Below are 99,608 nucleotides of genomic sequence, written 5' to 3' on the forward strand. Positions count from 1 at the left end.
CCCTGCTCATGACACCCCCTGATGTCCACCGGACAACCCCGGATTGTCCACGACCCACCTGCGCCTTCACGGCCCGGCAGTGGATGACCAAACACACCCACCCCCACCCTGAGTCTCCATCAGAACACCCAACAAATCGGAGACCACCGTGAAACCACCACTACCACGTCACCGCGCACCCGACCCCGGCGGAGCCAAAATCTTCCGACGCACCGTCACATGCTGGCCTGCCGCCGCCCGTACGCTCGGCGCCATCCTCGCCACCACCGTCACCGCCGGCGTACTGAGCTCCGTCCCCGCCGCAGCCGACGAAGCCACCCCGTCGCCTGCCACGGTGTCGCTGGCGAGCGTGGCGGCAACCGCGGATGACCACCTGTTCGCGCTGGCCTCCGACCACTCGGCCGTCTACGAGCGAACCCGGGAAAACGGCTGGACGAAGGTCGGCGGACCCGCCAAGGACCTCTACGCCGGCGGCGCAGGCCTCTTCGCCACCGACCCCAACACCGGCAACATCAACAAGTACGACGGCACCCCTGACCACTGGACCAACGTCGGCGACCCCGGCGCCACCTTCGCGGTGAGCAGTGACCACCTCTACGGCCTCACACCGGACCGCTCCGCAGTCATGCAGTGGAACGGCAAGGGCAAGGACTGGACCAAAATCGGGGGGCCTGCGAAGGATCTCTACGCCGGCGGTGCAGGCCTGTTCGCCACCCACCCCGACACCGGAGACATCAACCACTACGACAGCGAGCCCGATCACTGGAGCCGCGCAGGTGGCCCCGGGGCCACCTTCACCGTCGGCAGCGATCACCTCTACGGCCTGACGCCGGACCGCTCGGCGGTCATGCAGTGGAACGGCAAGGACAACGACTGGACCAAGATCGACGGGGCGGCGAAAGACCTCTACGCGGGCAAGACCGGCCTCTACGCCACCGACCCCGGCACCGGCAAAATCGCCAAGTACAGCGGCACACCCGACGCCTGGGACACCATCGGCGAACCAGGAACAGCTTTCACGGTCAGCGACCAGCATCTCTACGGCCTCGCACCCGACCGGTCAGCGGTCTACCAGTGGAGCGGCAAAGGCAACGGCTGGACCGCACTCGGCGCACCCGCATCCCCTGAGGCTCACTCGTCCCCGTCCCCTGCCCGGGGGCTCGCACCCCAGGCGGCTCACCCGATCCCATCCCCTCCCCCGGGGCCCGCATCCCCCACGCCTCACCCGATCCCATCCCCTACCCCGGCGCCCTCACCATCCGCGCCGGCCGACCCCAAGCCCGCCGCACCGAACCCCGCACCGACACCCGCGACGCCTGTCGGCGCCGACAGCCTGTGCGTCACCGCCCAGGACGACGTCTATGCTCTTGCCGCCGACCACAACAGCGTGTGGAAACGCGAACACAATCACTGGACACGGATCGGCGGACCCGCCAAGACGGTGCAGGCCGGCCGGGCCGGAGTCTTCGCCGTCGCCCCCGACTCCGGCAAGGTCTACAGGTACGACAACGACCCGGATCACTGGACCGAAATAAAGGCCGAGGGGCAGGATGACGGCGCCGCCGACCTGAAAGTCATCGGTAACCATGTCTACCGTCTCGCCGCGAATCACGGTGCCGTCTACGAATGGAGCAAGGGCAACGGCAAGTGGACCAGGATCGGTGGGCCCGCGAGGGACCTCTATGCCGGCGGCGCAGGGCTATTCGCCACCGACCCACAGGACGGCAGCCTCAATTGGCACGACCAGGAGAATCACGAATGGAAGCGTGTAGGCGACCCGGGAGCCGCCTTCGCTGTCAGCGACAAACACCTCTACCGTCTGAACCCCGATCGGTCGGCCGTCTACGAATGGGCCGGCAAAGGCACTGAGTGGACCCGGATCGGTGGGCCCGCGAAGGACCTCCATGCCGGCGGCGCAGGGCTCTTCGCCACCAACCCCGACACCGGAGACATCTACAAGTACGACGGCAAGCCCGACCACCACTGGAGTCACGCCGGCGGCCCCGGATTCACCTTCGCCGTCAGCGACAAACACCTCTACGGCCTGACGCCCGACCGTTCCACAGTCACCGGGTGGGACGGCAAAGACGGTGCATGGACCTCCTTGGGAGCCCCCGGCGAAACGTCCTACGAACGTGCAAAGCGAACCGGTTTCACCGGTAAGGCCCCCGAGGGATCTCAACGAAAAGAACTTCACGGTAAGCCTGGAGCCGACAACGGCATCATCATGGCCCGATTCTTCATTCCCACCAAGACAGCCGCTGAGAACATGCTCTACGGCGATGACCGAGAGTTCTCCAACGACCCCGACGAATCCGCATACCGAATGGTCCTCTTCTGGGACACAGCCACTGGGGAGGCAACGTTCACCGTGACGCAGTCAACCAGGACGGAGTTCGGACGCGCCGTCCTCGCCCCCACCGTAGTCAGCTTCTTCGAAGGCTTCGGCAAAGATGTCCCGGCCCGCCCCATCCACGTGGGCGAAGACAACAACAGGTGGACATGGCGCACAGTGATCTCGCCCAAACGCATGGACGGATCCGAACTCCACATGAAGATCCACGGCATCAACAGTGTGCTCCCTCTCTTCGCCGCCGATGTCGAACTCACGATCAAACTCGATCCCCAGGGCTCCATTGCCGTTGAACGCAAGGGCGATGCCTACCCCAACATGGAAGTCCTCCAGTACAAGCCCGGATTGACTCCCAGCATTCTCGCTCGGGACGAAATGGCATCGCGTAACCCCTGGAAGAACGGATGGGCCGCGGCCCCGCAGTTCTCCAACGTCGACCGCGCCTGGACCAACGGCATCCGCACCCGCGGCTGAAGACAACCACCCGCCACCACAAGGGCAGGTCACGAATATGGGGCGGTCTGCGAGCACCCGGCAGACCGCCCCATACGCACAGAAGCTGTGTGAGGCGGACCACAGCCTGCGGAGCACAGGTACGACCGGATCAAGGAGGAGAGTCCGTGAATCACTCGCAGTGGAAGACGCGCCGGACCAGGAAGCTCCTGGGAGAGTCGGTCGAGGAGTCCCCGGCCTACCTGGAAGCCGGGCAAGCGTTCGCACTGGGCCAGGCCGTCTACGACCGCCGTACCGAACTCGGGCTGTCGCAGACCGAACTGGCGCGGCGCGCAGGCATGACCCAGCCACAGATCTCCAACATCGAGGGCGGCGACTCCGTGCCGACCCTGCCACTGCTCACCCGTCTCGCCAGGGCCCTGGACGCGTCGCTGACCATCGACCTGGACGGCGATACCTCGGCTTTCGTGTTCACCGCGCACCACGGCGGCGAGCCCGACGAGGCGCCCCCGGGCGAACGCCCCGCGGCAGCTTGACCTGCTCCCATCGGCGCACACGGACACCGCGCCCCCGGCATGACGCGGAACTCCTCGGCACCGTGGCCTGGGAACTGACCGCGGCGGTCCTCGCTTACCACTTGGGCGCCGACGACCGTCCACCGCCGGAAGCCCAGCGCCGGATGCGATCCCCTCCTGCGCTCCCTCCCCATCCACGCCACCTACGGCAACACCTCGGGTGATCATCGCACCCCACTCCTCGCCGTATCGCTTGCGCGCAAAGTCAAGGGAGTCTGCGCTGTCGGCTAACGACCACGAGGGGCGGCCGAGCGCACCCTGTAGCAGTCGTCGGACGTGCGAAACGGCCCGGACAACAGGGCGGTCTGCCAACACCCGGCAGACCGCCCCATGCGGACCGCGTCGTCAAGGGGGCAGCCAGCTCGCAAGCTGGTCAGACCCTCGCCTTCCTCAAGGGGTGGAGCGCGCAATGAACGCATCAACTGGCAGGCGCTTACGTATGCTTACCGGCTGGGCTGTCGCCACGGGCCTCACTCTGGTGGCGGCCTGCGGTGGTGGCGGAGACAACGACCGGGAACCCGGTGCCAAGCCGCCCGCGGCGAATAGCTCCCTACCGGCGACGCAGGAGCCGTCCCCCTCTCAGGAATCGCGGACGTTCGACCCACCGGTGAGTTTCCGAGCACAACAGAGCGCCACCCTCGCCGGTCTGCCGCTCCCGAACATGACCTTGCGGGGAAAGTACGTGTACTACGTATCGAGCGCTACGGTGGGCGTTGTCTCGGCCGTTGACGGCACGGACGTCGCGAGCGCGAAACCCGAACTCGAACCGGCCAACACGGAAAAGGGCCCGACAGGGCCGCCGGCGGTCGCCGATGTCAAGGGGACAACGCTGGTGCTGGGCGCCTTCCTTACGAGAACACGGGACGATGGCACACGAGCAGGCGGGGTACGTGCCGAGGTTGTCGCGCTCGATGTCGGGGCCGGACATGCCGCTTGGACGACTTCATGGGCTCTGCCCGGCAAAGAAGGCGGAGCAGCCACTGTAGTTGGCGTCACGGACAAGACGGCGGTGGTTGTGGTGGCACGTCAAGGCCTGTCAATTGTGCCGACAACCTACGGCCTGGACTTGGCAAGCCACAAGGTCGCCTGGACACAGGACAACTTCGATGCGGCAACTGTCCAGAACGGTACGGTCATTGGCTCCCCGTCGGAGGGGTACGGGTCCGGGGCCGCGTCGACTCCGCTGATCGGATATAGCGCCGATGACGGCACGAAACGCTGGTCCTGGGATGACCCTGGCGGAACCGTCAAGGTGGCGCCCTTTGGAACCGGGTTACTTCTGACTAGCACGCACAGCTACTGGCCTACCCCCTTTCCCCAGTACCTGCTCACGCCGTCGACGGGCAAGCGCAGGCCCATACCCGACAGTGATGCCGGTTCCACGAAGAAGCGCACCACGCTCGATTCCTGCACCTACGACGAGCGATCGGTCACCGTGTGCAGCGTTTCCGACACGGAAGGAGGCTGGGTGGCCGCGTACGAGACCAAGACGCTCAAACGGCTCTGGAAGCTGCCTCACACAGCCGAAGCCGGGCAACGAGCCATTCGCGGCGTCACGACGGCATGGCATGGAGCGGTCTATGCCACGGCCCTTGACGACAAGCCGATCGCCCTCGACGCACTGACCGGCGAGGACAAGCAGTCCGGCACAGGTGCCGCTCCACAACAGGTCAATGAGTACGGAGCTCTGGGCGACGCGGGCGCCGACAACAGCCGGACCGTGCTGTACCGCGCCACAGGCTGACGGCAGGCCGTCGCCGCTCCCGCAGCCTCCAACAACCGCACCCCGGAAGAGGCCGACGCGAAGCGGCGACCAGGCGTCCCCGGCAGCCATCCCGGACGGCAACGCCGATCCCGAGCTGGTGACCATCGGTGAGCGCTACTGGGCCCTGGCCGGCTTCGCCACGGATTCCGGCAGAAGCCCTTCATGTACATCAGCTACACTCATTACATGAGTGAGCCGATTGTTGAATCCATGGCCGAAGTCCGCGCCCACCTCGCGGACGCCATCGACCGCGCCCGCCGCGACGAGACCCCCACCGTCATCACCCGCCGAGGCAAGGAAGAAGCCGTTCTGGTCGACATCGACGAGTACCGGCGGCTGCGGCAGCTCGCCGAACAGGCCGAGGACGCCTGGCTGAACCGACTGGCAGACGCAGCCGAGACTGAGGGAACGGCCGGTTCCGTCTCCCTCGAAGAGATGGCCTCGCAGCTCCGCTCCCAGCACTCCTGAGCCCCGATGGGATACGTCACGCGGTTCACCCCGCACGCCCAGCGGCACCTGCTCAAGATCCCCCGCCCCGACGCCCTGCGCATCCTCTACCGCCTCACCGAACTCCAGAAGGCGATGGACAACAGCGACACCACCCCCTTCGACATCAAAGCCCTCCAAGGCCACGACGCCCGCTGGCGACTCCGTGTCGGCGACTACCGCGCCGTATACACCATTGAGGACGACCAGCTGATCGTTTGGGTACTCGCAGTCGCAAACCGCCGCGACGTCTACCGCAACCCGTGAACGAGCTCGCACCGGGCCTCAGGACCGGGCAGCGCGTACGCGGAGTCCGCCCCATACACATTCACCGTGGGGAACCTCGCCTCGCACCGACCCACCAAGCCCGCGAGGGTGACCGCACTCTCGAGGGGCCGTCACCAGACGTCAGCCAAAGCTGCGCACTGGCAGGCTAGTTGGAGAGTAGACAACGAGACAGTAATTCAATTATCTTCTCGCTTATGGGGCTTGAAGCGATCGCCAACGCCGTCGAGCTCGATGACGGCATCAAGCAGCTGTCGATGTACACCATCAAGAGGCACGCAGCCCCATACCGCGACCGGCTCAGCCGAGATCTCTGCACCGAGATCAGTGCCAAGCTGGAAGCGCTGGGGCTCTTGACGCTTCCCAAGACACTGCCGACTTCTGAGCACCGCTGGGTGTTTGTCATCCAGAAGGACAGCGCGATCGGAGAAGCGGTGGCCCTGGCGACAAGGGTCGTCGGCATCAGCCGGCTTGACGCACCCGCCCCTGCAGGCATCCACGAGGAGTACCCGACCCTGACGCGGTACGCGCAGTAGCAAGGGGGCGCGGCAGACATCGCGATCCTTTCGCTCTCGCATTCCGCTTCCTCGGATCGGCCCGCGATCCCGCTGCCGGTGCCGGTGCGTCCCGGTTCGCCACTGGATGGCTCCGGTGAGTTGAGTGGGGCAAGCAGGCCGAGTTGATTCAATCAATCAATCGATCAATCGATTCGGCCCGTTTCACCGGTGGGAGCGGATCGCCGTCCAGGAGGGCGTCCAGCAGGCCGTCCCGCAGGCCGTCCAGGGTCCGGTTCTCGGCGTACGCGGTCTGGGCGCGCAGGTGGAGGCGCTCGGCGAAGTGGGCGAAGCGGGCGCGCACTTCCTGTGGAGGCCAGCGGACTCCGGTCGCGGCGAAGGCGCGTCGGCTCAGCTCGCGGCCGCCGGCGCCCTGTGCGGTGGACGTCAATTCGGCGCTTCGGGAGCGGAGTTCGTGGAGCAGCCAGTATCGGTCGGCGGTCGATTCCGGGCGCAGGGTCAGGACGCCGCGGCCCGGGAGGACCGGCATCTCGTTGACCACGGCCCGTACTTCGGCTTCGCGGGCCGCCACCAGCAGGGAGTACGGGGGGCAGATGAAGTCGTCCTCGGGGGGGATCAGGCGTGCGTCGGTGGGGGGCAGGTAGGGCAGGTCGGCCTGCAGGATGTCCGCCGGGGCCGCGAAGGCGGTTGTGCGGTGCGTCGATGGTTCGGCCGACGGATGGGGCCGGACGGTGGTTCCGCTGTGCAGCCGGGCCAGTTCGCCGAACGGCCGCTCGGGCCATGCCGCGTGGTCCAGGGTTTCGACGGCGAACCGGGCGTCGGCCAGTGCCATGGCGCATTGCCCGATGCGGGTGTTCACCGCCGACTTCGCCTCGATGGTGCGCATCGCCCGGATGACGTCCGGCTGTTGCCCGGCGGGTGGCAGCGGCACCGGGAGATCGCGCAACGCCGCCAGGCTCAGCGTGCGTTGCAGGGTCGTGCCGGTGGCCCGGCTCTCACACCAGTCGCGCGCATAGGACGACCCCAGCCACAGCCGCAGCCAGGGGGACTGCCCGGGGTCGGCCATGCGCACCACGGCCACGGTCCGGGACGCGTTCCAGTCGTGGTACTCCTCGGTGACGGCCGCCGCCTCGCCGACCCTTCCCACCAGGACCACCACGAGGTCTCCGGTGCGCAGTCGGCTGCGGCTGCCGGCCTGGTGCACCCCGCGGCTGATGCGTCTGGGCTGGGAGGGGCGCAGGTGTCCGTCCTGGATGTCCGCGGCGCGGATCATCCCCACCCCGTCCTCGGTGTGCGGGCCGGGGCGGGTGATGCCATAGCCGAGCCCCTGGACGCCGGGCAGTTCCGCGAGCCGCCACCGGGTCCAGCCGTCGGGGAGCGTGCTCAGCCGCTCCTCCAGGGGTGCGCGCATCACGACCGTCCCAGCAGCTCGCGCAGTTCGCGCTCGAGGAGGTGGGACTCCTCGAAGTGCCGGTACAGCTCCGCCGTCAGGTCGGCGACGCGCTGCTGCCGGTGGTGTGCTTCGGTGTCGTCGGTGACCGCGCCCACGTGGTGAGCGGGCAGCACGTCGTATTCCTGCCGGGCGATCTCTTCCACCGTCACCACCCGGCACCAGCCGGGGACGTCCGCGTGGGGCTCCGCCCGGTCCGCCTCCCGCCAGGCGGCATAGGTGTCCGTGATCCGTGCGCCCGCCTCGTCCGGGATGACCCGTTGGCCGCGTCCCATGGAGCGGGCCGCCTCGCGGGCATCGATGAACAGGACTTGTCCGGACCGGTGCGGCTGCTTGCTCCTGCTGAACAGCCACAGGCATACGGGGTTGCGCACATGCGGGATCAGCCCGGCGGGGAGCTCGACCACGCAGTCCAGCAGGTCCGCCTGGACCAGGTGCGCCCGGATGTGGCGTTCGGCCGGCCGGGCCCCGGAGGCGGCACCGTTGGGCAGCAGGATTGCGGCCCGGCCGGTCGGGGACATCTTGCTCACACAGTGCTGAACCCAGGCGAAGTTGGCATTGCCCCGGGGCGGGACGCCATGGCTCCATCGCGGGTCGTAGGAGGATTGCCCGGCGTCGTCCCAATGGGTCTGGTTGAAGGGCGGGTTGGCCAGCACCACGTCAAAGGTCCGCCGCTGGAAGCGGTCGTCGAGGAGGCTCGATGCCGGATCGGCCAGCTCCGCCGTCACCCCGTGCACCGCGAGGTTCATCGCGGCGACCCGCAGGGCCGCCTGGCCGGCGTCCTGCCCATGCAGCCCGGGGCGGTCGGCCGGTCCGCCGTGCGCTGCCACGAACCGGTGCGCGGCCAGCAGGAAGCCCCCGGAACCGCAGGCCGGGTCGTAGACGGTGTCTCCCGCCCGGGGGGCCAGCAGGCCGACCAGGAGACGGGTGATGTTCCGGGGGGTGTAGTACTGCCCGCCCTTGCCCGCCATCCGCGACTGGGCCTCGAGGCAGAGTTCGAACAGCACGACGGGGTCGGACACTGCCCCCACCGCGTCGATCACCGACGCCAGCCGGTGGTCATGGGCACGCTCGAGTGGGGGCACCTTCAAGTTCAAGCCGATGTCCCGGCCCAGGCGCCGCTCCCAGGCCTGGACACCGTGCTGGATCCACTCCACTGCTTCATGGCCGCCGTGCCATTCTCCGGAAAGGACTTCCGTCCAGACGGCGCGTGACTGCGGCGGGTTCCCCGGGGGGCCCGGCCGCCACTCGGTGGAGTCCGCCTCCCGGCGCAGCAGGGTGAGGATCATGATGAGCCGCAGCGCTTCCTCGGCCGTCATGGTTCCGCGCAGCTCATCCAGCGCCCACCGAAGCGCGTCCGCCTCTTTCAGCGTCTTCGGCACCTTGTCTCCCACCGTTCTTGTGCTCGCCCTGCCGGAAGAGGGCCATCATGCCTGCTGGGTCAGTGCGGCTGCAGATAGCCCACGACCAGGAACGCCACCGTGATGGCGCTGACGAAGGTGACCGCACCGGCCGTCACCGCCTGGCTCGGGTCGTCCGAGCTCGAGCGCTTCCAGATGGCCGCCACCAGCGCGCAGATGACGGCGAGCGCGATGGCGAGCGCGGCCACCAGAAGTCTCGTGTGATCCATGTGTCCCCACCAGTTCGGCTTCCCCGAGGGTCCCGAGCGCGGCACCAGAGTGCGGAGACCGCCGTCCCCACTGTCGGGACACACCGTAGCAGTTGCAGCAGTCCGTTGGGGGAACTACTTCAGCAGTCGGTTTGGGAGGTTGATTCTCGGCATGAGAACGCCCCGTCGGTCAGGCCGACGGGGTGGTGTCCGGGGGTTCGGCGGCCCGGCCCGGGACGGGTGGTCTTCGCAGGTCAATCCACCGTGTAGGCTTGCCCCGCACGCTGACCGGCCGGGAAGACCGGGCCGGGAGGCCGAGCGCTCGTAGCTTAACGGATAGAGCACTTGACTACGGATCAAGAGGTTGCAGGTTCGAATCCTGCCGAGCGCACCACGGCGAAGGCCCGTTCCGATGATTCGGAGCGGGCCTTGTTCATGTTCCCCAAACGATCACCCTCCCCAAGTGCCCCGCATTGCGTCTAGGTTGGGCAATGGACAACGCATGAACACGCATGGCTGCATCATTTTCTTGAAAAGAGCACCACGTGACCGACTTTGAGACCACTCATGACGCCGCCGAGCGCATCGCCGACCGCATCGACACCACCCGGGCGCATACGGCCCGGATCTGGAACTACTGGCTGGGCGGCAAGGACAACTACCCGGTGGATGCCGCCGCCGGGGAGGGGATCCGGCAACTGCACCCGGACATCGGCAACTACGCCCGTGCCGACCGGGAGTTCCTGGGGCGGGCGGTACGGCACCTGGCCGAGGAGGTGGGCATCCGGCAGTTCCTGGACATCGGCACCGGGCTGCCCACCGCGGACAATACGCATGAGGTCGCCCAGCGGGTGGCCCCGGAATCCCGGATCGTCTATGTCGACAACGACCCGCTGGTGCTGGCCCACGCCCGGGCGCTGCTCACCAGCACACCCCAGGGGGCGACCGACTACCTCGATGCCGACCTGCGGAATGTCGACCATATCCTCGAACACGCCGCCAGAACGCTGGACTTCACCCAGCCGATCGCGCTGATGCTGCTGGGGGTGGTGATCTTCATCGAGGATGACGCGGAGGCGTACCGGGTCGTGCGCCGCCTGCTGGACGCACTGCCGCCGGGCAGTCATCTGGTGCTGTCCCACACCATCACCGCCCCGGGGCTGGACGATGTGGACGCCGCCGTCGCGTTCTGGAACGAGAACGGCACCCCGAGGCTCACCCAGCGCTCGCCCGCCGATGTGGAGCGCTTCTTCGACGGGTTGGAGCTGCTGGAGCCGGGGGTGGTGTCCTGTGCGCGCTGGCGGGTGGAAGGTGATGGAGAGGATGTGGCGATGTACGGGGGTGTCGGCCGGAAGGGCGCCTGAGGGCCGGACAGCCGGGTTGGGTACGAGCCTTGGACCTCGCGGATCTCAGATCTCGCGAGCCTCGGACCTCGCGGGCCTCAGATCCTCGGGAAGCTGAACCCGTAGCCCTGCTGCTTGAGCCAGGGAAGCGTTTCGTCAAGCGCCGCCACCGTCTGGCTGCGGTCCCCTCCACCGTCGTGGAAGAGGATCGTCGGGCCGTTGTGCAGCTGGCGCTTGACCGTTTCCTCGATGCGCGTCTTGCCCGGGCGCTTCCAGTCGCGGGAGTCGACCTGCCAGCCGAGCGGCCGCATCCCGTGCTCGGCGGCCAGTTGACGGCTGTAGGGGGTGAACGCGCCGCCGGGTGCCCGGTAGTACTGCACCTTGGCGCCGTCGCCCGCCGCGTCCTGGATCATCTTCAGGGCGTCCAGGACCTGGTGTTTCTGGTAGTCCTCGGGGCGCTTGTCCATCGAGGTGTTGTGGTCGATGGAGTGGTCGCAGAGCCGGTGGCCCTCCGCGACGACCTTCTTGACGAGGTCCGGGTGCTCCCTGGCCCGCGGCCCTATCATGCAGAAGGTCGCCTTGACGTTGTTCTTCCGCAGCAGTTCCAGCACCTTGGGGGTCCAGACCGGGTCCGGGCCGTCGTCGATGGTGATGTTGACGACCTTTCCCTCGGTCTCGCTGTCATGGGAGATCTCCGCCGACACCGCGCCGGAGGAAGTGGAACCGGACGCATCGGGCTCGGCGGCCTTGCCCCGCTCGCGGGGCGCGTGCACCCCGGAGTCCGCGGCCACCTGCTCCGGGGAGCCGTCGTCCGAGTCCTGGGTTGCCATGGCCACGGATCCGCCTATCACAGCGGCGAGCGCCAGCGCGGCCCCCGTCGCCACCGCGATGTGCCGCCTCCGCTCGCTGAGTTCAGCCATGAACTTCCACTCCCTCGTACGCCTGTCTGTCTTCTTTCTCTCCGCGAAGACGTCCTTGTACCGCAAGGCGTTCCGTTATGCGCCACAGCTCACAAAACGGTGACAAAGCAGGCACCAAGTGTGTGAAAAGTCCTTAATTGCTCCGCAGTTATCACCCAGACGTCACTCTTTCGCCGCCACCTCCGCTCCTTCGGCGATCGTCCGTGCGACCTCCGCCGTCCGGGCCTGCTCCTCCGCCGTGAAGCGCTGGGCGTCGAGCCGGTCGGCCAACTCCTCGTCCTGGGCCATCAGCAGATCCAGGCTGGCGTCGCCCAGCTCGAGGACGCCCATGTCGACATAGGCTCGCTGAAGCCGCTCGCCCCACAGTCCGATGTCCTTCACACAGGGGACGATGCGGCTGAACAGCAGCTTCCGGAAGATCTGGAGGTACTCCGACCGCTCGCTCAGCTCGGCGGCATCACCCGCCGGGATGCCGAAGTTGGTGAGCACCTCCTCGCCGCGCAGCCGGTCGCGCATCAGATAGCAGCCCTCGATCACAAACTCCTCGCGCTCGCGCAGTTCGGCGTCCGTCAGCTGCTGGTAGTAGTCGCGCAACGCCAGCCTGCCGAAGGCAACATGGCGGGCCTCGTCCTGCATCACATAGGTGAGGATCTGCTTGGGCAGCGGCTTCTCGGTGCTGTCGCGCAGCATACCGAAGGCGGCCAGGGCCAGGCCCTCGATGAGGACCTGCATGCCGAGGTAGGGCATGTCCCAGCGGGAGTCGCGCAGGGTATCGCCGAGCAGCGACTGGAGGTTGTCGTTGATCGGGTAGAGCATCCCGATCTTCTCGTGCAGGAAGCGGCTGTAGATCTCCACATGCCGGGCCTCGTCCATGGCCTGGGTGGCGGAGTAGAACTTCGCGTCCACATCCGGCACGGACTCCACGATGCGGCTCGCACACACCAGCGCGCCCTGCTCGCCGTGCAGGAACTGGCTGAACTGCCAGGAGGCGTAGTGCCGGCGCAGGTCGCTGCGGTCGGCCTCGCTCATCCGGTCCCAGTACGGGGTGCCGAAGACGGTGAGGTTCTCGTCGGGCACGCCCAGCGGGTCATGGGGATCGACCTCGAGATCCCAGTCGAGCCGCTTACCGGCGTCCCACTGCTTGTCCTTGCCCTTCTGGTAGAGGGCGAGGAGCCGTTCCCGGCCGTCCTCGTACTCCCAGCCGAAGCGGGCGGCACCACTCGCCGGAACCTCCCAGACGGACTCTGCGGGGTTGTGCGCATAGAGCTGTCGCGTCGTCATCGACGCCTCCTTTCTCACAGCGCATCACTGATTGGCAGGCTCACACGCGGGTTACCGCCGGGTCAATGAGCAGTCATCAGCTCGTGTCGCATCACCACCAGGGGATTGACGAGCTTGCTGACAAGGAGTCTCATAAGCGGGGAACCTCCGGGCAACCCGCGACCGAGAGGGAATTCAGCCATGGCAGACAGCACGACCGCGACGGACGGACGCGGCCCGGTGCCGTGGGACGCGCTCGGCCCGCTCAAGGGCCGCGAGCGGGTGGCCGAGCGGCTGCTCGAGTCCTCCGCCAGACACTCCTTCGACCCGGACGCCGAGCTCGACTGGGACGCACCGCCCGAGGAGGGCAAGTGGTACTGGCCGCCGGAGCTGGTCTCCCTCTACGGCACCCCGCTATGGCGCCGGATGTCCGAGGAACGGCGCATGGAGCTGGCCCGGCACGAGGCCGCCGCGCTCGCCTCGCTGGGCATCTGGTTCGAGCTCATCCTGATGCAGCTGCTGGTCCGGCACATCTATGACAAGCCGCCGACCAGCGCGCACGTCCGCTACGCACTGACCGAGATAGCCGATGAGTGCCGGCACTCCAAGATGTTCGCCCGCCTGATACAGCAGGGCGGAGCGCCCGCGTATCCGGTGTCCCGGCTCCACCACAACCTGGGCCGCGTCCTCAAGACCATCTCCACCACGCCCGGTTCCTTCGCCTGCACCCTGCTCGGCGAGGAGATCCTCGACCATATGCAGCGGCTGACCTTCCCGGACGAGCGAGTCCAGCCCCTGGTGCGCGGCGTCACCCGCATCCATGTCGTGGAAGAGGCCCGGCATGTGCGGTACGCGCGCGAGGAGCTGCGCCGCCAGATGACCGACTGCCCGCGCTGGGAGGCCCACCTGACCAGGGTCAGCTGCGGCGAGGCGGCCCGCGTCTTCTCCATCGCCTTCATCAACCCGGCCGTCTACACCAATGTGGGCCTCGACCGCCGCGAGGCCGTCGCCCAGGTGAAGGCGAGCGGCCACCGGCGAGAAGTGATGCAGGCGGGGGCGAAGCGGCTCACCGACTTCCTGGACGAGGTGGGGGTGCTGCAGGGGGTCGGCCGACGGCTGTGGCGCAGCTCGGGGTTGCTGGCATAGGGCGCTTCTGACGGATCTCCGTGGAGCCTCGTCGTGCCGGTTACCCTGCGGGGATGACCGGCAGTGGAACCGCCTCGTACCGCAGGCTCGGCGTCGCCGAGCGCCGAGCCCAGCTGCTGACCGCCGCGCTCGGCCTCTTTGCGCACCGCACGCCCGAGGAGGTCTCGCTGGACGATGTGGCGGCCGCGGCGGATGTCTCGCGGCCGCTGGTGTACCGGTACTTCCCCGGCGGCAAGACCCAGTTGTACGAGGCGGCGCTGCGCAGCGCCGCCGATGACCTCGAACTGTGCTTCGCCGAGCCGCAGAGCGGTCCCCTCACCCGGCGGCTGGCCGCGGCACTGGACCGCTATCTGGCCTTCGTGGACGAGCATGACGCGGGTTTCAGCGCCCTGTTGCAGGGCGGCAGCGTCGTGGAGACCTCGCGCACGGGGGCGATCGTGGACGGGGTGCGCCGGGCGGCCGCCCGGCAGATCCTCGCCCATCTGCAGGTCCGGGAGCCCGGGATACGGCTGCGCATGATGGTGCGCACCTGGATCACGGCGGTCGAGGGCGCGTCGCTGACCTGGCTGGACGAGCGGAAACAGCCGCCGCCCGCGGAGCTGCGGGACTGGCTGGTCGACCACTTTGTGGCCCTGCTGGTCGCGACCGCCGCGAGCGACGAGCAGACCGCCAGGGTGGCGCGGGCGGCCCTGGCCCTGGAGCCGGCCGACGGCCCGGTGGCCAGGCTGGCGCGCCGGGTGGTGCCGGTGGTCTCGGCGGCGGGGCACCTGGTGCCGGACGCCGCGACGCCGCGGGGATCCACCGGCCGCCCCCCTGCGCCGCGGCAGCCCGGGCGCTGACGGACACTGGTGGGTGTGAGAAGCGAGGATGTGCCCTTTGTGGGCGGGCCCCTGGACGGGCGGGTGCTGCCCGTGCTGCTGGGCGCCACCGGACACCCGCCGAAGGTCTACCGGATTCCGGTGCCGGACGCGGAGGGCGGCCCGCCGACCGTCTATGTCTACCGACGGGCCACGGCGGGCAGCACGCGCCGGCTGGGGCTGCCCAGGGGCTGGAAGTACGAGTACGACCCGGAGGGCGGCGTCGGCGAGGGCCTCAGATGGCCATGGTCAAAACCGCCGAAATCCTCGTCGAAACCGCGCTCGGCGCCGGATGGGTGACGAACGGTCATCCAGAGAATGAGCGGATCAGGCGGTTTGGCCTACTTGACTGACATAAGTACCAGCGCACCGGACACCATCCTCCCCGAGGAGGTGGCCCGTGTCGGGACGGCTGATGCGATCCGTGTGCACCCTGGCGCTCATCGCCGGTGCCGTGCTGGTGTCTCCGGTGCCGGACGCCCGGGCGGATCAGCCCGATCAGTCGGTCAGTGCGCTGCTCGGCCGGCTGCGGCTGCTCTACCGCAAGACGGAGGCGGCCACCGAGGCGTACAACGCGGCCGATGAACGGCTGCGTGGACAGCGCGCCGCCGTCGAGCGGATCGAGGAGGCGCTGGCGCGGTCCCGGGCCGAGCTCGCCGACAGCCGGGCCGACGCGGGCGAGCTCGCCCGGGAGCAGTACCGGACCGGCCGCGGTCCGCTCTCCCCCACCCTGGTCTTCCTGCTCGGCGGCGACGCACGGACGGTGCTGGACCAGGGGCACGCCTTCCGGCGGGCGGCCGAGCGGTGGGCCGGCACCATCAACCGGCTCACCGACGGCGAGAAGCGCACGGCCGCGCTCGCCCGGCAGGCGCGCGGTGCGCTCGACGCCCAGCTGACCCTGGCCGCCGACCGGCAGCGGAAGCGGGATGCGGTGCGCGGCCGGCTGTCCGAGGTCGAGGAGCTGCTGGCCTCGCTCAGCGGCGGCCAACTCGCCGAGCTCCGGCACCTGGAAGCGCGGGACAGCGACACCGCCCAGCGGCGGCTGCTGGCCTCCGGTGCGCTGAGCGGTCCCCAGCCGGCACCGTCCGCGGCCGCCGGAAAAGCCCTGGAATTCGCCTACCGGCAGCTGGGCAAGCCCTATCTGTGGGGTGCGGCCGGGCCCGACTCCTTCGACTGCTCCGGGCTCACCTCGCAGGCCTGGGCGTATGCGGGGCGGGAGATCCCGCGCACCAGCCAGGAGCAGTGGCGGCTGTTGCCGAAGGTGCCGCCGGACCAGCTGCGCCCGGGTGATCTGGTGGTCTACTTCGAGGACGCCACGCATGTGGCGCTGTACATCGGCAATGGCCAGGTGGTGCACGCGCCCCGGCCCGGCGAGTATGTGAAGGTCTCGCCCCTGGGGGCGAATCCCCTGCTGGGGGTCGTGCGGCCGGATCCGGAACCCGCGTGACCCCGGTGACCTCAGCCGCCGGCCGGGCCGGAGCGGGCCACCTCCCGCAGATACGCCGCCGTCTTCGCCGGGTCGAAGAAGTAGTGCTCAAAGTCCGAGGGGTCGTTGAAGCCGTTGGCGAAGCGGTCGGCGATCGGCTGGAGGCCGCCCGCCGCGCCGATGAGCCGCCGCACATGGCCGGGCGGCGGCGCGAGCATCGCGTTGGTCCACTTGGTGGCGTGCCGCACGGTGGCCCAGTAGCGGTCGAAGGCCGTCCGCATCCAGGCCGCGTCGAAGGGCTGCTCGCCGTGCTCGAGGATGGCGTCGAGATAGCAAGCGGCGCATTTGGCGGCCGAGTTGGCGCCCTGCCCGGTGACCGGGTCGTTGACGACCACGGCGTCCGCGACGCCGAGCACCAGGCCGCCGGACGGCAGCCGCCCGACGGGCTCCCGGACGGTGGGGGTGTAGCGGCCCGCCAAGGTGGCGTTGGCGTCGGTGAGTTCGACTCGGGTGGCGCGCCCGTACTCCCAGGGCGTGAAGCGCTCCAGCAGTTCCAGGGTCCGGGCCAGGTGCTCGCCGGGGCCGCTGATGTGCCGGAAGGCATCCAGCGGACCGCCGGGCAGGCCCTCCCAGAAGAGGATGTCGGCCCGGCCGGAGGCGGTGAGGGTGGGGATGACCAGCAGTTCGCCGACGCCGGGCACGATGTTGCAGCGGACCGCGTCGTACTCGGGGTGCTCGGGGCGCGGACCCATGCCATGGACGTAGGCGAGCGCCAGGGAGCGCTGTGGGGTGGTGTACGGCGAGCGGGCGGCGTCCCGGTCGAAGACCGAGACGAGCTCGCCCTTGCCCGCCGCGATCAGCGTCAGGTCGTAGTGGCGGACCAGGAAGTCCAGGTCGCCGACCGTGGCGGCGTGGATGACCAGCCGGCCGCCGCGCTCGGCGAAGGTGTCCAGCCAGCCGGCCATCTTCACCCGCTGGTCCACCGACTGGGCATAGCCCTCCAGCCTGCCGACCCAGTCGACGATGCGGCGCACTCCCCGGCCCGGCCCCGGTGCGGCGGGGGGCCCGGCCACCGACAGGCCGAGGCCCTCGACGCGCGGGGCGCGGTCCTCCCAGAAGTTGAGGCCGAGTTCGCGTTCGTGCCGCAGGGCGCCGGCGAACATGACCTGGGTGGAGGTGACCCGTCCGGAGCGCGTCTCCTCGGCCGTGCGCGGGGACATGACGGTGACGTCATATCCCCCGGCCTGGAGACCGAGGGCGAGCTGGAGGCCGGACTGGCCGGCTCCGACTATGAGAATCCGTCGCATCGGCGGGAATCCGGGGTGCTGTCCAGGGCCCGGCCGACCAGGGTGAGCAAGGAGTCGACGACCGTGATCCGCTTCCGGGCATCCATGATCAGAACCGGGACCAGCTCGGTCAGCGACAGCGCCTCACGCACCTCCTCCGGTTCGTAATGGGCCGTTCCCTCGAAGTGGTTGACCGCCACGATGTAGGGCATTCCGCTGCTCTCGAAGTAGTCGAGCGCGGGGAAGCAGTCCTCCAGCCGCCGGGTGTCGACCAGGACCACCGCACCGATCGCGCCGCGCACCAGGTCGTCCCACATGAACCAGAACCGTTTCTGGCCGGGGGTGCCGAACAGATAGAGCACCAGGTCGGGTTCGAGGGTGATCCGCCCGAAGTCCATGGCGACCGTGGTGGTCTCCTTCTCCGGAACCGGCGCCAGGTCGTCCACCGCCTCGCCGGCCACCGTCATCACGGCCTCGGTGCGCAGCGGGGTGATCTCGGAGACCGATCCGACGAAGGTCGTCTTGCCGACTCCGAAGCCGCCCGCGACGACGATCTTCGTGGCGGAGGGGGCCCGGGTCCGGTCGGACTGCCAGCTCTGCGGCTTGTCCCGGCCGGCCGGGTGTCCCGTTATCGTGTCAGAGCCTGCGAAGTCCACACTGCACCCTTTCGAGCAGCGCGCGGTCGGGCCGTCCGGTGTCGTGACCGGTGCCGTAGACGCGGATTCTTCCCTGGTCGGCCAAGTCGCTGAGCAGTACGCGCACCACGCCCAGCGGCATCTTCAGCAGCGCGGAGACCTCGGCGACCGAGCGCAGCCGACGGCACAGCCCGACGATGGCCCGCGCCTCGGGCAGCACCCTCGACGCCAGCCCGCCGGTGCCGGCGGGCTCGGCCGGTTCGCCGAAGCCGTCGGGCGCCCCCACAAAGCTCTCGACGAGCAGCAGATGCCCGCACTGGGTGCGGCCGCCGGTGAGCGAGTACGGGCGTACCCGCGCGGTCCTTCGGCCGCGGACGGATGAGGTACGGCTCATCTGACCGCCTCCACCGACTGCCGTAGCTCTCTGCGGAGTTCGGGGGTGAGCACATGCCCGGCCCGGCCCACGAAGAGCGCCATGTGATAGGCGACGACGCTCATGTCGCAGTCGGGGGCGGCATGGACGCCCAGCAGGGAGCCGTCGCTGATGGCCATCACAAACAGGCTGCCCTCCTCCATGGCGACCATCGTCTGTTTGACGGTTCCGCCGTCCATCAGCGCGGCGGCGCCGGTGGTGAGGCTGCCCAGGCCCGCGACGATGGTGGCGAGGTCGGCGGTGGAGCTCCGCGGGCCCTCCTGCGCTCCGCCGCCCGCCGGTTGCCGCTCGGGGTCGGAGGAGAGCAGCAGCAGCCCGTCGGAGGAGACCACGGCGACCGACCGTACTCCGGGCACCTCGTCGACCACGTCCGTCAGCAGCCACAGCAGATTGCGGGCCTCATGGCTCAGTCCGTACCCGGTACCCTCCACGGTGCCGGGGGTGCCGATGGGGGTGACGGGGGTCGCCCCCCGGGAAAATGCAGTCAACCGCGTGCCTCCTCGACATTGCCGCCCTCGTCCAGCGCCCCCGCTTGACGCTGATCAATATCACGTCCGGTCAGCTCGGCCTCCACATCGCGCCGCCCGTCCCGGGCCCCCTGCTGGAACCCGGCGAGCTTGCGCCGCAGCGCCTCGGCGTCAACTCCCTTGCGCACGCTCCGCTCGGGGGGCTTCTGCGCCAGCGGCCTGGGGGTCCGCTTGGGCAGTCCGGTGCCGTTGACCTGGCCGGGGTGCGGCTGCCGGGGCACCGAAGCGGGTGCCGGGGCAGGCGTCGGGGCAGGTGCCGGGGCCGGGGGACGGGCGTGGCGGCCCACCGGAGGCCGCTCCTCCGGTACGGCGGTCAGCTCGATGGTCGGGTCGTCCGGCGGCGGGCCGGGCGGGGCGGGGCGGGGCCCGATGCTGGAGGTGCGGCGCGGGCGGCCCTGCATCACATGCGAGTTGGACTCGGCGACGGCGCCCGGGAACCGGCCGGGCGGCGGCGCCTGGGGGTCCGGGACCGAGGGGTCGGCGACGGCCGGCGGGGCGGCGGGCAGCAGCCGGGCGGGCAGCACCACCACGGCCGTGATCCCGCCCGGCCGCTGCTCGCGCAGCTGGACCCGCACCCCGTGCCGGGCCGCCAGCCGGGCCACCACATACAGGCCCAGGCCCATGACCGCGTCGTCGCCCGGCTCCCCGCCACCCGGCAGCACGCCCCGCGGCTGCGGATCCTCCTGTGCCAGCAGGGAGTTGAGCTCGGCGAGCCGGTCGGGGGCCATTCCGATGCCCTCGTCCTGGACGGAGAGCATCACATCGCCGTTCTCCAACAGCCAGCCGGACACCTGCACCTGCACATCGGGCGGGGAGAAGACGGTCGCGTTCTCCAGCAGTTCGGCCACCAGGTGGCTCACATCGTCCGCGGCGAATCCGGCGAGCTGTGCGCGGGCCGGCAGGGAGTGGATGCGTACCCGCTCATAGCGGTCGATCTCGCTGATGGCCGCCCGCAGCACGTCCAGCAGGGGCACCGGCCCCGGATGCCCGGCGCCGGCCTCGGCACCCGCGAGGACCAGCAGGTTCTCGCTGTGCCGGCGCATCCGGGTGGCCAGGTGGTCGAGCTTGAAGAGCACCTCCAGGCGGTCGGGGTCCGCCTCATGGGCCTCCATGGCCTCGATGACCGTCAACTGCCGCTCGACCAGCCCAAGGGTGCGCAGCGAGAGGCTGGCGCAGGTGGCGTGCGCCTGGGTGGTGAGCCCGGCCAGCTGGGCGGTCAGCTCCTGGTCCCGGACGCGCAGCGCGTCGCGCTCCTCGGCGAGGTCCGCACGGGCGCCGTCGAGCCGGTTGCGCTCCCCCTCGAGCAGGGTGATGCGCTCCCGCTGACGGACGACGGTGCCATGCAACACATTGACGGAGCGGGCGACTTCGGCGAACTCGTCGTCCCGGCCCTTGACCGAGACCGGCTCCCGGGCCAGCGGATCGGCGCAGACCCGGCGAGCGCCCAGCCGCAGCGCGGCCAGCGGTCGGGTCATGGAGCGGGCCGACTGGACCCCGGCCAGCAGGGCGATCAGGAAGCACAGCCCGGCGAGCGCGCCGCGCGCCTCCAGCGCGCTCACATCGCGGTCGCGCACCCGCACCAGATGCGCCGACTCGGCGGCGGCCAGGGCGGATTCGACTCCGCGCATCAGCTCCAGCCGGGCGGTGAGCGCCTTGCCCACCGGCTCCGCCGCCGGCTCCTGGCCCGGCTGCGGCCTGCTGGTGATCCTGGCCAGCTCCGCCTCGGCGGCGATGACCTCGGGCCCGGTGACGGTGGCGGCATAGGCGTCGCGGGCCTTGGCCGGGGCGAGTTGCGCAAAGTCGGCGAGCGCCGCCTGCTCCCGGAAGGCGGTCTGCTGGGCGGCGCCCGCGAGTTCGGGCTCGAACCGGGTGCCGTGCGCGGCCAGGGCGCCGAGGTGCAGGCCACGGGTGGCGGATGCCTCCTCGACGGCCCGGCCGAGCAGGGCCACCGCCGCCGCGTCGGCGGCGCCGGCCCGTGGCGGCAGCCGCACCGCGAGGGTGTCGGCCACCCCGTGCAGCGCCTGGACGGTCGTGGTGTACGCGGAGAACACCGCGAGCGGCTCGCCGGGCCCGGCCAGCGCCCGGCGGCGCGCCTCGGCCAGGCCGTCCAGCCGGCTGCGCACGGCGCCGGGCAGGGCCGTCCGGGCCGCCCGGGAGGCGGTGAACTCGCGGAGCTTGCGGTCGACTTGGGCGCGCCGCGCGGTGAGGGCGGCGGGCACCGGGCCGCGCCCTCCCCCGACGTACTCCGTCATGGCATCGCGCTCATCGGCCAGCGAGTGGGCCAGGGCGACGGCATCCGCGGCGGTTCTGGCCAAGGGGATGAGCCGCTCGGAGTCGCCCATGTCGCGCATGGCGTCGGCGAGCCCCAGGGCGCCCGCGCCGAGCACCGTGAGGGAGATGATCACCACCGAGACGATGAGCCGGTTGCGCACCCGGGCGGTGCGCTCCGGCACCCCCGTGGTCTGTTGCTCGCGTTGCCCGCCCCGAAGCCGCTTCTTCCGCACCGGTGCTCACCATCTGCTCTCGTCCGAAACCCGCCCCTGGTGCCGATGTGACCCTTTCAGCACCTCTGTGCGGCAGGCGCTCTTCATTCGCCGGGCCCACCCGAAGGAGTGGATCCCCGCCGGGGGCTGACCCCTCCGCATGCTGCGCGGGTGCCCTCCCCCGGCGACCGCCACCAGGTAAACCGCCGGATCCGCCGGAAGGATGCGCACGAACACCGACCAACACCGATCCAACCCCGTCCGAAATCAGGGTTCGTGCACACTGGCCCCATGCGCATCGAATTCGCCACTCTGCCGGGGGACCCCGAACGCCCCGACGAGGACTTCGCATCGGCGGCCCTGCCCGCCTCCGGCCGGGGCGGCACGCTGGTGCTGCTGGACGGGGTGACGCCGCCGCCGGCCGGTGGCACCGGCTGTACGCACGGGGTTCCCTGGTTCACCGCCCGGCTGGGCGGGGCGCTGCTCGAACTGTCGGCGGCACGGCGGGATCTGACGCTCCGGCAGTGCCTGGCCTCGGCAATCACCCGGACCGCCGACGCCCATCGGGCCACCTGTGACCTTGCTCACCACCGCACTCCGCAGGCGACCGTGGTGACAGCTCGCTGGGACGCGGAGCGGGTGGAGTATCTGGTGCTGTCCGACTCGGTGCTGCTCATCGAGGGCCCGGCGGGCACGGTGACGCCGGTACTGGACGACCGCATCGACCGGCTGGCGGCGCTGGGTCCGGTCACCGACGCCCAACGCAACGCGGAGGGCGGCTTCTTCACGGCGGCGGCGGACCCGGAGGTGGTACGGCGCGCGGTCGCCGGCGACCTGCCGCGGTCGCGGGTACGGGCGCTGGCCGCGCTCAGCGACGGCGCCTCGCGGTGGGTGGAGGTGTTCGGCGAGGGGGGCTGGGCCGACTGCTGCGCGCTGCTGGCGAAGGGCGGGCCGCAGGCGCTGATCGACCGGGTGCGGGTGCTGGAGCTGGCCGATCCGGACCGTACGGCCTTCCGGCGGGGGAAGACGCACGACGATGCGACGGCACTGTACGCCGAGTTGTGAGCGGGTGAGGTTTCCCTCGCAGCCTACGGTCCCACCGTGTCGTTCAGCCGGTGCAGCAGCCGCGCCAGCTCGGCGATCTCCCCCCGGTCCCACCCCGCGAGCTTGCGCACATACCGGGCCCGCCGGGCCTCCCGCACCCGGGCGAGCCGCGCCCGGCCCTCCTCCGTCAGCTCGACCAGCGAGGCGCGCCCGTCCGCGGGGTCCGGGTCGCGGGTCACCAGGCCGAGCTCCCACAGGGCGCGCAGCTGGCGGCTCATGGTGGCCTTGCCGACGCCGAAGAAGGCGGCCAGGTCCGTACCCCGCTGGCGCCCCGCTTCCTCCAGCCGGACCAGCAGGCCATAGGCCGCGGGCTCCAGTTCGGGATGGACCTCGCGGGCCATCTCGCCGGAGGAGGCGCGGGCGCGGCGCAGGAAGACCGCCAGCTCGCGTTCCAGGGCGAGGAACTCCTCGCCGCTCGCCTTGGAAGGCGGAGTGCTCATCTGGTGCACTAGGGGCCCTCTCCTGCTTTCCAGCCACCGACATCTTCTCCGGCCGCGGCAGGTCACCGCGACTGCGCCAAGTATTTCCCAGGATGTGGCCAAGGACAGCACTCCGGGCTCTGTACCGGGGGCAGGGCATGGACGTAGCTTGATTTATGTCATGGGCACACCAATGGCCCATGACTGTGGATCCACCCCCCAACTCCTGCCCCCCACAACCCAGTTCCACCTCCACCGAACTCCCCCACCGAGCTCCCGGAGGCATCTTGATGCCCAAACATCCCTTCCGTCCTGCCCTGCTCTCGCTGCTCGCCGTGCTGGCCCTGCTCCTCGCCCTGCCCGGCACGGCCGGAGCCGCACAGCCGCACCGCCCCTCCCATCCCGAACGGGACTGGATGGGCGTCACCATCCGCGCCCACGAGGGCGGCCACGGCCGCCCCGGCCCCTCGCTCACGGCCTCCGTCGAGGGCGTGGACGTCAGCAGCCACAACGGCAACGTCGCCTGGTCGAGCCTGTGGAACGCCGGCAACCGGTTCGCCTGGGCCAAGGCCACCGAGGGCACCGGCTACACCAACCCGTACTTCGCCCAGCAGTACAACGGCTCCTACAGCGTGGGCATGATCCGCGGCGCGTACCACTTCGCACTGCCCAACCACTCGACCGGCTCGGCCCAGGCAAGCTACTTCGTCTCGCACGGCGGTGGCTGGTCGGCCGACGGCAGAACGCTGCCCGGCGTACTGGACATGGAGTACAACCCCTACGGGAACGTCTGCTACGGGATGAGCGCGTCCGACCTGGTCGACTGGGTGACGGACTTCCTCACCACCTACCGCAACCGCATCGGCCGGGATGCGGTCATCTACACCTCAACCGGCTGGTGGAAGCGGTGCACCGGCGACTACGCGGGCTTCGGCTCGGTCAACCCGCTGTGGATACCGCGCTATGGTTCCTCGGCCGGCACCCTTCCGGCGGGCTGGGGCTTCCACACCATATGGCAGTACACCGACACCGGACCGGCCGTCGGTGACCACGACCGCTTCAACGGCTCCTACGCCCGCCTGCAGGCGCTGGCCAACGGCTGACGCCGACACCACACCTCCAGGACGGCAAGGCCGTGCCCCCGGCACGTCGGCGCCGGGGGCACGGCCCTCATCTCCGCTGGTATCAGCCGCAGTTGCCCGCCGGGCGGTTGCGGGTCACCAGGTCGCTGTAGCCGGTGGTGCCATCGATCCAGATCACCTGCCGGCCGCTGACGGCCGCCGCGGACAGCTGCTCACCACGGTTGCAGGAGACCCGGCCCTTGCGGGTGCCGTCCGTGGCGAACTGCCACAGCTTGGCCATGGTCTCGTTGTGGTAGGTGGTGTCCGGCGGCTGGGAGGCGACCGTCACCGCATCCTCGGACAGGGTCAGGTCGAAGGGGAACAGCGCTTCCGCGCCCTTCTCCTTGCCGAAGTCCACCGCGCCGGTGCCGTCGAGGTCGGCGCGCCGCACCACCAGCGGCCCCTCGCCCTGGGTCTCGTCCACCAGCCAGAAGACATTGCGGTGGTTGATACCGGTCTGGCCGATGCCGCTGGGTGTGCCGAGCTGGCCCATCAGGGTCTTGGTGCCGGTCTTGAGGTCCAGCACCTCGGTGCCGTACCGATAGGCGTCGCCCTCGAAATAGGCCCTGGCATAGGCGATCCGGTCGCCGCTCAGCGACGGCAGGGCGGTCGACTGCTCAAAGCGGCCGCCGTCCACAAACACCGGGTCCTTGTCGCCCTGCCGCAGCCAGGCCACATGCCGCCCGCCGGAGGGGTCCGACAGTTCAAAGACCACCGTGCCGCCCGACATCCGCACCCGGGGGATATTGCCGGTCGAGGAGTACAGCTTCTTGACCGGCCCGCCCGCGAGCGGACGCGACAGCAGATCGACGCCCGCCGAGCCGACCGCCGTCCACACCACGGTCTTGCCGTCGGTGGCCGGGTTGACGTGGTAGCGGCCGTCGTTGGGGCTGATCAGCCTGGGCGAACCGGTGCCATTGCTGTGGCCCGCCCACAGCGAGTACGGCTCGGAACCGTCGTCGTTGGACTTGGCCGCGACCCACCAGCCGCCGCCCGCGCCCACCGCCGAGCCACTGGTGTTGAGCTTGCCGAGCAGCTGGTCGGAGTCCACCCCGAGGGCCAGCTCCCAGTCCGGCACGATGCCATGGGCGTTGAAGGAGCGCTTGACGACATTCTGCCCCCGCGGCGAGACCTTGAGGTCCCGGGCCGCGGCGATGACCGCGGCACGGCCCTCGGTGAAGCCGTCCAGCGGGGTCATATACCGGGTCAGCGCCTGGTAGACGAGCTTGTCGGCCAGGGTGGGGCCGAGGTCCTTGCGGATGTCCCACAAGGCACCCGAGAAAATGGTCGAGTTGAGGTGGACACCACCGCTGTCGGTGCCGAAGCCCACGCCCAGGAAGTTCTTGGCGGTCGTCTTGCCGTCGTTCAGGTCACGGAAGGCGCACTGGCGGGCCGGCTTGGTGCGGCACAGCGAACCGCCCAGCAGCCCCGACTCCGGGTCGTCCATGGCGATGCCATAGGCATTGGTCCTGATGGCGTTGCCGAAGTAGTCGGCCAGCGCCTCGTTGAGCGCCCCGGACTGGCCCGCGTAGACCAGGTTGGCGGAGTTCTCCACCACCCCGTGCGTCATCTCATGGCCGACCACGTCCAGGCCCGCCGAGAGCGTCCGGTACTCCTTGTCGCCCCCGCCGTACACCATCTTGGCGCCGTCCCAGAAGGCGTTGACATAGGGCATGCCGAAGTAGCTGACGCCCACCAGGGAGTTGACGGTCATGCCGCGGTCGTCGAGGCTGTTCCGCTTGTGCATGGTCCGGTAGTAGTCATAGACCTGGCCCGCGGCCCAGTGCGCGTCCACCGCGCCCGACTCGGTGGCGTCCTTGCCGAACTCGGGGGTCGCCGAGCCGAACTCCCTGATGCCGTCCGGCCAGCGGCCGGATGCCTCGCTGACATCCTTGCCGCGCGCGTCCCAGGTGGCCAGCACGTTCTTGGAGGAGTCGGCCATCCGAGCGTGGTCGCGCATCACATACTCCTTGCGCGACGCGTCCTGCTCCAGGCCGAGCTCGACCGTCTGCCCGTCGTACTTCACCCCGGAGCCGGTGACCCCGGAGGTGTCGCCGGCCCCCCGGGCGGCACCGGGGACCCGCCGCCCGGAGGCGGCCGGACCGCCGCCGCCCGGCCCCTGCCCGGGGGCGCCGAACGTCTTGATGCCGCTGTACTGCAGCACCGGGAAGCCGGCCCGGGCGTCCACATAGACCTCGCGCAGCACCGGCTCACCGGTGGCCGGGTCGGAGCCCCGCACGGTGACATGGTGCGCCAGCACCCCCGCGCCCCTGGGCAGCACCACCAGACCGCGGGCGGTACCGCCGAGCGCCCTGGCCGCCGCGCTCGGCGCGCCCTTGGACGGGACGACGTCCTTCTTGCCGAGCGTCCTGCCGCCCAGCTGCTCCTGGACGGCGCCGACCGCCCGCCGCACCGCCAGCTCCTCGCCGACCTCGGGCCTGGTGTCGGTCTTCAGCGCGGTGAAGTACCTACCGGAGGTTCCGGTGACGACCCGGTTGCCGTCCTGCTTCTCCATCCGCACCAGATACTGGCCGCCGAGGACGTCGACTCCCCGGTGCTTCTGCTGGAGCCGCACGGTCTCGGTGTCACCGGTGCGCACCGTCTGCACGGCCTTCAGGTCGCGCGCCGGATCGGCGATGCGATAGCGGCTCTCCTTGTCCGCCAGGTGTCCGCGCGCCGCATCGGCCGCGCTTCCCGTGGACTTCACCGCCTCCCGGATCCCGTCCACCAGGGCGGGGGTCGCGGTGCCCTTGCCCGGGATCACCTCCACAGGTCCCGGGGCGGGCGCCGCGGCCTGGGCCGGCGCGGCCGTGATGACGAGTGCGGCGGCGCCGAGCAGCGCTGCCGCACCGGTTATGCCGCTCTGTGCTCTGGACGCTTTCGATCTTCCTGAACGTGCACTGGGCTTACGCAAGGTATCCCCTCCGTACAGGCCTCAACAGCCGGAACATCTCTGGGCGCAGCCATGCAAGCGGTGATGTGTGAACTCCTCAATGGGGCCCGGGTGCCGGTAGTCAACTTTCGGCCCCTCCCGCCCGCAGCTCCTCGACCAGCCGGGAGATCTGGGCCGAGCCGTGCCCCGCGTCGATCGCCCGCCGGGCGACGGCATGCGCGGCGCTCAGCACCCCGGCATCGATCCCGTGCCCCTCGGCGGCATGGATGATGTGCTCCATCCCGGCCGCCGCCGAGGCGATGCTGGAGGTTTCCCCCGGGTAGCGGCCCTCGTCCGCCTGCGCCGCGAAATCCGGGATGATCCGGGACATCAGGCCCACGATTCCCTGGGCATACGGGGCGAGGTCCGTCGCCTTGATGTTCTCCGCCCGGGCCAGCGCCAGCGCATGGACATAGCCGCTGACGGTTGTCCAGAACAGGTCGAGCAGCGCGACGTCGTACGCCGCCGCCCGGCCGGGGTCCGTACCGAGGTGATCGGCGGTGCCGCCCAGGCTCGCCAACACCGGCCGGTGCGCCTCGTACACGTCCTTGGGTCCGCTGTAGAGAACCTGGGCCGCGTCCGTCCCGATGGTCCGCGTGGGCGTCATGATCGACCCGTCGAGGTAGTCGATGCCGTGCGAGGCGGCCCACTCCGCCGTCTCCCGGGCCCGCCGCGGCGAGTCGGCGGTGAGGTTCACCACAGTGCGACCCCGCAGCTCCCCGGCCAGCGGGCCCAGGATCGCGTGCACGGCGTCATAGTCCAGCACGCACACGATCACCAGCTCGCTCGCCCGCACCGCGGCCTCGGCCGTCTCCGCGAGCACCGCGCCCTGCCCGGCCAGCTCCCCGGCCCTGCCCGCCGAGCGGTTCCACACGGTGGTGGGGTGGCCGCCCTTCAACAGCGCACCGGCCAGCGCCCGGCCCATGGGGCCCAGCCCGAGGACGGTCACCGAGGACAGATCATTTCCCTTGCCGTTCACCTTCACATTGGTCATGCTGGCGAAGCTAAACCCTCACGTTGACGTGAGGGTCAATCCACTGTGACGGAGGCCACCTTGCGCATCGGAGAACTGTCCCGGCGCACCGGCATCAGCCACCGCGCCCTGCGCTATTACGAGGAGCAGGGCCTGCTCAAGCCCCAGCGCCAACCCAGCGGCTACCGTGAGTACGACGAGAGCGCCGTGCGCACCGTCGAGAACATCCGCACCCTGCTCGCCGCCGGGCTGGGCACCGCCGTGATCGCCGAGGTGCTGCCCTGCACCGTCGACGACAACGGGCTGCTGCTGCCCGGCTGCTCCGAGCTGTTCGACGAGGTGCTCAAGGAACGGAACCGGATCAGCACCACCGTCGGCGAACTCCAGTCCGCACTGGGGCTGCTGGAGGCGCTGATCGACCGGTCCAGGGCCATGGCGCCCGAACTGACCCGCGCCTACTGACCGTTCCCGCCAACTGGGCGGACTCTTCCGGACTCTTACGGTGATGCCATGACCACCAACCCCACCGACCCCCCGCGCGAGCGGCGCAATGTCTTCGGCGAGGTCGCCGAGCAGTACGATGCCGCCCGCCCCGGATATCCCGAGCAACTGGTCACCGACGTCCTCGAGTTCACCGGCCGCGAGATCGACGCCGCCGCCCCCGCGCTGGAGGTCGGCGCGGGCACCGGCAAGGCCACGCTGGCGTTCGCCGCCCGTGGCATCCCGCTGACCTGCCTGGAGCCGGACCCCCGGATGACCGCCGTGCTGGCCCGCAACTGCGCCGGCTTCCCCCAGGTCACCATCGCCACCGGTGACTTCGAGAGCTGGCGTCCGGACGGCCGTCGCTTCGGCCTCCTCTACTCGGCCCAGGCCTGGCACTGGATCGACCCGGCGGCGCGCTGGTCACAGGCCAGGGCCGCGCTGGCCCCGGGCGGGACCATAGCCCTGTTCTGGAACGACTGGGCCGTGGCCGAGGAGGACGTCCGGCAGGAGCTGATCGCCGTCCATCTGCGCCACCTCACCGAACTGCCCCCGCACACCATCCTGGAGACCCGGCCGCGCGAGAGCGTCATGGGCGACAGCTCATGGGTGCGGGAGGAGATGGCGGCCGACGGCGGCTTCACGGACATCACCCGCCGCCAATACACCACCGGGCACGAGTTCTCCACGGCCGGGCTGATCGATCTGCTGTCCTCGCTCTCCACCTACCGGCTCGCCCCGGAGGCCACCCGGGAGGCGCTCTTCAGGGATGTGGCACGGGTGGTCGACGCCCATGGCGCAGCCGTCCGGCTGCGGACCACCACCGGTCTCTTCCTGGGCCGGACCACCGGCCGGCCCGGGTGATGTCACATCCGCGCGGGCCGATGTGTCGGACCTGGTGACAGCGCACACCGCGACACCAGGAGGCATCCATGGCCCGCATCTCCCTCACCCCGCCCCGCACCCTGCTCCTGCGCATCGCCGAGTGGTACTCCAAGCGCACCTTCGGAAGCGCCCTCGACCCCATGAAGGCGGTCGCGCACAACCGCCGGGTCATGTTCGGAGGCTCGCTCCTGGAACTGAGCGCGGCGAAGTGGAACAGCCTGGACAAGGGACTCAAGCACCTGGCCGTGATGGCCTCCGCGGTGAAGATCGGCTGCACCTGGTGCACCGACTTCGGCTACTGGGAGGCCAACGAGCTGGGCCTGCCCCTGGACAAGATCAGCAAGGTGCCCGGCTGGCGGACCGAACCGGCGGCCTTCACCGAACTGGAGCGGCTGGTCATGGAGTACGCCGAGGCCATGACCGAGACGGCGCCCTGCGTCACCGACGAACTGGCCGCGGAGCTCCTCGGACGGCTCGGCGAGGCGGCGTTCGTCGAGCTGACCGCGATCGTCGCGGTGGAGAACATGCGCTCGCGCATGAACAGCGCCTTCGGCCTGACCGGCCAGGGCTTCTCCGACCGGTGTGCCATACCGTCGAGGGTATGAAAGAGCACAATACCGAGCGCGACCGGGACAGGACCGACCTCTTCGAGGAGCACCGGCGCACGCTGTTCGGCATCGCCTACCGCATGCTGGGCAGCGTCGCCGACGCCGAGGACGTGCTGCAGGACGCCTGGCTGAAGTGGAGCGACGTCACCGGCCCGGTCGGCAACCCCCGGGCCTACCTCGCGCGCACCGTCACCAACCTCTCGCTCAACCGGCTGCGTTCGGCCGCCGTCCAGCGCGAGGCCTATGTCGGCACCTGGCTCCCCGAGCCCCTGCTCACCACACCGGACGCCACGGAGGACGTCGAGATGGCCGAATCGGTCTCACTCGCGATGCTCGTCGTCCTGGAGAGCCTGTCCCCGCTGGAGCGGGCGGTCTTTGTGCTCAAGGAGGTCTTCGGCTTCTCCTACCAGGAGATCGCCGAGGCACTGGACCGCGGCGAGCCGGCGGTGCGGCAGGTGGGCCACCGGGCCCGCTCCCATGTCCAGGCCCGCCGCCCCCGTTTCGACGCCGACGCCGACACCCGCAAGCGGGTCACCGACGAGTTCACCGCCGCCTGCCTGGGCGGCGACCTCAACCGCATGCTGGAACTCCTCGCCCCCGAGGTCACCGCCTGGACCGACGGCGGCGGCAAGATCCGCGCCGCGCTGCGCCCGCTGCACGGCGCCGACAAGGTGGCCCGCTTCCTGCTGGGGGTGCTGCCCCAGGCTCTCGAACCGGAGGCGCTGGAGGTACGGGAGGTGACGGTCAACGGCGAGCCCGGCCTGCTGTTCCTGGTCGCCGGGACGGTGAGCACGGTGGCCAGTGTCGAGGTCTTCGACGGCCGGGTCACGGGGATCCGAGTCATCCGCAACCCGGACAAGTTGCGTCATCTGGGCGGCTGATGACACCGCACCCGCGGCACCATCTACGGCTACTCCTCCTACAACTTCAGCCCCATCTGGCATGCGACGAACTGCTGACGGCGATCTCGCCTTCACCCAGAGTGACCACTCAGGGCCCGCTCACCTCGCCCCGCAGTCCCGTCCCACTCCGCCGTTGGGCCGAGAAACCATCGGCGCTACGTTGGATGCGAAGGCGAGCGATGGGAATCGGCCATGAACCGCGAGAAGATCACCCTGCACGGCGTTCCGGAGACCATGCTCTTCACGCTCTACGCCCGCGCCCTGGACAGCCGCTCCCCGGCACCCGTACTCGGCGACACCGAGGCGGCCAGGATCGTGCCGGGCATCGACTATGACTTCCGCCGGGTGGGCATGGGCCGCCTCACCGCCGCGGGAATCGCCCTGCGCGCACTCCAACTCGACATCTGGACACGCGAGTTCCTGGCGCATCACCCCGAGGCCACCGTCCTGCACCTGGCCTGCGGTCTGGACACCCGGGCGCACCGGATCGACCGGCCGCCGGCCGTCCGCTGGATCGATGTCGACCTCCCCGAGGTGCTCGCCATCCGCGAGCACCTGCTGCCCCGGCCCCCCGGCGACTACCGGATGCTCGCCGCCTCCGTCACCGAGGACGCCTGGCTCGCCGAAGTCCCCGCCGACCGGCCCACCCTGGTCGTCTTCGAGGGCCTGTCGATGTATCTGCGGAAGGAGGAGGGCAGACGGCTCGTCCGGCGCCTGGTGGACCGCTTCCCGAGCGGGCAGTTGCTCTTCGACTGCTACAACTCGCTCGCCGTGCGGATGGGCGCGCTGTTGCCCCCGATCCGCCGCACCGGGGCGACGTTCCACTGGGCGATCGACGATCCCGGTGAGCTCGAGGGGTGGGCGCCCGGCCTGCGCTGTCTGGACGCGGTACGGGGCAATGAGCTCCCCGGCGTCGAACGGCTGCCGTGGGCCGCGAGGTCGGGCGCCCAGGTGATGGCGCGGGTGCCCGTGGTCCGCGACCTGGGGCGGCTGCTGCGGTTCGGGTTCCGGCCGGCGGGGTCATGACGCCGCCCGACCCAAAATCCAAGGTCAATTTCTGGTCGGGACCGAGAGGTCGGCATCGGGGGTGAGCGCGGAGGTGGTCCAGGTCGCGCTATCCGAGAAGACGATGCAGATCACATGGTGATAGCCCGTGTCCCAGGTGACGGAGTTCGGCCCCAGGTAGCCGAGCTGGGCGGTCTGGTCGAGCTCGGACTTGTCCACGTTCTTGTTGAGGATGGGCTGGCACTTGGTCCCGGCGTCCCGCCGGTACCCGTCCTGCCCCGGCCAGGGGCCGGATGGCTCGGTGAAGGCGCCGATCGCCTGGCCGCCGTGCGCCTGGCCGCACTGGGCCAGCTTGATGCTCTCCATCTCGCCCGCGAAAGACGGGCGTTCAAAACAGTCGCCCGGCTTGAGCGTGCACGCATTGGCGTACCCGGCGGGCGGATTGGGGCACCGGGCGGACGGCCCCTCATCACCGCCGCTGTTCACGGCAATGACCGTGCCGGTCGCGGCCACCGCGATGGCGGCCCCCGCGAGGCCGGCCTTGGTGTACAGCGGAAGCCCCTTGAGGCTGCCGGCCGCCTTGCCCACCAGGCCGCCGCCCTTGCCCGCCACGCCGCCCGCCGCCCCGAACGAGGCGGTCTGGCCGACGCCCGCGGCGAAGAGCGCCAGGGCGGCGACCGCGGCGACCTCGTCACCCTCCAGCAGCCTGCGGGTCTGCTCCCCGGTACGGAGGTAGTACTCCACGTCCGCGGCCGATCCGCCGAGACCGGCGGCCTTCCTGCCCAAGGCGTACAGCTGAAGTGCCGTCTGTCCACGGCCGGTTTGCAGCGCGACCGGCGCGGCGATCCTGGCGAACTGTGCGGCCGTCGCCCACTGGTGCGCAGCGTCCAGTTCATGTGCGACGGCCAGCAGCAACTGTGGGTCCGGGGCAGGCGGCGCGTATGGCCCGGTGAGCCAGGCCAGGATTCCCCTCGCCGCGGTGAGGACGTCCGAGCGGCCCCAGTTCTGGGCCCGCACCGCGGCTACGGCGTCCTCGGTGATCCGGCAGATCCCGGCGTCGCACATCACCAGCTGCCGGTCGCACAGCTCCGCCGCCGAGTCCATGGCCCGCGGATTTCCGGTGACCGCCGCGAACCAGGCCGAATCCATGGCGGGCCCGAAGGTGGCCAGCGCCAACAGCACCTGCCGGGCGGTCTCGCCCAGGGCGACGGCCAGGGTCTCGGCCTGCCGCTGCGGGCTCAGCCGACCGGGATCCACCGGACGCGGCCGGTCAAAGGGTTCCTCGGTGAGCCGGGCCCGCCACTCATCGGACGCCTTGATGAACTCCGCGTACTGGAGCAGCCGTTGCGGCCTGCCCTCGGCCATCCGATAGACGTGGTCGAACTGCAGGTTCTGCAGGCCGGCCGGGCCGAGTGGCAGCCCGAGCTCGGCGCTGAGCAGATCGACGGCGGCGGCGCGGGCCAGCGGCTGCACATGGTGGGCCGCCCCGGGGTCGGACAGCGTCCGGTACTGGGAGGTGATCAGGAAGGTACAGCCGGAGAACGTCTCCAGCAGCCTGGACAGCTCCTCCTGGCTCAGTGTGCTGTCGATGAGGGTGAGGTGCGCGGTGACCCCGGCGACGGCGGCGCGGAGCATCGACTCATCGACTCCCCGCAGAAAGTTCCTGCCGAAGAACAGCCCGGCCAGGCGCCCGTACAGCGCTTCGAGGGTGTCCTCCTCCCCGGCCCGGGGCAGCAGGGCATGACCCCGTACCCCGCTGACCGCCAGCCTCCGGTGCACCGCCCAGGCGATCGCCTTCTTGCCCACGCCGGGCGGTCCGTACAACTGCGCCCTGCCACCGGTGGTCAGCCGCTCGGCGATCTCCGCGACCGTCGCCTCCCGGCCGAACAGCCGGGGCCGCGAGGAGACCGGCAGCGCGGGAGGCTCCCGGAGCGGCAGCTCCAGCACGCTGCGGGCCTCGACGAAGCGGCCCTCCGCGTAGACCACGTTGAACGCATAGGCGCCGGTGCTGACGATGCCCCGGTTGTCGCCGTGGACCACCACCGACGGGTCATCGCCGGGCCGGCCCCCGGGCACCCCTTGCCCACCTAACCCGCTGCTCATCGGCGTTGCACGTTCGTCGCGCCGTCGCCGGTGGCGACGATCCCGAAGTTGCCCCCACCGATGGCGACCCCGCGCCCGGTCACCTGGGCACCTCTTGGCAGCAACTCGGCCAGCTCGGCGGCGAGTTCCGGATCACCCGCCAGCACCTTCTTGATCTGCAGCCGCAACGAGGCCAGCGCGTCCGGCTCCTCCGCGTCCTCCGCCAGGTCGGTGACGGCGGCCCGGACCGGCACAGGGTCGGCGCTGCGGTGCAGGATCCGGGCCAGCAGCCGCTGCCCCAGCCGCACCGTCGCATCGGCCGCCTCGTCCTCGGCTCTGGTCAGCACGCCCACGCCATAGGCGGCCACCGCCGCATCGACCGCCGGCACGATCTGGCCCAGCAGGGTGTCCATCTCCACCACCGCAACCCCCTGACACAGCACTCGACTTCGGAGTTCAGCGTAGCCCGGGGGTGCGCTGCGGCGTAGACTGCTTTGACGCTCTGCCAGCTTTGTCCCTCTGTCAGCTTTGTCCCTCTGTCAGTATGGAACCGGACTCAGGCGAAGGGGTTGCAGACCGGGACGCCCACCCAGGTGATGTAGACATACAGCTCTCCCTGCCGCGTCTTGCAGAAGGAGACCGCCTTGGAGCCCAGGTCCGTCAGCGCGGCGACGAGCACGGTGGCCGGAAGCAGGCTGCCCAGGGAGGCGAGCGTCACCACACTGGTCACGATCTGGACGAGGTCCTTGGTGATGTCGACCCCCGCCTGCACCTTCCCGGCGGCAAACGAGTCCAGGTGGATCAGCAGCCCGAACCAGGTGACCTTGACGGTGATGCCGTCCACGATCTGGACCGGCGCACTGCGCAAGCCGAGTCCGGCGTCCGCGGCCGAGGGGTTGACGACCACACCCTCGCCGTCCTTGCTGACCGCAAGCTTCTTGCCCGACAGCGCGTTCAGGCGGGCCACAGCGGTGCCGACCGCGTCGATCGCCTGCTTGCCCACACCGGCGGCCTCGGCGCCCTTGGTATCCAGCCGGTAGCCATCGCTGCCGTAGTGCACAAACGGAGCCAGCGCCTTGCGCTCTTCGGCGCTCAGCCAGCCGACGCTCACGGAATCCTTGGCGTTCTGCACGGTCTTCACGGCCTGCACGGCCTGCGGTGCGGCAGCCGGTTTGCCCGCAGCCGCGGCGGCCGGCAGGACGGTCGCCGACAGGATGGCTATGGCTGTGGTCAAGCCGAGGCCGGCTCTCAGCAGGTGGGTCTGACGCATGGCGGCGCTCCCTGGGGTAACTCGACGGTGACGACCGTCGATTGAGCGTGACGGAGGACGGTACCGATGAGACTCAAGGGCCAGCGGAGCTTCTTGCTGCAACCCTCGACCCTTATGCGGAAGTTATTGCTCCGCATAAGCCATTAACAACCCACCAAGACTGTGATGCGCCGCACAGCCCGCCCGGCTTTCGATCACTGCCAAAACTTAGGCTAACCTAAGTACTCGACTTCGGAAGTCCTTCGGGACTGCCGGCGGGTAGGGCGGCGGCGCCCTCGTAATGATTGCCGACTGGTGGCGGTTCTACCATTTGCGATCTTTCACGACTGCCCTTCAGGAGCTGCACCCCGGCAAAGCAGATGCCGCAGACTGCACGGCGACGTAATGTGTGCTCCCGACTGCTGTCTATTACCCGGCCGTTGGTACGGCCACAGCTTCGGGAGGGCTTGATGGTTGCGGACATAGTGAGGACTTGGGCGGCGGGCTGGGCCGTGTCCCGGCGGACGCCCCCGCCTGTCGAGAAGCCCTGGGGGTTCTATATCGAAGTGGCCAGCAACGCCGACGAAGTGGGACGTCATGTCCTGCCCGAGGCCGAGGAGTTGTTGGTCCGCAGCGCCGCGGCCTCGGTGTCCGTGCCACGGACTTGGATGAAGATGCCCGCGGAGCCGGAGGAGATCGAGTCCTGGCTGCCCCAGGGGTGGGCCTGGGAGGAGAGCGGCCATCTGATGGCCGTTGACCTGATGGCCACGGACCCGGTCGCGCCTGAGGGATACACCACGACTGTGGAGACCATTGGAGCGGTCACCTACGCTCGGGTGCTGGATGCGGCGGGCGAGCAGGCGGCCCAGGGGCAGATGGCATCCCTCGGGGAAGCCGTGGTCGTGGACCGGGTGGTGACCGAGGAGGCCCATCGGCGGCGCGGGCTGGGCAACTTCGTGATGCGTACACTTGCCGACCGCGCCCTGGAGACAGGCGCGGTCCTCGGCGTTCTCGGCGCGACCGGCGCCGGGCGCGCGCTGTACGAGACGCTGGGCTGGAAGAAGCACGCGACGCTGGCGGAGTGCGTCTACCGGCCCTGAAGCAGGAGCATCGGCCGTGCGCGGGGGTGGCCGAATCCCCCAGAGCGCCAACAGTCCCCGGACAGTCGCCGCTCTGGCCTCCACACAACTGCGGTCAAGGCCATCCTGTCCCCACCCGGTGCTCATGGCGTGGGATGCCGCGCTCAGCCTCGACGTCTGGGCTCCGCCCCCGCGGCGGGCGGGGCAGGCTGTGGCTTGCCAGTGATCCACTTCGGCCGATCGGTTCGCCCGCCATGCCCGTCTGCCATGCCTGTCCGATAGCCCCAAGTGCCGCGGAACGCGTGCGGTTGAAGAAGATGGCCTACGGCCGTAGCGGCGCCGGCCGGCCTGGGCGGCCCCGGTAGCGGCGCTCCCGACTGCGGGTTGCTTTCCCTCACGAAATAGGGCGCCAAGAAGAGGGTTTTCGATCCCTGTTGAAGCAAACCACGAGCTTACGCACCATTGACGCAATACCGCCGCTTCCGGCAAGGTCCACACAAGCTGCCGCTTCTAACCTCGGCGCGGGAGGGCCCTCATGTCGCTACGGTTCATCGGTATCGACCCCGGCACGGACACCGGGCAGTGCCCCACTGTCTGGGTGGACGAGGAAAACGCCGACGTCGTGTTCCAAGGTTGGAAGGCCAACGAACGCACCCTGGAGGAGTGCTTCGCTACGGGATCGATCCCCGAGACCGAAGCCTTCGAGACCGTCTGGGAACGCGGCATCCCGCACGAGGACTTCAAGGTCTGACCACGCACTCTACTGTTCTGTCACCATGCCCAAGTCCCCCTCGTCCAGCGCCCAAGCCGCCCGTGAAGCCCTTGCCGCCAGGCTCCGAGAGATCCGCCTGGACGCCGGGCTCGCTGGGCGAGAGGTGGCTGATCGTTGTGGCTGGCACCCGTCCAAAACATCACGCATAGAGAAGGCGAAGCAGCCAACCACCGACGCGGACATTCGCGCATGGTGTGCCGCCTGCGGTGTGGATGAACAAGCCCCCGACCTCATCGCCGCGTCCCGCACCGCGGACTCCATGTACGTACAGTGGCGACGGCTGCACCGCGCCGGGCTACGCCGCCTCCAAGATGAAGTAGTGCCTCTGTACGAACGCACAAGGCGGTTCCGCGTCTACTGCTCCAACGTGGTGCCCGGGTTGCTCCAGACCGAGAGCTATGCCCGTGCGGTCCTTGCCTCCTATGGACGCTTTCACCAAACCATCGAGGACACGGACGAAGCGGCGTCCGCACGCCTCGCCCGCTCCCACGTCATCAGAGACGGCAATCATCAATGTGCCCTACTGGTCGAGGAGTCGGTCCTCCGGTCGTGTACATCCAGCCCAGCCGTCATGGCTGAGCAGCTCGATTACCTCTTGGAGGTGATGTCGCTGCCGTCGGTGGCACTCGGCGTCATCCCCTTCAAAGCCCGGCGCCCGCTCTGGATCATGGAGAGCTTCACGATCTACGACGAGCAGCAAGTCGGCATCGAGCTGCTGTCCGCCAGGGTCACGGTTACCTCACCCAGTGAGCTGTCCCTGTATCGAAGGGCTTTCGGCGAGCTGGCCGGACAGGCGGTGTACGGGCGCGCGGCGCGGTCGTTGATCACCGCGGCCGTCAACGCCCTTGACGTGAAACCGCGCAATTCCTCGCAAGAGCGTTGAGCCCTGGACTCGCCTTTCCTAACGTCACCGGCATGACAACGCTCCAGCGCAGGCGCACCATGAAACGACTCATCGCCCGACTGTGGCGGATCATCCGAGGCCCTATGCAGTGGCGTGTGCTCCGGCTGGCGCACGCCAAGTTCATGGTCGGCGTCACCGGCATCGTGCGTGACGACCAGGGCCGAGTGCTGCTGTTGCCACCGCATGGCCGGAGGACCAGCCAGCGGCTACAAGCTCCGTGTGGAGGTCTCCTACGAGGCCGAACTGATCGGTGGCACCCTCAAGATCGACTCGTTTGAGATCCTGGAGGCCCGATGGTTCTCCCCGGACTCCCTGCCGGAGGGGGTGCAGGAGTCACACCGACTGCTGATCCAGGACACAGAACCGAAGCCATCGGCTACCGCTTCGCGACGAACGACCCCATCCCGTGGGTAGTGATGATCAAACCCTCTTCACGAAGCGCAGCGGTTACCTTGCGCACCGTCACACGTGCGACCCCGAATTCCTGCTCCAGCCGCGCCTCTGAGATCAGATAGTTCGGTGGGTATTCGCCGGTGGCGATGCGCTGCCGGATGACATCAGCGATTTGCGTCCACTTTGGGCGCGTTGGGTCGAACTCCATCACAGCAACGACTGTACATACGCACGGCCAGCCGAACATAGATGCCTATCCTGGCAGACGACTATAGACGTGTGCAACGGTGCTGCTCTATGGTGGCGCCCATGGAAGACCCCCGCGACCGCGCAATCGGCCCGGGGGCATGGCCACCAGCCTCTGAGGAGCTGATGACGTGAGGGACTTTACAGTCCGGTTCTTCGACTGGGCGAGGGCTCTCTTCGCCCGCAGAATCCCCGCCACTCCGTGCGCCTGCCAACGCGCCTCCACAACTCCCACCGAGCCAAGGCGCTCCTACCCTCCAACTACGCCGCCACAGGGAAGCAGCAACTCGCACTTCCTCTGGGTCACCGCCCACGGCATCGACGTCATCCCCCGCCGCACCGGAGCCGCCAAGTGACCCCCGAACCCGGCGCCTTCGTCGTCGACACTCGTACCGGCGCACTCGGCCAGGTCATGGCCCGCGAAGGCACGCTCCTCCATCTCCGCCCGCCCCGTGGCGGCCTCGAGTGGAACGCGGACGTCGGCTCCGTACGCCCCGCCACCGACGCCGAGCGGCTCAGCGCCAAGGTGCAGGCCGCCAACTCCGCGGGCAGGTGCGGCAAATGAGCACCTGCGCGGTGATCCGGCCGGAGGTCGAGACGGAGGCCCCCGTCACCTTCGCCATGCACTGCACCGCGTGCGGCGCCGCATCCGTGCCCGGAGCCGACTTCGGGGACGCGTACGGCTGGGCCACGCGGCACGCGGGGCGTAACCCCGCCCACACCCGCTACCGCGAGATCATCCACCGCCATTGGCGGGCCACCGTCGCGTGTTGAGCCCGTTCCTCACGGCCGGCTCGGCTGATCGTCGGTTCGCCCTCGCTACGTGCGTTCACGCGCACCGGGGCGACTTACCTCGTGCTCACGGCGGGCTTGTCCCAGGTGAGCGAGTAGCGCCACAGCAGGTGGCGGCGGAAGCGGCAGCCGGGCAGCAGGCGTGTCGCCCCCCGGCGAACCTCACCCCAGGTCATGGTGGGCGTCTGTACCGGCATTCCGTCCGGGCCGGTGCTGCCTCCGTGGCGGCGGGCGATCAGCATGGCTGCCGGGATACCGGCAACTCCGGTGATCCACTCCAGCGGCGTCCGGTTGCGGGCAAGGCCGATGATCACCAGGCGTCCGCCCGGCGCAAGCAGACGGATCATGGCCTTGATCGCCTTGGAGAATTCGACGTGGTGGACCATCGCTACGGCACTGACGAAATCGTATTTCCCTTCGGGGAGCAGGCCGTGTGAGTCATCGAGGAGGTCGCCCTCCATGAAGGTCACGTTGCGCAGATTCGAACTGCGCTCGCGGGCAAGGCGAATCATTGCATCAGAGACGTCCACGCCTGTCACTGTGGGGACTTGCCGGGCCAGCTTGCAGGCCAGCAGTCCGTCACCGCATCCGACATCCAGAGCCGAGCCGCATTCGGACTGCACGGCGTCGAGCACAAGCCGGTGGTAATGCACATTGTGATTCCAGTAGTCCATTGCGTCATGCGTCCTTTGAAGTGCGGTGGGCAGTGACGTTGCCGGGGGCCCCGCATGAGGGACGACCATGCATGCCGGGGCGGTTCCTGTCCGCCCGCTCACCGCCTCCGTAGGCCTGGCGGCAGCCGACGGGGGCTACGTCACGCCGGGGTGCTCGCCAACCGGCCAGCGGTATGCGTCGGTTGCCGGACACCTCCAGTAGGGCCACTCGTCGCCGCCCGCCCAGGCGAGGTCCATGGGGTGCGGGTGGCCGTCCTTGCACATCGGCCAGGGCCGGTCCAGCGGGAGCAGTTGGAGGTTTTCCAGTATGGCCGCCTGTGTGTGGAAGGCGAGGGCCCGGGTCCGCGCCGCAGGTGTGAGGTCCGGGGGGAAGTCCAGGTAGCCGACGCGGACGCGGGCGACCGCGAGTTGCCGCCACCGTTCGGGGGGCTCACCGGAAGGGGCCGCGTATTTCAGGTGGCATGGCAGACCACAGGTGCGCAGATCGTGGGCGATCGGCTCGAACGCCTCGTCCGGGTCGGGCTGAAGAGTCATCCCGCCTCGGGGTGGTAGCCGGTGGCCTCGTCGATGAGTTCGCGGACGATGTCCATATGGCCCGCGTGCCTTGCGGTTTCCTCGATCATATGGATGAGCACCCAGCGCAGCGACACCGTTTCGCCGGACCAGGCCGTTCCCAGGTCGTCGAGTGCCAGTTCCTCGGCCACCCGGTCGGCGGCGGTTCGGGCGCGGCCGTAGAACTCCACGATGTCCGCCGTGGTTTCATGCGGCTCGACCCGCAGGTCGGCGTTCTCGTCGTCGGGGTCGAACGGGAGCGGTTCGGTGTCGCGGCCGAAGGTTTCGCAGAACCATCCGTATTCGACGGCCGCCAGGTGTTTGACCAGACCCAGCAGGTTTGTCCCGGAGGGGGTCATCGGCCGCCGCAACTGCTCGTCGTCCAGGCCGTCGAGCTTCCACAGCACCACATCGCGGTGCCGGTCGAGACTGGCCTGCAGGCTTTCCTTCTCGCCGCCTGTGAATGGCACATGCTTTCCCATGTGCGGACCATACCGCCGCCGTCCAGAGCCCTTTTCCGGTTCGGCCATAGCCGGAACGCGCGACGGCCCGGCCCCGCCGCGGGGGCGGGAACCGGGGCGCCGGGCGCGGCGGCGGCCGACGGCCGTCACGCCGCGACCGCTACCTCCACACCCGCGGGCCGGAGGGCGAGCGCGAGGACCTGGCGGACGTCCGAGACGGGGCGGACGTCGAGCTTCTCGAGCACCTCCGCCGGGACGTCGTCCAGGTCCGGCTCGTTGCGCTTGGGGATGATCACCGTGGTGATGCCCGCCCGGTGGGCGGCCAGCAGCTTCTGCTTGAGGCCGCCGATGGGCAGCACCCGGCCGGTGAGGGAGACCTCGCCGGTCATCGCGACGTCCGGGCGGACCTGGCGGCCGGAGAGGAGGGAGGCCAAGGCGGTGGTCATGGTGATGCCGGCGCTCGGACCGTCCTTGGGAATGGCGCCCGCCGGGAGGTGGAGATGGACGCCGCGGTCCTCGAAGTCACCGGCGGGGAGCTCGAGTTCGGCGCCGTGGGAGCGGAGGAAGGACAGGGCGATCTGGGCGGACTCCTTCATCACATCGCCGAGCTGGCCGGTGAGGGTCAGGCCCGCGCCGCCCGTCTCCGGGTCGGCGAGGGAGGCCTCGACGAACAGGACGTCGCCGCCCGCGCCGGTGACCGCCAGGCCGGTGGCCACGCCCGGGACGGCGGTGCGCCGCTCGGCCGGGTCCTGGGCGGACTCAGGGGTGTGGTGCGGGCGTCCGATGAGCGGGCGCAACTGTTCCACGCCGATGGTGAACGGGAGTTCCCGCTCGCCGAGTTCGTGCTGGGCGGCGACCTTGCGGAGCAGGCGGGCCAGGGAGCGCTCCAGGGTGCGGACGCCCGCCTCGCGGGTGTACTCGCCGGCCAGCCTGCGCAGGGCGTCGTCGGTGATCACGACCTCGCCCGGCTCCAGGCCCGCGCGCTCCAGCTGCCTGGGCAGCAGGTGGTCGCGGGCGATGGTGACCTTCTCGTCCTCGGTGTAGCCGTCGAGGCGGACCAGCTCCATGCGGTCCAGCAGGGCCTCGGGGATGGCTTCCAGGACGTTGGCGGTGGCCAGGAACACCACGTCGGACAGGTCGAGTTCAACCTCCAGGTAGTGGTCGCGGAAGGTGTGGTTCTGGGCCGGGTCGAGGACCTCCAGCAGGGCCGCCGCGGGGTCGCCGCGGAAGTCGGAGCCGACCTTGTCGATCTCGTCGAGGAGAACGACCGGGTTCATGGAGCCGGCCTCCTTGACGGCCCGGACGATACGGCCGGGCAGCGCGCCGACATAGGTGCGGCGGTGGCCGCGGATCTCGGCCTCGTCGCGGACGCCGCCGAGGGCGACGCGGACGAACTCACGGCCCATGGCCTTGGCCACGCTCTCGCCGAGCGAGGTCTTTCCGACGCCGGGCGGGCCGACGAGCGCGAGGACCGCTCCCCCGCGCCGCCCTCCGACCACGCCCAGCCCCCGGTCGGCGCGGCGCTTGCGCACGGCCAGGTATTCGGTGATCCGCTCCTTGACGTCGTCCAGGCCCGCGTGGTCGGCGTCCAGGACGGCACGGGCGCCGGGGATGTCGTAGGAGTCCTCGGTGCGCTTGTTCCACGGGAGTTCGAGGACGGTGTCCAGCCAGGTGCGGATCCAGCCGCCCTCGGGGCTCTGGTCGGAGGCGCGCTCGAGCTTGTCGACCTCCTTGAGGGCCGCCTCGCGGACCTTCTCCGGGAGGTTGGCGGCCTCGACCCGGGCGCGGTAGTCGTCGGATTCGCTGTCCGGGTCGCCGTTGAGCTCGGCGAGTTCCTTGCGGACGGCCTCCAGCTGGCGGCGGAGCAGGAATTCGCGCTGCTGCTTGTCCACGCCCTCCTGGACGTCCTTGGCGATGGACTCGGCGACGTCCTGTTCGGCGAGGTGCTCGCTCAGCCACTGCACGGCGAGCTTGAGGCGGGCCACCGGGTCCGCGGTCTCCAGGAGTTCGACGCGCTGGGCGACGGTGAGGAACGGCGAGTAGCCGGAGTTGTCGGCGAGCTGGGATACGTCGTCCAGCTGCTGGACGCGGTCCACCACCTGCCAGGCGCCGCGCTTGCGCAGCCAGCTGGTGGCGAGGGCCTTGTACTCCTTCATAAGCTCGGTGACGGATCCGGGGACAGGATCCGGAGTGACCTCCTCCATGGCCGTGCCCTCGACCCAGAGGGCCGCGCCGGGGCCGGTGGTGCCCGCCCCGATCCGCACCCGGCGGATGCCTCGGATGAGCGCGCCGGGGTCGCCGTCGGAGAGGCGGCCCACCTGCTCGACGCTGCCCAGGGTGCCGACGCCCGCGTAGGTGCCGTCGATCCGCGGGACGAGCAGCACCCGCGGCTTGGCGCCGCCCCGCGCCGCGGCCTGCGCGGCCTCCACCGCGGCCCGGACCTCCGCGTCGGTGAGGTCCAGGGGTACGACCATGCCGGGCAGCACCACCTCGTCGTCGAGCGGCAGCACGGGCAGGGTGAGCGGTGTGAACGCCGTGGACTCAGCAGCCATGATCTCCCCTTCGGCAGGCAAGTTGAGCTATGTGGGCTCAATGCCCGGGGCGCACCGGATGTTCCCGGCGCCGTGTTCGCTGTGAGCGATCGCCGTGGGCCGGGAAAGGCCCGGCGGTGGTCCGTCGGGGTGACGCCGACTGGTCGCGGGCCCCGTCCCAGCGCGGCTCGGGCTCCCGTCTCAGCGTGGCTGGAGGGCGTCCGCGTCGCGGCGTCGTTCCTCGCCGCCGCCGTCCGCGGCAGTGACCCCGCCGACCGGGTCCGGCGCCCCTGGGGGCGCTCCGACGGACCCGGCTTCGCCGCCCTCGACCGCCTCTTCCCCGGCGTCGACGCCGGTCGGGCCCCCGGCCGCGGCCTGCTGAGGGTCACCGGCCGGATCGCCCTGCCCGGGCAGGGCCGCCGCCCGGACCGGCGGTGGGACGGCCTGCCCGGTGCCCGAGCGGCCCGGGCGGTGCCGCCATGGGCCCCGGACGCTGTCCCGTAGCAGCACCTGGCAGGCGACCCCGGTCAGCAGGGCGATCGGATGGCCCCAACTGGCCAGCGGATCGGCGAACTCGATGAGGTCCTGGGCGCACATCAGTGCGGCCAGGCTCAGCAGGGTCCACTTCCAGGAGTGCGACAACAGCCCCGCGAGCGCTCCCAGACAGGCCATCAGGCCAAAGCTGATGCCGTAGTCGAGGCGGTGCAGCGAGGCGGCCGGCAGGCTGCCCGCCGCGACGGCGCCCGCGACCGGCAACTCGGTGGCCAGGGTGGCCAGGACATGGCCGAGCAGGAAGACCGCGATGGTGCGCAGCCCACCGACCCGGCGCTCCAGCGCGCCGAGGATCGGGGCGAAGGCCAGACCGTAGAACGAGAACCAGCCGCCCGCGATCCACAGGGCGCTGGCCACCAGGACGACCAGCGGCCGGTCGGCCAGGTGCGCGGCATCGGTGCTGGAGTCGCGCAGCAGCTGGTTGACGGTGGCCTCGTCGCCGAAGTCGGCGTAGAGGGCGGTGGCGAGCAGCACCAGCCCGTAGCAGAAGGTGAACGGGGTGGCCCTGGGGGTGGGGATCAGCTCGTGCAGTACGCGGCGCCACCACCGCCCGGGGGCCGGCCCGGGGGCGGTGGCATCGGCGCTCTCGTCTGCGGGGTCAACCGCGGTCACTCGGCCAGGCCCCTTTCGTCGGCTTTCCGCCGGTCCTGCTCGGGCGTCGGCGCGACCGGGCACCGGCCGCTCACCAAGCACCTTACGGTGCACGGCCTTCGAACGGACAACTCCTTGCCCGGACCAAGTCCGGGCCTTGTCAACCTCTTAACCTTCGGGAGTGCCCGCAGGGTGTGTCCTCGAACATCGCTGATCTCCGGAGGCCCGTATGACCACTCCGTACGCCCCGCACGAGCCCGTGGTCCTGGACCGCCGGGACGGCCCCCATGGCGAGGTGGTGCTGCGCCACCGCGGCGGCACTCCCGGAGTGTACGAGCCCGGAGTGTACGAGATCATCGCCAACGGCTGTTTCCTGATGGACACTTCGGACGGTCGCTCCGAGCGTCTGCTGGTCGATGCCGCGCTCGCCGCGCTGCCCACCGGGCGCCGGGACCCGGCCGTGCTGATCGGCGGTCTGGGGGTGGGCTTCTCGCTCGCCCGGGCCGCCGCCGAGCCCCGCTGGGGCCGGATCACCGTGGTCGAACGCGAGCAGGCGGTCATCGACTGGCACCGCACCGGCCCGCTGGGGGTGTATTCCGCCGGGGCGCTGACCGATCCGCGCACCGAGGTCGTCCGGGCGGACCTGATCGAACACCTGGCGGCGGCGGGGCGTTACGACGCGCTGTGCCTGGACATCGACAACGGCCCCGGCTGGACCGTCACCGAGGGCAACGAAAGCCTCTACTCCCCGGCCGGGCTGGCGGTCTGCCGGGAGCGGCTCACGCCCGGCGGGGTGCTCGCCGTGTGGTCGGCGCAGCCCTCCCCGGAGTTCGAAAACGCCCTGCGGAATGCCGGATTCGACGGGGTAACCACCGAAGAGATCACCGTTGCCCGAGGCGTCCCCGACGTCGTCCATCTCGCTCTCCGTGCCGCGTAGCCGCACCCCGTCACCTGCCCGTACCCTGCTTGCCACACAGCTGGAGGGCTGGCAGGGGCACGGGACACGCTGGGGGCGGGCGCATGGAGCAGACACACATCGGCCCGAGCGGCGCAGCCGCCTCGGCCGGTGCGCAGCGGCGGGTGCTGATCGTCGAGGACGACCGGACCATCGCCGAGGCCATCGCGGCACGGCTACGGGCCGAGGGTTTTCAGGTGAGGACGGCGGGCGACGGGCCCGCGGCGGTGGACACCACCGAGGCATGGCAGCCGGATCTGCTGGTGCTGGATGTGATGCTGCCCGGTTATGACGGCCTGGAGGTGTGCCGCCGGGTACAGGCGCAGAGACCGGTGCCGGTGCTGATGCTCACCGCGCGCGACGACGAGACCGACATGCTGGTCGGGCTGGGCGTCGGGGCGGACGACTATATGACCAAGCCGTTCTCCATGCGCGAGCTGGCGGCCCGGGTGCATGTCCTGCTGCGGCGCGTGGAGCGGGCCACGCTCGCCGCGCACACTCCGCGCAACGGCATCCTGCGGCTGGGCGAGCTGGAGATCGACCATGCGCAGCGGCGGGTGCGGGTGCGCGGCGCGGACGTCCACCTGACGCCGACCGAGTTCGACCTGCTGGTCTGTCTGGCGAACACGCCGCGCGCGGTGCTCTCCCGGGAGCAGTTGCTGGCGGAGGTCTGGGACTGGGCGGACGCCTCCGGCACCCGGACCGTGGACAGCCACATCAAGGCGCTGCGCCGAAAGATCGGGGCGGAGCGGATCCGTACGGTGCACGGGGTGGGGTACGCCCTGGAGACCCCGGCCTGATGGGCGGCGCATGACCAGCGGGCCGGGGTTCTGGGGCCGGGTCTGGGAGGCGCTGCGGCCGCTGGACCCCTACCGGTCGGTCAAGGCCGCGCTGGGTGCGCTGGTGATCGGCTCGGTGGTCATCACGACGTTCCTGGTGTTCGTGGCGATCCACTCGGCGACCGAGCTGCGGGTGATCACGGTCTTCTCGATCATCGCCTCGCTGTTGATCACCCAGTTTGTGGCGCACGGCCTGACCGCGCCGCTGGACGAGATGACCGAGGTCACCCGGGCGATGGCGCACGGTGACTACACCCGGCGGGTGAGCGCCGGGCGGCGGGACGAGTTCGGCGACCTGGCCACCGCCTTCAACCGGATGGCGGCCGATCTGGAGGCGGTGGACACCCACCGCAAGGAGCTGGTCGCCAATGTCTCGCACGAGCTGCGCACCCCCATCGCAGGGCTGCGGGCGGTGCTGGAGAACGTGGTGGACGGGGTTTCGGCCGCCGATCCCGAGACCATGCGCACCGCGCTGCAGCAGACGGAGCGGCTGGGGCGGCTGGTGGAGCAGTTACTCGACCTGTCCCGGCTGGACAACGGGGTGGTGACGCTGCACGCCCGGCGCTTCGAGGTGTGGCCCTATCTGGCCGGGGTGCTCAAGGAGGCGAGCATCGCCTGTGGTTCCGGCGCCTCCCCCAGGGCCCGCAAGGACGTCCATCTGCACCTGGACGTCTCGCCGCCGGAGCTCACCGCGCACGCGGACGCCGAGCGGCTGCACCAGGTGGTGGCCAACCTGGTGGAGAACGCCGTCAAACACAGCCCCCCGCACGGCCGGGTGACCATCCGCGCGCGCCGGGGCGAGGGTTCGCAGTCGCTGGCCCTGGAGGTGCTGGACGAGGGGCCCGGCATTCCCGAGGCCGAGCGGCATCGGGTCTTCGAGCGCTTCAACCGCGGCGGCTCGGGCCAGCAGGGCCCGGGCAGCGACGGCGGCACCGGCCTGGGCCTGGCGATCGCCCGCTGGGCGGTGGATCTGCACGGCGGGCGGATAGGAGTGGCCGAATCCCCCCGGGGCTGCCGGATCCAGGTCACTCTTCCGGGAGAACCCGCATAATCCGAGTTGACGTAGGGTCGGTGAGGGACGCACGCATCCGCCCGGATGCGAGGCTGGATTCGGCGAACCCGGAAACGCGTGGGACGGGCAGAACCCCGTGTGTTTCCCGCCAAGCCATGCCCCGAAACCCGGCGGAGAGTGTGACTTAGGCGACGACTGGCCCTGGTGGCCTGCATCAGAGCCCCGGACAGGCGTAGCCTTTATTTCCGCTGTCCACCACCTTTAGGAAGCGGAAGAGGGCGGTTGCCGCCGTGTCGCCACAGTCCCCGAACTCACCGAGCATCTCGACCGGACAAGACGGGCAGGGCCAGAGCCCTGCCGATGTGTTCGGTCCCAATGAGTGGCTCGTCGACGAGATCTACCAGCAGTACCTCCAGGACCCGAACTCGGTCGACCGAGCCTGGTGGGACTTCTTCGCCGACTACAAGCCGGGCAAGGACGCGGGCTCCGCCGCCGCGCCGCAGCAGGCCGCGGCCCCGGCTGCCGCGCCCACCGCCCCGGCCGCCGCGGCCCCGGCTGCCGCGCCCGCGAAGCCCGCCGCGGCGGCTCCGGCCGCCCCGGCCCCGGCGAAGGCCGCTCCGGCCGCCAGGCCGGCGCCCGCCGCCAAGCCGGTCGTGAAGGCCGCCGCGGAGCCCTCCGCGGGCCCGGAGTTCGTGACGCTGCGCGGCCCGTCCGCCGCGGTCGCCAAGAACATGAACGCCTCGCTGGAGCTGCCGACGGCCACGTCCGTCCGGGCGGTCCCGGTCAAGCTGCTGTTCGACAACCGCATCGTCATCAACAACCACCTCAAGCGCGCCCGGGGCGGGAAGGTCTCCTTCACCCACCTCATCGGCTTCGCCATGGTGCAGGCGCTGAAGCTGATGCCGTCGATGAACCACTCCTTCACGGAGAAGGACGGCAAGCCGACCCTGGTCAAGCCCGAGCACGTCAACCTCGGCCTGGCGATCGACCTGGTGAAGCCGAACGGCGACCGGCAGCTGGTGGTCGCGGCCATCAAGAAGGCCGAGACCCTCAACTTCTTCGAGTTCTGGCAGGCCTACGAGGACATCGTCAAGCGCGCCCGGGTCGGCAAGCTGACGATGGACGACTTCTCCGGGGTCACCGCCTCGCTGACCAACCCCGGCGGCATCGGCACCGTGCACTCCGTGCCGCGCCTGATGCCCGGCCAGGGCCTGATCATCGGCGTGGGCGCGATGGACTACCCGGCCGAGTTCCAGGGCACCTCCCAGGACGCCCTGAACAAGCTGGGCATCTCCAAGGTCATGACCCTGACCTCGACCTATGACCACCGGGTGATCCAGGGCGCCGCCTCCGGCGAGTTCCTGCGGATCATGCACCAGCTGCTGCTCGGCGAGAACGGCTTCTACGACGAGGTCTTCGAGGCGCTGCGCATCCCCTACGAGCCCATCCGCTGGCTCAAGGACATCGACGCCTCGCACGACGACGATGTCACCAAGGCCGCCCGGGTCTTCGAGCTGATCCACTCCTACCGGGTCCGCGGCCATGTCATGGCCGACACCGACCCGCTGGAGTACCGCCAGCGCAAGCACCCCGACCTCGACATCACCGAGCACGGCCTCACCCTGTGGGACCTGGAGCGGGACTTCGCGGTCGGTGGTTTCGCGGGCAAGTCGCTGATGAAGCTGCGCGACATCCTGGGCGTGCTGCGCGACTCGTACTGCCGCACCACCGGCATCGAGTTCATGCACATCCAGGACCCCAAGCAGCGCAAGTGGATCCAGGACCGGGTCGAGCGCGGCCACTCCAAGCCGGAGCGCGAGGAGCAGCTGCGCATCCTGCGCCGGCTGAATGCCTCCGAGGCGTTCGAGACCTTCCTGCAGACCAAGTACGTCGGCCAGAAGCGCTTCTCGCTGGAGGGCGGCGAGTCCGTCATCCCGCTGCTGGACGCGGTGCTGGACGCGGCCGCCGAGGCCCGCCTGGACGAGGCCGTGGTCGGCATGGCCCACCGTGGCCGGCTCAACGTCCTGGCCAACATCGTGGGCAAGTCCTACGCCCAGATCTTCCGGGAGTTCGAGGGCAACCTCGACCCGAAGTCGATGCACGGCTCCGGCGATGTGAAGTACCACCTGGGCGCCCAGGGCACCTTCACCGGCCTGGACGGCGAGCAGATCAAGGTCTCGCTGGCCGCCAACCCGTCCCACCTGGAGACCGTCGACCCGGTGGTGGAGGGCATCGCCCGCGCCAAGCAGGACATCATCGGCAAGGCCGGTACGGACTTCACCGTGCTGCCCATCCAGCTGCACGGCGACGCGGCCTTCGCGGGCCAGGGCGTGGTGGCCGAGACGCTCAACATGTCGCAGCTGCGCGGCTACCGCACCGGCGGCACCGTGCACATCGTGATCAACAACCAGGTCGGCTTCACCGCGCCGCCGGAGTCCTCGCGTTCGTCGATGTACTGCACCGACGTCGCGCGGATGATCGAGGCGCCGATCTTCCATGTGAACGGTGACGACCCGGAGGCCGTGGTGCGCGTCGCGCGGCTGGCCTTCGAGTTCCGCCAGGCGTTCAACAAGGACGTCGTCATCGACCTGATCTGCTACCGCCGTCGCGGCCACAACGAGACCGACAACCCCTCGTTCACCCAGCCGCTGATGTACGACCTGATCGACAAGAAGCGCTCGGTGCGCAAGCTCTACACCGAGTCCCTCATCGGTCGCGGCGACATCACGCTGGAGGAGGCCGAGCAGGCGCTGCAGGACTACCAGGGCCAGCTGGAGAAGGTCTTCCTCGAGGTCCGCGAGGCCGACACGGCCCCGGTGACCGTCGAGGCCCCGGCCGAGCAGGCCGAGGAGTTCCCGGTGCCGGTGACCACCGCGATCTCCCAGGAGGTCGTCAAGCGGATCGCCGAGTCGCAGGTCAACACGCCGGACGGGGTCACCGTGCACCCGCGTCTGCTGCCGCAGCTGCAGCGCCGCGCGGCCAGCATCGAGGACGGCACCATCGACTGGGGCATGGGCGAGACCCTCGCCTTCGGCTCGCTGCTGATGGAGGGCACCCCGGTCCGGCTGGCCGGCCAGGACTCCCGCCGCGGCACCTTCGGCCAGCGGCACGCGGTCCTGGTGGACCGCGAGACCGGCGAGGACTACACCCCGCTGCTCTACCTCTCCGACGACCAGGGGCGCTTCAACGTCTACGACTCGCTGCTCAGCGAGTACGCGGCGATGGGCTTCGAGTACGGCTACTCGCTGGCCCGCCCGGACGCCCTGGTGCTGTGGGAGGCGCAGTTCGGCGACTTCGCCAATGGCGCGCAGAACATCGTGGACGAGTTCATCTCCTCCTCCGAGCAGAAGTGGGGCCAGACCTCCGGCGTCACCCTGCTGCTGCCGCACGGCTACGAGGGCCAGGGCCCGGACCACTCCTCGGCCCGGATCGAGCGCTACCTCCAGCTGTGCGCGCAGAACAACATGACGGTCGCCATGCCGACGCTGCCGTCGAACTACTTCCACCTGCTGCGCTGGCAGGTCCACAACCCGCACCACAAGCCGCTGATCGTCTTCACCCCGAAGTCGATGCTGCGGCTGAAGGCCGCGGCGTCCAAGGCGGAGGAGTTCACCACGGGCGGCTTCCGCCCGGTCATCGGTGACGAGACAGTCAATGCAGCGGACGTCCGCAGGGTCGTCTTCTGCTCCGGCAAGGTCTACTACGACCTGGTCGCCGAGCGGACCAAGCGCGGGGCGAACGACACCGCCCTGGTCCGGATCGAGCGGCTCTACCCGCTGCCGGGGGCCGAACTCCAGGCGGAGATCGCCAAGTTCCCCAACGCCGAGAAGTACATCTGGGCACAGGAGGAGCCGGCGAACCAGGGTGCCTGGCCGTTTATCGCACTCAACCTGATCGACCACCTGGACCTGGCGGTCGGCGCCGACGTCCCGGCGTCGGAGCGGCTGCGGCGGATCTCGCGTCCGCACTCCTCCTCGCCGGCGGTGGGTTCCGCGAAGCGGCACCAGGCGGAGCAGGCGGCGCTGGTGGCGGAGGTCTTCGACAGCTGACGCCGAGGCCATGCCTTGGTCAGGGCCCGTACCGCGAACCGCGGTACGGGCCCTGACCCGTTGACGGCCTTCTGGAATCCGTGATTCGCCGCGCACTTGAAAAAGAATCATGTTTACCCGGTCTTGCCCGTGTGAAGACCGCTCCCCTAGTTTTACTTTGGCGTGAGAATACCCGGGGCCGGCAAACAACTTGCCTGCCTCGTTCGCCATTCATCCAAAGGGGAAACGAAGTGCCAGTTCGCCCATGCGATTCCGCTCATTGCAGCGGTGCGGATCCCGAGATCAATGAAGTCTGCAAAGCGGAAGGGTGGCCGGTCAACCACCCAGTACTGACCCGTGATTCACGCGGGCCCTGCTACTGCTCCTGTTCGTGCTTAGCCTTCGGCACGATGGTGCAAGAGGGCAGCGGCTCGTTCAAGGCCATCGAGACCTATGTCGAAGGCGACGAAGTGATGGCCGCCGGAACGGGGTTGCAATGGGCCCCTCAGCCGGTCGTCTTCAGCGGCGGTACCACCGGAGCGTCACGCCAGAAGTTCACGGTGCTGGTCCGGTACGCAAACACCGCGATCGCGGTGACCAGTGACCACCTGTTTCTCCTGGCCGGTGACGACGGAATTCTCAAGCGCGCGGACCGCCTGACGATTGAGGACCGGCTCGTTTCGCCGGACGGCACACCGGTCGAAATCACGGGTGTGCACATCGGTGACTACCTCGCGGGTTTCCACCATGTCGCCGCGTCGTCCAAGAGTGCCGTCGACGCCAGTCTCGACGGTCATCTGCTGAACACCAACGGTGTCGTCAGCGCGGACTACGTGGTCCAGATCACCGCCCGCACCACGGATGTGGCGGGGTTCAGCACCGCCGCCCACGGCGACATGCCGGTGGTGGGTTCCCCCGAGTATGTGGCGAGGTTCGGGCGCGCCAGCCTTCAGGCACCCGAACTCCCGGCCGGCTTCGCGGACAACTCACCGATCAAGGTGAGCAACCTCAATGTTCCCGACCACGCGTTGCCCAGCAGCACATTCATCCCGGCAGAGGCCACGATGCTGCGCATCCCCGACGGCGCGTGCGGCTTCCTGCCCCCCGATGAGGCCGAGGCGAGGAAGTCGGCGCCCAAGCGGCCGTTCAACGACCCGATGGCACGGGAGTGGGCCGAGGCCGTCATCAGTTATCACCGGCCCTTCTACCCCGATGTGACCTACCACCTCGACTGGGCGAACAACGAGGTCAACGCGTACGCCTGGGTCGAGAACGGGGTCCGGCACGTCGCTCTCCTGGGCGGCCTGGTCCGGGACGCGGCCCTGGAGCTGGAGGGGATAGCCCTGGTGCTCGCGCATGAACTGGGCCACCACTACGGCGGTCCGCCGCAGTTCCCCAACGGCCTGTCCTGCGAGGGGCAGGCGGACTATCGCGGGGTGCGGGACATCATGCGCAAGGTCTGGTTCGGGGAGTCCTACATCACCATGACCGACGCCGCGATCAAACAGATGGCGGACTTCTTCGGGGTGCCGAACGACCCGCACGCACCTGGCGGTTCCGCCGGCTGCGAACACCCGCCGGGGGCTTGCCGCGTGGCGACCTATCACGCTGCGGTGACCCTTTCCGGAAAGCCCGGCTGCGCGGGGTAGCAGACGGGTGCCGGCACCTGGGCGGCCGGATATCCGGCCGCCCAATCCCCGCGCCGCACCTGCTCATGGACCCGCGAGAGAGAAGGAAGCACATGGCAGTGAGCGGGACGGATCCGAGTGGGATCGCAAAGGAACTGGGCATTCCCGTCGAGAGAATGACGAGCACCGTGCTTCTCAAGATTGCGGACGACCCGCTTTTCCTCCATCATCTCGAACTCTGCAAGAACGACGCGGACATGCTGGAGCTGCTCCTCGGAAAGGCGGATGACCAGGGCGCCCCCCCGGCCGTCCGCAACACCGAGCTGTTGTCACGGGCGGGCGTCGCCGTGGCCCGCTGGGCCGCATCCGGTTTCAAGCGGGTCGGCGAGGACGCATACCGGCGCCGCCTGACCGCCTGCCAGGGCTGTCGGCATCTTTCCCTGCCTCCCAAGAACAAGCTCTACCGGCTGACCGGGCCGGCGCAGCAAAAGAGCGTCTGCGGTCTGTGCGGCTGTGATGTGCGCCGCAAGGCATGGCTCCCCACCGAGCACTGCCCGGACGGAAGATGGGCCGTTGAGGAGTGACCGGACCACACCGGTCGGCAGCCCGGTGTATGTCACGGACAATGGTGTGCGAAGTTTCATTCCGCCGACCTTTTGCTTCGAGCTTCGCGACGAGTCGGCGAACCTCGTCGCCACGGTCTCGCAGATCGTGCTGGCCCCGGCAGGACTCGCGGATTTTGACGCGCTCGAGGTGATCCGCCGGGACGGGCTGTGGGCAACGGGATTCCTCTCCGCATACGAGGCCGGCCCGCAGGCTCGGGTGCCCGGCGCTCGCTTCACCATCCAGAACACGGGCAGCGGTCCCCGGACTTGATCAGATCGGTCCGGGGGCCGCCCCTTGCTAGCCCAGGTATGGCTCAAAGTCCCAGTAGGGCCGCACCCGTTGGCGTGCGGACAGGGCGTGCGGGTGCTGCGCGCCCAGCGTACGGGTGAGCCGCTGGAGGGCGTCCTCCTCGACCTTGCCCGCCTCCTCGTGCTCATGGAGGGCCCGTAGATCCGCGGCGAGGGCGATCTCGCAGGAGAGGGTGAAGGGGTGGTCCTGGCCCATGATGCGCCGGGCCCGGCCCAGCGTGTCCCGGCTCAGGTCCCGGGCGCTCTCCAGCCGCCGGTTGAAGTTCCGCCCGGCGGCGGCGTTCAGCGCGCAGCCCAGCACCCAGGGGTGGTCCGCGCCGAGGGCGGCGGACAGGCCCGCATAGGCGGACTCGAACATGGTGAGCGCGTCGGCCCGTTCACCGGCGGCCTGGAGCACCAGCCCGGTGTTGGACCGCATGCCGGTGCTGACCGGGTGCGCGGGGCCCAGCAGCGCCCGGAAGCCGTTCTCGCCCTCCTCGATGAGGTCCCGGGCCTGCTGCAGATCGCCGTGCTCGCGGGCGTAGTTGCCGTAGTCGACGACCAGGCCGATGGTGGCGTAGTGCCGGCGGCCGTGGGCCTGTTCCATCTGCTCGAGCAGACTGGCCATGGCTCCGCCGATGTCCTGGTGGCCGCCGGCCCGGCGCTCGCACAGCAGGAGGTTGTGCCGGGCGCGCAGGGTCTGCGGGTGCTGGGGGCCGAGCACTTGGATGTGCATCCGCATGCCCAGCTCCTGGCGGGCCAGCGCATCCCCGTAGCGGCCCATCAGGCGCAGGTCACGGGCGCAGGCGATGCCGGACATCAGGGTGGCGGGGTGCCGGGCGCGCAGCTGGTTCTCGCGCTTGCGGAGGGTCTCCAGGTCGAGCTCGTACGCCTCGGTGAAGCGGCCCAGCAGCCGCAGCCCCACGCCCAGGTTGTGCTGGGCCTGGAGCGTGGTGTAGTCGTCGGGGCCGAGGAGTTCGCGGGCGGTGTCCAGGACCTCCTGCTGGCGGTCGAGCGCCTCGGTGTACTGGCCGAGGTAGCGCAGGTCGGCGGCGAGGCAGCCGCCGATGGTCAGCATGCTGGCCCCGTCGGCGTCCGGGATGGCGCGCAGCCGGTCCAGCGTCTCCCGGTCGAGCTCGTGGGCCGCGCGGAACTCGCCGTGGAAGCGCAGGATGTTGCCCTGCTGGGTGGTGAGTTCGAGCATCCGCGGGTGTTCCGGCGGGAAGAGCTCGGACCAGCTCTCGCGGATCTTCTCGCCGAGCTCCATGCCGGTCCTGAACTCGCCGCTGTGGACGCAGTAGCGCAGCAGGTTGAGCACCGTTTCCTGGACCCGGTAGTCATGGCTGCCGAGCGCGCCGGAGGGCTCGAGGTGCGGCAGCAGCTCGGCGTAGCGCGGCCAGAGCCTGCTGTCCTGGGGGTTGCCCGGGTCCGCGGCGGCGATCATCCGGCGGACGATGCGGCGGTGTGCCTGGCGGTCTTCGGACGAGGTGAGGCGGGAGACGATGTTGTGCACCAGCCGGTGCATGTGCACGGACTCCTGCTCCGGGCCCGTCTCGCCGGTCTGGCCGGCGGTGGTGCGGGTGTCCCGGGTGAAGACCGAGTAGTTGACGAGGGTGTCCAGGGCCCGGGTCCAGCTGGGCAGGTCGGCGGCGAGCCAGCCGAGGTGGTCGGGCAGCTGCCCGGGCGGCAGGAGGCGGACCAGGCCGATGGGGATGCGGCCGGGTGCGAACGAGGTGCACAGGCCGAGGAGTTCGACGGCGTGCGGCTGGGATTCGCGGAGCCGGTTGATCAGTATCGACCAGGAGGTCAGGGAGGAGCGCGGGACCCCGTCGAGCCCGCCCTGGTCGGTCAGCCCGGACAGTTCGCCGTCGCGCACCATGCGCAGGTATTCGGAGACCTCCATGTCCGATTCGCCGAGCCAGGCGGCGGCCTGGACGAGCGCCAGCGGAATGTCACCGAGCTCCTCGGCGACCTCGTCGGCCTCACCGGCGGTCAGCCGGGGGGCGCGGCGCATCAGGTAGGCGGTGCTCTCGTAGCGGTGGAAGCCGGGGATGTCCAGGAGGCCGGCGCCCGCGCCGTCCCAGCTGCGGTTGCGGGAGGTGATCAGCACATGGCCGGGGCCGTTGGGCAGCAGTTCCGCCGCGCCGTCGAGGTCGTCCCAGCCGTCGAAGACGACCAGCCAGCGGCCGTACGGTGCGCCGCGGCGCAGCGCCTCGCGGACGGCGCGGATGCGTTCGCCGGGCTCTGAGCCGCTGGACAGGCCGAGTTCCGGGGCGAGTTCGCCGAGGCGTTCGCGCTGGGTGCCGCGGGTGTCGGAGTTGACCCACCAGATGACGTCGTAGTCGGAGCTGAAGCGGTGGGCGTACTCGGCGGCCATCTGGGTCTTGCCGATGCCGCTCATGCCGAGCAACGCGCAGACGGCGGTGCCCTGTTCGGCGTCGGTCAGCTGTTGCTGGAGCTGGTTGAGGAGGTCGTCGCGGCCGGTGAAGCGGCGGTTGCGGCGGGGGACTTCGCCCCAGACCGCGGGCGGGTCGTTGGGGTAGCGGGTGCCGGGCCCGGCGGGCAGGGCGCGGCGGGGCGGGGTCTCCGGCAGCCTGAGCCGCCCCAGCAGTCTGCGCTCCGCGTCCTGGGCGCCGATGCCCCACAGGTCGACCGGTTCCAGCACGGCGGTGGCGGGCGGCAGCACCCGGTTGGTGAGGTTGACGGCGGCGAACCGCTCGGCGTGGCCGGCGATGATGCCGCGCAGGGCCTCGGTCCATTCGCCCTCGCGGCGCGGTCCGATCTCGAAGAACCAGTCGCTCAGCACGAGCAGGATGCGCCCGGTGGCGAGCAGCAGATCGCCGAGGGCGCTCTCCAGGGGCACTTCACGGGGCGGGTCCCAGCGGTGCAGCGTGACCCGGTGGCCGTGGCTCTCCAGCCGGTGGGCGATCCAGGTGGCCCAGGGCCGGTAGTAGCCGGCGAAGACGACAACGAAATGCTCGCTGTCCTGGTGTCGCGCACCGGTGGAGCCCGGCTGCCGCTGAGTGTTCATGCGCGCCCCTCGTTCTTTGCACCGCTCGTTCTTTGCGTCGCTCGTTCTTTGCACCGCGTCCGGGTGGCCGCCCGGTGGTTCTGGCCGCGACGACGGTATTACCGTACGTCACCTTTTGGTGACGCGCCGCCGATCGTTGTGGGCACCCGGCCCGTGCGCCCCAGGGACATCAGGAGCCATTGCATGCCCGTCGCGAACTCCCGGCCTGCAGGAGTCAGTTCACTGGATTCAAGCAGGACGGGCAGTGCTTCCGCGACCTGTTCGCGGTAGGAATCACGGCGGGTGCGGGCATCCAGCCGGACGCGGGGCGGCAGCGACCGCCGCCGGGCGGCGCGGGTCCAGAAGTCCGCCAGGGCCAGATGGGCGTAGGTGCCCTGGAGGACGCCCGCGAAGGGGCGCGGGTCGCCGCGCCAGGCCACCCGGTAGGCCGCTTCGGGCCCGGCGTCGTGCAGCGGCAGGAGGTCGTGCAGTATCGACAGCTTGCTGTGCTGGGTCTCGTGGACCAGCACTTCGGCGAGGTCCGCCGTGGTGTCCGGAAGGGTGGCCAGGACGGCGCCGGGTGCCGCCCGGAAGGTCGCGCTCACCTTGGCGCCGGGCATCGGGGTACCGCCCCCGTGGATGGGCCGGGTGATCGGCACCAGGCAGCGCAGCAGGGCGGTGGTCTCGGCGGCCCGCTCCGGGTCGGTGGTGCGCAGCAGTGCGAGGGCCGCCCGCCAGCGCCGGGTCCAGGGTTCGCCGCCGGTCTCGGCCCGCGCGGCGGCGGGCAGCGCCGCGTGTCCCACGCCGCCGTGCGGGGCGCGGTAGGGGTCGAGGTCGTCCAGCAGGGCGTCGCTGCCGGGCAGCCGCCGCAGGCCGCGCCAGCCGGTGCCGGCGCCGGCGACCCAGCCGGCGGTGCGCAGCAGCACCGGCCCGGTGCGGTGGCCTTCGGCGGTCAGGTGTGCGGTACGGGACCGGGCGGTGAGCCGGACCAGGGGAGCGCGGGTCTCCACCAGCCCGATGCCGGGCAGGGCGAGGACCCCGTCGGGGACGGCCAGTTCGGCGGTGAACCCGGCGCCCGAGCGCAGGGCGGCGGCCGCGGCCACGGCGCCGAAGTGGTCCAGGCAGCGGGTGAACGGCCGCCCCTCGGGGGCGGCCAGGGTGCGGGCCAGCCAGTTGCCGACGGCCGGGTAGTCGAGGGTGTCGCGCACCGGGATCGGGTTGCGGGCCTCGGCGCGCTCGAGCAGCCGCCAGTGTTCCTCGAACCGTTCGCCGGTGCGGCCGGGCAGCGGGTCCGGGTGTTCTTCCAGGCGGGTGAGCATCGACTTGAGCAACACCAGCCGTCTGCTGTGCAGTCCACGGCGCAGCAGGGCGACGTCGTCGGGGGTGGACCGGGTGCGGGCGAGGCGGGCCAGGGCGGTGGGGGGTACGCGCTGCGCGGTCAACTCCAGGTCCGGTGGCGTCCGTTGGAATTTCTGTCCGGATAACGACCGGTGCCGGTCCGGTTCTCCATGGGTCACGTCCCGGCCCTGTCCCTCGTGCGCTTCCCCACTCCGGCCCCGCTCGAGTACCAGGTCTCGCCGAGTTCCGCCGGGCGCCGCAGTGCGCTCCGCACGGCGGCCGCCAGGCCGGGGTCTCGCATTCCGCGCAGGCTTCGCAGGCCGACGCCGGTGAGGTCGGGCAGCGACGGCATGCCGACGACGCTGTCCGGCGGGTCGGCCGCAGCGGCGTTCTTGTGCTTCGGCACCCTCTTCTCCTCCCTGCCGCCGTCCGCCGGGGGGCGGTTCGTGCGGCTGCTCGGTTCTTCCCAAGCGCCATAATCCGGAAACCCGTTCGGACGAGGTCCGGTCATCTTCCGGAGAGGCGCGCGACGCTCTCCCGGGTTTCCCGGATCTCGCCCCAGGGGACGTCGACCAGCCCGACCCTGGCGGTCAGCTCAAGCCACTCGCGGGCGGCGTCCCGATAGGCGTCCAGCGCCTGCCGGTACCAGCCCATGCGCTCCAGGGCCTCGCCCCGGCGCTGTGTGGCGCGGGCGACGACCACCGAGCCCGGCTCGCCGCCGTGCCGCCGGACCTCGTCGGCGGCGGCCGCGAAGGCCTCGACGGCCAGCGGCAGCGAGGCGGCCTCCTCCCGCAGGGCGAGCCGCGCGGTGCCGAGCGCCAGCCAGGCCTCGGCGCGGACGGCGCCGTCGGGCGCCCGGCGAGCGGCCTCCTCCAGCAGGTGGCAGCTCTCATAGAGATCGGGCAGGAAACCCATCCGGTGGTGGCGCAGCACCAGGGCGCGCCCCAGCAGCAGTTGGAGGCGGGAGCGCAGCGGGGAGCGGCCGGCGCTGACCGCATAGGCCTCCCGCAGTACGGATTCCGCCCGGGAGACGATCTCCGCCGGAGGGGGACCCTCGGGGCGGGGGGCCGGTCCGGCACCGTCACCACCGGTCACGGCGGCTACCTCGGCGCGGGGGGCCGTCCCGGCAGGGTCGCCTCTGGTCACGGTGACTGCCCCGGCGCGGGAGAGCAGCAACTCGCCCCACTCCGCCAGCAGTTCGCTGCGCTGCGCGCTGTCGCGCCCGGTCAGTGCGATCGCCGACTCATAGGCGGGGTCGGCGAGTTGCCAGTCCGCCGCGGCGGCATGCACCCGGGCCAGTTCGGTGCGGCAGCGCAGTCGCCGGAGGTCGTCGTCAGCCTCGGTTTCGGCGAGGGCCAGGGCGGCGAGCGTCTCGCGGCGGGGGGCGCCGGACAGCCGCAGGGCCCGGGCGAGGTCGAGGCGGGCGGCGGCGCGGCGGCCGTCCCGGGCGCCCTCGGCCTCCAGCAGGGTGCAGGCGGTGCGGAGTTCGACGGCGGCCCCGGCGGCGAACCGGGCCGTTTCGGGATCGGTCCCGGGGCCGGTTTCGGCGAGGGTCAGCAGCACCTGGCCCAGGCTCAGCTGCCGCCGGGTGCCGGCGGGCAGGCCGCGCAGGGTCTGCTCGGCGGCGAGGAGTTGGGCCCGGTCGCCGTCGTCCCGCCAGCGGGCGTACCGGGCGGCGGCCAGCTCGAGCCCGGCCTCGGTGTGCCGGGAACCGTCCGGCGGGGCGTCCCGCAGGGCCTGGGCGAGCCGGCGGACGGCCTCGTCCAGCAGGGCGCTCCGGGCCCCCGGGTCGTCGCGCACCGACTCGGTGCCGGACAGGGCCAGCAGCACCCTGCCGAGGACCAGGCGGGCCCGCACGCCGTCCGGCTCCACCGCGTCGGTCTCGGCCGTGGCCCGTTCGGCGAGGCCACGGGCCTGGTCGAGCAGGGTGGGGTCGGCCTGGACGTGCCACAGCCGTAACAGCGCCTCGGCCTCGGCGAGCGGCCCCTGCCCGTGGGGCGCTTCGTCTCCCGTGTACCAGCGGACGACCCGGGCGGGCACCTGGGCGAACAGCTCGGGTTCCGCGGCGCCCGGGGCGTCCGGGCGGGCGACGGGGCCGCCGGTGAGCCGGGCGACGGCGAGCGCGGAGAAGTTGCGGGCGCCCTTGCCGAACTGCCGCTCGACATAGTCCGAGCAGTGCTTGAGCACCAGGGCGGCCTCGCTGCGCTCCAGCGACTGGAGCAGCAACTCCCGTACTCCGTCCGCGAATTCATACCGGGGGCCGACTGCCGTACGGTCCGCGGCGGGCGGCTCGGGCAGCCGCCACAGCAGCCCGCTCAGCAGCACCTCGGCCAGCTCCATGGGCCCGGTGTCGGGCAGCATGGCCCGCTGGACGAGCTGCATCACCGGCAGCGTCAGCGGCACCGCGGCGAGGTACACGGCGAGCCGCAGCGCACCCGGGGAGGCGCCCGCCCGGAACGACCGCAGCCGCTCGTCGGCGCTCCGGCCGTCGCCGCCGGGCGCGGGTCCGGGCCGCGCCGGATGGTCCGGCAGCAGCCGGCCCGCGGCGCCGCGCACCGAGGTGCGCCCCGGTCCGGACAGCAGCCGGGCCCAGCTGCCGAGCGCCTCGCGGACGGGCAGCAGCACGGGCACCGGGAGCGCGCCCGGCGGCGGCGGGGGCCCGAAGCCGTCGGGCTCAAAGCGCAGCCTGCCGCCCGCCACCGGGTCGCGCACCAGCAGCCCGCCCTCGGCGGGCAGTGCGGTGCGCGGCCACAGGCGCGGCGGCAGCGGCTGGACGACGGCCAGCGGCGAGGTCAGCGACCAGTGGTGCAGCAGCCGTTGGGCACGGCCCTCCTGCCACAGGGGACCCACGCAGTCGCTGAGGACCAGCGTCAGACGGCGGCCGGTGGGGTCGCGGAACTGGTCGGCGGAGCGCGGCCCGGGCCGGCGCACGCCCCCGGGTGCGGCGGAGCTGCCGATCAGCGGGGTGCCGTCCGGGGAGCGGTGCAGATAGCGCACCCGGACATCGCGGAAGACACCCAACTGGGCGCAGGTCTGCCGGAGTTCCTCCAGCATCTGCTCCCAGACGACCATGGACGAGGAGGTGTCCATCAGCAGTTGCATGGTGGCGGCCTGCCGGGCGCCCGGGCGGTGGACGGGCTGCAGCACGCCGGTGCGCGCGCCGCGGTCGGCGGTGGCCTCCTCGTCCAGGGGCCCCCGGAGCGGGGCGGCCAGCGACCGGTAGCGGCGCAGCGGCCGCAGCGCCCGCTGCAGGCCGAGCAGGCCCGGCAGGGACGCGGCGGTGGGCACTCGGACGGGAAAGGTCTCCGCCCGCTCCGCCGGGCGGGCGGGCCCGGGCGCGTGCCCGTCCGCGTAGAGCGATACGGGGCCGGTCCGCTCGTCGCGGCGCCCTCCCGGCACGGGTGCCCGGTCAGGCTCCGTCGCCGGGGCGGACGGGGCCGGGAGCGGCCCGCCCGGGCCGGGGGGCCCGGTGAGCGCGGGAGACGGCGGGGTGGCACCGCCGACCGGTTCGCCCGGCCCGGGTGCGGGGGTCATCCGCTGGGCGAGCCAGAGCGCGTCGGCTATCTCCTCCGCCGTGAGATCCAGGGTCGCGGCCCGCAGCCGGGCGATCAGCCGGTCCAGTCGCGGCTCGGGGGGCGCCGTCATTCCTCATCACCTCGGGCGGTCCAGCGGTTGCATCAGCATGTCGGCGAGCCGCTCGCGCGTGACGGGTTCGGCGTGCGGCGCGTGCTGAGTGAGGAAGAGGGCGTTGAGCAGCTGGTCGGCGGCGATGACCTCGCCGGGGTCACGGTCCAGGAACCGCTGGATGAGCGCATCGCCCGCGGTGACGGCGGCATCGCCCAGGTGGGCCCGGACCATGGCGGTCAACTGCTCCTCGCCCGGCGGCTTGAGGTCGAGCTGGATGCAGCGGCGCAGCAGTGCGGCGGGGAAGTCGCGCTCGCCGTTGGAGGTGAGCACGATCAGCGGGAAGGCGGTGCAGCGCACCCGGCCGGAGCGGATCAGGGCGCGGCCGCCGTCGTCGGTGCCGACCTCCACCTCGGGTTCGAGGTCGGCGATCCGCTCCAGCTCCGGGAGCTGGAACTCGCCCTCCTCCAGGGCGTTGAGGAGGTCGTTGGGCAGGTCGAGGTCGCTCTTGTCGAGCTCGTCGACCAGCAGCACCCGGGGCTGTTCGGCGGGCAGCAGGGCGGTGCCGAGCGGTCCCAGCCGGAGGTAGGAGCCGATGGAGTGCCGGGCGCCGTCGGCGCCGCCCGCCCGTTCCAGCTGGACGTCCTGGAGCCGGGCGATGGCGTCGTAGTGGTAGAGCCCGTCGCGCAGGGTGGAGCGGCTGACGATGGGCCAGCGCAACACCCGGCCGAGGCCGAGCTCATGGGCGACGGCATGCGCCAGCGTGGACTTGCCGGTGCCCGGGTTGCCGGTGACCAGGAGCGGACGGCGCAGGTAGAGGGCGGCGTTGACGGCCTCCACCTCCTCGGGGCGCGGATGGTGGTGCTCCACCAGCCGGCGCCGCACTCCCAGCCGGCGGGCGGCGCTCGGGTCGGCGCCCGCCCCCGTGTCGGGTCCGGACGCGGCGAAATCCCGCCAGGGTGGTGGCGGCGGCAGTCGCCGTACACCGTCGTGCGGGACACCCGCTCCCCGGTAGATCCGCCAATCATTCACGCTGGACTCCTCGTTGCTGGTGGTGGATCACGAAACCGGCGGCGCCCGTGCCCACTTGCGGCCCCCGCATGACGGTACCTGTCCCGGACCGCCCTGCCGAGCCCTTCCGGCGCACTGCTGTCACGCATTTGACATTCTCGGTCACGGCCCTCCCAACGGCCGTTCGCCCGGGGCCTGGAGCGGCCCGGAGGGATCGGGTTCCGGCGGGTCCAGGAGCAGCGCGATGTCCTGTGCCCAGCCGGCCTTCTCGTCCGGGCAGTCGGGATCGGCACAGGCGCGGCGCAGGCTGCGTATGCGCGTGTGCAGTTCGCCCGCCGTGCGCACCGACTGCACGAACTCATCGGCCCGTTCGTGGAAGTCGGCACAGTCGGTGTGCCCGGGGGCGGACCGGCGCCAGATCGCCACCGCATGCCCCGCGGCGAGCGCCGCCGCCATGGCCGTGGCGCCGGCGCCGTCGTCGGCCACCGGTCCGCAGTAGACGGGGACGGCCGTGACGGGCGCTTCGGACAGCCTTCGGTACGCCGCGTTCACGCCCTCCGGGCTCGTACCGCTGTGGCCGTGCCGGGGCACCTCCTGGCGCAGTGGCACCGCGGTCATCACCCCGGCAGCCGCGCCGCGCCAACGGCCGTGCCACTCGGGGATCGGGGGCTGGTCGCGGCGCCACCGGTCCCGCACATAGACCAGGCGGCGCTGCCCGAGCGGCATGGTGTGCGGGTCGATCCCGCCCGCGGCGGCCCCGGGCGGGGTGAGCCGCCAGGAGTCCAGCGGCTCGTCGAACAGCTCGCGCGGCAGCACCAGTTGGAGGTCCGCGAGGTGCTCTCCGACATCGCCCTGGCGCAGCGCCTCGGCTATCGGCCCGCGCAGGGTCTGGTGCAACTCGCCCCGGGGGACGCCCTCTTCGTCGCCGCACAGCGGACGGACGTTGTTGTCCTTGTAGAGCAGCTTGACCCGCCAGGGGTAGCGGTCGCCATAGTGCGAGGAGTCGATCTCGACGATCACATCGGCGCGGGCGCGGGGCCCCTCGGGGGCGGCCAGGGTCCGGTCGATCTCGCCGCGGATGACCTTGGAGATGCTCTCGGACGCCTGCTTCAGCCAGCCGCACAGCTCGCTCAGCGGCTGCTCGTCCGCCGCCCGGCGCTGTCGGCGGACGGCGGCCGCGACCTCCGCCGCATACAGCAGGACCGCCTCCAGCTCCAGGTCCCGGACGGGTCCGTGGCCCTCCTCGCGGCCGCCGACGGAGTCACGCAGGCCGTAGAGCAGCCCCGCCCCCTCCCGCCAGCTGCGCGGGTCGTGTTCCACGCCGGGCTGGTAGGGGTCCTGGATGACCCGCTTCCTGGCCCGGTCGGCCAGGGCCAGGACCTCGCCGGGGTTGACGGGCGGGGGCAGTTCCGCGAGCAGGGGGTAGAGCTGGGTGCGCAGCCCGGGGGTGAAGCCTCCGGCGGAGATCCGCTGGGCGTTCTGCAGGTCCGTCCAGCTGCTGGCGGTGTCCGGTTGGCGGTAGCGGCGCAGGTGGTGCCGGTCGTGGCCGCGGACGAGGCGGTGCAGCAGGTCCCGGCCGGGCCGGGTGTCGGCGATCTCGCGCAGCTCGGTGACGGGCACCGCGAGTCCGCCGCCGTCCGGGCCGCGCCCCTTGCTCACCCCGATCACCGCGCCCCGGGCGGTGTCCACCACGGGTCCGCCGGAGCAGCCCGCGACGGGTGTCTCGCCGCGCAGCAGCAGGGCGCGGCCTCCGGCGTCCCAGCCGGTGACGGTGCCGGTGCCGAAGCGCAGGGCCAGTTCTCCGGTCTCCCGGGACCAGCCGTGCAGGCTGGCCGGGGCGGGCGCCACCGCGGAGCGGTCGCTGAGCCACAGGCACTCCGCTTCCCCGGCGCCCGCGACCTCCACCAGGGCCAGGTCGGGCAGCGGCCAGCGGCGGGACGGGGCGTCCGGGTGCTCGAGGCGCGGGAGGGCCAGCTCGACCCGGCCCTCGCTGGTGTTCCCCTGCCAGTCGGTGATGTCGATGCCGGTGGCGCCGTCGAGCACGCCGCCACCGCCGTTCCCCACCACATGGGCGCAGGTCAGGACCCATCCCGGGGCGATGAAGAAGCCGCTTCCCCAGAACCGGTCGCCGTTGGCGTCCTTGCCCCCGCCGAGCGCGGAGATGCGCACCACGGACCGGCGCACGGCGCCTTCGTGGGATCTCAAGAGGCAACGGGGGTCGTGGCCGGGGCGGGGTCGGCCTCCGTCCATCTGAGCGTCACCTTGACCGAGGCCTTGCCCTCTCCGTCGGCGAGCAGGCTGATGACCTTCCCGGCCCGGGCGGACAGCTCGATGCCGAACTCGACCTCGACCTCCTGCGGTTTCGCCGCCGAGAGCCCGTCGCGCAGCGAGCCGACGACGCCGCGCACGACGTCGGACAGCCCGCCCGCCAGGTCGGCGACCCGGCGTACGGCGGTGGTGTCCTCATAGCCCCCGCCGTCGTCGTCCCCCGGCGAGCGCAGCTCCTGCGCCTCGCTGATCCTCGCCCAGACGACCGTGCCGTCGTCGAGCCGCACTTGAGTGATCCCGCCGGCCACGCGCCACCCCCGCATTCCGCGTTCACTGCGATTGCTGCGATGCTGCAGCAGGTTAGTCCCCGGGCCTGACGGACGCGAGAGACCATGGCCAAGGCTGCTGCCTATGCTGGGTGGGATTGTCCGGCCGACCGACCCTGACGGAGAGCGCGTTGTACTTCACCGACCGAGGCATCGAGGAACTGGAGAAACGGCGCGGCGAGGAGGAGGTCACCCTGGGCTGGGTGGCCGAGCAGCTGCGTACGTTCGTCGACCTCAACCCGGATTTCGAGGTCCCGGTCGAGCGGCTGGCGACCTGGCTGGCCCGGCTGGACGACGAAGACGACGACTGAGCCCCCGGAAGAAGCCGGAAAAAGCGGTCGACGTGGGGGCGCCTCCCCTGCCGTTCGCGCTGTGGGGGCCGGGGCGCAGTCCTTACTCGGCGCCCCCGCGCCACCGGTCGTACGCCAGCGTCAGCACCCCGTCCGCGACCAGCACCGCCCCCGCCGCCGTCCAGCCCCGCCGCACCCCGCCGCCCCGGCGGGCATAGACCAGCGCACCCACCCCCAGCGCGATCTCCGCCGCCCCGAGCGCCCGGGCCCGGGGCCCCCGCGTCCACGTCCCCAGCACGCCCTGGTCCGCGGCCGAGAGGCCGGCCCGCACCGCCGATCGCCACCCCGGCCAGTCCACCGCCTCCACCGAGGCCAGCCGCCCGGCGGCCTCGCACAGCCGCGCCGCGCCGACCCCGGGTCCGAGGCCCGGCCCCAGCTGCAGGCCTGCGCGGGTGAGGACCGCGATCAGCCCGAGCACCCGGGCGGGTGCGTCGGCGTCGGAGTCCGGGCGGATCAGCCGGTCGAACGCGGTGGCGTCCAGCACCGGATCGAGGCCGAGCCGGGCCCGCAGCGCGGTCATCGCCTCCTCGCCGCCCAGCGGGGTGCCGTCCGCGAGCCAGGTGTAGCCGGTGGCCCGGCGGAAGCCGGTCGCCAGGACAAAGCCCGCGCCGTCCGCGTCCCACCACAGGCCGACCGCCGGCCAGGTCTCGGCCGTGGTCAGCGCGGTCGCCCAGTCCGCGGCCACCGCGGCGAGGTGCGAGCCGTTCTCCCGCCAGGACTCCTCCGCGGGCACCAGCACGCTCCACCCTTCGCCCGCCGGGGCCATGAGCAACGGCCGGCGCAGCAGTTGCGCGGCGGGTCGTACACGGTCGGGGACGGCCCGGCAGAGGAGCAGGACCCCCGCCGCCGGTGTGTGATCAATAGCGGACATGCGTCAACGCTATGCCAAGCGGCCGGCCTTGACTTCCCAAGTTCGCGATATATCGTATCTACGAGGGACGCGATATGTTGCGTCGCCTTCCCGACAGGAGGCCAGGATGCCCGCCCAGTCCGAGTGGTCGCTCGCCGAACCACAGAAGCTCACCTTCGAGGAGCCGGTCACCGCGCTGAGCGTGCGCGTGGTCGGCGGCACGGTCAATGTCGTGGGCACCGACGCCGGGCCCGTCCGGCTGGAGCTGTCCGGCATCGCGGGCCCACCGCTCCTCGTCACCCACCAGCAGGGCACCCTCACCGTCGGCTATGACGACCTGCCCTGGCAGAACTTCCTCAAGCAGCAGTCCCTCAAGAACTGGTTCAGCCCCAAGGGCTGGCAGCGCAGCGTCGATGTCACCCTCACCGTGCCGACCGGCACCCCGGTCGAGGTGGCGGTGGTCGGCGCGAGCGCCGTGGTCTCCGGCATCACGGCGGCCACCCAGGTGCGCGGGGTCTCCGGTGACACCACGCTGGTCGGCCTGACCGGCGCGGTGCAGGCCGACACCGTCTCCGGCGGGCTGGAGGCCCAGGCCCTCGGCGGCGACCTGTGCTTCAAGTCCATCTCCGGCGACCTCACCCTGGTCGACTGCGCGGGCGAGGCGGTGGAGGCCGACTCCGTCAGCGGCAACATGGTCGTCGACCTGGCCGCCGCCGGGCGGCACCCCTCGCTCGACCTCACCACCATCTCCGGCGATGTCGCCATCCGGCTGCCCCACCTGGTCGACGCCGAGGTGGAGGCCAACACCACCACCGGCACGGTCTCCTGTGCCTTCGACGACCTGCGGGTCAGCGGCATGTGGGGCGCCAAGAAGGTCACCGGCCGGCTCGGCGCGGGCAGCGGGAGGCTCAAGGTCACCACCGTCTCCGGCGCGGTCGCCCTGCTGCGCAGGCCCCTCTCGCAGGACGGGCCCGCCGACTCCCCCGTCCAGGGAAAGGTCCTCTGATGCCCCCCGTCTTCGCCCACGGCCGGCTGCGCCTGTATCTCCTCAAGCTCCTCGACGAGGCACCACGCCATGGGTACGAGATCATCCGCCAGCTGGAGGAGCGCTTCCAGGGCCTGTACGCCCCGTCCGCCGGAACGGTCTACCCCCGGCTGGCCAAGCTGGAGGCCGAGGGTCTGGTCACCCACGCCACCGAGGGCGGCCGCAAGGTGTACTCGATCACCGACGCCGGCCGGGCCGAACTCGCCGGCCGGCGGGGCGAGCTGGCCGAGCTGGAGCTGGAGATCCAGGACTCGGTCTCCGCGCTGGCCGCCGACATCCGCGAGGACGTCCGCGGTGCCGCGGGCGACCTGCGCCGCGAGATGCGCGAGGCCGCGCTGCAGGCCCGGGCCGGCACCGCGGGCGAGCACCCGGGCGACTACTTCGCGGGAGCGAAGGAGGAGCTGCGGCGTGCCAAGGAGGAGTGGAAGGAGCAGGCCCGCCGGGCGAAGGAGGAGAGCCGCCGCGCCCGGCAGGATGCACAGCAGGCCCGCCGCCAGGCCCGGGAGGCCCGGGAGCATGCGCGCGAGGAGGTGCTGCGCATCAAGGAGCGGGTGCAGGAACAGGTCACCGAGCACACCCGGCGCGGCGACTGGCCGACGGGCCTCGCGGAGGGCGTCAACGCCCTGGCCAGAGAGCTGGGTTCACTGGCCGGGCAGGCGCGCGGGGTGCGCGATGCGGCGCCGCCGACGGTCACCGTCGAGCGTACGGACCCGGGCCCGCAGGACCGGCCGCCCGCGCCCGAGTGGGCCACGGCCGATGACTCCCGCTCCCAGAACCCGGTCCGCGATCTGGACCGCCTGCTGGATCGCTTCCGCGACGAGGTGCGGGATGCGGCGCGGGATCATGGGATGTCGGCCGCGCAACTCGCCGAGGCCCGTGGGCATTTGGCGACGGCAGCGGTGCGGATCGCGGCGCTGCTGGGGGAGCGCGGGTGAGGGGTGTTTGCCCCGGCAGAGGCGGCGCCCCCGGACCCCTCACCCCGCCCCGGCAGGCGCCGGCTCTGTCAACCCGCCGCCACCGCACGGGAGTTCATCGGATACCTCCGAGGGAACCTCTGCCTTTGGGCGGGAGGAATCGGACTTCTGCGGAGCAGGGCAGGGGGGTTGCGATTTGCAGCCAGAGCGGATCACAGTGCTCTGGCCAGCAGGTTTGATCTGCACATGCGGCCGCACTAGTTTGTGAGCGTGACCGCGATGTGCGTGAAGCGGGCGTTCAAGTACCGCTTCTATCCGACCAATGCGCAGGCAGCCGAGCTGTCGCGTACGTTCGGCTGCGTGCGCAAGGTCTACAACCTGGCCCTCGCCGCCCGTACGGAGGCGTGGGCGCGGCAGGAGCGGGTCAACTACAACCAGACCTCGGCCATGCTGACCGTGTGGAAGAAGACCGAGGAACTGGCGTACTTGAATGACGTGTCCTCGGTGCCGTTGCAGCAGACGCTGAGGCACTTGCAGACCGCGTTCAGCAACTTCTTCGCCAAGCGGGCGAAGTACCCGCGCTTCAAGTCGCGGAAAAAGTCACGGAAGTCCGCTGAGTACACCACCAGCGGCTTCCGCTTCCGTGGCGGCAGGCTGACCCTGGCCAAGATGAGCGAACCACTCGACATCGTGTGGTCGCGCCCCCTTCCCGAGGGGGCGAAGCCGTCCACGGTGACGGTCTCCCAGGACGCGACGGGACGTTGGTTCGTATCCCTGCTGTGCGAAGACCCCGGTGTGAAGCCGCTTCCTGCCTCCGATGCGGTGGTCGGCGTTGACGCGGGCCTGGGCCACCTGCTGGCTCTTTCCACCGGTGAGAAGATCGCCAACCCCCGGCATGAGCGTAAGGACCGCGCACGCCTGGCGAAGGCTCAGCGCAGCCTTGCCCGCAAGGCCAGGGGCGACGGAGCCAACCGGGCCAAGGCCCGGCGCAAGGTCGCCAAGATCTACGCCCGGATCGCCGACCGCAGGCGTGACCACCTGCACAAGCTGACCACCCGGCTCGTTCGTGAAAACCAAACGATCGTGATCGAGGACCTGACCGTCCGCAACATGCTCAGGAATCACTCCCTCGCCCGGGCGATCTCGGACGCGGCGTGGTCGCAGTTCCGGGCCATGCTGGAGTACAAGGCCCAGTGGTACGGGCGCGAGGTGATCGCCGTTGACCGGTGGTTCCCCAGCTCGAAACTGTGCTCTGCCTGCGGCACCTTGCGAGACAAGATGCCGCTCAACATCCGCACCTGGACGTGCGACAGCTGTGGCACCACGCACGACCGCGACGTGAACGCGGCACGCAACCTCAAGGCGGCCGGACTGGCCGTGTCTGTCTGTGGAGCTGGTGTAAGACCCCAACGGAGTTCTCCGGGCGGGCAGTCGGCGACGAAGCAGAAACCCCTACAGCGCGAGCCGTAGGAGTCCCCCTCGTTCACGAGGGGGAGGAAGTCAAAGCGTGAGCACCACTTTCCCGAACAGCTCGCCACCGGCCATCTTTTCGAACCCTTCGCGGGCCCGGTCCAGTGGCAGCACGGTGTCGATGACCGGTCGTACGCCGGTGGCGGCGCAGAAGCTCAGCAGGTCCGCGAGCTCCTCCTTGCCGCCCATGGTGGAGCCGACCACCTTGAGCTCCAGGAAGAAGATCCGGTGCAGTTCGGCGGACGGCGGGTTCGGTCCGCTGGTCGCGCCGGAGATGACCAGAGTGCCGCCCGGCACCAGGGACTTGACGGAGTGGGACCAGGTGGCGGCGCCGACCGTCTCGATGACGGCGTCCACCCGGTGCGGCAGCCGGGCTCCCGGCTCGAACGCGCCCTCCGCGCCCAGTTCCACGGCCCGCTTGCGCTTGGCCTCGTCCCGGCTGGTGGCGAAGACCCGCAGCCCGGCCGCGGCGCCCAGCACGATGGCCGCGGTGGCCACCCCGCCGCCGGCGCCCTGCACCAGGACGGACTGGCCGGGCCGCACGCCTGCGTTGGTGAACAGCATCCGGTAGGCGGTCAGCCAGGCGGTCGGTAGACAGGCCGCCTCCTCGAAGGACAGCTCCCCGGGCTTGGGCAGCACATTCCACGCGGGGACGGTGACCCGCTCGGCGAAGGTGCCCTGATAGCGCTCGGTGAGGATGGAACGCGGCTCATCGGGGCCCACCCCATGGCCGCTCTGGCCGATGACGGAGTGGACGACCACCTCGTTGCCGTCCGCGTCCGTCCCGGCGGCGTCACAGCCGAGGATCATCGGCAGCGCCTCCTCGCCCAGCCCGACGCCGCGCAGCGACCACAGGTCGTGGTGGTTGAGCGAGGCGGCCTTGACGTTGACGGTCGTCCAGCCGGGCCGTACCTCGGGTTCGGGGCGCTCCCCCAGCTCAAGGCCGTTGAGCGGCTGGTCACGGTCGATGCGGGCGGCATAGGCGGCGAACATGATCCGAACCTAGCCCCGCCTGCCGCACATCGTCCAGGGTTCCCTCCCGCAACGGCCGTATCAGCCACCAGGGCCGGACGCCGGGCGTCCGGCCCCGTAACACTTCAGCGCCGTGCCACCCCGTCGGCGCGGGCGGCCGCCGCGACGGCGGCGGTCACCGCGGGGGCGACCCGCTCGTCGAACGGAGAGGGGATGACGCACTCCGCGCTCAGCTCGTCCGCCACCACCGCGGCCAGTGCCTCCGCGGCCGCGAGCTTCATGCCCTCGGTGATCCGCGACGCCCGCACCTGCAGCGCGCCCGCGAAGATGCCGGGGAAGGCCAGCACATTGTTGATCTGGTTGGGGAAGTCGCTGCGCCCGGTGGCCACCACGGCCGCGTACTTGTGGGCGACCTCCGGGTGGATCTCCGGGTCGGGGTTGGCCATCGCGAAGATCAGCGCGTTTTCGGCCATGGTGGCGACCGCGCGCTCGGGGACCGTCCCGCCCGAGACGCCGATGAAGACATCGGCGCCGTCCAGCGCGGACTCCAAGGAGCCGCTGAGACCACCCTTGTTGGTGAAGGACGCAAGCTCACGCTTGACGTCGGTGAGGTCGGTGCGGTCGGCCGATACCACGCCTCTGCGGTCGCACACCGCGACATCGCCGATGCCCGCCTCCACCAGGATCCGGGCGATGGCGACCCCGGCGGCGCCCGCACCCGAGATCACCGCGCGCAGCTCGCCGGGCGTACGGCCGGTCAGCCGGGCGGCGTTGCGCAGCGCGGCGAGCGTGACGACGGCGGTGCCGTGCTGGTCGTCGTGGAAGACCGGGATGTCCACCCGCTCCTGGAGCTTGCGCTCGATCTCGAAGCAGCGCGGCGCGGAGATGTCCTCCAGGTTGATGCCGCCGAAGGAGGGCGCCAGCCGGGCGACCGTCTCGACGATCTCGTCGGTCTCCCGGCAGTCGAGCGCGATCGGCACCGCGTCCACCCCGCCGAACTGCTTGAAGAGGATGGCCTTGCCCTCCATCACGGGCAGGGACGCCTCGGGGCCGATGTCGCCGAGCCCGAGCACCGCGCTGCCGTCCGTCACCACGGCCACCACCTGGGACTTCCAGGTGTAGTCGTGGACGAGCTCCGGCCGTTCGGCGATGGCGCTGCACACCTTGGCGACGCCCGGCGTATAGGCCAGGGACAGGTCGTCCCGGTCCCGGAGCGGGACGGTCGCCTGGATGGCCATCTTGCCGCCCCGGTGCAGCGCGAAGGCCGGATCGAAGGGCTCGCCCTGGGCGCCCTCCTCCGCACCGCTCGCACTGCGAGGATTCACGATCTCCGCTGCCACTGTCTTGACCCCTTTGTCGTAATTTCCTTCGAGGGTAGCCGCCCCTGGTTGCGGGGCGGATCGGGCATATGTCCATGGCCCCGCCGGTGGGTGAACCACTGCGGGCCTGCGACACAGCACGGACACCGAGCGCGCTCGCACCTGCGCGCCCTGGGCCCCGGGTGCGGGGTGTAACTGGTCTTTCTACCGGAAGAGCGCTACGGCCGACGAGTGAGTTCCGGCCCCGCCCGTCACGTCGCGTACAGGCCGGCGTCAAAACAAGGTCAACTGGGGCACATGGTCCAGGTAGTGAGACAGGGGATGCGTGAGATACGTCTCGTCGCAAAATGACCGGAAGCGATCGCCACAATTACGGCGGTGTAAACCATCCGGTGCGGCACGGCGATAGCCCGTTATCCGATTTTGACATGACGGGGCCTCCGAACAGCGCAGTCCAGATGGCAAGATGCCCCAATCACCCGAGGTCGCGGCGCACGACGAAGTGTGCTTACGGCCGGCAAAACGCACCGAGTGCGATGTTCAAGAGTCGGCTATCCCCTCACTCGCAGGAGGAACCAGCAATGACCGCAAGCACCACCCCCCGCCCGGCCGCGGCCAGGAGTCGCTTGGCCGCCGTCGGCGCGATCGCGGTCGCCGGCGCCCTGCTGCTGACCGGCTGTGGCGACCAGACCAAGAGCAAGTCCGACGGCGGCAACGAGGCCTCCGGCGGCGCCGCCAAGGCCCCGCTCTTCGACAAGCTGCCCAAGTCGATCCAGGACTCCAAGGTCATCAAGGTCGGCTCGGACATCGCCTATCCGCCGGTGGAGTTCGTCGACCACGGCAAGACCGTGGGCATGGACCCGGACATCGCCAACGCCCTCGGCAAGGAGCTCGGCGTCAAGTTCGAATTCAATAACTCCCAGTTCGACGCGATTCTCGCGGGACTGCGCTCCAAGCGCTACAACATCGCCATGTCCGCGATGACCGACACCAAGGACCGGCAGAACGGCGTCGACCCGGCCAAGAAGACCAAGGTCGGCGAGGGCGTGGACTTCGTCGACTACTTCCAGGCCGGTGTCCAGATCTATGTCCCCAAGGGCAAGACGCAGGGCATCAAGTCGCTGGGCGACCTGTGCGGCAAGAAGGTCGGCGTCCAGCGCGGCACGGTCTCGGAGGACATGGCCAAGAAGCAGGCCGACAAGTGCGGTGACAAGAAGCTCTCCATCGAGTCCTTCGACACCGACCTCCTGGCCCAGACCCGGCTGCGCAGCGGCGGTGTGGACGCCGGCATCAGCGACTTCCCGGTCGCCGCGTACGCGGTGAAGACCTCCGGTGGCGGCAATGACTTCGAGCTGATCGGCGACCAGGTCGAGGCGGCCCCGTACGGCATGGCCTTCCCCAAGTCGGACACCCAGCTCCGGGATGCCGTCAAGGCCGCCATGGACAACATCATCAAGAACGGCGAGTACGAAAAGGTCCTCAAGAAGTGGGGCGTCGAGGCAGGTGCGATCAAGGAATCGAAGGTCAACGGCGGTTCCTGACCCAGTCGTTGCCGCATCCGCCGATCGCTGAAAGGCCACGCTCATGCCGATAGAGAATGACAGGCCACCGGAGCCGGACGACGCCCCTCGCCCGGACACCGCCACCACCGCGCCTCCCGAGGCCATCAGGGCCATCCCCGTGCGCCACTTCGGCCGCTGGATCGCGGCCGTGGTCGCGCTCGCCGTACTGGCCCTGCTGATCAACGCCTTCGCCCACGGCAAGCTCCACTGGGGCGCCATTCCGGACTACTTCTTCGACGCCGACATCCTCAAGGGCGTCCGCAACACCATCACCATCACCATCCTGTCCATGGTCGTCGGTGTCGGCCTCGGCATCGTGCTGGCCGTGATGCGGCTGTCCAAGAACCCGGTGACCTCGTCCATCGCCTGGGCCTACATCTGGTTCTTCCGCGGCACCCCGGTCTTCGTCCAGCTGCTGGTGTGGTTCAACCTCGGCCTGGTGTTTGAGTACATCAACCTGATGCCGCTCTACAAGGACTACTGGTCGTCCTTTATGACCCCGTTCCTGGCCGCCCTGCTCGGGCTCGGCCTGAACGAGGCCGCGTACATGGCGGAGATCTGCCGGGCCGGCATCCAGTCGGTCGACGAGGGCCAGACCGAGGCCTCGCACGCGCTCGGCATGAGCCACGCCAAGACGCTCCGCCGGGTCGTCCTGCCGCAGGCGATGCGGGTGATCGTGCCGCCGACCGGCAACGAGTTCATCAACATGCTCAAGACCACCTCGCTGGTCACCGCCGTTCAGTACTACGACCTGCTCCGCGCGGCCCAGAACGTCGGCTCGACCTCGGGCGCCACGGTGGAGATGCTCTTCCTCGCCGCCGCCTGGTACCTGGTGCTCACCAGCGTGCTCAGCATCGGCCAGTACTACCTGGAGCGGCGGTTCGCCCGCGGCTCGCTGCGCCAACTGCCGCCCACGCCCTGGCAGAAGCTACGGGCCAACGTCCTCTCGCTGCGCCGTCCCCAGGAGGTCCGATGACAGCCATGGTCAAGGCCGAGGGCGTGCACAAGTCCTTCGGCGCCACCCAGGTCCTCAAGGGCATCGACCTGGAAGTCGCCCCGCGCGAGGTCTTCTGTCTGATCGGCCCGTCCGGCTCCGGCAAGTCGACCTTCCTGCGCTGCATCAACCACCTGGAGCAGATCAATGCCGGGCGGCTGTACGTGGACGGCGACCTGGTCGGCTACCGGCAGCAGGGCGACAAGCTCTATGAACTCAGGGACCGCGAAGTCGCCGCCCAGCGGCGGGACATCGGCATGGTCTTCCAGCGCTTCAATCTCTTCCCGCATATGACGGCGCTGGAGAACGTCATGGAGGCCCCGGTCCAGGTCAGGCGCGAGACCAAGGCCGTCGCCCGGGAGCGGGCCCTGAAGCTGCTGGACCGCGTCGGCCTCGCCGACAAGGCGGGCAACTACCCCGCCCAGCTCTCCGGCGGCCAGCAGCAACGGGTGGCCATCGCCCGGGCGTTGGCCATGGAGCCCAAGCTGATGCTCTTCGACGAGCCGACCTCGGCCCTCGACCCGGAGCTGGTGGGCGACGTCCTCGATGTGATGCGCGGGCTCGCCGAGGACGGCATGACCATGATCGTGGTCACCCATGAGATGGGCTTCGCCCGCGAGGTCGGCGACTCGCTGGTCTTCATGGACGACGGCGCCGTCGTCGAATCCGGTGACCCGCGCCAGGTGCTGACCAACCCCCAGCACGAGCGGACCAGGTCGTTCCTCTCCAAGGTGCTGTAAGGCCGGGCGGTGGGGGCGTATGGGCCAACCGCACGCCCCCACACGCTACTTGAGAGCGAGCACCATGGCGTCGGAGGGCGAGCCCCACACCGTCCTGGCCTCACAGCCAGTGCAGGGCCGTCGCCGTGAGCACCGCGTCATAGCTGCCCGGCGGCAGCTTCTCCGGCCAGCAGCCGGGCCGAGATCGACCCGGTGCCACAGGCCAGGTCGAGCACACGCGGCTCGGTACCGACGAACGCCTCCACCATGTCGAGCATGACCGTGAACCGCGCAGATGCGGTCCGGCATATGCCACTCCTGCTGGCGGTCCCAACTGGTCTGCCAGAAGTTCCAGTCCACACCGGAGGTGGTCTCCGTCATGTCACTGCCTCCATCTCGCCACGCAGGTAATACCCAAAGCCAAATATCACCCATTACGAACTGACGGGACGGCGACAGCCTCGGCACCGTAAGAACCACAAGGGATAGTCGCCTATTACTTCACCCTCATCCCCCTCCCCACACCCTCAACGTGTAATACCCTCGTTTCCACAACATCCATTACTGAGGATCCGACGTGGAACTGGCCCTGTACTCGGACTTTGCCGTGCGGCTGGTCAACAGCGAAGAGCCCGCACGCGGCACCGACACCCTCACCTCCATCGACGCCGCCCGCCGCCTCTTCGGCGCCAGCTCACAAATGGCGCGCCGGCTGGCCGAGAGCGATGTCACGCGCCTGCGCTCCGTACGGACCCGGCTGCGCGCCGTCTTCGAGGCGGCGGACGAGGGCGATGCCATACGGGCCGTGGACCTGCTCAACGCCCTGCTGATGGAGTTCCCCGTCAGCCCGCAGATCTCCGGCCATGAGTTCCGCGACGAGGACGGCCGCCCCAACTGGCATATGCACATCGCCGACCACGCCAGCAATGCCGCGGCCGGTTACACGGCAACGGCCGCCATGGGCCTGGCCGTCCAGCTCACCGAGCTGGGCGTCGAACGCCTGGGCATCTGCCAGGCAGCCCCCTGCCGCAACGCCTACCTCGACACCTCGACCAACCGCTCGCGCCGCTACTGCTCCGACCGCTGCGCCACCCGCGCTAATGTCGCCGCCTACCGGGCCCGCAAGCGCCAGGAGAGCGAGCGCCCCGGATAGCCCGGGGACCGCACCGGCCGTACCGCCGAAACCGCCCACCACACCAGCGCCCGCACCGACCGCCGCCCCTCCTCCGGCGGGCGCCGCAACCGCACCCAGGCCCGGGCCACCACGAGTTCGTCAGGTACGGTGCCAAACTCCCGGCTGTCGTTTTCCACCAGCGGGTTGTCCCCCATCACCCACCACCCGCCCGGGCGCCGCTCCACCGCGCGCTTGACGATCAGCAGGTCCTGCCGGAACGGATGCCTCAGCACCACCACATCCCCCGGCCGCACCGTCGCCCCGTACTGCACCACCAGCTGATCCCCCGGGTTCAGTGTGGGGACCATCGAGGGGTTGTAGACCTCGGCCAGCCCGATCCGCAGCAGTCCACGACGCTCGCGGTCCAGCTCCGGCCCGCGCTCGTCCAGTTGCTCCTGCACCACGGCACCTCACTCCCGGTCCTATCTCCAACCAGTCTCAGGTCCCAGGCTGACACTGGACTTTTGCCCTAAGCACCCCGGGGCGCCCGGGAAAAGCCTTCCCACACCGAGTAATCTCGCACCTGAGAAGACGATCACGAGGAAGGAAGCACATTCATGCTTTCCCGCCTGTTCGCCCCCAAGGTAAAGGTCAGCGCCCACTGCGACCTCCCCTGCGGCGTATACGACCCGGCCCAGGCCCGCATCGAGGCCGAATCGGTCAAGGCAGTCCAGGAGAAGTACCAGGCCAACGAGGACCCCCACTTCCGCGCCCGCGCCACCATCATCAAGGAGCAGCGCGCGGAGCTGGCCAAGCACCATGTCTCGGTGCTGTGGAGCGACTACTTCAAGGCCCCGCACTTCGAGAAGTACCCCCAGCTGCACCAGCTGGTCAATGACACCCTCAAGGCCCTGAGCGCGGCCAAGGCGTCGACCGACCCCAAGACGGGTGAGAAGGCCCTGGAGCTGATCGCCGAGATCGACCGGATCTTCTGGGAGACCAAGAAGGCCTGAATCTTGGCCCAGCTCATCTGTACTCCGTCCGCACCCGGTTCCGCGGGACTCCCGACAAGGAGTCCATGACGGACCGGGTGCGGTCATCTTCGCCCGGCCACAGGTGTGCGTAGATCCGCAGCGCTCGCTCCGCCCGCGATGAGCACGGGCTAGGTCTCACACCAGGGAGGGGAGAGTCCCACGCGGCCAGTGCCCGAGCCAGAACGCGGCGGTGGACGGTTCGGACTGGCCTTCGGTAGAGCCGTCATGCGGGGTGAGCTCGGTGGGGGCGATGTAGCCCTCGCCGGGCTCCAAGCGTAGGCGGAAGCACAGGACCAGGTGGCCCTCGGTGACGTACTGTCGCAGGTCATCGGTGTGCGGGTAGCGGCGTTCGAAGTCCTGGTGGACGGCTCGGCACATGGCACGAATGTCGAGGTCGGCCAGAAGGAGGTAGCGGGTTCCGGGGCCGAGGTTAAGGCACAGCCGTCGACGGCCAGTGTGCTTGGCCGCGTACGAGAGCCGGTCCCAGTTGTCGACGTGGAGGCCGATGCGGCGGCCGTACTCGTGGTTGCCGGTGGTAGTGAGCGCATCGGCGGGCGAGCGGGCCTGGCCGAGGTGGAAGGCAGCCGTGTCACCCATCGGTTCGGCGAGTGCGGCGAGCGGGCCGACGGGCTGCGGCACCTGGACGAGTTCCACCAGCGTGCTGTCGCGGGCCTGGGCTGCGGCGGCGGTCAGGTCCCGCGCGGTCTCGTCGGAGATGGCCGTCCAAGGACCGGCGGGGACGACCGCGCCCTCCTCATACGGGGAGTCTCCGCGCATCGTGCGCAGGGTGGTGGCCTCGCAGCGCTTGCGTAAGGCGGCAGGGTCGTCGGCCGCGATGGCCAGGGGCATGCGGGGTTCCTCCGGATCATCGGGGTTCGTCGAGGTCTTCGCCGTAGGTGACGTCGAGTTCGGTGAGGAGTGCCTGGGCGAGTTCGAGCTGCTGGGTGCGGCCGATGAGGACCTTGGAGAGCTTGGCGACGCCGAGGAGGCTGGAGAGGTCGTTGCCGCGCAGGTCCAGGCCCTTGTAGCGGCCCTTGGCGAATTCGGTCTGGCGCAGGGTGCAGCCGTCGAAGACAGCGTCGGTGAGGTCGCATTCGGTGAAGGACGCCTCAGCGAGGACGCACTGGGAGAACACGACGGGGCCGGTGGCGCGGAGGCCGGAGAAGGCCGTGTAGTCGAGCTTGCAGTTCTCGAAGAGGACGTCGTCGAGGGTCAGGTCGTCCAGGACGCCGCCCATGATCTTGCAGTTACGGAAGGCGACCCGGGAGAGTTTGCTCTTGCGCCACTGGGCCGAGCCGAAGTCGCATCCACTGAACTCGATCGAGTTCAGATGGAGTTGGTCCAAGCTAGCGCGTCCGGTGCGCAGGTCGGTGATCCGGCCGCGCAGGAGCTGGGTGTCCGCGAGGTCGAGCATGCGCAGGTCGGCGTCGGCGTACTGGAAGTCCTGCACGGCGCCCCGGCCGCCTTCGAGAGACTGAACGTTGGACAGGTACAGGCCGGGCTCGTCGAGGCCAGGCAGGGTCAGCGTCACTCGGCCGAAGGTGCGGCTGTCCACAGTGGGGCTCCATCTCTCCGGCGGCCGGGAGCGGTCTGCCGGGCTATTTCTTTTTGTTCCAGTTGTCCCAGGTCGGACGGTTGTCGAACGCTGGGGTGGCGTTGGACCAGGTGGGCCGGTTGTCGAACTTCCCCACCAGGACGGTGGGTGGTGCCATAACTATCAGGGCACGGAGGATGGCAGACGGGATGGCGTCAAGACAGCCGATCTCTCGGATTACGACGGTGGCGGAGATGCCGAACGGCATCTCCGCCACCGTTCGTTCGGGCAGTCGGGCCTGTGATCTGTGTGAGGAAGTCGGTGTTCGCCTTCACGTCATGTCCGAGGGTCGGAGCGTGCCGGGGAAGCTCGCCGAGGAGGTCGAGCAGGGGCCCGGTGCTGGGGAGGTCGGCGGGGAGGAGTCCGAAAACGTCCGGGTAGCGGTCCTCGGTGCCTGCGGTGAAGAAGTCACCGGCCTCCACGCTGCGATCCTCGTCGAGAAGGGCGGGCTCGGTGCCGGGAATGATGCGAGGGAAGAGAAGGTGAGTGGCGTGTCCTTCGGTGGCCAGGGTCAGGCCGAGCCAGGTGTGGAGCTGATCGGGGAAGAACTGGGGCTTGAGTTCCTTGCCGGACTCCTTCCACAGGGGTGTGCGGCTGCCGGAGCGGAGGGCACCGGTGACCTTCTGGTGCTGCGTGGGGTGGAGTTGTTCACCACTCTGGAGACGTTCGCGGACGGTCTCGTACCAGTCGAGGGCGTCCAGGAGTCCCAGGCCGATGGCGGCGGCCGATGGCCAGGGCAAGACCCGCAGCCGGTCATCCTCGCAGCGGATGAAGATGCGGTCGTTGGCCAGCAACTGCCAGCCGGCGCAGGCCAGGAGAAGGGCGGTGGTGGTCTTCCCGGCGCCCTTGTCGCCCAGAGTCAGCACGGTCTGCCCGTCGCGGACGACGGCGGAAGCATGCAGGATCGACCAACCGTCCGCCAGCAGCTGCCCGCGGATGACCTCGCGGGCGAGCCGTGCGGCGGCCAGGGCGACAGGAACGTCCTCACACCCGTAGATGTGCAGAGGCCCGCCGGGTTCGGCCCGGTAGACGAGCTTGTCATCGGGCTGGGAGGCAACCACGGCGCCGTCGTCGTCCCGGTCGACGAGCATGCGCGAGTTCGCGTAGACGGTCTCTTCATGGGAGTGGTCGGCCACACGCTGAGCGATCTCGGTGGCCCGGTCGACGTTGACGTCGGCGATCACCGCCGCGTCGACGTCGGGGGCGGTGCTGGTGGCATTCCACCAGGGGCCGAAGTAGCGGAGGGCCCAGTCGGTGACCACCGTGCTGTTGCTGGTGACGGTCGCAGCTTGGGCGGCCGTGGCGATACGGACAGCGGTCTGAAGCACTGCGGTCTTCTCCTTCGTCTCGGAATGTGCAGGGACGTACAGGCGGGCCAGAGGCTCGTAGGCATCACGGAGCTTGGCGTCGGCGGCAATCAGCCGGCGGGCCTCGGCGGCGTCCAGCCGGGGGAGGCACACACTTGGGGTTCCGGCGGTGAAGCGCAACGGAATTCCCCTCCACCGCCCCTCGTGGTTGACGCATAGCTCCGTCACCGCGTCGCCCAGACCCAGGCCCGCGCGGAGGGCAGCGATCACCGCCCCGGCGGGGCCGCAACGGGTACGGCCCAGCCCCGCGTTGATCCAGGGCGCCGCGGTGTTCCGGTCCGCTGTTTCACTCCCGCTCGCCGACTCGTGAGGAAACGTTATGGACTCGGCCTTCCGCGCCCGCCTCTCCGCCGCGGTAGGTGCCGCGGCCCTGATCCTGGGCGGGGCGGTCATCGCCGCGCCGGCCGCTCACGCCGACGGCCCCACCTGTGCGGGGTACCTGGCCTCCAGCCCCTCCCCCAACCGCGCCAACGACCTCAACAGCATCGGCTGCCTGGTAGGCGGCTCGGGTCTGCCGCTGGCGAATCCGCTGTGCAATCTCGTGCAGAACGATGTCGCTCAGGTCCGAGCGGACCGCGCCACCAACGCCTGCCGCCTCGCCTAGTGCCGCATCAGGCAGCGTTCGCCCTGTCGGGGGTCCTGCCTGTAGACGGCTTCGGCCGCTGGTGATAATCGGCCGATGAGTGCCATCGAACGCCCTGTTCCGCCCCTGAACGCCGACGAGCGCACCACGCTGGAGAGCTGGCTTGGGTTTCGCCGCGCCACCCTCGCCATCAAGTGCGAGGGCGTGAACGAGAGGCAAATCAAGGGGCGTTCGGGTGATTGACATGCACCCCAGCCAGCGCATGCGAGACCTCGGCGTCGCCCAGCACGGTGCCGCCATCCCCGCCGAACCCGACCACGCCTTCGATCTGCCGGCCGAGGGATCGGCCAGGTCCAACCGTTCGCCAAAGGCATGGGCCTCGCGGCGCCGCAGATCGGCGCCGCACGCGCCGCCGTCGTCCAACCGCCCGGCGACGCCGCCACTATCCTGCTCAATCCGAAAGTCACAACTGGCTCTGACGAGACGGACGAGCAGTACGAGGGCTGCCTCAGCTTCTTCGACGTCCGCGGCCTTGTTCCCCGGCCCCTGAAGATCACCGCGGAGACCGCGGCCCTGAGCTGCGAAGCCGTGACCAGCGTGTACGAGCGCGGCCTCGCCCGTCTCGTCCACGACGGGATCAACCACCTGGACGGCCTGCTCCACACCGCGCGCATGAGGACCGGCGTCGAACCGATCCTCCGCAGAGGAATACCGCCAGACCGGCCGGGCTGGGTGCATGACAGCACCTGATTACAAGCCGCCACCACCCGAGTAGACAGCTCAAGGACGACGCCTCCGGCGCCGCAGGTCACCGACCCAGCCGACTACCAGAACGAGCCGTTGCCCGCCAGTTCTTCCAGCGGCAGTTCGAAGACCCGCGTAGCCGGTGGGCTCGTCAAGGACGGTACGGCGGCGTAGCGCCAGTTCTGTGGCGCTCCGACCCGTCGCCTCCCCTTCGGGACGACGCTCGCAGCCACGTTGCCCTCGTCCGTGCTGACGAATTGGCGGAAACCTATGTTGCCGGACCTTCCCCTATGCCACCCTTGGGATCGGGTTCTTCGGGGGGAGACGGAGATGGAGTACTTCGTCGCGCTCGTCGCAAAGGCGATCATCGCCGGCATCGCCAAGAGTGCGACAGATCTGGCCATCAAGCAGGTGCGTAAACAGTGGCTGGATCCCGCGCAGAGGCCTCAGCCGAGCGCATTGGGCCAGGAGCGACAGCAGACGCTGCGCGCTCCGGCGGGCCCAGCCTACGGGGTACACAGTCCCCATACCCCCGCGTTCGTCGGCGGAAGGCCGTCGAAAGTCTTGGTGTATCCCACGGTTTCGACCGGGACCGGGATCGGATCGAAGACACCCGGACTCGTTCACGACGCACTGATCGAAGTCCCTGGCCTCGCCGAATATGCCGTGATCTCCAACGCCTTGGAGGGCATCAAGGTCGCATCGGCCCGGCTCGGGGATCGCCCCACGATCGTCGTACGATTCGAGGTCCACGAGGGATACCTCGATGCTTTCGCCTACCTGCACGCACTGTTTCCGACCGCCGACAACGCACCCGGTTTCGAAGTGAAGGTCGCACGGTTCGGCTGGTGGCCGCAAGCCAGCCGCCCGTACCAGGGTTCGTTTCCCACCTGGCAATATGTCAACCTCGGCGAACTTGACTATCCGGACGATCAGATCGTTGCGGCCGTCGTCGCCTGGTTCATCGTCAACTGTGTGCAGTTGTACTGGCAGTTCAACGACGACCGCGTCGTGGATCTGCTCTCGAAATTCGGACCGGGAACCTGGACGGAGTCGGCACGGCCACACTTGAGCACCGACGCCACCTCGGATCGCCACAGCCGGATCGAATCGGAATGCACGGAACTCAAACACCATGGCTTCGACGTAAAGAAATGGGAGACCGGGCTCCTCGCTGTGCAACTGGTCGCCACTCGTGGCAATCTCGAAGTCGGTTTCATGCTTGACCGGGACTACCCCGCCAACGCGCCGTTGGTGGTGTACGAAATCCGGGGCGAGCGGGCACATCTGACGATCGACGCGGCAAGCTGGTCCGCCGACTGCCGCCTCCTCCAGATCGCAGAAGGGTTGGCATGACAGACAACCGCCTGGTCCGGATCTACGAATCCGAAATCGATGTGATCTTCGACGAGACACAGAGTTATTCCGAAATCGAAACCGGCGGCAGCCTCTTCGGCCTGTTCAGCCATGGTGGCGACCCTACGGTGCAGTTGGCCACCCGACCGACCGAACGCGCGGTACGAAAAATCCACTCCTTGGAACTCGATCCTCACGTGACCTTCGAGATGGAGACGATCCTCTGGGAGCGCTTCGGAACCCAATGCCTGGGAATGTGGCACTCGCACCATTCGATCGGGCTGTACGAGCCGAGTTCGGGCGACCGTGAGCGGACCCGCCGGTATGGGCAGAAGTTCCAGCGTCCTCAATACGTCGAGGTCATCGCGAACTTCACTGGCGAAGCACGCACCAAGGTCCTGCGCAAGTCTGCTCCCAAAGTCCTGCTCACCCCGTTCTTCTACCTGGACAGCAGGATCCTGTCCCGCTCGGATACCGGATTCCAAGTACTGCCCGGCGAAAGCCCACTACGACACGCGGTCAAGGACATCGCGCGAAGCGGAGACCTGCACGAGACACTGCGTCCTGCCCCACAGGCACCACGCTGCATGTGCCAACTGGGCAGCTCCACCGAGTCGGAGACGGGGCGGCGGCGATCACCGGGAACGTCCGACCGGCCATCCGCCGAGAGCGCGCTGACCTCGGGCCAGTACTTGCCGATCGCCGACCTCGTCACCTACTTCAATGAATGTGTCCAACCGCTGCTCGGCAAGCTGCCACGGGACTATGACATCGAGGCCACGCCCCTCGCCGAGGAGCGCGGGTTCGAGGTAGCCATCAGTCGACGCCGACACCGTGCCCGGGTCTCCCTGCTGCTGGCCTGGGACGGCACTTCGCCAGTCGTCTTCTCGTGCACGGTCCATCCGGAATCCGGGCGGGCGCAGGGAATGCGGTGGATCCCGAAAACACCGGATGAGAAGTACATGTTACAGGTACCGCTGGACTGGGGAATCAAGCAGCTCGACCGACTGCCATAAAGAGCCGACGACCGTAATCGAGCCCGTGGCGAAAGGCGAGGAAGAGATGACTTGGGAGCCGTACCAAATGTACGGACTGGCGCAGGACCAAGCCCTTCTGCGCAGCGAGTACAATTCTTTTGATTTCTATGACACGACAGCGCGTGGGCGGACCTACGCACACGGGTCCTGGATCAGCAACACGAACACGGAGTACACGCTGCGAGTCTACTTTCCGTCCGGGTATCCGGATGAATGCCCGAGCACCTACATCACATCGCCGAGCCCGCTCTTCGGCTGGCATGGACTGCGGAGTATCGAGTCATACGGCACGAGTTCCGCCATGCATGTCTGGCAGACCGATCGTCCGGGCTGGACGAAGGTGTGCACATTTCGACCCGAGTTCTGGAGTGCCAATATATCGGTCAACAAAGTCATTCGGAAAGGGACTCTGTGGATCGCAGCTTATGAGTGTCACCTTGAGGATGGAAGCCCTATCAGCAACTTCCTCGCAGAAGCCTGACACACCGAGTTCGAGCACGGGAGGGATTCATGGCCAGCGGCAAGCACAGTGACATTCGCGCTTTTCTAGAACAAGCGGCCTCGGGACGTATGCCACCGGGCAAGAAGATGGTGATGGGCGCCGACGGTAAGTGGGAAGTGATCAGTGGCAACGAACGACCCGGCGACCGGGTGGCGCAGGTGGACGCCGAAGACATGAAAGCCTTCTCGTGAACGGCCTGCCCTCCCTTCCCCGCCAGTTGGTACTGGGAGCGGCGGCGTACGGCTCCCTCGCAGCTGCCGCGTCCACAGTACGGCTGCGGCTCGGAATGCGCATCATCGACCAGGGCGACGTGGGATACGTGGACGGCGCCGCCGGCACCGACGTGCTGGTGTTGCCCGAACCTCCTGCCCTCGACTGGGTCCTCGACGAGCCCGGCCGGGCAGTTGTGTGCTGGGCCGAGGGGGACGGCGTCCGGGCGCACCGCTCGACACGACTGGGCGCAGGGCTGGGTGAACGACTCGGTACCAGCGTCATCCCGTCTCGTTCCGTCACATCCGACCGGGTCAGCGCCATCATCGGCGCTGACGCGCTTCAGGACACGTGTGTCGCTGTGCTCGGACTGGGATCCGGAGGAAGCTTCATCGTTCGTGAGCTGGTGCGGGCCGGAGTGGGCCGGTTCGTGCTGCTCGATGACGATCGCCTTGAGATCGGCAACGTCTCGCGGCATGAATGCGGCCTCAACGACGTCGGTCGGCTGAAGGTCAACGCTCTGCGCGACCTGGTCCATCGCCACAACCCGGCCGCTCGGGTGGTGACCAGCACCACGCGTATCTCCGGGGACACCCGGAGCGAGGTGCGGGACCTGATACTCGGCGAGCGGGTTGACCTGGTCATCTGCGCAACGGACGCCAGGGAGAGCCGCCTGTTGGTCAACCGGCTCTGTCTGCAAGGCAAGTATCCGATGATCATCGGCGGCGTCTACCGGCGGGCCTACGGCGGCATTGTGCAGCGAGTGATCCCAGGGCTCACCCCGTGTTACCAGTGCTTCGTCCAAGCACTCCCCCGGGAAGCCGCCGACAATGAGATCAGCAGCGTCCGGGACGCCTCCCGCAGCTCCTACACCGACCGCGAGGTGACACCCCAGCCCGGCCTGTCCAGTGACATCGTGCCGATCGCCCTGCTCATGGTCAAACTCGCCCTGCTGGAATTGCTCGACGGCCGATCGGACGCGTTCCGGACACTGAGCGCCGACCTCGTCGCACCGATCTACCAGTGGATCAACCGTCGAGAACTCGCCCACGCCTCGTGGGAACCCATGGGGATAAACGTGGACAGCCAAAGCGTGCTGCGCTGGTACGGCCTCCTGCTCGAGCGCAGCACCGAATGTGCCCACTGCGGCGAGGGAGCAAATACCTAGCCTCGCGCTTTCAGCGCCTACCTGGTATGGACCCGGTGGTTAACAGAGATGGGCTCTGCTTGGTGTTCGTCGTAGTCGCCGCGGCCGAAGCACTTTTCGTTGCCGTGTTGACCGGGCTTCCGGCGGATGTCGAACCCGTCATGCCGGGCACACCAACCGCGACGGCGGTGCAGGAACCACGGAGACCAAGAAGGCCTGACCCCCCGCCGTCCCGTCCGCACCCGGCTCGACAGGGCTCTCCGCACGGAGTCCCCGATGGGCCGGGTGCGGTTGTGTCCGCCGGGCAAGCGGCCGGGGCGCTCAGCCGCGCGGGTGGAGGTGGATGTCCAATCCGCTCGTGCCCGGCGCCTCCACGCCCGGGAGCAGCCGCATATCGCGGCCGTAGTCGCCACCGACCAGCGACCGGAACGGGACCGGCTCGTCCGTGAAGAGCCCGTCGAGCCGTCGCCCATACTCCCGCTTGGCCGCCGCGAATCGCTCCTCCGCCAGGTCATCCGAGTCGTACACCGCGAACGGCTCGAGCGGCGCCATGCCGGTGAACCAGAACAGGCCGTGCTGTACCGGGCGGAGGACGTCCGCCAGCCGCCCGTGGATGCCCCGGTCGGCGAACGCCGATTCCCGGCCGCCGACCGTCACCGACAGCAGCGCCCGCCGCCCTCCCAGGGCGCCCTCGCTGTAGGGCGGGGGGAATGCCGCGCCGTAGCCGAACCCGCTGGTGAACACCCGGTCCACCCAGCCCTTCAGGATCGCGGGCACCGAGAACCACCACATCGGAAACTGCAGGATCACCGCATCCGACCAGCGCACCTTCTCCTGCTCCACCGCGATGTCGGGTGACAGCCGGCCCGCCAGCGTGGCCTGTTCGGAGGCGGATATCACCTGCAGCCGCCGGTCCGCGGGGTGGTCGGGGAAGTCGTCGGCGTCCACCGCCGCCTTCCACTTCATCGCATAGAGATCGGAAACCCGCACCTCATGGCCCGCCGCACGCAGGTCCTCGACCGCGAAGGAGGCCAGGGCGGCGTTGAGCGAACGGGGCTCCGGATGGGCGCTGACGACAAGGATCTTCTTCCGCTGCTGCGGCGTGGCTTCGTTCATGCCGCCACGATCTCCCGGGCGCGACCGGGTAGCCAGCACCCCCTTCAACCGGTGGAACGGCAATCCTGGTACTGCGAGGGCCACGCATACTTGAGCCTATGAACGGCGTGGACCACATCGAGCACACAACAGACGGCGTCGGCAACCGCAGCGGGAACAGTGCCGGAATCGACGGAATCGACGGAGTCGGCGACGCCCGGCGGGCACTCGGCGGCTTTCTGCGCGCCCGCCGGGGGCGCATCGAGCCGGAGCAGGTCGGGCTCGTCGGCGGCCGTCGACGACGGGTGCGCGGGCTGCGCCGCGAGGAGTTGGCCCAGCTCGCCGGGATCAGCGTGGACTACTACATACGCCTCGAACAGGGCCGGGCCACCCAGCCGTCCCCCGAGGTGCTCGACGCACTCGCCGAGGCACTCGGCTTGGGCGCGCCGGAGCGCAGCCACCTCGCCACCCTGGCCGCTGCCCGGCGGTGCGCCGCGCCCAGGGTCCGGATCAGCCCGCTGCTGCGGCAAATCCTGGACACCATGGGCCACTTCCCTGCCTTCGCGACCGACTACCGCCTCGATGTGGTGGCCTGGAACGCCCTGGGCGGCGAGCTGACCGGCCTGGCCGACCCGGGGGGCCGCGACCGGAACCAGGCCAGGTATCTCTTCCTCGACCCCGCCTCCCGGGTGGTCTTCCCCGAGTGGGAGGACCGGGCCGCGGAGGCCGTGGGCCAGCTGCGGGTCTCCGCGGGGTGTTACCCGGACGACCCGGAAGTGGCCGCGCTGATCACCGAACTGTCCATGGGCAGCGCCGAGTTCCGGCGGATCTGGGACACCGGCGAGGTGGTGATGTGCAGGGCGGGGCGCGAGCGACTGCGACACCCGGTGGCCGGGCTGCTCACCCTGGACTACGAGACACTGCAGGTGCCCGCCGCCCCCGGCGAGACGGGCCTGGAGGTGCATGTGTTCGGCGCCGAGGAGGGCAGCCGATCGGCCGCCGCCCTCAGTCGGCTGGCCATGGCCGGATCGGAGGTGCCCGAGCCGCGCGCCGGGTAGCCGGGTGGTCGCCACCACACCGGGAACGTTCCGGGCGCGGGAACGCGCTATGACCCCCGCGTCACCTGCATGACGATGGACACCACGACGAATATCAAGTAACCCACCGGGACCAAAAGCCCCAGAGCGACGGGCCGGCGAAGCAGTGGTGCGCCGGGATCCAGCTGAGGGCCGGGCTGCCCGGGAGCCGGGGGCGGGAGCTTCTTCACCTTGGCCCGGACGACCGAATTCCAAATCAGCGTGAATGGCGTGAAGATGGGCGCGGAGAGCGGGCTCCACCAGCCCTGCACCAATGTCTTGCCGGTCATGTCCCGCAGTACGGCGGTTCCGCAAGTGCGGCAGAAGGGCCCCTTCAGGTGCAGGAACCGCATCATGACAAGAATGCCCTGATGCCCCCGGATGGTCGCCTCAACGGCGGGGAATCCACCACAGATACGACATACCCGCTGCTGCCCGGCAAACTGCGGCGGGGCGGCGGTGGGATATGGACCGGCCGGGTAATCCACGGGAGCGGGGCCGGGCGCGGGCGCGGGGTAGCCGTAGGAGGGTCCCGGCGCGGCCGCGAGCTGCGGGTAGCCGTACTGCGGCTGCGGGTGCGGCTGTTGATAAGGGTTCGGCCCCTGGTACTGCTGTGGCGCCTGGTACGGGCCCTGGGGTGGGTATGGCTGCTGAGGCGGCGGAGTCGCCACGAGAATTCCCCCAAGATCAATGGAAACAGGATCGGGCGTTACCCTGCAACGCCGATCGCCATGTCTACCAACCCCGCTTTACAAACGCAACGCGAGTGTCCAATTGCGCGGATTTTTACGGGCGTTACCTGCCTTCAGCGCCTGCCTTCAGCGCCTGCCTTCAGCCAACCCCAGCAGCTCCCGCATTCGGGCATATTTTGCGGACAACCGCTCCCGGGTCGCCGGATCGAGCACCGACAGCCGCTGCGGGTCCGCATTGTGCGCCATATCGGATTCCTTGATCAACAGAGCGCCGGGGACGGCGAGAATTCGCGCCGCATAGTCCTCCGGACACTCATCCGGCCGCTTGGTCACCGCCAGGATCATGTCCTTCACCCGCTGCGAGAGGGCTGCCCCGGCAAGCCACTCGCGGGACAGCGCTTCGTCTTCGATCGCGTCGTGCAGCCATGCGGCGGCCACCTGCTCCGCGGACCCCCCGCGCTCGGCAACCCCCTTGGCCACGGCCGCCAGATGCCCGGCATACGGCTGCCCGGACTTGTCCACCTGCGCGGCGTGTGCCCGGCGCGCCAGCGCCTCCACTTCGGCCAGGCTCAGATTCGCCACGGTCTCTCCTCTCAGACGGCTTCTCCTCTCAGAGGGTGAGTCAGGCTCAGCAGCAGACCACCGGTCACATGATCACTGTCAATGGTACGGGCGTCACGCCACCGGCCTCAGCCGAAGGCCGGCGTCGTGATCACCGCCTGCTTCCGCGCGCTCCGACCGGCAGCAGCCAGCCTTCGGCGATTCCGGCGGCGAGGCGGTCGCGCACCGGGTCGGGCAGATCGTAGGTGCCAATGGGGGTGGCGCCGGTGATGATTTCGGCGGTCGGCGGGTCGATCTCCACCGCGGTGAGGTTGCCCCGGTCGATGACCATGGCCCCGCCGAACGGCAGCGGGTGGACGGACAGTCCGTCGCCCAGCCGCAGCCGTGCCGCGATCTCGGCGGGCAGGGCGGGCAGGGGGGCAGGGGTGATGTCGGCGGCGGGTGCCGAGTCCGCGGGAGCCATGCCGTCCTCGTGGAAGCTCTCGGGCCAGGCGGACAGGGCCGCGCTGATCCGGTGGAGTTCAAGGGCGTTGCGCAGCCGCCCGGTCGGTGTGGCCAGGGCTGCCTGCAGGGCGTCCGCGCGCACCCAGTCGCTTCCGGCCAGTCGGTCCAGCAGCTTCTGGCGGTTGTCGGGCCGGGCCAGATGTGCCGTGGCCCAGGCCGCGGCCAGCAGGCGTTCCTTGCCCTGGGCGGGGGGATCGATGGCGCGCAGGCCCGGCGGCAGGAGCTGGGCGAGCAGCCCGTTACGTGCCTGGGCGGAGCGCTGTCCGAGTGCGGCTCCCACCACTGCCGGGTGCAGCACCGGCAGCAGGGTCTGCGATGCCCATGCGCACTGGTCCAGCAGTGCGCTGAGCACCGTGAGCCGGACGCGGGCCGTCCGCCGTGCGTCGTCGGGGACCAGGTGGCCGGGTGTCCACGCAGACCGGGCCACGCCTGCCGCGCGGACCGCTCCGCCGTCCAGCAGTCCGGTCGGCTCGGTCGGTTCGGCCGGCGAGGGTACGGGCGGCGAAGGCGGTGGGGACCATGCGCAGCGGGCGGGCTGCCCGGCGAGCGCCGTGGCGGGCTGGTCGGTGGTCAGTCTGCGCCAGCCCTTGCCGAACCAGGACCGCGGCGAGGGCAGTGCGGTGAGCAGGCGGACCACACCATCGCCGCTGACCGGGGGGAGCCCGCCGGCCCGGACGGTCAGGAACTGAGCCCATGGGTCGCATTCGGCGGGCGGCGGCGGCTGGTCCAGGTCGCGCCGCGCTTCCCAGGCCGCCGTCGCGTCGGTGATCTCGCAGCGGGGGAACGCGGCGGCCAGCCGGGCTCGCCGTCGGTCCAGTACCGGCACGTCGATATGTGCGTGCACGGCGGTCAGCGGGAGTCCTTCCTGCGCCGCGACCTGGGCCAGTGCCCAGGAGCCGGCGCCACCAGATACCGCGAGCTGCCCGCCCGGTGCCGTGGCCAGTGCCTGGGCGAGTGCCTGGCGGATGCCGCCGGACGGCAGCTCGCGCAGGTCGGTGTCGTGCAGCCGGATCCGCAACCGGCCGTCGGCCCAGGACAGTTCGGAGCCGGCGGGCAGCCGGAACACGCCCTGCCAAGGGGTCAACGGCGAGGGCACGGCAGCGCCCGAGAGCAGGGCGGCCACGGCCGGGCGGTATGGCTGGGCGCCGGGGCCCGCCACCGTGTGGGCGTCGGTGGCGAAGCGGACACCGTCGCCGGTCTGGGAGTAGAACACGGGGAACTGGGCCAGCGCTTCCCGGCATACGGTGCGGGTCGCCGGATTGCACCAGGTGCGGGTCAGCTCCGGTCGGTCGTCGAAGGCCGAGAGTTCCACCTTGCAGATCGCCGGGATCCGGCAGCCGCAGGCGCCGAGGCGGGTGACCGAGAAGCCGCCGGTGCGGATCAGCCCGGCGAAGCCGACGGCACGTGCGGCGTGCGTACAGGGCATCATCGGCTCACCTGCTCGGGATAGCGGGCGAGTTCCCGGTACAGCGTTTCCACCGGCGCTTCGGTGGACACCACCCGGCCGCCGACCTCGACCCAGGAGCACAACCGCCGCTCCACGCCCTCCGGAACCGGTTCCACGCCCACCACCAGGCTGGCCCCATGGCCCAGTTCGCGCAGGACCACTGCGGTCAGTGCGGTCTCCCGCAGCGGACTGGCGAACCCGCAGACCGCGCGCTGTGCCGCCCGCGCGGCGCGGGCGGCCTCCAACGCGCCCTGCCGCCAAGGGGTGGTGGCCGAGGAACGCTCCAGGAGGCCGACCAACTCGCCGGTCTCACATCTGCGATGGCGCAGCACCACTCGCGTCAGTCTCCACCGATCCCCCACTCCGATTCCCATGAGCCACCCCCGGAACGACTTGAGCCGCTTCGCTGCTTCTCATGTCAACTGTCTTGCCTGCGGGGAGTAGTGGCCAATGCAACAAAGTTTACTTATTCCTCTTCTCTCCTTATTGCTCCTGTGTCAGGTGGTTTGTTCACGCCGGGGCGCCCCGCTCACACCACCGGCGCCCGGTGCGGCGCACCGCGCGAGCTGCTCGCGCAGGTCCATGACGCGCTCCAGCGCGGCCCCGGAGAGGTCATGCCGTGCGACCCGGTCCAGCAGTCCTGTCGCCTGCGAGCCGTCGCCGAGCTGGACGGCCATCTCGGCGCGCAGCAGGAGGAGTTGGACGAGTTGCTCGGGGGTCGGTTCGCCCTTGCCGCCCGTGAGGGCGCGGTCGAGGATGCGGGCCGCGGCGGCGTGGTCGCCCTTGGATTCACCGAGCAGGGTTGCCTGGTGGAGGGCGCGGGCGAAGCGCTCCTTGGGTATCGGTGAGTGGTCGAAGTTGTCGGAGATGGGCTGTCCGATGCGGATGCAGTTGCCGCCGGGGTCGGTCAGCAGGAACTGCCGTACGCCGTATGTGGTGTCCTTCAGCCGCCCGAGCCTGGGCAGCCCGCTGACGGGAACCCTCCCCAGGGCGGCCTTGAGGCCGCCCCGGAAGGATTCGTAGCGGGCGTCCACATCGTCGGTGAGGACGTAGCAGGTGCTGTAGGAGGAGGCGGGGTCGTATCCCTTCAGCCCGAAGAACTGCAGCTGGAAGCCGGTCCCGGGGAGGGCCACGGCAGCGTATGGGTTTGGGCTCTTCTGGTGGTGGGTCACCTCGAAACCGAGGGCCCGGTAGAAGTCCAGCTGTTCGCCCATGGAATGGCACGGCAGGATCGGAATCATGGTCTCGGCCATGCCAGGGAGGCTAGCGGGCCGTCAACTCGCTAGTCAATGTTGATTAGTCGAGGGATGCATCCTCACTGTCAGTCGGGGATCGCGTCGCGCATCCGCTCGGGCGTCCAGTAGCCGCTGCCACCGGGGTTCTCGACCTGGTGCCCGGTCGTGGGCGCGGCCGGATGACCGGTGTTCGGCTCGGCCGCCGCGTCCCGGTAGGCCGATATGGCGCCGATCATGGCAAGCGCAGCAAGCAATGCTCCTGCGGATGCTACGGACTTGCGAGTCATCTCATCTCTCCGATCACCGGTGTGGTCAGGAGTTCGACGCAGCGGACGGGGAGGGGGTTCCACGGAGTTCCCGGGCATTCGCGGCAGTTCGCGCGCATGCACGGCGGGGTCAGGCGCAGACCGCGGCGAGCACCTCGCCGAACGCCCGTACCCGAGCCGTCTCCTCGTCGCGGCGCCAGACCAGGCCGAGGGCGGACTCGGGGATTCCGGTGACCGGGACGAAGGCGATGTCATGGCGGGCGTGGTAGTCGGCGGTGGTCCGGCAGAGCAGCATTCCGCCGCGGTTGGCGGCGATCAGGGTGATGCCCTCCTGCAGGGTGGTCACCAGCGGCCCGGCGGGCACGGCCCGCCCGCCGGGGGTGACGGCCGGGGTGTGCGCGGCGCGCCAGTAGCCGGGGGCGCTGTCGGTGACGCCGATGAGCGGGCAGTCGGCGAGGTCCTCGGCCGACAGGGACGGGCGGCGGGCGAAGGGGTGCCGGATGGACACGGCGAGGGTCTGCGGCTGCCGGGAGAAGACCGGGCCCAGGCAGAGGTCCGGCTCCCGCACCGGCAGCAGCACGATCGCGGCGTCGATGTCGCCCCGGTGCAGGGGGCCGAAGGGGTCGGCCAGCGGGATCTCCGTCATCTCGAGGGTGCAGCCGGGGTGCTGGGCCTGGAAGGTGTCCACCGCGGTCATCACCCTGCCGTCGGCGGTGCCCTGAAAGCCGATGCGCAGGGTGCCCTCGGTGCCCCGGGCGGCGGTGCGGGCGTCGTCGACGGTGGCCCGGAGGGCGTCGTACGCGGGGCGCAGCCCGGTGTGGAGGCGTTCACCGAGCGGAGTGAGGACGACCCGGCGGCTGGTGCGTTCGACGAGACGGGCGCCTATGCGGCTCTCCAGGGAGCGCAGCAGTTGGCTGACGCGGCTCTGGGAGACATAGAGCCGTTCGCCGGTGCGGCCGAAGTGCAGCTCCTCGGCGAGGGTCAGGAAGCATTCCAGCTCGCGCAGGTCCAGTCCGGTCATGTTCATACCTTTAATCGATGAGTCCTGCTCATAGAAGGGTGAGCGATCCGCCGTTGTTCCCGGGGGTGCGCGCACCCAGGCTGAAACGCATGGGAGAGAACAGAACTACGGGGGGTTGGCCCGCCGTCCTGGCAGTGGCGGCCGGGATCTTTTCGGTGGTCACCACCGAGATGCTGCCGATCGGGCTGCTCAGCCCGATCGGTTCGGCCTTGCATGTGTCGGACGGTACGGCGGGGCTGACCATGACGGTTCCGGGGCTGGTGGCGGCGGTGGCGGCGCCGCTGCTCACCGGGGTGGCGGGGCGGTTCGACCGGCGGTGGGTGCTGGTGGGTCTGATGGGGCTGCTGGCCGCGGCGAACTTCCTGTCGGCCGTCAGCATGAACATCGCGGTGTTGGTGGGACTGCGGGTGCTGGTGGGAGTGTCCATCGGCGGGGTGTGGGCGATCGCGCCGCTGCTGACCGTGCGGCTGGTGCCGGAGAAGTCCGTGGGGCCCGCCACCTCGGTGGTGTTCAGCGGGATCGCGGTGGCATCGGTGCTGGGGGTGCCGGCGGGCGCGCTGATCGGTGAGGCGGGCGGCTGGCGGGCGCCGTTTGTGGTGATGGGGGCGCTGGCGACGGTCGTGACGGTGGCGCTGGCCGTGCTGCTGCCGCCGCTGCCGGCGGAGGAAGCGGCTCCGTTCCGGGCGGTGCGGGGGCTGGTGCGCGATGCGCGAGTGCGGGTGGGGCTGTTGGTCGTCCTGCTGCTGGTGAGCGGGCACTTCGCGGGCTATACCTTTGTCCGGCCCGCGCTGGAGCGGGTGCCGGGCACGGACGCCGGGATGATCAGCGTGCTGATGCTGGTCTACGGGGTGGCCGGGGTGGCCGGCAACTTCCTCGCCGGGGCGGCCGCGACGCGGCACCCCCGCCGACTGCTGCTGGTGATCGCGGCGGTGCTGGGTGCGGTGGTGCCGCTGGTCTCCGGGGCCGGTGGCACGGTGGCGGCCACCGGGCTGCTGGTGGTGTGGGGGCTGGCATACGGCGGGGTGTCGGTCGGTACCCAGACCTGGCTGCTGACGATGGCACCGCAGGCGCGGGAGGCGGCGTCGGCACTGTTTGTCGCCGTCTTCAATGTGGCGATCTCGCTGGGGGCGCTGCTGGGCGGCCGGGCGGTGGACGCCGTGTCGCTGTCGGGGGCGCTGTGGCTGGGCGGCCTGCTGGCGGTGGCGGCGCTGGTGACGATCGCGGCGGCGAGGAGCCCCCGGCTGGTGCGCGCATAGGGCAGTAGGGCAGGTCAGTGGCTCACCGGTCGGTTGCCGGTGGGCCACTGTGCGGTGCCGGGGGGCACACCACTGGGATGGGTCACGGCTGGTTTGCCATCCCCATCGAATCGATCATGTGTTCACACGGTGGTTCTGGCGCCGTTGCCTAGACTGGTCGTTCCCGGGCTTCTTCCCGGACGTAGGGATGTCCGACAGGGACGGGAGAACGACAGTGGCGGCAGGCGTCGGCAGATTCGAGAGCTTCGAGGGGGTCGTCGAACGCCCCGCCGACCCGTCGGCGGAGGTGCTGACCGAGGCCGCCGCCGCCTTCGGGCTGCTCGCCTCACCGGCGCGGCTGCATCTGGTCTGGGCCCTGGCCCAGGGCGAGAGCGATGTGAGCGGGCTGGCCGAGCGGGTCGGTGGCGCACTGCCCGCGATCAGCCAGCACCTGGCCAAGCTGAAGCTCGCGGGACTGGTGCGGTCCCGGCGCGAGGGGCGCCGGGTGGTGTATCTGGTGGACGACCCCGATGTGGTGACCATCGTCCGCCTCATGGTCGGCCAGCTCTCCGACCGCCGGCGCGGCGCCGGTGCACCCGTCGGCGCCGGGCGCCTCCGTGGCCTGGGCGCCTGAGGCCGGCCAGGCGGCCCCCGGCTCCGCCGGGCCACGGGCCGTCCGCACCGGCGGCACCACCCTGGAAGTACTGCGCGCACTCGACAGCGGACCGCGCGGGCTGGTGGAGGAACGGGCCGAGGAACGGCTGGCGCACTACGGCGAGAACGTCCTCCCCGGCCACCGGACCGACCCCTGGCCCCGCCGCTTCGCCCGCAGCCTCCGCGACCCCTTCACCGCCGTCCTCATCGGCCTCGGCCTGATCTCGGCGGCCCTCACCTCCTGGGGCACCGCCTGTGTGATCGCCGTCCTGGTGCTGGTCAGCTGTGTGCTGCGGTCCACCGGCGAACACCGCGCCGACCGCGCCACGGCCGCGCTGCGCGAACTGGTCGCCACCACGGCGACCGTGCGGCGCCGGGCCTGCGACCTGGCACCGCCGGTGACCCGCGAACTCCCCGTCGATCAGCTGGTGCCGGGCGATGTCGTCCTGCTCGGCCCCGGCGACCTGGTCCCGGCCGACCTGCGCCTGCTGCGCGCGACCGGCCTGACCGTCCACCAGGCGCCGCTGACCGGCGAGTCCGCCCCGGTCGGCAAGCAGGTACCGGACGACGGCCCGCTGCGCACCATCCCGGCCCGCCGGAGAGCCGCCGAGGAGAACACCCCCGGCGGATTCGACCGGCCGCACCTGTGCTTCCAGGGCAGCAGCGTGGTCTCCGGCAGCGGCACCGGAGTCGTCGTCGCCACCGGCGCGGACACCCTGCTGTCCGGCGCCTTCTCCGGCGGCCGGGCCCGTCCGCGGGAACGGCGGAGCCCGTTCGACCGGTCCGTCAATGGCATCGCCTGGACCCTGATCCGGTTCATGCTGCTCACCGCGCCGCTGGTGCTGATCTTCGACGCGCTGCTGCGCGGGCGCGGACTGGAGACGCTGCCCTTCGCCGTTGCGGTGGCGGTCGGTCTGACCCCCGAGATGCTGCCCGTGGTGGTGACGGCCGCACTGGCCCGGAGCGCGGCACTGCTCGCCCGCGGCGGCGAGGTCATCGTCCGGCGCCTGCCCGCGCTGCACGACCTCGGCGCCATGGACGTGCTGTGCGTCGACAAGACCGGCACCCTCACCCAGGACCGGCCCGTCTTCGACCGCGCCCTGGACGCGGACGGCCGGCCGGACCCCGAGGTGCTGCGCTGGGCCGCCCGCAACGCCCTGTGGACGCTCCAGCTCGCCGAACTGCCCACCCCCGACGCCCTGGACGAGGCGGTCCTCGACGCGGCCGAAGCGGAACTCGAGGACGGCGAGGAGTACGAGGGCGTCGCCGCCCTGCCGTGCGGCCCGGGGCGCCGGCTGGCCACCGCCGTCCTCCGCCGGACCGGCTCCCCCCGGTTCGGGCTGGCGAATGTGCACACCCTGGTCGTCAAGGGCGCCCCCGAGGAGGTGCTGGAGCGCTGTGCCCTCGACGCCGCCACCCGCGAGCGGCTGGCCGGGCAGGCCGGGGAGCTCGCGGCGGACGGACTGCGGGTGCTCGCGGTGGCCCGCGCCGAACGACCCGCCCGCAACCGCCCGTACACCCAGATCGACGAGCGCGACCTGACCTTCACCGGCTTTGTGGCGCTGCGCGACGCCGTGGCACCCACCGCCGCCGAGGCGCTCGCGGTGCTCGCGGAGCGCGGGATCACCGTCAAGGTACTCACCGGAGACCACCCCGGCACGGCCGCCCGGGTCTGCCGTGAACTGGGCCTGGAACCGGGCGAGGTGATCACCGCCGGCCGCATCGACGGCATGGGCCGGCCGGAACTGACCGAACTCGCCGCCCGCACCACGGTCTTCGCCCGGTGCACCCCCGAGCACAAGGCCCGCATTGTGCGCGCCCTGCGGGCCGGCGGCCATGCGACCGGCTTCCTCGGCGACGGGGTCAACGACCTTGTCGCGCTGGACGGTTCCGATGTGGCGATCTGCCCGCGCGACGGAGTGGATGTGGCGCGCGAGGCGGCCGATGTGGTGCTCGCCGCCAAGGACCTCACCGCCCTGGACCGGGCGATCGACGCGGGGCGGCGCAGCACCGGCAATATCGCCGCCTATCTGCGGATCACCCTGTCGTCCAACTTCGGAAATGTCATCGCGATGCTGGCGGCCGGGCTGCTGCTGCCCTTCCTGCCGATGCTCCCGGCCCAGGTGCTGGTGCAGAACCTGTGCTTCGACGCCGCACAGCTCGCCCTCGCCTTCGACCGCCCGGCCCCGGCGGCCCGGCTGCGCCCCACGGTGCTGCGGCCGCGGGCGCTGGTGCGCTTTGTGACGGGCTTCGGGGTGCTGAACGCGGCGGCGGACCTGGCGACCTTCGGGGTGCTGGCGCTGGCCGTGCGGTCGCTGGGCGAGGAGCGGGGGCAGGTCGCCTTCCACGCCGGGTGGTTCACGGAGAACCTGCTGACACAGGCGATGGTGATGCTGCTGCTGAGGGCCGGCAGGCATGCGGCGGAGGGCCGGGCGCCCGGTCCGGTGCGGGTGGCGGTCACCGGGCTGGCGGTGGTGGGACTGCTGCTGCCGCTGTCGCCGCTGGGGCCGGTGCTCTCCATGTCGGCGCTGCCGCCGGTCTATTACGCGCTGCTGGCGGTGGTGCTGGCCCTGTATGGCGCGGGGCTGGCGGCGGCGCGGGCGTGGCATGACCGCGCCGGGCGGGCCGAGCTGCCCGGTCCGTCCGGAGGCTTCGATCCGTCCGAAAGCTTCGGTCCGTCCGGAGGCTGAGGACGGACGGCGAAGGGGCGGGTGGCGGGGGGTTCACCCCCGCACCCCCCCCGATGGGCCGCTGGGGGCGCTTTTACCACGCACCCCCCCCGAAGCCCCAGTCGCCGCCACCCCCCCCCCCCCCCCCCCAGACCCCCCCCCCCCCCCCCACCGAGATCTTCACCGCTCGCATCTCTATTTCACTAAACGAAGCTCTTACGTTC

Annotated in this window: 96 protein-coding genes, 1 tRNA gene and 2 pseudogenes; 53 read left to right on the forward strand and 46 right to left on the reverse strand. The window is 70.3% G+C overall.

Annotation, left to right across the window (positions count from 1 at the left end; genetic code table 11):
- Positions 1–148 precede the first annotated feature (148 nt).
- The 6 genes from ABCR83_RS12930 (at position 149) to ABCR83_RS12955 (ending at position 6,453) form a co-directional block, all read left to right on the forward strand.
- Positions 149–2,827 carry a hypothetical protein gene (locus tag ABCR83_RS12930; protein WP_462695084.1) on the forward strand — a complete coding sequence of 893 codons (2,679 nt, stop codon included), beginning with the start codon at positions 149–151 and terminating at the stop codon, positions 2,825–2,827.
- A 146-nt stretch (positions 2,828–2,973) separates the two neighbouring features.
- Positions 2,974–3,342: a helix-turn-helix domain-containing protein gene (locus ABCR83_RS12935; RefSeq protein ID WP_462695085.1), complete on the forward strand. Its 369-nt coding sequence runs from the start codon at positions 2,974–2,976 to the stop codon at positions 3,340–3,342.
- Positions 3,343–4,063: 721 nt separating this feature from the next.
- Positions 4,064–5,125 (forward strand): outer membrane protein assembly factor BamB family protein, encoded by a 1,062-nt coding sequence (locus ABCR83_RS12940; RefSeq protein WP_462695086.1) that lies wholly within the window; start codon positions 4,064–4,066, stop codon positions 5,123–5,125.
- A gap of 207 nt (positions 5,126–5,332) precedes the next feature.
- Positions 5,333–5,614: a type II toxin-antitoxin system Phd/YefM family antitoxin gene (locus ABCR83_RS12945; protein ID WP_462695087.1), complete on the forward strand. Its 282-nt coding sequence runs from the start codon at positions 5,333–5,335 to the stop codon at positions 5,612–5,614.
- Between the two features lie 6 nt (positions 5,615–5,620).
- Entirely contained in the window at positions 5,621–5,899 is a 279-nt protein-coding gene (locus ABCR83_RS12950) for a type II toxin-antitoxin system RelE family toxin (RefSeq protein ID WP_462695089.1), read from the forward strand.
- A 215-nt stretch (positions 5,900–6,114) separates the two neighbouring features.
- On the forward strand, positions 6,115–6,453 hold the full coding sequence (locus ABCR83_RS12955; protein WP_462695090.1) for a hypothetical protein: 339 nt from the start codon (positions 6,115–6,117) through the stop codon (positions 6,451–6,453).
- A 148-nt stretch (positions 6,454–6,601) separates the two neighbouring features.
- On the opposite strand, the gene ABCR83_RS12960 is transcribed toward ABCR83_RS12955, so the two are convergent.
- From ABCR83_RS12960 to ABCR83_RS12970, 3 genes are read right to left on the reverse strand one after another with little or no spacing between them, the layout of a single operon-like run.
- Positions 6,602–7,843 (reverse strand): restriction endonuclease subunit S domain-containing protein, encoded by a 1,242-nt coding sequence (locus tag ABCR83_RS12960; RefSeq protein ID WP_462695091.1) that lies wholly within the window; start codon positions 7,841–7,843, stop codon positions 6,602–6,604.
- Positions 7,843–9,264: an HsdM family class I SAM-dependent methyltransferase gene (locus tag ABCR83_RS12965; RefSeq protein WP_462695092.1), complete on the reverse strand. Its 1,422-nt coding sequence runs from the start codon at positions 9,262–9,264 to the stop codon at positions 7,843–7,845. The genes ABCR83_RS12960 and ABCR83_RS12965 overlap by 1 nt, the downstream gene beginning before the upstream one ends.
- Before the next feature lie 59 nt (positions 9,265–9,323).
- The gene (locus tag ABCR83_RS12970) at positions 9,324–9,512 is read right to left on the reverse strand and encodes a hypothetical protein (RefSeq protein WP_462695093.1); all 189 of its coding nucleotides are present in this window, start codon (positions 9,510–9,512) and stop codon (positions 9,324–9,326) included.
- 297 nt (positions 9,513–9,809) lie between these two features.
- On the opposite strand from ABCR83_RS12970, the gene ABCR83_RS12975 reads away from it, so the two are divergent.
- Both ABCR83_RS12975 and ABCR83_RS12980 read left to right on the forward strand, forming a co-directional pair.
- Positions 9,810–9,885, forward strand: a tRNA-Arg gene (locus ABCR83_RS12975).
- Positions 9,886–10,036: 151 nt separating this feature from the next.
- Entirely contained in the window at positions 10,037–10,855 is an 819-nt protein-coding gene (locus ABCR83_RS12980; RefSeq protein WP_462695094.1) for an SAM-dependent methyltransferase, read from the forward strand.
- A 77-nt stretch (positions 10,856–10,932) separates the two neighbouring features.
- Here the strand turns inward: ABCR83_RS12980 and ABCR83_RS12985 are convergent, their stop codons facing one another.
- Positions 10,933–11,754, reverse strand: a complete 822-nt coding sequence (locus ABCR83_RS12985; RefSeq protein ID WP_462695095.1) for a polysaccharide deacetylase family protein — start codon at positions 11,752–11,754, stop codon at positions 10,933–10,935.
- Between the two features lie 162 nt (positions 11,755–11,916).
- On the reverse strand, positions 11,917–13,035 hold the full coding sequence (locus ABCR83_RS12990; protein ID WP_462695096.1) for a ferritin-like domain-containing protein: 1,119 nt from the start codon (positions 13,033–13,035) through the stop codon (positions 11,917–11,919).
- A 180-nt stretch (positions 13,036–13,215) separates the two neighbouring features.
- On the opposite strand from ABCR83_RS12990, the gene ABCR83_RS12995 reads away from it, so the two are divergent.
- From ABCR83_RS12995 to ABCR83_RS13010, 4 genes are all read left to right on the forward strand, one after another.
- Positions 13,216–14,160: an AurF N-oxygenase family protein gene (locus ABCR83_RS12995; RefSeq protein ID WP_462695097.1), complete on the forward strand. Its 945-nt coding sequence runs from the start codon at positions 13,216–13,218 to the stop codon at positions 14,158–14,160.
- Between the two features lie 53 nt (positions 14,161–14,213).
- A complete protein-coding gene (locus ABCR83_RS13000; protein WP_462695098.1) occupies positions 14,214–14,999 on the forward strand; it encodes a TetR/AcrR family transcriptional regulator in 786 nt (261 codons plus the stop codon).
- 15 nt (positions 15,000–15,014) lie between these two features.
- Positions 15,015–15,317 carry a hypothetical protein gene (locus tag ABCR83_RS13005; protein WP_462695099.1) on the forward strand — a complete coding sequence of 101 codons (303 nt, stop codon included), beginning with the start codon at positions 15,015–15,017 and terminating at the stop codon, positions 15,315–15,317.
- A 100-nt stretch (positions 15,318–15,417) separates the two neighbouring features.
- The gene (locus ABCR83_RS13010; protein ID WP_462695100.1) at positions 15,418–16,464 is read left to right on the forward strand and encodes a C40 family peptidase; all 1,047 of its coding nucleotides are present in this window, start codon (positions 15,418–15,420) and stop codon (positions 16,462–16,464) included.
- An 11-nt stretch (positions 16,465–16,475) separates the two neighbouring features.
- Here the strand turns inward: ABCR83_RS13010 and ABCR83_RS13015 are convergent, their stop codons facing one another.
- Genes ABCR83_RS13015 through ABCR83_RS13035 form a run of 5 tightly spaced genes read right to left on the reverse strand, consistent with a single transcriptional unit; the run spans position 16,476 to position 21,828 of the window.
- A complete protein-coding gene (locus ABCR83_RS13015) occupies positions 16,476–17,750 on the reverse strand; it encodes a styrene monooxygenase/indole monooxygenase family protein (protein WP_462695101.1) in 1,275 nt (424 codons plus the stop codon).
- Positions 17,732–18,385: a GTP-binding protein gene (locus ABCR83_RS13020; RefSeq protein WP_462695102.1), complete on the reverse strand. Its 654-nt coding sequence runs from the start codon at positions 18,383–18,385 to the stop codon at positions 17,732–17,734. The genes ABCR83_RS13015 and ABCR83_RS13020 overlap by 19 nt, the downstream gene beginning before the upstream one ends.
- Entirely contained in the window at positions 18,366–18,758 is a 393-nt protein-coding gene (locus tag ABCR83_RS13025; RefSeq protein WP_462695103.1) for a DUF742 domain-containing protein, read from the reverse strand. Before ABCR83_RS13025 ends, ABCR83_RS13020 begins: the two co-directional genes overlap by 20 nt.
- The gene (locus tag ABCR83_RS13030) at positions 18,755–19,246 is read right to left on the reverse strand and encodes a roadblock/LC7 domain-containing protein (RefSeq protein WP_462695177.1); all 492 of its coding nucleotides are present in this window, start codon (positions 19,244–19,246) and stop codon (positions 18,755–18,757) included. The genes ABCR83_RS13025 and ABCR83_RS13030 overlap by 4 nt, the downstream gene beginning before the upstream one ends.
- A gap of 35 nt (positions 19,247–19,281) precedes the next feature.
- The gene (locus tag ABCR83_RS13035) at positions 19,282–21,828 is read right to left on the reverse strand and encodes a sensor histidine kinase (RefSeq protein WP_462695104.1); all 2,547 of its coding nucleotides are present in this window, start codon (positions 21,826–21,828) and stop codon (positions 19,282–19,284) included.
- A 270-nt stretch (positions 21,829–22,098) separates the two neighbouring features.
- Between ABCR83_RS13035 and ABCR83_RS13040 the strand changes: the two genes are divergently transcribed.
- Positions 22,099–22,872, forward strand: a complete 774-nt coding sequence (locus ABCR83_RS13040; RefSeq protein WP_462695105.1) for a hypothetical protein — start codon at positions 22,099–22,101, stop codon at positions 22,870–22,872.
- A 23-nt stretch (positions 22,873–22,895) separates the two neighbouring features.
- Here the strand turns inward: ABCR83_RS13040 and ABCR83_RS13045 are convergent, their stop codons facing one another.
- Positions 22,896–23,351 carry a MarR family winged helix-turn-helix transcriptional regulator gene (locus tag ABCR83_RS13045; RefSeq protein WP_462695106.1) on the reverse strand — a complete coding sequence of 152 codons (456 nt, stop codon included), beginning with the start codon at positions 23,349–23,351 and terminating at the stop codon, positions 22,896–22,898.
- 269 nt (positions 23,352–23,620) lie between these two features.
- On the opposite strand from ABCR83_RS13045, the gene ABCR83_RS13050 reads away from it, so the two are divergent.
- Positions 23,621–24,433, forward strand: coding sequence for a lysozyme (locus tag ABCR83_RS13050; RefSeq protein ID WP_462695107.1), 813 nt, complete (start codon positions 23,621–23,623; stop codon positions 24,431–24,433).
- Positions 24,434–24,515: 82 nt separating this feature from the next.
- On the opposite strand, the gene ABCR83_RS13055 is transcribed toward ABCR83_RS13050, so the two are convergent.
- Both ABCR83_RS13055 and ABCR83_RS13060 read right to left on the reverse strand, forming a co-directional pair.
- Positions 24,516–27,365, reverse strand: coding sequence for a M4 family metallopeptidase (locus ABCR83_RS13055; RefSeq protein WP_462695108.1), 2,850 nt, complete (start codon positions 27,363–27,365; stop codon positions 24,516–24,518).
- 100 nt (positions 27,366–27,465) lie between these two features.
- The gene (locus tag ABCR83_RS13060; RefSeq protein ID WP_462695109.1) at positions 27,466–28,377 is read right to left on the reverse strand and encodes an NAD(P)-dependent oxidoreductase; all 912 of its coding nucleotides are present in this window, start codon (positions 28,375–28,377) and stop codon (positions 27,466–27,468) included.
- A 60-nt stretch (positions 28,378–28,437) separates the two neighbouring features.
- On the opposite strand from ABCR83_RS13060, the gene ABCR83_RS13065 reads away from it, so the two are divergent.
- The 5 genes from ABCR83_RS13065 to ABCR83_RS13085 all read left to right on the forward strand — a co-directional run bounded on the left by ABCR83_RS13065 (position 28,438) and on the right by ABCR83_RS13085 (position 32,257).
- Positions 28,438–28,818: a MerR family transcriptional regulator gene (locus ABCR83_RS13065; protein ID WP_462695110.1), complete on the forward strand. Its 381-nt coding sequence runs from the start codon at positions 28,438–28,440 to the stop codon at positions 28,816–28,818.
- A gap of 48 nt (positions 28,819–28,866) precedes the next feature.
- Positions 28,867–29,700, forward strand: coding sequence for a class I SAM-dependent methyltransferase (locus tag ABCR83_RS13070; protein ID WP_462695111.1), 834 nt, complete (start codon positions 28,867–28,869; stop codon positions 29,698–29,700).
- A 68-nt stretch (positions 29,701–29,768) separates the two neighbouring features.
- Positions 29,769–30,326: a carboxymuconolactone decarboxylase family protein gene (locus ABCR83_RS13075; protein ID WP_462695112.1), complete on the forward strand. Its 558-nt coding sequence runs from the start codon at positions 29,769–29,771 to the stop codon at positions 30,324–30,326.
- Complete coding sequence (locus ABCR83_RS13080; RefSeq protein ID WP_462695113.1) at positions 30,323–31,210, forward strand: RNA polymerase sigma-70 factor; 888 nt, start codon at positions 30,323–30,325, stop codon at positions 31,208–31,210. Before ABCR83_RS13075 ends, ABCR83_RS13080 begins: the two co-directional genes overlap by 4 nt.
- Before the next feature lie 213 nt (positions 31,211–31,423).
- A complete protein-coding gene (locus ABCR83_RS13085; protein WP_462695114.1) occupies positions 31,424–32,257 on the forward strand; it encodes a class I SAM-dependent methyltransferase in 834 nt (277 codons plus the stop codon).
- A 24-nt stretch (positions 32,258–32,281) separates the two neighbouring features.
- Here the strand turns inward: ABCR83_RS13085 and ABCR83_RS13090 are convergent, their stop codons facing one another.
- The 3 genes from ABCR83_RS13090 to ABCR83_RS13100 all read right to left on the reverse strand — a co-directional run bounded on the left by ABCR83_RS13090 (position 32,282) and on the right by ABCR83_RS13100 (position 35,588).
- A complete protein-coding gene (locus ABCR83_RS13090) occupies positions 32,282–34,312 on the reverse strand; it encodes a P-loop NTPase family protein (protein ID WP_462695115.1) in 2,031 nt (676 codons plus the stop codon).
- A gap of 23 nt (positions 34,313–34,335) precedes the next feature.
- Complete coding sequence (locus ABCR83_RS13095; protein WP_462695178.1) at positions 34,336–34,731, reverse strand: hypothetical protein; 396 nt, start codon at positions 34,729–34,731, stop codon at positions 34,336–34,338.
- Positions 34,732–34,874: 143 nt separating this feature from the next.
- Complete coding sequence (locus ABCR83_RS13100; RefSeq protein ID WP_462695116.1) at positions 34,875–35,588, reverse strand: hypothetical protein; 714 nt, start codon at positions 35,586–35,588, stop codon at positions 34,875–34,877.
- Positions 35,589–36,037: 449 nt separating this feature from the next.
- Between ABCR83_RS13100 and ABCR83_RS13105 the strand changes: the two genes are divergently transcribed.
- The 4 genes and pseudogenes from ABCR83_RS13105 (at position 36,038) to ABCR83_RS13120 (ending at position 38,736) form a co-directional block, all read left to right on the forward strand.
- Positions 36,038–36,667, forward strand: coding sequence for a GNAT family N-acetyltransferase (locus ABCR83_RS13105; protein WP_462695117.1), 630 nt, complete (start codon positions 36,038–36,040; stop codon positions 36,665–36,667).
- A 514-nt stretch (positions 36,668–37,181) separates the two neighbouring features.
- Positions 37,182–37,397: a hypothetical protein gene (locus ABCR83_RS13110; RefSeq protein ID WP_462695118.1), complete on the forward strand. Its 216-nt coding sequence runs from the start codon at positions 37,182–37,184 to the stop codon at positions 37,395–37,397.
- A gap of 25 nt (positions 37,398–37,422) precedes the next feature.
- A complete protein-coding gene (locus tag ABCR83_RS13115) occupies positions 37,423–38,301 on the forward strand; it encodes a helix-turn-helix domain-containing protein (protein WP_462695119.1) in 879 nt (292 codons plus the stop codon).
- Between the two features lie 59 nt (positions 38,302–38,360).
- Positions 38,361–38,736: pseudogene (locus ABCR83_RS13120) on the forward strand (NUDIX hydrolase).
- Here the strand turns inward: ABCR83_RS13120 and ABCR83_RS13125 are convergent.
- Entirely contained in the window at positions 38,699–38,926 is a 228-nt protein-coding gene (locus ABCR83_RS13125; protein ID WP_462695120.1) for a GntR family transcriptional regulator, read from the reverse strand. The pseudogene ABCR83_RS13120 and the gene ABCR83_RS13125 sit on opposite strands and share 38 nt — an antisense overlap.
- Positions 38,927–39,092: 166 nt before the next feature.
- On the opposite strand from ABCR83_RS13125, the gene ABCR83_RS13130 reads away from it, so the two are divergent.
- Genes ABCR83_RS13130 through ABCR83_RS13140 form a run of 3 tightly spaced genes read left to right on the forward strand, consistent with a single transcriptional unit; the run spans position 39,093 to position 39,735 of the window.
- Entirely contained in the window at positions 39,093–39,317 is a 225-nt protein-coding gene (locus ABCR83_RS13130; protein WP_462695121.1) for a hypothetical protein, read from the forward strand.
- Positions 39,314–39,526 (forward strand): hypothetical protein, encoded by a 213-nt coding sequence (locus ABCR83_RS13135; RefSeq protein ID WP_462695122.1) that lies wholly within the window; start codon positions 39,314–39,316, stop codon positions 39,524–39,526. Before ABCR83_RS13130 ends, ABCR83_RS13135 begins: the two co-directional genes overlap by 4 nt.
- Positions 39,523–39,735, forward strand: a complete 213-nt coding sequence (locus ABCR83_RS13140; protein WP_462695123.1) for a DUF7848 domain-containing protein — start codon at positions 39,523–39,525, stop codon at positions 39,733–39,735. Before ABCR83_RS13135 ends, ABCR83_RS13140 begins: the two co-directional genes overlap by 4 nt.
- A 74-nt stretch (positions 39,736–39,809) precedes the next feature.
- Here ABCR83_RS13140 and ABCR83_RS13145 read toward each other — a convergent pair whose 3' ends face one another.
- The 5 genes from ABCR83_RS13145 to ABCR83_RS13165 form a co-directional block, all read right to left on the reverse strand.
- Positions 39,810–40,427, reverse strand: coding sequence for a class I SAM-dependent methyltransferase (locus tag ABCR83_RS13145; RefSeq protein ID WP_462695124.1), 618 nt, complete (start codon positions 40,425–40,427; stop codon positions 39,810–39,812).
- Between the two features lie 135 nt (positions 40,428–40,562).
- Positions 40,563–40,961, reverse strand: coding sequence for a hypothetical protein (locus ABCR83_RS13150; protein ID WP_462695125.1), 399 nt, complete (start codon positions 40,959–40,961; stop codon positions 40,563–40,565).
- Entirely contained in the window at positions 40,958–41,461 is a 504-nt protein-coding gene (locus tag ABCR83_RS13155; RefSeq protein WP_462695126.1) for a DinB family protein, read from the reverse strand. Before ABCR83_RS13155 ends, ABCR83_RS13150 begins: the two co-directional genes overlap by 4 nt.
- A gap of 125 nt (positions 41,462–41,586) precedes the next feature.
- On the reverse strand, positions 41,587–43,992 hold the full coding sequence (gene lon / locus ABCR83_RS13160; protein ID WP_462695127.1) for an endopeptidase La: 2,406 nt from the start codon (positions 43,990–43,992) through the stop codon (positions 41,587–41,589).
- Positions 43,993–44,172: 180 nt separating this feature from the next.
- Complete coding sequence (locus ABCR83_RS13165) at positions 44,173–45,135, reverse strand: rhomboid-like protein (protein WP_462695128.1); 963 nt, start codon at positions 45,133–45,135, stop codon at positions 44,173–44,175.
- Positions 45,136–45,343: 208 nt separating this feature from the next.
- On the opposite strand from ABCR83_RS13165, the gene ABCR83_RS13170 reads away from it, so the two are divergent.
- From ABCR83_RS13170 to ABCR83_RS13200, 7 genes are all read left to right on the forward strand, one after another.
- The gene (locus tag ABCR83_RS13170) at positions 45,344–46,051 is read left to right on the forward strand and encodes a spermidine synthase (protein ID WP_462695129.1); all 708 of its coding nucleotides are present in this window, start codon (positions 45,344–45,346) and stop codon (positions 46,049–46,051) included.
- A gap of 83 nt (positions 46,052–46,134) precedes the next feature.
- The gene (locus ABCR83_RS13175) at positions 46,135–46,869 is read left to right on the forward strand and encodes a response regulator transcription factor (protein ID WP_462695130.1); all 735 of its coding nucleotides are present in this window, start codon (positions 46,135–46,137) and stop codon (positions 46,867–46,869) included.
- Positions 46,870–46,879: 10 nt separating this feature from the next.
- The gene (locus ABCR83_RS13180; protein WP_462695131.1) at positions 46,880–47,959 is read left to right on the forward strand and encodes a HAMP domain-containing sensor histidine kinase; all 1,080 of its coding nucleotides are present in this window, start codon (positions 46,880–46,882) and stop codon (positions 47,957–47,959) included.
- A 251-nt stretch (positions 47,960–48,210) separates the two neighbouring features.
- Positions 48,211–51,969 (forward strand): multifunctional oxoglutarate decarboxylase/oxoglutarate dehydrogenase thiamine pyrophosphate-binding subunit/dihydrolipoyllysine-residue succinyltransferase subunit, encoded by a 3,759-nt coding sequence (locus tag ABCR83_RS13185; RefSeq protein WP_462695132.1) that lies wholly within the window; start codon positions 48,211–48,213, stop codon positions 51,967–51,969.
- Between the two features lie 389 nt (positions 51,970–52,358).
- A complete protein-coding gene (locus tag ABCR83_RS13190) occupies positions 52,359–53,597 on the forward strand; it encodes a M48 family metalloprotease (RefSeq protein WP_462695133.1) in 1,239 nt (412 codons plus the stop codon).
- 167 nt (positions 53,598–53,764) lie between these two features.
- Complete coding sequence (locus ABCR83_RS13195) at positions 53,765–54,160, forward strand: hypothetical protein (protein WP_462695134.1); 396 nt, start codon at positions 53,765–53,767, stop codon at positions 54,158–54,160.
- A 25-nt stretch (positions 54,161–54,185) separates the two neighbouring features.
- A complete protein-coding gene (locus ABCR83_RS13200; RefSeq protein ID WP_462695135.1) occupies positions 54,186–54,452 on the forward strand; it encodes a hypothetical protein in 267 nt (88 codons plus the stop codon).
- Positions 54,453–54,479: 27 nt separating this feature from the next.
- Here ABCR83_RS13200 and fxsT read toward each other — a convergent pair whose 3' ends face one another.
- From fxsT to ABCR83_RS13235, 7 genes are all read right to left on the reverse strand, one after another.
- Positions 54,480–57,500, reverse strand: coding sequence for an FxSxx-COOH system tetratricopeptide repeat protein (gene fxsT, locus ABCR83_RS13205; RefSeq protein ID WP_462695136.1), 3,021 nt, complete (start codon positions 57,498–57,500; stop codon positions 54,480–54,482).
- A gap of 98 nt (positions 57,501–57,598) precedes the next feature.
- Positions 57,599–58,996 (reverse strand): HEXXH motif domain-containing protein, encoded by a 1,398-nt coding sequence (locus tag ABCR83_RS13210; protein WP_462695137.1) that lies wholly within the window; start codon positions 58,994–58,996, stop codon positions 57,599–57,601.
- The gene (locus ABCR83_RS13215) at positions 58,993–59,223 is read right to left on the reverse strand and encodes a hypothetical protein (RefSeq protein WP_462695138.1); all 231 of its coding nucleotides are present in this window, start codon (positions 59,221–59,223) and stop codon (positions 58,993–58,995) included. Before ABCR83_RS13215 ends, ABCR83_RS13210 begins: the two co-directional genes overlap by 4 nt.
- Positions 59,224–59,324: 101 nt before the next feature.
- Positions 59,325–62,462 carry an SAV_2336 N-terminal domain-related protein gene (locus ABCR83_RS13220; RefSeq protein ID WP_462695139.1) on the reverse strand — a complete coding sequence of 1,046 codons (3,138 nt, stop codon included), beginning with the start codon at positions 62,460–62,462 and terminating at the stop codon, positions 59,325–59,327.
- Between the two features lie 6 nt (positions 62,463–62,468).
- Positions 62,469–63,473 (reverse strand): AAA family ATPase, encoded by a 1,005-nt coding sequence (locus ABCR83_RS13225; protein ID WP_462695140.1) that lies wholly within the window; start codon positions 63,471–63,473, stop codon positions 62,469–62,471.
- Positions 63,474–63,614: 141 nt separating this feature from the next.
- Positions 63,615–65,657: a VMAP-C domain-containing protein gene (locus ABCR83_RS13230; protein ID WP_462695141.1), complete on the reverse strand. Its 2,043-nt coding sequence runs from the start codon at positions 65,655–65,657 to the stop codon at positions 63,615–63,617.
- Positions 65,654–66,028, reverse strand: coding sequence for a CU044_2847 family protein (locus ABCR83_RS13235; RefSeq protein WP_462695142.1), 375 nt, complete (start codon positions 66,026–66,028; stop codon positions 65,654–65,656). Before ABCR83_RS13235 ends, ABCR83_RS13230 begins: the two co-directional genes overlap by 4 nt.
- A gap of 149 nt (positions 66,029–66,177) precedes the next feature.
- On the opposite strand from ABCR83_RS13235, the gene ABCR83_RS13240 reads away from it, so the two are divergent.
- Positions 66,178–66,357, forward strand: coding sequence for a DUF6104 family protein (locus tag ABCR83_RS13240; RefSeq protein WP_462695179.1), 180 nt, complete (start codon positions 66,178–66,180; stop codon positions 66,355–66,357).
- A gap of 82 nt (positions 66,358–66,439) precedes the next feature.
- Here the strand turns inward: ABCR83_RS13240 and ABCR83_RS13245 are convergent, their stop codons facing one another.
- A complete protein-coding gene (locus ABCR83_RS13245; protein ID WP_462695143.1) occupies positions 66,440–67,267 on the reverse strand; it encodes a hypothetical protein in 828 nt (275 codons plus the stop codon).
- Between the two features lie 106 nt (positions 67,268–67,373).
- On the opposite strand from ABCR83_RS13245, the gene ABCR83_RS13250 reads away from it, so the two are divergent.
- From ABCR83_RS13250 to ABCR83_RS13260, 3 genes are all read left to right on the forward strand, one after another.
- Positions 67,374–68,252, forward strand: coding sequence for a DUF4097 family beta strand repeat-containing protein (locus ABCR83_RS13250; RefSeq protein WP_462695144.1), 879 nt, complete (start codon positions 67,374–67,376; stop codon positions 68,250–68,252).
- The gene (locus ABCR83_RS13255) at positions 68,252–69,226 is read left to right on the forward strand and encodes a PadR family transcriptional regulator (protein WP_462695145.1); all 975 of its coding nucleotides are present in this window, start codon (positions 68,252–68,254) and stop codon (positions 69,224–69,226) included. The genes ABCR83_RS13250 and ABCR83_RS13255 overlap by 1 nt, the downstream gene beginning before the upstream one ends.
- Positions 69,227–69,484: 258 nt before the next feature.
- The gene (locus ABCR83_RS13260) at positions 69,485–70,675 is read left to right on the forward strand and encodes an RNA-guided endonuclease InsQ/TnpB family protein (RefSeq protein WP_462695180.1); all 1,191 of its coding nucleotides are present in this window, start codon (positions 69,485–69,487) and stop codon (positions 70,673–70,675) included.
- A 30-nt stretch (positions 70,676–70,705) separates the two neighbouring features.
- On the opposite strand, the gene ABCR83_RS13265 is transcribed toward ABCR83_RS13260, so the two are convergent.
- Both ABCR83_RS13265 and ABCR83_RS13270 read right to left on the reverse strand, forming a co-directional pair.
- Positions 70,706–71,668, reverse strand: a complete 963-nt coding sequence (locus tag ABCR83_RS13265; protein WP_462695146.1) for a zinc-binding dehydrogenase — start codon at positions 71,666–71,668, stop codon at positions 70,706–70,708.
- Between the two features lie 104 nt (positions 71,669–71,772).
- Entirely contained in the window at positions 71,773–72,987 is a 1,215-nt protein-coding gene (locus ABCR83_RS13270) for an NAD(P)-dependent malic enzyme (RefSeq protein WP_462695147.1), read from the reverse strand.
- Positions 72,988–73,547: 560 nt separating this feature from the next.
- Here ABCR83_RS13270 and ABCR83_RS13275 point away from each other — a divergent pair.
- Genes ABCR83_RS13275 through ABCR83_RS13285 form a run of 3 tightly spaced genes read left to right on the forward strand, consistent with a single transcriptional unit; the run spans position 73,548 to position 76,262 of the window.
- Positions 73,548–74,507 (forward strand): ABC transporter substrate-binding protein, encoded by a 960-nt coding sequence (locus ABCR83_RS13275; protein ID WP_462695148.1) that lies wholly within the window; start codon positions 73,548–73,550, stop codon positions 74,505–74,507.
- Between the two features lie 43 nt (positions 74,508–74,550).
- Positions 74,551–75,504, forward strand: coding sequence for an amino acid ABC transporter permease (locus ABCR83_RS13280; RefSeq protein ID WP_462695149.1), 954 nt, complete (start codon positions 74,551–74,553; stop codon positions 75,502–75,504).
- Positions 75,501–76,262, forward strand: a complete 762-nt coding sequence (locus ABCR83_RS13285; protein WP_462695150.1) for an amino acid ABC transporter ATP-binding protein — start codon at positions 75,501–75,503, stop codon at positions 76,260–76,262. The genes ABCR83_RS13280 and ABCR83_RS13285 overlap by 4 nt, the downstream gene beginning before the upstream one ends.
- A 103-nt stretch (positions 76,263–76,365) precedes the next feature.
- On the opposite strand, the pseudogene ABCR83_RS13290 reads toward ABCR83_RS13285, so the two are convergent.
- Positions 76,366–76,622, reverse strand: a pseudogene (locus ABCR83_RS13290) (class I SAM-dependent methyltransferase); the annotation flags it as partial.
- A gap of 196 nt (positions 76,623–76,818) precedes the next feature.
- Between ABCR83_RS13290 and ABCR83_RS13295 the strand changes: the two are divergent.
- Positions 76,819–77,394 carry a CGNR zinc finger domain-containing protein gene (locus tag ABCR83_RS13295; protein WP_462695151.1) on the forward strand — a complete coding sequence of 192 codons (576 nt, stop codon included), beginning with the start codon at positions 76,819–76,821 and terminating at the stop codon, positions 77,392–77,394.
- Here ABCR83_RS13295 and sodX read toward each other — a convergent pair.
- A complete protein-coding gene (gene sodX / locus ABCR83_RS13300) occupies positions 77,352–77,816 on the reverse strand; it encodes a nickel-type superoxide dismutase maturation protease (RefSeq protein ID WP_462695152.1) in 465 nt (154 codons plus the stop codon). The genes ABCR83_RS13295 and sodX overlap by 43 nt on opposite strands.
- A 156-nt stretch (positions 77,817–77,972) precedes the next feature.
- On the opposite strand from sodX, the gene sodN reads away from it, so the two are divergent.
- Positions 77,973–78,368, forward strand: a complete 396-nt coding sequence (gene sodN, locus ABCR83_RS13305) for a superoxide dismutase, Ni (protein WP_004937667.1) — start codon at positions 77,973–77,975, stop codon at positions 78,366–78,368.
- 156 nt (positions 78,369–78,524) lie between these two features.
- On the opposite strand, the gene ABCR83_RS13310 is transcribed toward sodN, so the two are convergent.
- From ABCR83_RS13310 to ABCR83_RS13325, 4 genes are read right to left on the reverse strand one after another with little or no spacing between them, the layout of a single operon-like run.
- A complete protein-coding gene (locus ABCR83_RS13310) occupies positions 78,525–79,238 on the reverse strand; it encodes a hypothetical protein (RefSeq protein ID WP_462695153.1) in 714 nt (237 codons plus the stop codon).
- Positions 79,239–79,254: 16 nt separating this feature from the next.
- The gene (locus ABCR83_RS13315) at positions 79,255–79,944 is read right to left on the reverse strand and encodes a pentapeptide repeat-containing protein (RefSeq protein WP_462695154.1); all 690 of its coding nucleotides are present in this window, start codon (positions 79,942–79,944) and stop codon (positions 79,255–79,257) included.
- A 43-nt stretch (positions 79,945–79,987) separates the two neighbouring features.
- Entirely contained in the window at positions 79,988–80,191 is a 204-nt protein-coding gene (amcA, locus tag ABCR83_RS13320; protein ID WP_462695155.1) for a multiple cyclophane-containing RiPP AmcA, read from the reverse strand.
- Positions 80,139–81,560 carry a phosphoenolpyruvate carboxykinase (ATP) gene (locus ABCR83_RS13325; RefSeq protein ID WP_462695156.1) on the reverse strand — a complete coding sequence of 474 codons (1,422 nt, stop codon included), beginning with the start codon at positions 81,558–81,560 and terminating at the stop codon, positions 80,139–80,141. The genes amcA and ABCR83_RS13325 overlap by 53 nt, the downstream gene beginning before the upstream one ends.
- A gap of 109 nt (positions 81,561–81,669) precedes the next feature.
- On the opposite strand from ABCR83_RS13325, the gene ABCR83_RS13330 reads away from it, so the two are divergent.
- The 7 genes from ABCR83_RS13330 to ABCR83_RS13360 all read left to right on the forward strand — a co-directional run bounded on the left by ABCR83_RS13330 (position 81,670) and on the right by ABCR83_RS13360 (position 86,950).
- Positions 81,670–81,954, forward strand: coding sequence for a hypothetical protein (locus ABCR83_RS13330; protein ID WP_462695157.1), 285 nt, complete (start codon positions 81,670–81,672; stop codon positions 81,952–81,954).
- Between the two features lie 75 nt (positions 81,955–82,029).
- Complete coding sequence (locus tag ABCR83_RS13335) at positions 82,030–82,176, forward strand: hypothetical protein (protein ID WP_462695158.1); 147 nt, start codon at positions 82,030–82,032, stop codon at positions 82,174–82,176.
- 129 nt (positions 82,177–82,305) lie between these two features.
- Positions 82,306–82,683, forward strand: coding sequence for a peptide deformylase (locus tag ABCR83_RS13340; RefSeq protein WP_462695160.1), 378 nt, complete (start codon positions 82,306–82,308; stop codon positions 82,681–82,683).
- Positions 82,684–83,007: 324 nt separating this feature from the next.
- Positions 83,008–84,033, forward strand: a complete 1,026-nt coding sequence (locus tag ABCR83_RS13345) for a hypothetical protein (RefSeq protein WP_462695161.1) — start codon at positions 83,008–83,010, stop codon at positions 84,031–84,033.
- On the forward strand, positions 84,030–85,049 hold the full coding sequence (locus ABCR83_RS13350) for a hypothetical protein (RefSeq protein WP_462695162.1): 1,020 nt from the start codon (positions 84,030–84,032) through the stop codon (positions 85,047–85,049). The genes ABCR83_RS13345 and ABCR83_RS13350 overlap by 4 nt, the downstream gene beginning before the upstream one ends.
- A 531-nt stretch (positions 85,050–85,580) precedes the next feature.
- The gene (locus ABCR83_RS13355; RefSeq protein ID WP_462695163.1) at positions 85,581–85,763 is read left to right on the forward strand and encodes a hypothetical protein; all 183 of its coding nucleotides are present in this window, start codon (positions 85,581–85,583) and stop codon (positions 85,761–85,763) included.
- A 95-nt stretch (positions 85,764–85,858) separates the two neighbouring features.
- Positions 85,859–86,950 (forward strand): HesA/MoeB/ThiF family protein, encoded by a 1,092-nt coding sequence (locus ABCR83_RS13360; RefSeq protein ID WP_462695164.1) that lies wholly within the window; start codon positions 85,859–85,861, stop codon positions 86,948–86,950.
- Between the two features lie 300 nt (positions 86,951–87,250).
- Here ABCR83_RS13360 and ABCR83_RS13365 read toward each other — a convergent pair whose 3' ends face one another.
- On the reverse strand, positions 87,251–88,045 hold the full coding sequence (locus tag ABCR83_RS13365) for an NAD(P)H-dependent oxidoreductase (protein WP_462695165.1): 795 nt from the start codon (positions 88,043–88,045) through the stop codon (positions 87,251–87,253).
- Positions 88,046–88,143: 98 nt separating this feature from the next.
- Between ABCR83_RS13365 and ABCR83_RS13370 the strand changes: the two genes are divergently transcribed.
- Positions 88,144–89,082: a helix-turn-helix transcriptional regulator gene (locus ABCR83_RS13370; protein WP_462695166.1), complete on the forward strand. Its 939-nt coding sequence runs from the start codon at positions 88,144–88,146 to the stop codon at positions 89,080–89,082.
- A gap of 47 nt (positions 89,083–89,129) precedes the next feature.
- Here the strand turns inward: ABCR83_RS13370 and ABCR83_RS13375 are convergent, their stop codons facing one another.
- From ABCR83_RS13375 to ABCR83_RS13405, 7 genes are all read right to left on the reverse strand, one after another.
- On the reverse strand, positions 89,130–89,390 hold the full coding sequence (locus ABCR83_RS13375) for a hypothetical protein (RefSeq protein WP_462695167.1): 261 nt from the start codon (positions 89,388–89,390) through the stop codon (positions 89,130–89,132).
- A gap of 528 nt (positions 89,391–89,918) precedes the next feature.
- Positions 89,919–90,374, reverse strand: a complete 456-nt coding sequence (locus tag ABCR83_RS13380; protein WP_462695168.1) for an HD domain-containing protein — start codon at positions 90,372–90,374, stop codon at positions 89,919–89,921.
- Between the two features lie 130 nt (positions 90,375–90,504).
- Complete coding sequence (locus tag ABCR83_RS13385) at positions 90,505–92,286, reverse strand: hypothetical protein (RefSeq protein WP_462695169.1); 1,782 nt, start codon at positions 92,284–92,286, stop codon at positions 90,505–90,507.
- Entirely contained in the window at positions 92,283–92,639 is a 357-nt protein-coding gene (locus ABCR83_RS13390; RefSeq protein ID WP_462695170.1) for a lasso peptide biosynthesis protein, read from the reverse strand. The genes ABCR83_RS13385 and ABCR83_RS13390 overlap by 4 nt, the downstream gene beginning before the upstream one ends.
- Before the next feature lie 162 nt (positions 92,640–92,801).
- Positions 92,802–93,557: a bleomycin resistance protein gene (locus ABCR83_RS13395; protein ID WP_462695171.1), complete on the reverse strand. Its 756-nt coding sequence runs from the start codon at positions 93,555–93,557 to the stop codon at positions 92,802–92,804.
- Between the two features lie 68 nt (positions 93,558–93,625).
- Complete coding sequence (locus ABCR83_RS13400) at positions 93,626–93,793, reverse strand: hypothetical protein (protein WP_462695172.1); 168 nt, start codon at positions 93,791–93,793, stop codon at positions 93,626–93,628.
- 142 nt (positions 93,794–93,935) lie between these two features.
- A complete protein-coding gene (locus tag ABCR83_RS13405; protein ID WP_462695173.1) occupies positions 93,936–94,826 on the reverse strand; it encodes a LysR family transcriptional regulator in 891 nt (296 codons plus the stop codon).
- An 89-nt stretch (positions 94,827–94,915) separates the two neighbouring features.
- On the opposite strand from ABCR83_RS13405, the gene ABCR83_RS13410 reads away from it, so the two are divergent.
- From ABCR83_RS13410 to mgtA, 3 genes are all read left to right on the forward strand, one after another.
- Positions 94,916–96,082, forward strand: a complete 1,167-nt coding sequence (locus ABCR83_RS13410; protein WP_462695174.1) for an MFS transporter — start codon at positions 94,916–94,918, stop codon at positions 96,080–96,082.
- 214 nt (positions 96,083–96,296) lie between these two features.
- Positions 96,297–96,695, forward strand: coding sequence for an ArsR/SmtB family transcription factor (locus tag ABCR83_RS13415; protein WP_462695175.1), 399 nt, complete (start codon positions 96,297–96,299; stop codon positions 96,693–96,695).
- Positions 96,679–99,405 (forward strand): magnesium-translocating P-type ATPase, encoded by a 2,727-nt coding sequence (mgtA, locus tag ABCR83_RS13420; RefSeq protein WP_462695176.1) that lies wholly within the window; start codon positions 96,679–96,681, stop codon positions 99,403–99,405. The genes ABCR83_RS13415 and mgtA overlap by 17 nt, the downstream gene beginning before the upstream one ends.
- Positions 99,406–99,608 lie beyond the last annotated feature (203 nt).

This window comes from Streptomyces xingningensis, from assembly GCF_054957865.1.

Coding starts and splice junctions, on each gene's coding strand:
- ABCR83_RS12945 (WP_462695087.1), top strand. CDS start 5,333: ATGAGTGAGCCGATTGTTGAATCCATGGCCGAAGTCCGCGCCCACCTC.
- ABCR83_RS12950 (WP_462695089.1), top strand. CDS start 5,621: ATGGGATACGTCACGCGGTTCACCCCGCACGCCCAGCGGCACCTGCTC.
- ABCR83_RS12955 (WP_462695090.1), top strand. CDS start 6,115: ATGGGGCTTGAAGCGATCGCCAACGCCGTCGAGCTCGATGACGGCATC.
- ABCR83_RS12960 (WP_462695091.1), bottom strand. CDS start 7,843: ATGCGCGCACCCCTGGAGGAGCGGCTGAGCACGCTCCCCGACGGCTGG.
- ABCR83_RS12970 (WP_462695093.1), bottom strand. CDS start 9,512: ATGGATCACACGAGACTTCTGGTGGCCGCGCTCGCCATCGCGCTCGCC.
- ABCR83_RS12985 (WP_462695095.1), bottom strand. CDS start 11,754: ATGGCTGAACTCAGCGAGCGGAGGCGGCACATCGCGGTGGCGACGGGG.
- ABCR83_RS12990 (WP_462695096.1), bottom strand. CDS start 13,035: ATGACGACGCGACAGCTCTATGCGCACAACCCCGCAGAGTCCGTCTGG.
- ABCR83_RS12995 (WP_462695097.1), top strand. CDS start 13,216: ATGGCAGACAGCACGACCGCGACGGACGGACGCGGCCCGGTGCCGTGG.
- ABCR83_RS13000 (WP_462695098.1), top strand. CDS start 14,214: ATGACCGGCAGTGGAACCGCCTCGTACCGCAGGCTCGGCGTCGCCGAG.
- ABCR83_RS13015 (WP_462695101.1), bottom strand. CDS start 17,750: ATGCGACGGATTCTCATAGTCGGAGCCGGCCAGTCCGGCCTCCAGCTC.
- ABCR83_RS13025 (WP_462695103.1), bottom strand. CDS start 18,758: ATGAGCCGTACCTCATCCGTCCGCGGCCGAAGGACCGCGCGGGTACGC.
- ABCR83_RS13040 (WP_462695105.1), top strand. CDS start 22,099: ATGCGCATCGAATTCGCCACTCTGCCGGGGGACCCCGAACGCCCCGAC.
- ABCR83_RS13045 (WP_462695106.1), bottom strand. CDS start 23,351: ATGAGCACTCCGCCTTCCAAGGCGAGCGGCGAGGAGTTCCTCGCCCTG.
- ABCR83_RS13050 (WP_462695107.1), top strand. CDS start 23,621: ATGCCCAAACATCCCTTCCGTCCTGCCCTGCTCTCGCTGCTCGCCGTG.
- ABCR83_RS13060 (WP_462695109.1), bottom strand. CDS start 28,377: ATGACCAATGTGAAGGTGAACGGCAAGGGAAATGATCTGTCCTCGGTG.
- ABCR83_RS13070 (WP_462695111.1), top strand. CDS start 28,867: ATGACCACCAACCCCACCGACCCCCCGCGCGAGCGGCGCAATGTCTTC.
- ABCR83_RS13075 (WP_462695112.1), top strand. CDS start 29,769: ATGGCCCGCATCTCCCTCACCCCGCCCCGCACCCTGCTCCTGCGCATC.
- ABCR83_RS13080 (WP_462695113.1), top strand. CDS start 30,323: ATGAAAGAGCACAATACCGAGCGCGACCGGGACAGGACCGACCTCTTC.
- ABCR83_RS13085 (WP_462695114.1), top strand. CDS start 31,424: ATGAACCGCGAGAAGATCACCCTGCACGGCGTTCCGGAGACCATGCTC.
- ABCR83_RS13095 (WP_462695178.1), bottom strand. CDS start 34,731: ATGGACACCCTGCTGGGCCAGATCGTGCCGGCGGTCGATGCGGCGGTG.
- ABCR83_RS13100 (WP_462695116.1), bottom strand. CDS start 35,588: ATGCGTCAGACCCACCTGCTGAGAGCCGGCCTCGGCTTGACCACAGCC.
- ABCR83_RS13105 (WP_462695117.1), top strand. CDS start 36,038: ATGGTTGCGGACATAGTGAGGACTTGGGCGGCGGGCTGGGCCGTGTCC.
- ABCR83_RS13110 (WP_462695118.1), top strand. CDS start 37,182: ATGTCGCTACGGTTCATCGGTATCGACCCCGGCACGGACACCGGGCAG.
- ABCR83_RS13115 (WP_462695119.1), top strand. CDS start 37,423: ATGCCCAAGTCCCCCTCGTCCAGCGCCCAAGCCGCCCGTGAAGCCCTT.
- ABCR83_RS13140 (WP_462695123.1), top strand. CDS start 39,523: ATGAGCACCTGCGCGGTGATCCGGCCGGAGGTCGAGACGGAGGCCCCC.
- ABCR83_RS13145 (WP_462695124.1), bottom strand. CDS start 40,427: ATGGACTACTGGAATCACAATGTGCATTACCACCGGCTTGTGCTCGAC.
- ABCR83_RS13150 (WP_462695125.1), bottom strand. CDS start 40,961: ATGACTCTTCAGCCCGACCCGGACGAGGCGTTCGAGCCGATCGCCCAC.
- ABCR83_RS13155 (WP_462695126.1), bottom strand. CDS start 41,461: ATGGGAAAGCATGTGCCATTCACAGGCGGCGAGAAGGAAAGCCTGCAG.
- lon (WP_462695127.1), bottom strand. CDS start 43,992: ATGGCTGCTGAGTCCACGGCGTTCACACCGCTCACCCTGCCCGTGCTG.
- ABCR83_RS13170 (WP_462695129.1), top strand. CDS start 45,344: ATGACCACTCCGTACGCCCCGCACGAGCCCGTGGTCCTGGACCGCCGG.
- ABCR83_RS13175 (WP_462695130.1), top strand. CDS start 46,135: ATGGAGCAGACACACATCGGCCCGAGCGGCGCAGCCGCCTCGGCCGGT.
- ABCR83_RS13180 (WP_462695131.1), top strand. CDS start 46,880: ATGACCAGCGGGCCGGGGTTCTGGGGCCGGGTCTGGGAGGCGCTGCGG.
- ABCR83_RS13190 (WP_462695133.1), top strand. CDS start 52,359: ATGGTGCAAGAGGGCAGCGGCTCGTTCAAGGCCATCGAGACCTATGTC.
- fxsT (WP_462695136.1), bottom strand. CDS start 57,500: ATGAACACTCAGCGGCAGCCGGGCTCCACCGGTGCGCGACACCAGGAC.
- ABCR83_RS13220 (WP_462695139.1), bottom strand. CDS start 62,462: ATGACGGCGCCCCCCGAGCCGCGACTGGACCGGCTGATCGCCCGGCTG.
- ABCR83_RS13245 (WP_462695143.1), bottom strand. CDS start 67,267: ATGTCCGCTATTGATCACACACCGGCGGCGGGGGTCCTGCTCCTCTGC.
- ABCR83_RS13250 (WP_462695144.1), top strand. CDS start 67,374: ATGCCCGCCCAGTCCGAGTGGTCGCTCGCCGAACCACAGAAGCTCACC.
- ABCR83_RS13255 (WP_462695145.1), top strand. CDS start 68,252: ATGCCCCCCGTCTTCGCCCACGGCCGGCTGCGCCTGTATCTCCTCAAG.
- ABCR83_RS13260 (WP_462695180.1), top strand. CDS start 69,485: ATGTGCGTGAAGCGGGCGTTCAAGTACCGCTTCTATCCGACCAATGCG.
- ABCR83_RS13265 (WP_462695146.1), bottom strand. CDS start 71,668: ATGTTCGCCGCCTATGCCGCCCGCATCGACCGTGACCAGCCGCTCAAC.
- ABCR83_RS13275 (WP_462695148.1), top strand. CDS start 73,548: ATGACCGCAAGCACCACCCCCCGCCCGGCCGCGGCCAGGAGTCGCTTG.
- ABCR83_RS13280 (WP_462695149.1), top strand. CDS start 74,551: ATGCCGATAGAGAATGACAGGCCACCGGAGCCGGACGACGCCCCTCGC.
- ABCR83_RS13285 (WP_462695150.1), top strand. CDS start 75,501: ATGACAGCCATGGTCAAGGCCGAGGGCGTGCACAAGTCCTTCGGCGCC.
- sodN (WP_004937667.1), top strand. CDS start 77,973: ATGCTTTCCCGCCTGTTCGCCCCCAAGGTAAAGGTCAGCGCCCACTGC.
- ABCR83_RS13310 (WP_462695153.1), bottom strand. CDS start 79,238: ATGCCCCTGGCCATCGCGGCCGACGACCCTGCCGCCTTACGCAAGCGC.
- amcA (WP_462695155.1), bottom strand. CDS start 80,191: ATGCCGTTCGGCATCTCCGCCACCGTCGTAATCCGAGAGATCGGCTGT.
- ABCR83_RS13330 (WP_462695157.1), top strand. CDS start 81,670: ATGGACTCGGCCTTCCGCGCCCGCCTCTCCGCCGCGGTAGGTGCCGCG.
- ABCR83_RS13335 (WP_462695158.1), top strand. CDS start 82,030: ATGAGTGCCATCGAACGCCCTGTTCCGCCCCTGAACGCCGACGAGCGC.
- ABCR83_RS13340 (WP_462695160.1), top strand. CDS start 82,306: ATGGGCCTCGCGGCGCCGCAGATCGGCGCCGCACGCGCCGCCGTCGTC.
- ABCR83_RS13345 (WP_462695161.1), top strand. CDS start 83,008: ATGGAGTACTTCGTCGCGCTCGTCGCAAAGGCGATCATCGCCGGCATC.
- ABCR83_RS13350 (WP_462695162.1), top strand. CDS start 84,030: ATGACAGACAACCGCCTGGTCCGGATCTACGAATCCGAAATCGATGTG.
- ABCR83_RS13355 (WP_462695163.1), top strand. CDS start 85,581: ATGGCCAGCGGCAAGCACAGTGACATTCGCGCTTTTCTAGAACAAGCG.
- ABCR83_RS13360 (WP_462695164.1), top strand. CDS start 85,859: ATGCGCATCATCGACCAGGGCGACGTGGGATACGTGGACGGCGCCGCC.
- ABCR83_RS13365 (WP_462695165.1), bottom strand. CDS start 88,045: ATGAACGAAGCCACGCCGCAGCAGCGGAAGAAGATCCTTGTCGTCAGC.
- ABCR83_RS13370 (WP_462695166.1), top strand. CDS start 88,144: ATGAACGGCGTGGACCACATCGAGCACACAACAGACGGCGTCGGCAAC.
- ABCR83_RS13375 (WP_462695167.1), bottom strand. CDS start 89,390: ATGACCGGCAAGACATTGGTGCAGGGCTGGTGGAGCCCGCTCTCCGCG.
- ABCR83_RS13385 (WP_462695169.1), bottom strand. CDS start 92,286: ATGATGCCCTGTACGCACGCCGCACGTGCCGTCGGCTTCGCCGGGCTG.
- ABCR83_RS13395 (WP_462695171.1), bottom strand. CDS start 93,557: ATGGCCGAGACCATGATTCCGATCCTGCCGTGCCATTCCATGGGCGAA.
- ABCR83_RS13405 (WP_462695173.1), bottom strand. CDS start 94,826: ATGACCGGACTGGACCTGCGCGAGCTGGAATGCTTCCTGACCCTCGCC.
- ABCR83_RS13410 (WP_462695174.1), top strand. CDS start 94,916: ATGGGAGAGAACAGAACTACGGGGGGTTGGCCCGCCGTCCTGGCAGTG.